This window comes from Marinicrinis lubricantis, assembly GCF_042658665.1.
In the GTDB taxonomy this organism is placed as follows: Bacteria; Bacillota; Bacilli; order Paenibacillales; family KCTC-33676; genus Marinicrinis; species Marinicrinis lubricantis.
This window is the reverse complement of sequence record NZ_JBHSQV010000036.1, coordinates 115,343-225,140: the sequence shown is the minus strand read 5'-3', so window position 1 is coordinate 225,140 and position 109,798 is coordinate 115,343. Positions and strand designations below refer to the sequence as shown.

Annotated in this window: 112 protein-coding genes (1 of these 112 only partly in view); 92 read left to right on the top strand and 20 right to left on the bottom strand. The window is 48.3% G+C overall.

Features of this window, described 5'->3' with window-relative positions:
- The first annotated feature begins 133 nt into the window (after nt 1-133).
- The 4 genes from ACFPXP_RS07895 to ACFPXP_RS07880 all read left to right on the top strand — a co-directional run bounded on the left by ACFPXP_RS07895 (nt 134) and on the right by ACFPXP_RS07880 (nt 2,804).
- Nucleotides 134-829 (top strand): hypothetical protein, encoded by a 696-nt coding sequence (locus ACFPXP_RS07895; RefSeq protein ID WP_379893681.1) that lies wholly within the window; start codon nt 134-136, stop codon nt 827-829.
- Between the two features lie 20 nt (nt 830-849).
- Nucleotides 850-1,965 carry an aminopeptidase gene (locus tag ACFPXP_RS07890; RefSeq protein ID WP_379893680.1) on the top strand — a complete coding sequence of 372 codons (1,116 nt, stop codon included), beginning with the start codon at nt 850-852 and terminating at the stop codon, nt 1,963-1,965.
- A gap of 137 nt (nt 1,966-2,102) precedes the next feature.
- Nucleotides 2,103-2,345 carry an HPr family phosphocarrier protein gene (locus ACFPXP_RS07885; RefSeq protein ID WP_379893679.1) on the top strand — a complete coding sequence of 81 codons (243 nt, stop codon included), beginning with the start codon at nt 2,103-2,105 and terminating at the stop codon, nt 2,343-2,345.
- Between the two features lie 171 nt (nt 2,346-2,516).
- Entirely contained in the window at nt 2,517-2,804 is a 288-nt protein-coding gene (locus ACFPXP_RS07880) for a DUF1507 family protein (RefSeq protein WP_379893678.1), read from the top strand.
- Between the two features lie 152 nt (nt 2,805-2,956).
- Here ACFPXP_RS07880 and cax read toward each other — a convergent pair whose 3' ends face one another.
- Nucleotides 2,957-4,015, bottom strand: a complete 1,059-nt coding sequence (gene cax, locus ACFPXP_RS07875; RefSeq protein WP_379893677.1) for a calcium/proton exchanger — start codon at nt 4,013-4,015, stop codon at nt 2,957-2,959.
- A gap of 224 nt (nt 4,016-4,239) precedes the next feature.
- Here cax and ACFPXP_RS07870 point away from each other — a divergent pair, with 224 nt between their 5' ends.
- Complete coding sequence (locus ACFPXP_RS07870; RefSeq protein ID WP_379893676.1) at nt 4,240-4,617, top strand: Asp23/Gls24 family envelope stress response protein; 378 nt, start codon at nt 4,240-4,242, stop codon at nt 4,615-4,617.
- Nucleotides 4,618-4,750: 133 nt separating this feature from the next.
- Here the strand turns inward: ACFPXP_RS07870 and ftsW are convergent, their stop codons facing one another.
- Nucleotides 4,751-5,878 carry a putative lipid II flippase FtsW gene (ftsW, locus tag ACFPXP_RS07865; RefSeq protein ID WP_379893675.1) on the bottom strand — a complete coding sequence of 376 codons (1,128 nt, stop codon included), beginning with the start codon at nt 5,876-5,878 and terminating at the stop codon, nt 4,751-4,753.
- A gap of 7 nt (nt 5,879-5,885) precedes the next feature.
- A complete protein-coding gene (locus ACFPXP_RS07860; RefSeq protein ID WP_379893674.1) occupies nt 5,886-6,233 on the bottom strand; it encodes a YugN family protein in 348 nt (115 codons plus the stop codon).
- Nucleotides 6,234-6,416: 183 nt separating this feature from the next.
- Between ACFPXP_RS07860 and ACFPXP_RS07855 the strand changes: the two genes are divergently transcribed.
- A complete protein-coding gene (locus ACFPXP_RS07855; protein WP_379893673.1) occupies nt 6,417-7,616 on the top strand; it encodes an amidohydrolase in 1,200 nt (399 codons plus the stop codon).
- Between the two features lie 83 nt (nt 7,617-7,699).
- Complete coding sequence (locus tag ACFPXP_RS07850) at nt 7,700-8,131, top strand: CBS domain-containing protein (protein ID WP_379893672.1); 432 nt, start codon at nt 7,700-7,702, stop codon at nt 8,129-8,131.
- A 41-nt stretch (nt 8,132-8,172) separates the two neighbouring features.
- On the opposite strand, the gene ACFPXP_RS07845 is transcribed toward ACFPXP_RS07850, so the two are convergent.
- Nucleotides 8,173-8,931 carry a thermonuclease family protein gene (locus tag ACFPXP_RS07845; RefSeq protein ID WP_379893671.1) on the bottom strand — a complete coding sequence of 253 codons (759 nt, stop codon included), beginning with the start codon at nt 8,929-8,931 and terminating at the stop codon, nt 8,173-8,175.
- A 161-nt stretch (nt 8,932-9,092) separates the two neighbouring features.
- Between ACFPXP_RS07845 and ACFPXP_RS07840 the strand changes: the two genes are divergently transcribed.
- The 7 genes from ACFPXP_RS07840 to ACFPXP_RS07810 all read left to right on the top strand — a co-directional run bounded on the left by ACFPXP_RS07840 (nt 9,093) and on the right by ACFPXP_RS07810 (nt 16,171).
- Entirely contained in the window at nt 9,093-10,781 is a 1,689-nt protein-coding gene (locus tag ACFPXP_RS07840; RefSeq protein ID WP_379893699.1) for a DNA repair helicase XPB, read from the top strand.
- Nucleotides 10,771-12,696: a helicase-associated domain-containing protein gene (locus ACFPXP_RS07835; protein WP_379893670.1), complete on the top strand. Its 1,926-nt coding sequence runs from the start codon at nt 10,771-10,773 to the stop codon at nt 12,694-12,696. Before ACFPXP_RS07840 ends, ACFPXP_RS07835 begins: the two co-directional genes overlap by 11 nt.
- A gap of 94 nt (nt 12,697-12,790) precedes the next feature.
- Nucleotides 12,791-13,234, top strand: a complete 444-nt coding sequence (locus tag ACFPXP_RS07830; protein WP_379893669.1) for a YlbF family regulator — start codon at nt 12,791-12,793, stop codon at nt 13,232-13,234.
- Nucleotides 13,235-13,282: 48 nt separating this feature from the next.
- On the top strand, nt 13,283-13,546 hold the full coding sequence (locus tag ACFPXP_RS07825) for a YlbG family protein (RefSeq protein WP_379893668.1): 264 nt from the start codon (nt 13,283-13,285) through the stop codon (nt 13,544-13,546).
- A 168-nt stretch (nt 13,547-13,714) separates the two neighbouring features.
- Nucleotides 13,715-14,152, top strand: coding sequence for a hypothetical protein (locus tag ACFPXP_RS07820; RefSeq protein ID WP_379893667.1), 438 nt, complete (start codon nt 13,715-13,717; stop codon nt 14,150-14,152).
- Between the two features lie 208 nt (nt 14,153-14,360).
- Nucleotides 14,361-15,272, top strand: coding sequence for a selenium metabolism-associated LysR family transcriptional regulator (locus tag ACFPXP_RS07815; RefSeq protein ID WP_379893666.1), 912 nt, complete (start codon nt 14,361-14,363; stop codon nt 15,270-15,272).
- Nucleotides 15,273-15,307: 35 nt separating this feature from the next.
- Complete coding sequence (locus tag ACFPXP_RS07810) at nt 15,308-16,171, top strand: PHP domain-containing protein (RefSeq protein ID WP_379893665.1); 864 nt, start codon at nt 15,308-15,310, stop codon at nt 16,169-16,171.
- Nucleotides 16,172-16,308: 137 nt separating this feature from the next.
- On the opposite strand, the gene ACFPXP_RS07805 is transcribed toward ACFPXP_RS07810, so the two are convergent.
- Nucleotides 16,309-18,078, bottom strand: coding sequence for an Rqc2 family fibronectin-binding protein (locus tag ACFPXP_RS07805; RefSeq protein ID WP_379893664.1), 1,770 nt, complete (start codon nt 18,076-18,078; stop codon nt 16,309-16,311).
- Nucleotides 18,079-18,253: 175 nt separating this feature from the next.
- On the opposite strand from ACFPXP_RS07805, the gene ACFPXP_RS07800 reads away from it, so the two are divergent.
- From ACFPXP_RS07800 to spoVM, 19 genes are all read left to right on the top strand, one after another.
- The gene (locus tag ACFPXP_RS07800) at nt 18,254-21,034 is read left to right on the top strand and encodes a calcium-transporting P-type ATPase, PMR1-type (protein WP_379893663.1); all 2,781 of its coding nucleotides are present in this window, start codon (nt 18,254-18,256) and stop codon (nt 21,032-21,034) included.
- A 248-nt stretch (nt 21,035-21,282) separates the two neighbouring features.
- Nucleotides 21,283-22,122: a diaminopimelate epimerase gene (gene dapF / locus ACFPXP_RS07795; protein WP_379893662.1), complete on the top strand. Its 840-nt coding sequence runs from the start codon at nt 21,283-21,285 to the stop codon at nt 22,120-22,122.
- Nucleotides 22,123-22,416: 294 nt separating this feature from the next.
- Nucleotides 22,417-24,312 carry a bifunctional homocysteine S-methyltransferase/methylenetetrahydrofolate reductase gene (locus ACFPXP_RS07790; protein WP_379893698.1) on the top strand — a complete coding sequence of 632 codons (1,896 nt, stop codon included), beginning with the start codon at nt 22,417-22,419 and terminating at the stop codon, nt 24,310-24,312.
- 64 nt (nt 24,313-24,376) lie between these two features.
- Complete coding sequence (locus ACFPXP_RS07785; protein ID WP_379893661.1) at nt 24,377-25,264, top strand: YicC/YloC family endoribonuclease; 888 nt, start codon at nt 24,377-24,379, stop codon at nt 25,262-25,264.
- A 59-nt stretch (nt 25,265-25,323) separates the two neighbouring features.
- Complete coding sequence (remA, locus tag ACFPXP_RS07780; RefSeq protein WP_379893660.1) at nt 25,324-25,584, top strand: extracellular matrix/biofilm regulator RemA; 261 nt, start codon at nt 25,324-25,326, stop codon at nt 25,582-25,584.
- 15 nt (nt 25,585-25,599) lie between these two features.
- Complete coding sequence (gmk, locus tag ACFPXP_RS07775; RefSeq protein WP_379893659.1) at nt 25,600-26,211, top strand: guanylate kinase; 612 nt, start codon at nt 25,600-25,602, stop codon at nt 26,209-26,211.
- A gap of 3 nt (nt 26,212-26,214) precedes the next feature.
- Complete coding sequence (gene rpoZ, locus ACFPXP_RS07770; protein WP_379893658.1) at nt 26,215-26,409, top strand: DNA-directed RNA polymerase subunit omega; 195 nt, start codon at nt 26,215-26,217, stop codon at nt 26,407-26,409.
- A 116-nt stretch (nt 26,410-26,525) separates the two neighbouring features.
- Nucleotides 26,526-27,746 carry a bifunctional phosphopantothenoylcysteine decarboxylase/phosphopantothenate--cysteine ligase CoaBC gene (coaBC, locus tag ACFPXP_RS07765; protein ID WP_379893657.1) on the top strand — a complete coding sequence of 407 codons (1,221 nt, stop codon included), beginning with the start codon at nt 26,526-26,528 and terminating at the stop codon, nt 27,744-27,746.
- Nucleotides 27,736-30,246: a primosomal protein N' gene (gene priA / locus ACFPXP_RS07760; protein WP_379893656.1), complete on the top strand. Its 2,511-nt coding sequence runs from the start codon at nt 27,736-27,738 to the stop codon at nt 30,244-30,246. Before coaBC ends, priA begins: the two co-directional genes overlap by 11 nt.
- A 55-nt stretch (nt 30,247-30,301) precedes the next feature.
- Nucleotides 30,302-30,778: a peptide deformylase gene (def, locus tag ACFPXP_RS07755; protein WP_379893655.1), complete on the top strand. Its 477-nt coding sequence runs from the start codon at nt 30,302-30,304 to the stop codon at nt 30,776-30,778.
- Nucleotides 30,771-31,742 (top strand): methionyl-tRNA formyltransferase, encoded by a 972-nt coding sequence (fmt, locus tag ACFPXP_RS07750; protein WP_379893653.1) that lies wholly within the window; start codon nt 30,771-30,773, stop codon nt 31,740-31,742. The genes def and fmt overlap by 8 nt, the downstream gene beginning before the upstream one ends.
- On the top strand, nt 31,739-33,145 hold the full coding sequence (gene rsmB / locus ACFPXP_RS07745; protein ID WP_379893652.1) for a 16S rRNA (cytosine(967)-C(5))-methyltransferase RsmB: 1,407 nt from the start codon (nt 31,739-31,741) through the stop codon (nt 33,143-33,145). The genes fmt and rsmB overlap by 4 nt, the downstream gene beginning before the upstream one ends.
- A gap of 137 nt (nt 33,146-33,282) precedes the next feature.
- Nucleotides 33,283-34,347 (top strand): 23S rRNA (adenine(2503)-C(2))-methyltransferase RlmN, encoded by a 1,065-nt coding sequence (rlmN, locus tag ACFPXP_RS07740; RefSeq protein WP_379893651.1) that lies wholly within the window; start codon nt 33,283-33,285, stop codon nt 34,345-34,347.
- Nucleotides 34,348-34,355: 8 nt separating this feature from the next.
- Nucleotides 34,356-35,117 carry a Stp1/IreP family PP2C-type Ser/Thr phosphatase gene (locus ACFPXP_RS07735; protein ID WP_379893650.1) on the top strand — a complete coding sequence of 254 codons (762 nt, stop codon included), beginning with the start codon at nt 34,356-34,358 and terminating at the stop codon, nt 35,115-35,117.
- Between the two features lie 2 nt (nt 35,118-35,119).
- Nucleotides 35,120-37,279 (top strand): Stk1 family PASTA domain-containing Ser/Thr kinase, encoded by a 2,160-nt coding sequence (pknB, locus tag ACFPXP_RS07730; protein WP_379893649.1) that lies wholly within the window; start codon nt 35,120-35,122, stop codon nt 37,277-37,279.
- Nucleotides 37,279-38,178 (top strand): ribosome small subunit-dependent GTPase A, encoded by a 900-nt coding sequence (gene rsgA, locus ACFPXP_RS07725; protein WP_379893648.1) that lies wholly within the window; start codon nt 37,279-37,281, stop codon nt 38,176-38,178. The genes pknB and rsgA overlap by 1 nt, the downstream gene beginning before the upstream one ends.
- Before the next feature lie 2 nt (nt 38,179-38,180).
- Nucleotides 38,181-38,852, top strand: coding sequence for a ribulose-phosphate 3-epimerase (rpe, locus tag ACFPXP_RS07720; protein WP_379893647.1), 672 nt, complete (start codon nt 38,181-38,183; stop codon nt 38,850-38,852).
- Nucleotides 38,845-39,135, top strand: a complete 291-nt coding sequence (locus tag ACFPXP_RS07715) for a hypothetical protein (protein ID WP_379893645.1) — start codon at nt 38,845-38,847, stop codon at nt 39,133-39,135. Before rpe ends, ACFPXP_RS07715 begins: the two co-directional genes overlap by 8 nt.
- Before the next feature lie 198 nt (nt 39,136-39,333).
- Entirely contained in the window at nt 39,334-39,417 is an 84-nt protein-coding gene (gene spoVM / locus ACFPXP_RS07710; protein ID WP_379893697.1) for a stage V sporulation protein SpoVM, read from the top strand.
- An 83-nt stretch (nt 39,418-39,500) separates the two neighbouring features.
- Here spoVM and rpmB read toward each other — a convergent pair whose 3' ends face one another.
- Entirely contained in the window at nt 39,501-39,689 is a 189-nt protein-coding gene (rpmB, locus tag ACFPXP_RS07705; RefSeq protein ID WP_379893644.1) for a 50S ribosomal protein L28, read from the bottom strand.
- A gap of 364 nt (nt 39,690-40,053) precedes the next feature.
- Between rpmB and ACFPXP_RS07700 the strand changes: the two genes are divergently transcribed.
- The 5 genes from ACFPXP_RS07700 (at nt 40,054) to ACFPXP_RS07680 (ending at nt 45,483) form a co-directional block, all read left to right on the top strand.
- Nucleotides 40,054-40,413: an Asp23/Gls24 family envelope stress response protein gene (locus ACFPXP_RS07700; RefSeq protein WP_379893696.1), complete on the top strand. Its 360-nt coding sequence runs from the start codon at nt 40,054-40,056 to the stop codon at nt 40,411-40,413.
- Nucleotides 40,414-40,427: 14 nt separating this feature from the next.
- Complete coding sequence (locus tag ACFPXP_RS07695; RefSeq protein ID WP_379893643.1) at nt 40,428-42,155, top strand: DAK2 domain-containing protein; 1,728 nt, start codon at nt 40,428-40,430, stop codon at nt 42,153-42,155.
- A gap of 27 nt (nt 42,156-42,182) precedes the next feature.
- Nucleotides 42,183-43,055: a DegV family protein gene (locus ACFPXP_RS07690; protein WP_379893642.1), complete on the top strand. Its 873-nt coding sequence runs from the start codon at nt 42,183-42,185 to the stop codon at nt 43,053-43,055.
- Nucleotides 43,039-45,090: an ATP-dependent DNA helicase RecG gene (recG, locus tag ACFPXP_RS07685; protein WP_379893641.1), complete on the top strand. Its 2,052-nt coding sequence runs from the start codon at nt 43,039-43,041 to the stop codon at nt 45,088-45,090. The genes ACFPXP_RS07690 and recG overlap by 17 nt, the downstream gene beginning before the upstream one ends.
- Before the next feature lie 99 nt (nt 45,091-45,189).
- Complete coding sequence (locus ACFPXP_RS07680) at nt 45,190-45,483, top strand: stage VI sporulation protein F (RefSeq protein WP_379893640.1); 294 nt, start codon at nt 45,190-45,192, stop codon at nt 45,481-45,483.
- Nucleotides 45,484-45,536: 53 nt separating this feature from the next.
- Here the strand turns inward: ACFPXP_RS07680 and ACFPXP_RS07675 are convergent, their stop codons facing one another.
- The 4 genes from ACFPXP_RS07675 to ACFPXP_RS07660 all read right to left on the bottom strand — a co-directional run bounded on the left by ACFPXP_RS07675 (nt 45,537) and on the right by ACFPXP_RS07660 (nt 49,335).
- Nucleotides 45,537-46,538, bottom strand: coding sequence for a polyamine ABC transporter substrate-binding protein (locus ACFPXP_RS07675; protein WP_379893695.1), 1,002 nt, complete (start codon nt 46,536-46,538; stop codon nt 45,537-45,539).
- 171 nt (nt 46,539-46,709) lie between these two features.
- A complete protein-coding gene (locus ACFPXP_RS07670) occupies nt 46,710-47,447 on the bottom strand; it encodes an ABC transporter permease (RefSeq protein WP_379893694.1) in 738 nt (245 codons plus the stop codon).
- A 65-nt stretch (nt 47,448-47,512) separates the two neighbouring features.
- Entirely contained in the window at nt 47,513-48,361 is an 849-nt protein-coding gene (locus ACFPXP_RS07665; protein WP_379893693.1) for an ABC transporter permease, read from the bottom strand.
- A complete protein-coding gene (locus ACFPXP_RS07660) occupies nt 48,358-49,335 on the bottom strand; it encodes an ABC transporter ATP-binding protein (RefSeq protein WP_379893639.1) in 978 nt (325 codons plus the stop codon). The genes ACFPXP_RS07665 and ACFPXP_RS07660 overlap by 4 nt, the downstream gene beginning before the upstream one ends.
- 195 nt (nt 49,336-49,530) lie before the next feature.
- Here ACFPXP_RS07660 and ACFPXP_RS07655 point away from each other — a divergent pair, with 195 nt between their 5' ends.
- Nucleotides 49,531-49,830 carry a LysR substrate-binding domain-containing protein gene (locus ACFPXP_RS07655; RefSeq protein WP_379893638.1) on the top strand — a complete coding sequence of 100 codons (300 nt, stop codon included), beginning with the start codon at nt 49,531-49,533 and terminating at the stop codon, nt 49,828-49,830.
- 184 nt (nt 49,831-50,014) lie between these two features.
- Here ACFPXP_RS07655 and ACFPXP_RS07650 read toward each other — a convergent pair whose 3' ends face one another.
- The 3 genes from ACFPXP_RS07650 to ACFPXP_RS07640 form a co-directional block, all read right to left on the bottom strand.
- Nucleotides 50,015-50,485, bottom strand: coding sequence for a hypothetical protein (locus tag ACFPXP_RS07650; RefSeq protein WP_379893637.1), 471 nt, complete (start codon nt 50,483-50,485; stop codon nt 50,015-50,017).
- Nucleotides 50,482-51,741, bottom strand: a complete 1,260-nt coding sequence (locus tag ACFPXP_RS07645) for a DNA polymerase IV (RefSeq protein WP_379893636.1) — start codon at nt 51,739-51,741, stop codon at nt 50,482-50,484. Before ACFPXP_RS07645 ends, ACFPXP_RS07650 begins: the two co-directional genes overlap by 4 nt.
- Before the next feature lie 574 nt (nt 51,742-52,315).
- Complete coding sequence (locus ACFPXP_RS07640) at nt 52,316-52,603, bottom strand: hypothetical protein (protein WP_379893635.1); 288 nt, start codon at nt 52,601-52,603, stop codon at nt 52,316-52,318.
- Between ACFPXP_RS07640 and abc-f the strand changes: the two genes are divergently transcribed.
- From abc-f to coaD, 4 genes are all read left to right on the top strand, one after another.
- Entirely contained in the window at nt 52,593-54,419 is a 1,827-nt protein-coding gene (gene abc-f, locus ACFPXP_RS07635) for a ribosomal protection-like ABC-F family protein (protein ID WP_379893634.1), read from the top strand. The genes ACFPXP_RS07640 and abc-f overlap by 11 nt on opposite strands.
- A 213-nt stretch (nt 54,420-54,632) precedes the next feature.
- On the top strand, nt 54,633-54,956 hold the full coding sequence (locus tag ACFPXP_RS07630) for a hypothetical protein (RefSeq protein ID WP_379893633.1): 324 nt from the start codon (nt 54,633-54,635) through the stop codon (nt 54,954-54,956).
- Nucleotides 54,877-55,461 carry a 16S rRNA (guanine(966)-N(2))-methyltransferase RsmD gene (gene rsmD, locus ACFPXP_RS07625; protein ID WP_379893632.1) on the top strand — a complete coding sequence of 195 codons (585 nt, stop codon included), beginning with the start codon at nt 54,877-54,879 and terminating at the stop codon, nt 55,459-55,461. The genes ACFPXP_RS07630 and rsmD overlap by 80 nt, the downstream gene beginning before the upstream one ends.
- Nucleotides 55,462-55,466: 5 nt before the next feature.
- Nucleotides 55,467-55,961 carry a pantetheine-phosphate adenylyltransferase gene (gene coaD, locus ACFPXP_RS07620; protein WP_379893631.1) on the top strand — a complete coding sequence of 165 codons (495 nt, stop codon included), beginning with the start codon at nt 55,467-55,469 and terminating at the stop codon, nt 55,959-55,961.
- Between the two features lie 30 nt (nt 55,962-55,991).
- Here coaD and ACFPXP_RS07615 read toward each other — a convergent pair whose 3' ends face one another.
- Nucleotides 55,992-57,221 carry a nucleoside recognition domain-containing protein gene (locus ACFPXP_RS07615; protein ID WP_379893630.1) on the bottom strand — a complete coding sequence of 410 codons (1,230 nt, stop codon included), beginning with the start codon at nt 57,219-57,221 and terminating at the stop codon, nt 55,992-55,994.
- A gap of 61 nt (nt 57,222-57,282) precedes the next feature.
- Here ACFPXP_RS07615 and ACFPXP_RS07610 point away from each other — a divergent pair, with 61 nt between their 5' ends.
- Nucleotides 57,283-58,395: a YlbL family protein gene (locus ACFPXP_RS07610; protein WP_379893629.1), complete on the top strand. Its 1,113-nt coding sequence runs from the start codon at nt 57,283-57,285 to the stop codon at nt 58,393-58,395.
- 8 nt (nt 58,396-58,403) lie between these two features.
- Here ACFPXP_RS07610 and ACFPXP_RS07605 read toward each other — a convergent pair whose 3' ends face one another.
- Complete coding sequence (locus ACFPXP_RS07605; RefSeq protein ID WP_379893628.1) at nt 58,404-59,639, bottom strand: nucleotidyltransferase; 1,236 nt, start codon at nt 59,637-59,639, stop codon at nt 58,404-58,406.
- A 179-nt stretch (nt 59,640-59,818) separates the two neighbouring features.
- Between ACFPXP_RS07605 and ACFPXP_RS07600 the strand changes: the two genes are divergently transcribed.
- From ACFPXP_RS07600 to ACFPXP_RS07465, 28 genes are all read left to right on the top strand, one after another.
- The gene (locus tag ACFPXP_RS07600) at nt 59,819-60,340 is read left to right on the top strand and encodes a YceD family protein (RefSeq protein WP_379893692.1); all 522 of its coding nucleotides are present in this window, start codon (nt 59,819-59,821) and stop codon (nt 60,338-60,340) included.
- A 29-nt stretch (nt 60,341-60,369) separates the two neighbouring features.
- Nucleotides 60,370-60,540 carry a 50S ribosomal protein L32 gene (rpmF, locus tag ACFPXP_RS07595; protein ID WP_379893627.1) on the top strand — a complete coding sequence of 57 codons (171 nt, stop codon included), beginning with the start codon at nt 60,370-60,372 and terminating at the stop codon, nt 60,538-60,540.
- A gap of 264 nt (nt 60,541-60,804) precedes the next feature.
- A complete protein-coding gene (fapR, locus tag ACFPXP_RS07590) occupies nt 60,805-61,389 on the top strand; it encodes a transcription factor FapR (RefSeq protein WP_379893626.1) in 585 nt (194 codons plus the stop codon).
- 5 nt (nt 61,390-61,394) lie between these two features.
- Complete coding sequence (gene plsX / locus ACFPXP_RS07585; protein ID WP_379893625.1) at nt 61,395-62,384, top strand: phosphate acyltransferase PlsX; 990 nt, start codon at nt 61,395-61,397, stop codon at nt 62,382-62,384.
- A gap of 9 nt (nt 62,385-62,393) precedes the next feature.
- Complete coding sequence (locus ACFPXP_RS07580; RefSeq protein ID WP_379893691.1) at nt 62,394-63,380, top strand: beta-ketoacyl-ACP synthase III; 987 nt, start codon at nt 62,394-62,396, stop codon at nt 63,378-63,380.
- Between the two features lie 31 nt (nt 63,381-63,411).
- Nucleotides 63,412-64,332: an ACP S-malonyltransferase gene (gene fabD / locus ACFPXP_RS07575; protein WP_379893623.1), complete on the top strand. Its 921-nt coding sequence runs from the start codon at nt 63,412-63,414 to the stop codon at nt 64,330-64,332.
- A 125-nt stretch (nt 64,333-64,457) separates the two neighbouring features.
- On the top strand, nt 64,458-65,198 hold the full coding sequence (gene fabG, locus ACFPXP_RS07570) for a 3-oxoacyl-[acyl-carrier-protein] reductase (protein WP_379893622.1): 741 nt from the start codon (nt 64,458-64,460) through the stop codon (nt 65,196-65,198).
- Nucleotides 65,199-65,289: 91 nt separating this feature from the next.
- A complete protein-coding gene (locus tag ACFPXP_RS07565) occupies nt 65,290-65,523 on the top strand; it encodes an acyl carrier protein (protein ID WP_379893621.1) in 234 nt (77 codons plus the stop codon).
- A gap of 180 nt (nt 65,524-65,703) precedes the next feature.
- A complete protein-coding gene (gene fabF, locus ACFPXP_RS07560) occupies nt 65,704-66,945 on the top strand; it encodes a beta-ketoacyl-ACP synthase II (RefSeq protein ID WP_379893690.1) in 1,242 nt (413 codons plus the stop codon).
- A 39-nt stretch (nt 66,946-66,984) separates the two neighbouring features.
- Nucleotides 66,985-67,674: a ribonuclease III gene (rnc, locus tag ACFPXP_RS07555; protein ID WP_379893620.1), complete on the top strand. Its 690-nt coding sequence runs from the start codon at nt 66,985-66,987 to the stop codon at nt 67,672-67,674.
- 221 nt (nt 67,675-67,895) lie between these two features.
- The gene (gene smc / locus ACFPXP_RS07550; RefSeq protein WP_379893619.1) at nt 67,896-71,468 is read left to right on the top strand and encodes a chromosome segregation protein SMC; all 3,573 of its coding nucleotides are present in this window, start codon (nt 67,896-67,898) and stop codon (nt 71,466-71,468) included.
- 70 nt (nt 71,469-71,538) lie between these two features.
- Nucleotides 71,539-72,546, top strand: coding sequence for a signal recognition particle-docking protein FtsY (ftsY, locus tag ACFPXP_RS07545; RefSeq protein ID WP_379893618.1), 1,008 nt, complete (start codon nt 71,539-71,541; stop codon nt 72,544-72,546).
- Nucleotides 72,547-72,714: 168 nt separating this feature from the next.
- On the top strand, nt 72,715-73,053 hold the full coding sequence (locus ACFPXP_RS07540) for a putative DNA-binding protein (protein WP_379893617.1): 339 nt from the start codon (nt 72,715-72,717) through the stop codon (nt 73,051-73,053).
- Nucleotides 73,054-73,081: 28 nt separating this feature from the next.
- The gene (ffh, locus tag ACFPXP_RS07535) at nt 73,082-74,434 is read left to right on the top strand and encodes a signal recognition particle protein (RefSeq protein WP_379893616.1); all 1,353 of its coding nucleotides are present in this window, start codon (nt 73,082-73,084) and stop codon (nt 74,432-74,434) included.
- 102 nt (nt 74,435-74,536) lie between these two features.
- The gene (rpsP, locus tag ACFPXP_RS07530) at nt 74,537-74,809 is read left to right on the top strand and encodes a 30S ribosomal protein S16 (protein WP_379893615.1); all 273 of its coding nucleotides are present in this window, start codon (nt 74,537-74,539) and stop codon (nt 74,807-74,809) included.
- A gap of 23 nt (nt 74,810-74,832) precedes the next feature.
- Nucleotides 74,833-75,063: a KH domain-containing protein gene (locus ACFPXP_RS07525; RefSeq protein ID WP_379893614.1), complete on the top strand. Its 231-nt coding sequence runs from the start codon at nt 74,833-74,835 to the stop codon at nt 75,061-75,063.
- 155 nt (nt 75,064-75,218) lie between these two features.
- On the top strand, nt 75,219-75,737 hold the full coding sequence (gene rimM, locus ACFPXP_RS07520) for a ribosome maturation factor RimM (RefSeq protein WP_379893613.1): 519 nt from the start codon (nt 75,219-75,221) through the stop codon (nt 75,735-75,737).
- 1 nt (nt 75,738) lies between these two features.
- The gene (gene trmD, locus ACFPXP_RS07515; RefSeq protein WP_379893612.1) at nt 75,739-76,476 is read left to right on the top strand and encodes a tRNA (guanosine(37)-N1)-methyltransferase TrmD; all 738 of its coding nucleotides are present in this window, start codon (nt 75,739-75,741) and stop codon (nt 76,474-76,476) included.
- Nucleotides 76,477-76,631: 155 nt separating this feature from the next.
- Entirely contained in the window at nt 76,632-76,982 is a 351-nt protein-coding gene (rplS, locus tag ACFPXP_RS07510; protein WP_379893611.1) for a 50S ribosomal protein L19, read from the top strand.
- Between the two features lie 140 nt (nt 76,983-77,122).
- Nucleotides 77,123-77,728 (top strand): signal peptidase I, encoded by a 606-nt coding sequence (lepB, locus tag ACFPXP_RS07505; protein ID WP_379893610.1) that lies wholly within the window; start codon nt 77,123-77,125, stop codon nt 77,726-77,728.
- On the top strand, nt 77,725-78,603 hold the full coding sequence (gene ylqF, locus ACFPXP_RS07500) for a ribosome biogenesis GTPase YlqF (RefSeq protein WP_379893609.1): 879 nt from the start codon (nt 77,725-77,727) through the stop codon (nt 78,601-78,603). Before lepB ends, ylqF begins: the two co-directional genes overlap by 4 nt.
- Nucleotides 78,604-78,792: 189 nt before the next feature.
- Nucleotides 78,793-79,755, top strand: coding sequence for an AAA family ATPase (locus ACFPXP_RS07495; protein ID WP_379893608.1), 963 nt, complete (start codon nt 78,793-78,795; stop codon nt 79,753-79,755).
- Nucleotides 79,756-79,902: 147 nt separating this feature from the next.
- The gene (locus ACFPXP_RS07490; protein WP_379893607.1) at nt 79,903-80,865 is read left to right on the top strand and encodes a DUF58 domain-containing protein; all 963 of its coding nucleotides are present in this window, start codon (nt 79,903-79,905) and stop codon (nt 80,863-80,865) included.
- Nucleotides 80,862-82,154 carry a hypothetical protein gene (locus ACFPXP_RS07485; RefSeq protein ID WP_379893606.1) on the top strand — a complete coding sequence of 431 codons (1,293 nt, stop codon included), beginning with the start codon at nt 80,862-80,864 and terminating at the stop codon, nt 82,152-82,154. The genes ACFPXP_RS07490 and ACFPXP_RS07485 overlap by 4 nt, the downstream gene beginning before the upstream one ends.
- A complete protein-coding gene (locus tag ACFPXP_RS07480) occupies nt 82,147-82,779 on the top strand; it encodes a ribonuclease HII (protein ID WP_379893689.1) in 633 nt (210 codons plus the stop codon). The genes ACFPXP_RS07485 and ACFPXP_RS07480 overlap by 8 nt, the downstream gene beginning before the upstream one ends.
- Before the next feature lie 90 nt (nt 82,780-82,869).
- Nucleotides 82,870-84,747 (top strand): hypothetical protein, encoded by a 1,878-nt coding sequence (locus ACFPXP_RS07475; RefSeq protein WP_379893605.1) that lies wholly within the window; start codon nt 82,870-82,872, stop codon nt 84,745-84,747.
- Complete coding sequence (locus ACFPXP_RS07470; RefSeq protein ID WP_379893604.1) at nt 84,744-85,061, top strand: EscU/YscU/HrcU family type III secretion system export apparatus switch protein; 318 nt, start codon at nt 84,744-84,746, stop codon at nt 85,059-85,061. Before ACFPXP_RS07475 ends, ACFPXP_RS07470 begins: the two co-directional genes overlap by 4 nt.
- A gap of 7 nt (nt 85,062-85,068) precedes the next feature.
- Nucleotides 85,069-85,425, top strand: coding sequence for a YraN family protein (locus ACFPXP_RS07465; protein WP_379893603.1), 357 nt, complete (start codon nt 85,069-85,071; stop codon nt 85,423-85,425).
- A gap of 46 nt (nt 85,426-85,471) precedes the next feature.
- Here the strand turns inward: ACFPXP_RS07465 and ACFPXP_RS07460 are convergent, their stop codons facing one another.
- A complete protein-coding gene (locus ACFPXP_RS07460; protein ID WP_379893602.1) occupies nt 85,472-85,651 on the bottom strand; it encodes a DUF2524 domain-containing protein in 180 nt (59 codons plus the stop codon).
- Between the two features lie 76 nt (nt 85,652-85,727).
- Nucleotides 85,728-87,257: a YifB family Mg chelatase-like AAA ATPase gene (locus tag ACFPXP_RS07455; RefSeq protein WP_379893601.1), complete on the bottom strand. Its 1,530-nt coding sequence runs from the start codon at nt 87,255-87,257 to the stop codon at nt 85,728-85,730.
- A 210-nt stretch (nt 87,258-87,467) separates the two neighbouring features.
- On the opposite strand from ACFPXP_RS07455, the gene ACFPXP_RS07450 reads away from it, so the two are divergent.
- The 10 genes from ACFPXP_RS07450 (at nt 87,468) to codY (ending at nt 98,916) form a co-directional block, all read left to right on the top strand.
- Nucleotides 87,468-87,725: a hypothetical protein gene (locus tag ACFPXP_RS07450; RefSeq protein ID WP_379893600.1), complete on the top strand. Its 258-nt coding sequence runs from the start codon at nt 87,468-87,470 to the stop codon at nt 87,723-87,725.
- A 386-nt stretch (nt 87,726-88,111) separates the two neighbouring features.
- The gene (gene sucC / locus ACFPXP_RS07445; protein WP_379893599.1) at nt 88,112-89,272 is read left to right on the top strand and encodes an ADP-forming succinate--CoA ligase subunit beta; all 1,161 of its coding nucleotides are present in this window, start codon (nt 88,112-88,114) and stop codon (nt 89,270-89,272) included.
- A gap of 24 nt (nt 89,273-89,296) precedes the next feature.
- Nucleotides 89,297-90,226: a succinate--CoA ligase subunit alpha gene (sucD, locus tag ACFPXP_RS07440; protein WP_379893598.1), complete on the top strand. Its 930-nt coding sequence runs from the start codon at nt 89,297-89,299 to the stop codon at nt 90,224-90,226.
- 119 nt (nt 90,227-90,345) lie between these two features.
- A complete protein-coding gene (gene dprA, locus ACFPXP_RS07435) occupies nt 90,346-91,515 on the top strand; it encodes a DNA-processing protein DprA (protein WP_379893597.1) in 1,170 nt (389 codons plus the stop codon).
- Nucleotides 91,516-91,530: 15 nt separating this feature from the next.
- Nucleotides 91,531-93,615 (top strand): type I DNA topoisomerase, encoded by a 2,085-nt coding sequence (gene topA / locus ACFPXP_RS07430; RefSeq protein WP_379893596.1) that lies wholly within the window; start codon nt 91,531-91,533, stop codon nt 93,613-93,615.
- An 86-nt stretch (nt 93,616-93,701) separates the two neighbouring features.
- Nucleotides 93,702-95,024 (top strand): FADH(2)-oxidizing methylenetetrahydrofolate--tRNA-(uracil(54)-C(5))-methyltransferase TrmFO, encoded by a 1,323-nt coding sequence (trmFO, locus tag ACFPXP_RS07425; protein WP_379893595.1) that lies wholly within the window; start codon nt 93,702-93,704, stop codon nt 95,022-95,024.
- Nucleotides 95,025-95,097: 73 nt separating this feature from the next.
- The gene (gene xerC / locus ACFPXP_RS07420) at nt 95,098-96,021 is read left to right on the top strand and encodes a tyrosine recombinase XerC (protein ID WP_379893594.1); all 924 of its coding nucleotides are present in this window, start codon (nt 95,098-95,100) and stop codon (nt 96,019-96,021) included.
- Nucleotides 96,022-96,102: 81 nt separating this feature from the next.
- Nucleotides 96,103-96,642, top strand: coding sequence for an ATP-dependent protease subunit HslV (gene hslV / locus ACFPXP_RS07415; RefSeq protein ID WP_379893593.1), 540 nt, complete (start codon nt 96,103-96,105; stop codon nt 96,640-96,642).
- A gap of 44 nt (nt 96,643-96,686) precedes the next feature.
- Nucleotides 96,687-98,078, top strand: a complete 1,392-nt coding sequence (gene hslU / locus ACFPXP_RS07410) for an ATP-dependent protease ATPase subunit HslU (RefSeq protein WP_379893592.1) — start codon at nt 96,687-96,689, stop codon at nt 98,076-98,078.
- A gap of 55 nt (nt 98,079-98,133) precedes the next feature.
- Entirely contained in the window at nt 98,134-98,916 is a 783-nt protein-coding gene (gene codY, locus ACFPXP_RS07405; protein WP_379893591.1) for a GTP-sensing pleiotropic transcriptional regulator CodY, read from the top strand.
- A gap of 98 nt (nt 98,917-99,014) precedes the next feature.
- Here the strand turns inward: codY and ACFPXP_RS07400 are convergent, their stop codons facing one another.
- Genes ACFPXP_RS07400 through ACFPXP_RS07390 form a run of 3 tightly spaced genes read right to left on the bottom strand, consistent with a single transcriptional unit; the run spans nt 99,015 to nt 101,733 of the window.
- Nucleotides 99,015-99,815 carry an ExeA family protein gene (locus ACFPXP_RS07400; RefSeq protein ID WP_379893590.1) on the bottom strand — a complete coding sequence of 267 codons (801 nt, stop codon included), beginning with the start codon at nt 99,813-99,815 and terminating at the stop codon, nt 99,015-99,017.
- Nucleotides 99,808-101,160: a DDE-type integrase/transposase/recombinase gene (locus tag ACFPXP_RS07395; RefSeq protein ID WP_379893589.1), complete on the bottom strand. Its 1,353-nt coding sequence runs from the start codon at nt 101,158-101,160 to the stop codon at nt 99,808-99,810. The genes ACFPXP_RS07400 and ACFPXP_RS07395 overlap by 8 nt, the downstream gene beginning before the upstream one ends.
- A gap of 42 nt (nt 101,161-101,202) precedes the next feature.
- Nucleotides 101,203-101,733: a DUF6431 domain-containing protein gene (locus ACFPXP_RS07390; protein ID WP_379893588.1), complete on the bottom strand. Its 531-nt coding sequence runs from the start codon at nt 101,731-101,733 to the stop codon at nt 101,203-101,205.
- A 471-nt stretch (nt 101,734-102,204) separates the two neighbouring features.
- Between ACFPXP_RS07390 and flgB the strand changes: the two genes are divergently transcribed.
- The 10 genes in view from flgB to ACFPXP_RS07340 are tightly spaced (at most 60 nt apart) and all read left to right on the top strand, a layout consistent with a single transcriptional unit that may run on beyond the window.
- Entirely contained in the window at nt 102,205-102,612 is a 408-nt protein-coding gene (gene flgB / locus ACFPXP_RS07385; RefSeq protein WP_379893587.1) for a flagellar basal body rod protein FlgB, read from the top strand.
- 2 nt (nt 102,613-102,614) lie between these two features.
- Entirely contained in the window at nt 102,615-103,070 is a 456-nt protein-coding gene (gene flgC / locus ACFPXP_RS07380; protein ID WP_379893586.1) for a flagellar basal body rod protein FlgC, read from the top strand.
- Between the two features lie 22 nt (nt 103,071-103,092).
- Complete coding sequence (gene fliE / locus ACFPXP_RS07375) at nt 103,093-103,386, top strand: flagellar hook-basal body complex protein FliE (protein WP_379893585.1); 294 nt, start codon at nt 103,093-103,095, stop codon at nt 103,384-103,386.
- Nucleotides 103,387-103,446: 60 nt separating this feature from the next.
- Nucleotides 103,447-105,042: a flagellar basal-body MS-ring/collar protein FliF gene (gene fliF / locus ACFPXP_RS07370; protein ID WP_379893584.1), complete on the top strand. Its 1,596-nt coding sequence runs from the start codon at nt 103,447-103,449 to the stop codon at nt 105,040-105,042.
- Between the two features lie 11 nt (nt 105,043-105,053).
- Nucleotides 105,054-106,067 (top strand): flagellar motor switch protein FliG, encoded by a 1,014-nt coding sequence (fliG, locus tag ACFPXP_RS07365; RefSeq protein ID WP_379893583.1) that lies wholly within the window; start codon nt 105,054-105,056, stop codon nt 106,065-106,067.
- Nucleotides 106,060-106,908, top strand: a complete 849-nt coding sequence (locus ACFPXP_RS07360; RefSeq protein ID WP_379893582.1) for a FliH/SctL family protein — start codon at nt 106,060-106,062, stop codon at nt 106,906-106,908. The genes fliG and ACFPXP_RS07360 overlap by 8 nt, the downstream gene beginning before the upstream one ends.
- Nucleotides 106,895-108,214: a flagellar protein export ATPase FliI gene (gene fliI / locus ACFPXP_RS07355; RefSeq protein WP_379893581.1), complete on the top strand. Its 1,320-nt coding sequence runs from the start codon at nt 106,895-106,897 to the stop codon at nt 108,212-108,214. Before ACFPXP_RS07360 ends, fliI begins: the two co-directional genes overlap by 14 nt.
- Before the next feature lie 4 nt (nt 108,215-108,218).
- On the top strand, nt 108,219-108,650 hold the full coding sequence (gene fliJ / locus ACFPXP_RS07350; RefSeq protein WP_379893580.1) for a flagellar export protein FliJ: 432 nt from the start codon (nt 108,219-108,221) through the stop codon (nt 108,648-108,650).
- A 26-nt stretch (nt 108,651-108,676) separates the two neighbouring features.
- On the top strand, nt 108,677-109,576 hold the full coding sequence (locus ACFPXP_RS07345; protein WP_379893578.1) for a MotE family protein: 900 nt from the start codon (nt 108,677-108,679) through the stop codon (nt 109,574-109,576).
- 32 nt (nt 109,577-109,608) lie between these two features.
- Nucleotides 109,609-109,798, top strand: partial view of a flagellar hook-length control protein FliK gene (locus ACFPXP_RS07340; RefSeq protein ID WP_379893577.1) — the 5' end (the start) only. The gene runs 1,244 nt beyond the window's last position; only the first 190 of its 1,434 coding nucleotides appear in the window; its start codon is at nt 109,609-109,611; its stop codon lies off the right edge, out of view.

Here is a 109,798-nt window from a genome sequence, read left to right as displayed (position 1 = left end):
AAAAGTCCAGTCCCAATATTCATTTTTCAAAGAACAACAAGCTGGAAATTTTAAAGGCTCGCTCCAGTCCCCTAAGGGACTGGAAATCATTTAGAAGTTGGCTACAAAACATATGATACGAGGGGGTTTTGTTATGTTCCGAATGCGTATAACCAAGTATGTGGCTTCCGTTGCTATGCTGCTGCTGATCGTGTCTGGATGCACGATGGTTCAGGAGGAAGAGGTGAATCCGGATGATTTGTTAAGCTTAGCGGCGGAAAAAGGGAGAGAATTGAAAGCGAGCTATAAAGGTGAATCATCGGTTTATGTGAATGGGAAAGAAATATATCGAGGTCAAACGTATTATCGTGGGAATACAACGGCTGAGGTCATGGAGAATAACGATTCGAAAAATATGATGAGCGGGCTCACACCGCTTCTGACTATGGATCAGCTTGCTGAGATGAAGAAAGAAGCCAGCATGGATCCCCGTGCTTCCAACGATCAATATACCGTCTTGAAGCTGGAGATAGATCCCGAGGAAATGGAAATATCCTTAAGACGAAGCATGCAGCTTCAATTTGACCAGATCAAGAAAAAGTACGGAATGGAGACACTCGATCATCAAACGGGCAATGCGACAAAGCTGTCACAAGAACAAGAACAATTTAAAAAGACTCTGGACTCATTAAAGGTCAAAGGTGCACAATATACATTGTGGATTGAACGAGATACGTATGTCCCTGAAAAAGTAATTGTAGATACCACCGTGAACTATACTTGGAATGGGGCTCAGCAGAGCGAGCAGCTGAAAGGGACCTATGCTTTGCAAAAAAGCAAAAAGCAATGAGTTGAACAGGAGGAATACATATGAAGGATCCAAGATTGCAAAAGCTGGCGAAAAATCTAGTCGGCTATTCGACGGACGTCAAGCCAGGCCAAAAAGTGCTGGTCGAAATGATTGGCGATGAGCGGGAGCTGTTGAAATGCATTATTGAGGAAGTATACGCGCATGGGGGACTTCCGTTCGTGGAGCTGAATGATAACGCCGTATTGCGCGCTCAATTGATGGGGGCGACGGAGGAACAAATTAAGCTGTGGGCAGAATACGATTTGAAACGAATGGAAGCGATGGACGCGTACATCGGCATTCGCTCTGGCAGCAATATTAATGAGCTCTCCGATGTGCCGAGCGAGAAGATGAAGCTGTACGATACTTATTACAAAAAGCCCGTTCATTCCGACCGCAGAGTAAAGCATACGAATTGGGTCATTTTGAGATATCCGAACCCATCGATGTCCCAATTGGCGAATATGAGCACAGAGGCGTTTGAGAACTTTTACTTCGATGTGTGTAATCTAGACTATGCCAAAATGTCCGCAGCCATGGACAGTCTTGTAAATGTTATGAACCGTACCAATAAAGTCCGAATCGTTGCGCCGGAGACGGATTTAACATTTTCGATCGAAGGGCTTCCTGCGATTAAATGCGCTGGAAAAAACAATATTCCTGACGGCGAGGTTTTCACAGCTCCAGTGAAAGATTCGGTACAGGGTACAATAAAATATAATACACCAAGCGTTTATTCCGGTACGACGTTTGAAAACGTAAAGCTCAGATTCGAGAACGGCAAAATTGTGGAAGCAACCGCGAATGATACGAAAAAGCTGAATGAAGTGTTGGATTCCGATGAAGGGGCGAGATATATCGGAGAATTCAGCCTTGGATTCAATCCGTATATTTTGCATCCAATGAAAGATATTTTGTTCGACGAGAAGATCGCTGGAAGTTTGCATTTTACGCCTGGGCAAGCTTACGATGAAGCGGATAACGGAAACCGTTCCTCAGTTCATTGGGATCTGGTGCTGATTCAGCGTCCTGAGTACGGAGGCGGAGAAGTGTACTTTGACGATGTGCTCATTCGGAAAGACGGGTTGTTTGTCATTCCTGAGCTGGAGGGTTTAAATCCGGATAAACTGAAATGATGAATAGGCAGCATGATCTTATTTGTGAAAAATCACAAAGATTTTGTACAAAAGTTTGGGAAATCCCTGCTTGCGAAAACCTTTTCATCGAAGTATGATAAAGGTATCATTCAAGCAAAATTTGGGAGGGATCAGTCATGTCTGATAAAAATGCAGCAATCGTAGAAATCTCACAAACGGCGAACAAATTTACTTCTTCCATCGTTCTTCAATATGATAATAAATACATCGATGTGAAAAGTATTCTTGGACTGTTTACGACCTTGGTAAATACGAATGCGTATGAGCTGCATGTCCATGGTCCCGACGCCGATGATGCAAAGACGGCAATGAAGGAAGTCTTTGCAAAGCACAATTTATCTGTTGCGATTGTGGACTAAAACGAATGGTTTGCGAAAAACAGCACTTATTATAGTGCTGTTTTTTTACATACGTGGTGATCATTTTATTCCCCGCTAGCTTAGGTTTGCAAGCATTACTTGTTTATTGCATGAATTTCGACTAAACTTATGTATTAAGAGGGATGAGTTTGCGCAAGGGGGGAAACGTGAATGGCATCAGATACGCTAGATATCAATCAAAAAGCCTACGAATTGCTCAAAGAAGAAGCGGAAAAGATCATCAAGCTTATAGAAGTGCAGATGGCTAACTTAGCGACACGAAAATGTCCTCTATATGAGGAGGTTTTAGATACACAGATGTATGGATTTTCAAGACAGGTCGATTTTGCGGTCAGGGCTGGCCTCGTGATCGAAGCCGCCGGCAAGGAACTCATCAGTGATTTGGAAAGAGAATTGGCGAAGCTGTATGAAGCGATGAACCAAAGCAATGCGCTATAACATACTTATGAAACCGAATCCGAATAAATTGAAAAGGGTATGCCCATCCGAATTGTAACCCGCTAAGGGGACAATTTACCAAGGGCATACCCTTTTTGAATGGATTAGAGTATGGACGATAAGGTTCTTCTGATTCAAGCAATGAGAAAGTGTCAGGCCATAAAGAAGGCGACTCCTAGAATGATATACACAAAGATCAGAAGGAGCCCCTCATACCAGTTCGTTTTTCCGTCTCTTGAAATAGAGATTGCGATGAACGCCGCCACACCGATCGCGACAAGCTCATATGTTGTGAACACAATGTCCATGATATCTCCGAAGAAGAAGCTGATAAAAACAAGCACAGGACTGACGAACAATGCAATTTGCAAGCTGCTGCCGACAGCAATTTCGACGGCCGCTCCGATTTTATTTTTCATCGCAAGGAAAACGGCCGCGCTGTGTTCTGCTGCATTTCCGATGATTGCAATTAAGAATGCACCGACAAACAGTTCAGACAAGCCAAAACGATGCGTGAATTCCTCCAGGTTCCCGACCAGCCATTCACTGATAAAGGCGACCATGACCGTGGCAACGACCAGCATCACAATGGAAAAACCTTTAGACCAATGAGCCTGTTCATGGGATTCTACCGTGTTCGTTGGAACAATTTCCGAAAGCTCATTCTTGTGTGTAATCATCGAAAATACGAGCCACAAAATATACGCAATGATCAGTATTCCGGCAACGATTAGACTGAGTGCATCCACTTGTCTAGGCTCAAAGTCTCTAGCGAAGACAGCTGGAATGAACAGCACGATCACAGCCAGGAGCATTAGGGAGGCATTGTGTCCGGCCAAAAGCTCATTAAATTTCTGAATTTTAAATTTTAATCCCCCCATAAATACGCTGAGACCTAGCACAAACAGCATGTTTCCAATGATCGAGCCGGTGATGCTTGCTTTTACCATATCGAACAAGCCTTCTTTAACGAGAAAGATCGCAATAATGAGTTCAGCTGCATTTCCAAATGTCGCATTCAAAAACCCGCCCATCCGTTCTCCCGCGTAATGCGCAACGTTTTCTGTCGCCCTGCCTAAAAAGGCTGCTAATAGAATGACGGCTGCAGAGCATATGGTGATTTGCACGGTAGCGGATGCGCCGCTGTAATGCAAAATCGCACTTAATATAAAAAATATCGCCGTCGCCGTGTAAAACAATTTTTGTTTCAATGCAAGTCACCTCGTATTTTTATCGTTAAAAAAGATTTATGTTTCACGAAAGAGCGACAAAAACAATCTTTACGAAGAAAACATCATTCCTTTCATAGGGCAAGTACATAAGGTGAACACAATTTTTTGAAAAGAAGATTCATGGTTAGGAGATTGACCCTTTATTGAATTTGCAGACCCGAACGTATAAAATATGTATAAAGCACAGGGAAGGAGTGGGTCGCATGTTAGAGCAAGAACAAGGCATGGTCCGTATTTCAGATGATGTAGTGGCTACGATCGCCGGATTAGCTGCTTTAGATACCCCAGGGATTGCGGGGATGTCTGGCGGCATTTCCGAAGGATTGGCCAAGAAATTGAGCGGCAAGCAAGTGCAAAAAGGTGTTAGTGTCGAAGTAGGTGAACTTGAAGCCGCTGTTGATTTAAAAGTTATTATTCACTATGGGACGAAAATTCATGAGGTATGCAGAGAACTTCAAGAGAATGTGAAAGAGGCCATTGAGAATATGACGGGCTTGAACGTCATAGAAGTGAACGTGAAGGTGGAAGGTGTCGCCTTCAAGGAAGAGGAGCCTGCAGCAGACGTTCCCCGCATTAAATAGTCGGCCTTGACCATACACTATTCAATCGGCTGTTCCCCCAGATCATGCGGCCTTTCACAGAAAAAAGAGCGAACCTATTCGGTTCACTCTTTTTTGCTTTGTAGACGTTTAGCCTGATATTGGGCCAATGAATTTAACTGTCTTTGCGATTATTATCCCTAGATATACTTAATAGAATTCCCATTCCTGCCAAACTCACTAATAAGGATGACCCTCCGTAGCTGATAAAAGGAAGGGTTACTCCCGTCATAGGGATCAAGTTCGTTACACCACCCATATTGATGAACGCTTGGATAGACAAAATTCCGACGATGCCTGTTCCAAGCAGCGTACCAAACGGGTCATTGCATCGAAGAGCAATCAGAAGTCCTCTCCACAGCGTAAATAAATAGATGAACAGGAAAATAGAGCATCCGATAAATCCAAGCTCCTCGCCGATAATCGCGAAAATAAAGTCGTTGTGTGCTTCAGGCAAATAGTGCAGTTTCTGAATGGATTGCCCGAACCCTGCCCCGGTAACTCCGCCGTGACCAAATGCCAGCAAGGATTGAATAATTTGAAGTCCAGAGCCCAATCTGTCCTGCCATGGGTCTAAGTATGTGGTAAAACGGTGAAACCGCACGCCAAGTGTTTCCGGCTTAAACATGAGATAAAACGCCAAAAGCAAGGAAGCAGGGGCCGAAACGGCAAAAGCCGCAGTAAATAACTGCTTAAACCGTGCTCCCCCCGCAATGATGACAACGAGTGAAGACAAGATGATAATCATCGCGGTACCAACATCCGGCTGCAGCAGTACGAGCATGGCCGCAAAGCCGACGATGATTAAAGCCGGGAGAAGGCCCTTCTTAAAATTAGTAATCTTGTCCCCTTTTTTGCTAATAAGCGCCGACAAATACATAATGACCGCCAGTTTAGCGAATTCCGAAGGCTGAAGACTAAAGCTGCCGATCGGAATCCAGCTTCTGGCACCATTGATGTCCTCCGTAAACAGCACAGCAAACAGCAGGAATACCACGATTAGAAAAAGGGGTAAAAACCACTTTTTGAATACCTGATAAGGAATATTCATCAGCAGGAACATTCCGAAGATACCCAAGGCAGCGAATATCAACTGACGTTTTGTGAAGTACAGTGGATCACCAAAATCAATCGAGCTGGATGGGGAACTGGCGCTGAACACCATCACGATACCGAAGCCGGTTAACAAAAACACAAGGATCAGCAACAGAAAATCCGGCGTTCCTCTGCGCTGGGTTTTCATCGTTTAATTAAGACAAAAGCTGCTTGATTTCATTCAGCTTCTGTTCAGCTTGTTTAATGTATGTTTTCGAAATTTGCGACTCTTCGTAATCAACGCCGTGCGGGAATGTAGCAACACCTATGTAGAATGATTCTAGTTCGAGCACAGCTCGCGGGGATTCCAGCTTTCCTTCCACAACTCGGGCGTTAATACGAAGGTAGTAATCCTTATTTTCTTCTTGATCGATCATTTTATAGTCATATGTTGCGCGATAATATTCCCACTGCCAGCGGACAAAGCCTGCTTGCTCCAATACTTGATCCAAATGGCTTAACTCGCTTTTCAAGCCTTTTAGTCCGGCATTTTCGATAATCATTGCTTGACCTCATTTCCTTTTCCTAATTATAATTTTTCTTTTTTCATGATATTATGTTTAGTCTGCAAGCGCAAGCAAACAATTAAATATTTATCGCTGCCTTTTCTGGTGATAAGATGAAATATAAGAGGAAAAACCGAAGCGGACCGATTTAACGGTCTACGGAAAAAGAGAGGAAACCCTATGGAGATGGAAGAAAAAATCAGGATGGAACTAGGTAAGCTGCATCCTCAAATGATTAAATGGAGAAGACAGCTGCATCAGCATCCGGAGCTCTCCTTTAAAGAAGAGATGACAACGTCCATGATTGTGCAAAATTTGAACAGCTGGGGAATTGAAAACCGGCTTGGCTTAAACGATCAAGGAGTAATCGGTACGATTTATGGAGGAAAGCCGGGACCTACGGTTGCCCTCCGAGCAGATATCGACGCGCTGCCGATCCAAGATCAGAAAACCTGTGAATATCATTCGAAAGTGTCGGGCGTCATGCATGCATGCGGTCACGACGGTCATACTGCGATTTTGCTCAGCTTGGCAAAGGTACTGCAGCAGGAGCGGGAACAGCTGCATGGCAATGTGCGATTGATTTTTCAGCATGCGGAGGAGGTGACACCGGGAGGTGCTCTCTCCATGATTCGTTCAGGTGCAGTGGACGATGCCGCCGTCATCTATGGTTTGCACTTATGGTCGCCTCTGGAGGCGGGAACCGCAGCTTCCGCACCGGCGCATTTTATGGCGGCAGCCGATGAGTTCAGCATCGAAATTGTAGGCAAGGGCGGACATGCGGGGTTACCGCACGAAACGGTTGACAGCGTGATGATCGGTTCTCAGCTGGTGGTGCAGCTGCAGACGATCGTCAGCCGGAGCATTAATCCAGCGGAGCCAGCAGTGGTTTCTGTCGGTTCCTTCCATGGGGGAACAGGCTTTAATATTATTGCGGACCGCGCTAAGCTAGAGGGAACGGTGAGGACGTTCAATACACACACTCGAGACCAAATTGAGCAAAGAATGCATGCTCTGTGTACACATATTGGCGAGATGTTCGGTGCCTCGGTGACATTGAAATATAACCGGGGATATCCTCCGGTTGTGAACCATTCTGCGGAGTATGAACGGTTTCTCAAGGTGTCGGAACCCATTTTTCAGCCGCATTCACCCCTGCTGCTTTCCCACGTGATGGCGGGAGAGGATTTTTCTTACTATTTGGAGAAAATACCTGGATGCTTTGTGTTTGTCGGGGCCGGAAATACGAAGGAAGGCATCATCTCACCGCATCATCACCCTTTGTTTGATATCGATGAGAGGTCCTTGCTGCTGGGTGCTGAACTGCTGCTTCAGCTGGTCCTCGATTATCAGCGGTCGAATCCGGCAATTATTAGCTGAATGAGTTACAGGCTAGCGGGTGAACCTATTGGATGCAATACTTATTTCCTTGACGATCTGACAAAGATGGAGGAGGTACACCCATGGATCGAACACTCAGAGAAATTATGACCGACGAATGCTTCTGTGTAACAAAACAGGACAACGTGTATGAGACAGCAGTGAAAATGCGCGAACACAACATTGGTTTTGTTCCCGTTGTTGAAGGCAGAAAATTAGTGGGCGTCATTACGGACCGAGATTTGGTCATCCGAGGATATGCAGATAAGAAATCCGGCTCCTCCAGCGTGGAAGAAGTGATGAGCACGGATATTACTTGTGCTTCACCGGATACATCGGTTGACGAAGCTGCGAAGATGATGGCCCAAAAACAGATTCGCCGTCTGCCTGTTTGCGAGAACGGAGAACTGATAGGGGTTGTAGCCATCGGCGATATGGCGGTTCGCAATATCTATAAGACAGAAGCAGGACATGCGCTCAGCCAAATTTCCGAGCCTCAAGGCAGCATGAGATAAAGTGAAAAAACGGATCTCCCATTGAATGGGAAGATCCGTTTTTATTTTTGTCCAGCTTTTCGAAAGCCAGCTGCTTCCGCTTCGGACTCCGTACAGAACCACATTTCTGGCTTTGTCACATCATACTGCGGTGACTCCGGAGTGTGATATATTTTTTCCTTTGATGAATTGATATTGCCTTTAATCATCGGGGATGCACAGTTTGCTTCGCTAATTGGATCGGATGAAGCTGCAGCAGGAGCATTCTCAGTACTATTCCCGGTTCCCCATAGCCCTAACTGATTCGACGATGCCGTTTGCTGCAGCGTGAGAAAATGCTCTGCATAGAGCACATCCGGAGGAAAGGTAGATACTTGCGCATAGCCTTCTGCAATTAATCGTTCATTGAACATGACAGCATCCCCGCTGATAAATACATATCGAAGCAGTCGGCCGTAACGATCTTGATCGGATACGTCCCGGAATAGGATAATGTCGTTTCCTTCCAGCTGTTTTTTGGTGAAATTAGAAGCTTCTTTGCCATACGCTTCGACTGGAGAGCCCGGCTTAACCGTTTCTGGTGTGTCAACGCCGATTAAACGGACCTTCTCCCCGGTGGAAAGCTCGAACGTATCTCCATCTACGACTCTTTGTACGGTGGAGAACTCGGGTGTTTTCCCTTCAAGCTCTGGATAACGATCTAAGATGTCTTGAATCCGCTGCTCTTCGCGATCCGGTTCCAGCGAACTGCATCCGCCCAGGACGAATAAAAACAACAAGAGCAGTTTAAAAAAATGAGAAAAATGTAAATGGCTTGTCATGATGCTGTACACTCCTTGAAGTCAACCTGAGATTTACGCACATGTTCTATTTGCTTGGATGTGCCTTAAACGTGTGAAAATGAACAGTTTGCATTATACTACGAATAGTGCATCGATGAAAGGTGATGTAAAGAAAAGAAGGGGGCGCACAGGTGAACGCTATGAATAGGCCGCTCATTGTACAAGCGGATGGAACCGTACTGCTGGAAATCGCACATCCTCTCTTTGAAGCTTGTCAGGCGGAATTGGCGAAATTTGCTGAATTGGTGAAGAGCTTGGATGCTTTTCACACATATCAAATCAGCAAGCTCACATTGTGGAACGCAGCCTCGAATGGAATCGACGGTCAGTATGTCGTGAAATGGCTGAAGGGAAGCAGCAAATTTGGAGTTCCTGAATCGCTTGCCCAGGACATTCTGCAATACATCGGAAATTACGGGAAGGTTCAGCTAACCCGTGAAAAGGAAGGCCTGGTCTTGACTTTCTCTGACGAGACTTGCGCCGAGCAGCTTATGCGCGAAACTATTGTTTCACAGTGCATGCTCGGGAAGAAGAGTGAGCTGAGTTTGTGGATTGATCCAGTACATCGAGGTACGATCAAAAGAGAACTGGCGTTACTTGGTTGGCCAATTACCGATATGGCTGGATATGATAAAGGAGAAGAGCTGCAGCTAGAATTAAAAGCTAGAACACCTGATGGAGAACCTTTTGCTTTAAGGACGTACCAGCAGGAAGCCGTAGACCGTTTTTTTGAAGATTCGGTGCATGGAGGAAGCGGAGTATTGGTTCTGCCCTGCGGTGCAGGGAAAACCATGATCGGTATCGCATCGATCATACGCTGTGGAAGCGCCGCTCTCATCCTAACGACGAATATTACGTCTGTAAGACAGTGGAAAAGAGAGCTAATCAGCAAAACGAGCCTGCCAGAAGACTGGATTGGTGAATATACAGGGGAACGGAAAGAAGTAAAACCGATCACCATCGCTACTTATCAAATTTTGACGCACCGTGCCGCCAAAACCGATCCTTTCCATCATATGAAGCTGTTTCATGAGCGAGATTGGGGAATGATTGTTTATGATGAAGTTCATTTACTCCCAGCGCCTGTTTTTCGAGTGACAGCAGATTTGCAGGCGAAAAGGCGTCTTGGATTAACCGCTACATTAATACGCGAGGATGGAAGGGAAAGTGATGTGTTTTCTTTAGTCGGTCCCAAAAGATATGAAGCTTCTTGGAAGCATTTGGAGCAGCAAGGCTGGCTTGCAGATGTAAGATGTTTTGAATTGAATGTGCCTCTTCAAAAGGAATTGCAGACGGAGTATCTGCAGAGTCCTGTTCGTCAGAGAGCGCAAATCGCCGCAACGAATCCGCTAAAGAATGGTCTTGTGCAGCAGATTGTTGAAAGGCATGAAGGAGAAGGAATACTCATCATTGGACAATACCTGGACCAGCTTCATGCTGTAGCAAACCAGCTGCGAGTGCCGCTGATTACGGGGGCCGTACCTCAGCAGGAAAGAGATATGCTGTATGACAGCTTTCGCCAAGGCCGCTTGAACGTATTGGTCGTTTCCAAGGTCGCCAATTTTGCAGTGGATTTGCCGGATGCTTCCGTTGCGATACAAATTTCCGGCAGCTTCGGATCGAGGCAGGAAGAGGCGCAGCGCCTGGGGCGAATTTTAAGGCCAAAGAAGCATCGCAACCGAGCTTACTTCTACAGCATTGTAACGGAAAACAGCAAAGAACAGGACTATGCAAGACATAGACAGCTGTTCTTAATGGAGCAGGGATACCGATATCGAAGGATGAACAGTTTGGAATGGAAGGAGCTGAAAGTCATCGATGAGAATTGAAGAAGCACTTCGGAAAGTGCCTGCCTCATTCCGTACTCAGCTGGAGGATCACCCGCTGATTCGTACGAAACGACAGCATTTGACACTCGCAGGATGCTTAACGGATCCAGCGTGCTTAAAAGATCTGTATGGCGGGCTCTCCTGCGGCGAACAGCAGCTGCTTTCTGCATTGTGGCTTCGATTCGGGGCACATTCTTTTACCACCGAGCAGGCGGTATCCATTGTCATAGAGATGTCTAAGGCCGAGGTGGTACTGGGGATGACTGAGCTGAGGAAGCTGGGACTGCTCTTTACTGCTAGGAAAACATGGGGAGAGAAAATTCACTGTATTCCAAAGGATGTTTACATCGCTCTTCTGCCCGTCCTCCTTCCGGATGTCTGGATCGGCTTGGAAGCAGAATTCCCTGAACAAGATGTGGACGAAGGGGTTCTGCAGCATGCATTGGATTCGGATATTTTTCGGCTGCTCTGCGCCATTGGCATGCGAGGAGAATTGAAGTTAACTCAAAAAGGAACCATCCACAAGAAGGAGCTGCAGCAGCTGACAGGTGCATTGCAAATTGAGAAAGAGAAGCTGCAGCCGGTCGGACTGCAGTATGTGCACTGTGAATCTTACACTGAAGCATTCGCTGTCGTATTGGATATGGCTTTAAGGCTTGGACTAGTTCAACAGCCTTTCCAAACGATCCAATTGAATGTGAAGCGTTTGGGTCCTTGGCTGCACATGACGGCAGATGAAAGATGCCAAGTTCTGTTCGAATTGTGGGAGAAGGTCGCTTACCCGAAGGAGCTGCCGCTGCAAATGGGCTGGGCGCTTCTGTATTTATTAGAGCCGAACCGGAAGTACAGCTGGGGGCAAATGGTGAACGCCATCTTAACACAGTATCCAGACGGAACGCCGGAGGCAATTTCCGATCAGCTTCTGAACCGTATATTACTGCCGATGGCTGCCCTTGGTTGGTTCGGGATGGAACGTACAGATCACGATTGGAAAGTATGGAGGAGGCAGCAGGAAGCAGAAACAGAGCATTTCTACATACAACCGAATGGAGAAATCATTGTTCCACCTCATTTATCGCTGCCGATTAGATGGGAGCTGGAGCTGCTGCTGGAGAAGCAGCATTCCTTCAGTGTCAATATCACGAGGGATTCGGTACTTCGTGCGTGTGAGCACGGCCGAACAGGTTCGGAAATCATCGAATTCCTCAAGGCACACAGCATGTATCCACTCGATCCTTCTTTTGAACAGCTGCTCCGGGAATGGACCTCCGCTTATGGCAAAGCGCAAATCGAAGAGGTTGTTCTGCTGCGCTTTACGGACAAGGAGGACGCTGATCGGTGGCTTCTGATGCCGCATGCAGAGACTGCTGTCGCCGCTAAACTGACCCAGACCATCTTTATCCTTCATCGGGATAAGCTGACTGCGGCGGAAAAGCAGTTGAAAGAAATAAACTGCTTGCCTCAGAAAAAGAGTGATGCCGCTCCGGTTTATCCAACTTGCCCATCGTCGATCGTTATGGACGCAGATGAATCGGATACAATGAACACAGAAGCTTCCAGAGGGGTCGTATACACCGTTCAGGATTTGCTGCTCTATCCCTTAGATACAGATATCCCCAAAGCGCAGGACATGTACGGAGAGCTGCGAGATATTCCGGCAATGTGGACGAACGGAATGAGGAAGTATCACGAATCGACGATGAAGGATGTCTTCAAGAAGGCGATTGAACTCGGCGTTAAGGTCAGGCTGAGAAATGCGTCTGCCGAAGGGAAGGTAGCGGCCCCGCGCGAGCTGATCGAGCAGCCCTCCTACTGGAATGTTCGGTGCTCTTCAGAAGAAGGTTTATTCACTGTTAACCCTAGGGAATGGGAAGAAATACAGTTGATTTTGCCGGGCATTAATGATAAAACTTAATTAAACCATTATCGTTTGGCTCTTCAGTATGACAGCGCCAAATGGATATAGGCTAAATATAGGGATGATGTTCCCGAGCAAAGGATGATAGTTCATGAGCGTATCGGAAGCAAAGATGCTGGATATGTCTAAGGTGCTTCTTCTCTCTTATGAGCTTGCAGATATGATCCATCATTCCAAGGAGCTTTCCGAATATTTATATTGGAAAGACGTTGTCCTCAGCAACGAGGAAATTCAAAAAGTGGTTGCGGAGCTGTCTAAAGCGAAGGAAAGCTTCGCGGAATGTGAACGCTTTGGCCATTACCACCCGAATTACCATGAAGGTCTGGAAAAAGTAAAGCAGGTGGAGAGCAAGCTTGACAGTTTTGAAGAAGTAAAGCGTTTTAAGGAATGTGAAAACCGTTTGGACGAGCTGTTATACGATATATCTAAAACAATCGCCCATTCGGTATCCGATAATATCAAGGTTCCGACGAACCAGCTCATTCCGGAATCCGGCTGCGGTTCTGGCGGAGCTTGCAGCGGAAATTGCGGGTAAGCAAGCAGTACGGCCCGTTTTCCGGTTGAGAGAAGGGAGTCTCGGTTCATGTTTCGAGATCGTACAGGTCTGATTGTGTGGGTTAATGATTTGCGTTCGACCAGGCCGTTGGAGCGGCTTGGTTCCGTTCATTACGCCTCTAAGAGAATGAATTATGCAGTGATGTATGTGAATGCAGAACAGCAGGATCAAGTGATTCAACAGCTTCAGAAACTCCCTTTTGTAAAAAAAGTAGAGCTGTCTCTGCGTAAAAATATCAAAACCGATTATAATAGCAAGCATGCAGATAAGACAAGCTTTTACGGATTATGATGCCATGCTGATGCGGCAGTCTATTTTCCCCTTTCCGGGGGATTTTTTTTATACTTTCAACTCTTTTGTTCCATTCTTTTTGTCATAGAAAAATGATCATGATTGCAGTATGATAGAAGAAAGAATGGATCGGCAGTTTCCAATTCCGAAAAGGAAGGAGTGAATTTCATGAAAGATAAAGTAATGAATCGATGGAGCACCTACGAACCTTTTTACATAGAATTAGGGGATAAGAAGGTTGCCGATATTGTCATTACGAACCATGCACGTTTTCGCTGGAGTGATCGAGTGGAGAATACCGATGCCAGAATCGAAGATATTTGCGCTTATTTGTGGGATTGTTTAAAGAAAGGTCAGATAGAGCCTTACTACCGAAATGAACAAGACGTATATCTCGTCGAAGGCGATTTGGTCATGGTCGCGGAATTCGCTCGTATGGAAAACGAAACCGATATCGCAGGCAACCCCCTTCATAAGATGATCATCGTTACGTTTCTAGGGAAAATGTCGGAAACGATAGAACTTCGAGATTTAAAGTCCTATTATTCGTGGCTGAGACATTCCAGACGGATGACCTTAATCAAAAACAGCCGTAAGAGGAGATAATCACTTGTGATCGAGCTTTTATATTTGATTGGACAGTAGCGGTAACATCTTGAGGCTGCTGTCTTTTTTGCATGAGGAATGGATTCATGCCGCAGGGGTCGATTTTGCGTGTGTGTATTTAGGCAACCTTGGCTCACCGCTGGATGTCGGATAGGTAACTAGAAGATGGAGGACGGGGAGTTTAAGAATAGATCGGAGGGACCGACTTATGGCTTTTAATTTTCATCAGCTGCACATTTTTTATACGGTAGCGGAAAGGGGAAGCTTCTCAGCGGCTGCACAGCTGCTTCATATGTCCCAGCCGGCCGTTACGATGCAAATTCAAGCGCTGGAAGACTATTTCGGAACGAAGCTGTTTCATCGTTCGACTAAAAAGGTGGAGCTTTCCGAAGCGGGCAAAACGCTGCTGCCCTACGCGAGAAAAAGCATTGATTTTATTAAGGAGACGGACCAGGCCATGTCACGCTACACGTATGGATTGAAGGGGCAGCTTCAGCTTGGTGCAAGCTTGACGGTTGGAGAGTATTTGCTTCCACGGCTGTTGGGCCCTTTTTCTAAGGAATATCCGAACATTACGGTGAAGATGAAGGTCATGAACACGACGCAAATTGTAGAAGAGGTTCTGACACATCAGCTTACTTTCGGCCTTGTGGAAGCAGAGGTCGAACATGCGGAGCTCCATGTGGAGGCGGTGCATAAAGATGAGCTGTGTTTAATTGTACCGCAAGGCAATCCGCTGTACGACAAGGAGAAGGTGACGATTGAGGAAGCGCTGACTCAGCCTTTCGTATTAAGAGAGCAGGGGTCAGGAACGCGTCAAGTGATGGAAGAAGCACTGCTTCAAAACGGGATTTCTCCGGAACGGCTCAATATTGTCATGGAGCTGGGCAGCACAGGCGCGGTAAAATCGGCTGTCGAATCTGGACTCGGGGTCAGCATTTTATCGAAGTCTTCGGTGAAGCACGAGACCGCCTTGGACATTGTTCGCACGAAGGAAATCGAAGGGATCCCATTTGTTCGCCATTTTAATATCGTTTATTTTAAAGAAAGACTGCTGCCGATTTCAGCTGTGACCTTCCTGACTTTTATTAAGGAAAACGATCTGAGTAAGTGGCTTTAATCAAGGGAAGTTTAGTTGCGAAGGAGGAATTTGTCATGGAGCTGAATGGATGGGCTGATTTGCATTCTCACTCCACTGCCTCGGATGGTACAGAGGCTCCAAAGGATAATGTGCGAATGGCTCAGGAAGCCGGATTGACTGCCGTGGCGATCACCGACCACGATACGGTTGCAGGTGTGCGGGAAGCATTAGCTGAGGGCAGGGAACGGGGGATAGAGGTCGTTCCAGGAGTGGAGATCAGCACGGTCATGGGCGGCATCGACATTCACGTGCTGGGTTATTTTATCGATACGGAAAACGACCTGCTGTTAGAACGACTAGATTCGCTGCGCAAGGCACGCTACCGCCGTAATTTGAAAATCATAGAAAATTTAAACCGACTAGGTATTAATATCCGCTTGGAGGATGTCACGGAACGAGCCGCCAAAAACGGAAAGGACGAAACCGTCGGTCGGCCTCATATCGCAGATGTGTTAGTTGATCGAGGGATTGTTGATTCAATGCAGGAAGCGTTTGAAGTGTATTTGGACCGAAAAGGAAAGGCGTATGCCCAAGTTGAGCGCATTCGGCCGGAGACAGCCGTGCAGTGGATCCGAGAAGCGGGCGGCGCTGCCGTCCTTGCCCATCCTGGAATATACCATAACGATGAAATCGTTCAAGAGATCATTGTCTCTGGAATCGATGGGATCGAGGCTTACCATTCGGATCATTCTGTACAGGATGAAGAGCGGTATTTACGACTTGCACATGAGCACAAACTTATCGTCACCGCCGGTTCGGATTTTCACGGCACAAGGCAGGGGAATGTGTTTCACGGGGCACTTGGTTCAAAACGCATTGACATGAAGGCTGTGCATGCGTTGAAGGGCTTGAGCCAGCAGATGAAGGAACAGACTTAGATCAGCATAAAAAAACGCCCGACGGCGTTTCAATGTGGTGAGTTCATACGAGTATAGGGAAGGTGTGGGAATACTTCCGGCAATCCCCACACCTTTATTCTACAATCATCCGATGACAGCAAAAAACTGTAGCCTTCCTATACAATCTCCGATTTCATCTGCTCGATCTTTTCCGGGTCAGGCGTAACGAACAGCGTTTTCTGGTGATCATAAATGACAAAGCCCGGCTTCGCTCCGCTCGGCTTCCGCACATGGCGAATGAAGGTATAGTCGACCGGCACTAGACTGGACTCCTTCGCCTGAGAATAATATGCGGCGAGCATCGCCGCTTCTTCAAGTGTGGCATCACCAAATTGCTGGCTGCGGATGACGACATGTGAACCGGGAATATCCTTCGTATGCAGCCATGTATCTGCAGGTCCTGCGACTCGGTTCGTTAAGTAGTCGTTCTGTGTATTATTTTTGCCGACATAGATATCGATGCCCTCGCTGGAGGTGAACCGCAGCAGCTTTGGCTTGTCACTTTTCTTTTTGCGTCGTTGTTTACTGCCGCGATCCCGTACGTACCCCTGCTCAATCAATTCTTCTCTCATTTCCTCTACATCGGCAAGAGAGGCATACTCCAGCTGTTGGAGCAAATTATCCAAATATATGATTTCCTCTTCAGCCTGTTTCATCTGCTCTTGAACAACCTTCACGCTATTTTTCGCTTTGCTATATCGTTTAAAATAACGCTGCGCGTTCTCTGCCGGAGACAAAGCAGGGTCAAGTGCAATCGAAATGACCGCCTGCTCCTCGTCATAGTAATTGACTACCTCTACTTCCGTAGAGCCCCTCGGAATGGCGTGTAAAGAGGCAGTCAACAGCTCGCCATAAATGCGGTATTTTTCAGAGTGATCGGCATCGGTGAGCGTTTCTTTTAATTTCTCTATTTTCTTCTCGTTTTTATTTCTTTCATTTTGCAGCAGCCTTTTGAGATTACCGGTTTTTTGCTTGATCGTGTCTCGCTCTGCTTTATCCCCGTAGTATTCCTCGAGCAGGCTGCTCAGCGTTGCAAACGTGCGTACATTGCCCTCGATATGAAGCAAATCGATACAGTAATAAACGAATTTTTGCTTGCGCGGTTCCTCCTTGATACAAGGAAAAGCGGGCTCTGCGCGGAGCGACTGCATGAATTGAGTAAATTTCTCGGCAAAGTCCTTTGCGGCAAGCGGCTCTAGGGTTTGAACGAGTCTCTTCTCGTCGATTCCGCTCCGATACAGCAGCTCTTTGGCCGCGAGTGGACTAATTCCTTTCCACTGCTGAACAACCCACTCCGACATGGACTGTTTTTCTTCATTGTTTGCCGTTTGCTTCAAGAGCTCCAGAATCTCAGCGGAAGAAGCAATGAATGGGTCTTTTTTATCCTGTTTCGGCGGTTGGGTGTAGGGCTGACCAGGCATGACGATGCGATAAGAACTTACCGCAGGGGTCACATGGTGAATGCTGTCCAGTACGGTATTCGTTTTTGCGTCAAGGAGAATGATGTTGCTGTGTCTGCCCATAATTTCAATGATGACGGTTTTCATACTGAGATCGCCGAGCTCGTCTCTTTGACGAATGTGCAGCTTCAGAACTCTCTCCAGATCGGGCTGTTCGACGGACTGAATAATTCCTCCTTCACAGTGCTTTCGAAGCAGCATACAAAACATAGGCGCCTCAAGCGGGTTGTGATACTGCTTTTCCGTCAGATGGACTCGGGGATAAGTAGGATTCGCGGAAAGAAGCAGCTTGACGTTTTTGCCTGCAGCCCGAATCTGCATGACGATGTCTGAATCCGCCGGCTGATGAATTTTATTGATTCTACCTTCGGTCAGGGAAGCCAATTCATGAGTTAATTTATATAAAAATAATCCGTCTGTTGCCATAACACATGTCTCCTATCTGTAATCACTGCAGCTTACTCTACCTATCATGCCATAACTTGAGCGGAAAATGTAGCAGAATTGAAGTGCATTTTAGCCCGTCCGGGAAAAATGGGATATTTTCCGGCTTGTCTGAATACATTTGTGCTAGTACAGGTTATTGGAGGGGAGTATTGGGATGAGTTCGAAAAAGTGGTTTCAAATGACCCCGCAACAAGCGCTTCAAAGCATGGATGTGCAGCCGCAGCAAGGACTTTCCTCAAAAGAAGTCAAACGGCGGCAAGAGCAGCACGGTCTCAATGTTCTAACGGAAGCAGACGGGGTGTCGCCAATCACTCTGTTTTTAAACCAATTCAAAGATTTTATGGTTTTGGTGCTGCTGGGTGCGACACTGATTTCGGGACTGCTCGGTGAGTATTTAGATGCGATTACGATCATTGCCATTATTTTCATTAACGCCATTCTGGGATTTGTGCAGGAGTTTCGGGCGGAAAAATCGTTAAGAGCGCTGAAAGAGCTCTCTGCCCCCATGGCCAAAGTGATGCGCGATGGTCAAGTGATGGGTGTACCCGCCGCGGAATTGGTTCCGGGAGATATTGTCCTGCTGGAAAGCGGGGATCGGGTGCCTGCGGATATACGAATCCTGGAGGAAAGCGGCTGCTATATTGAGGAATCGGCGTTGACGGGTGAATCCGTACCGGTACATAAGCAAAGCGAAGCCATTGAGCAGGAGGATATTGGTCTAGGAGACCAAAGCAACATGGCGTTTATGGGTACGTTGGTGACGAGAGGAAGCTTCAAAGGGATCGTCATGGCGACGGGAATGAAAACCGAAATGGGGAAAATTGCCGACCTGATTCAAAATACGGACGAGATGGAGACTCCGCTTCAGCATCGCTTAGAGCAGCTAGGAAAGATTCTGATCGTTATCGCGATCGCTTTAACCATTATGGTCGTCGTCGCAGGGATTCTGCACGGTCAGCCGACATACGGGATGTTCCTTGCAGGCGTCAGCTTAGCCGTAGCGGCCATACCTGAAGGGCTGCCGGCCATTGTCACGATTGCACTCGCACTGGGAGTGCAGCGAATGATCAAACGAAAGGCGATCGTTCGCAAGCTGCCTTCTGTAGAAACGCTCGGCTGCGCTTCCGTGATCTGTTCGGATAAAACCGGCACGCTCACCCAAAACAAAATGACGGTGACCCATTTATGGCTAGGCAATCAATTATACGAAGTGAGCGGTGAAGGGTATAAACCGTACGGGGATATTTTAAGCAATGGAAAAGCCGTTGACATTCGAGGCGATCAAGCACTTCGAAGACTGCTGCAAATTTCGGTGCTGTGTAACAATGCAGAGCTGACAGAAGTGTATCCTGAGCAGCGAAAGAAGCAAAAGCAACAGCTGGAATCCGAATGGAAAATAAATGGGGATCCTACAGAAGGAGCGCTCATCGTACTGGCTGCCAAGGCAGGTATGACAAAGCAGTCGATAGAGGGGCTTTATCAACGGGAAGCGGAATTTCCGTTTGATTCCGAACGTAAGCGAATGTCTGTTGTAGTGCAGCATCAAGGCGGCCGGCTCGCTTTTGTGAAGGGAGCTCCGGATGTAGTCGTCGAGCAGTGCAGTTATATATTGTGGGAAGGAAAGGTGATTCCTTTCACACAGACCTTGAAGCAGAAGGTGCTTGCCGCCAATGAGGCGATGGCACGATCGGCTTTAAGGGTTCTAGGGCTATCCTATCGCGAAGTGAAGCCAAGCGAGGTTTGCGGAAGTGAAGCGGAAGTCGAATCGCAGCTCGTATTCGTCGGTTTGACGGGCATGATCGATCCGCCGCGTAAAGAAGTGAAGCAGGCGATCGCGAAATGTAAGCGCGCAGGCATTCGCACTGTGATGATTACCGGCGATCATAAAACGACGGCCGAAGCGATTGCCCATCAGCTGGGGATGCTTCCGCAAAAGGGCATGGTGATTGACGGCAGACAGCTTTCAGCCATGAGTGATGAAGAGCTGGAGAAGCGGGTAGAGGATATTTACGTTTATGCACGTGTATCTCCGGAGCATAAGCTGAGAATTGTAAAGGCGCTGCAGAATAAAGGGCACGTTGTGGCTATGACGGGCGACGGCGTCAACGATGCGCCGGCGATTAAGGCATCGGATATCGGTATTGCCATGGGCTTCACAGGAACAGATGTATCCAAGGAAGCCTCATCGCTTATCTTAAGTGATGACAATTTTGCGACGATAGTATCAGCCATTGAAGAAGGACGCGGAATTTACGAGAATATTCGCAAATTTATTCGTTACTTGCTGGCGTCTAATGTGGGTGAGATATTAGTCATGTTTTTTGCAATGATGGCGGGATTGCCGCTGCCGCTCGTACCGATTCAGATATTGTGGGTCAATTTGGTCACCGACGGGTTACCAGCGATGGCACTTGGAGTGGATCCGTCAGAAAGCGATTTGATGGAGCAGAAACCGCGTCCGGCCAAAGAAAATATTTTCGCACGCCGTCTTGGATGGAAAATTATAAGCCGCGGTATTCTTATAGGTATTTGCACGTTAGCCGCGTTCTGGCTTACGCTCCGGGAAAACCCAGGAGATGCGGGTCAATTGATGAAGGCACAGACCGTCGCTTTTGCAACGCTGGTCATGGCGCAGCTGATTCATGTATTCGACTGCCGCAGCTCGCGTTCGATTTTCCAACGCAACCTATTTGAAAACAAGTTTTTGGTGGCGGCTGTTGTTTCCTCGGCGCTGCTCATGCTGCCGGTGTTGTATATGGATGCGCTGCAGCCGATCTTTAAAACCGTTGACCTTATGTTAAGAGATTGGGCATTAGTATTCGTATTTGCCGGTATTCCAACCTTCTTGATGGGGATCGGAAGCGTGATGAAAGGATCTCCGAAAAACAAGAAACGTTCGATTCGCTACAGTTCGCAGCCAACCGCACGTTCGTAATAGCTGTACCTCCAAGGCATCCGCTGGCCGATCAGCATTAGCATCAAGCTGAATCGGCCTGATGGCGATGCCTTTTCCTATAGAGGACCGTATGACCGCTTTGCTGCTGCACCAGCAGAGCGTATATGCATGAAAGTACAAAAAGTTATACGCCTAGTGCCTGTGTTTATTCCTTTCCGTTCGGTATTCTATGGATATAGACAACATCAGCGATATGCTGCTGGATGGGGAGTGAAGGGGAAATGGATATGAATTTTACAAAAATGCACGGCTTGGGCAATGACTTTATTGTAGTGGAAGCTGACGCGCTGCCGGGTAACGCAGCGGAGCTGGCTGTTACATATTGCGATCGGAATTTCGGGATCGGGGCGGACGGACTCGTTTTTATTTTGCCTTCTGATTCAGCCGATGCGATGATGAGAATTATGAATTCGGACGGATCGGAAGCAGAGCAATGCGGGAACGCCATTCGGTGCGTCGCGAAATATTTGTATGATCGGAAGAGAGTAGAACGCGCAGAAATTTCGATTCAAACGATCGGCGCGGGAGTGCAGCAGGTTCAAATCGTCGAACAGCATGGCAATGGATCGGCGAAGCTAGTGAAAGTGGATATGGGTCAACCGATTCTGGAAGGATTGCAGGTACCGACCACGATCGATCAGAATCCTGTAGTGAAGCACCGTATTGAGGCGGACGGAAGAAGCTTCGAATTTACCGCGGTTTCGATGGGCAATCCGCATTGTGTCATCTATGTAGAGGATGCCGTTCACTTCGATCTGCTGGAATGGGGGCCGAAGCTGGAAGTTCATCCTTATTTTCCGAAAAAGATCAATGTAGAGTTTGCTACCGTAAAATCAAAAAGCCATATCGACATGCGTGTGTGGGAGAGAGGAGCGGGTCCGACATTGGCTTGCGGAACAGGCGCCTGCGCCACGCTCGTGTCATCTGTGTTGAATGGACTTACGGATAGACAGGCAACCATATCCTTAAAGGGCGGCGATTTGTTCATTGAGTGGAGTGAAGCGGACGGACATGTTTACATGACCGGCCCTGCAGAGGCTGTCTATCAAGGAACGTTTGCAGTATAGTATTTGAATAGCTTAATGATAGGGCGGAAGGAATCTTCTGCTCTATTTTTATATGAAAGCTTAGGTCCCGCTTGACTTCATTTGAACAGGTCTAAATACGTTCATTTGCTTGTAAAAATAGCAGAAGAGAGCTTCAAATCTATTGTTCCTTTCCCCTAAACGTGGTATTGTAAAAATAATTTTGATAGAAGAAGAGCGGCGGCGCCGTGCGCCAATAGTCGCTTTCTCTGGCTTGGATTAGAAGGAAATTATAATCCCGCTGCAGTTGGCGGAGAGGATGCAGAGGTGAGCACGGTGGAGAAAGATTTGAGAAGCGTATTAAAAAAACAGATTCTCGTGGGCGATGGCGCGATGGGAACGTTTTTATATCAACAGGGTTTTCCAGTCGGTATTTCTTATGAAGAGCTGAATATAACGAATCCGTCGGTCATTGCCGACGTTCATCGACAATATTATGAAGCGGGCGCGCGAGTCATTGAAACGAATACATTTACGGCTACCCGTGAGAAGCTGTCCAAATTCGGTTTGGAGAGCGAGGTTGAGGCGATCAACCGCGCAGGGGTTCGAATTGCTAGAGAAGCCGTAGGGCAGGATGCCTTTGTTGTAGGAGCCGTAGGCTCCATTCGTGGAGGGAAAAAGAAAAATGTACTGCCTTCCATTATTGAGGAGGACTTTAGGCAGCAGGTGACAGCGCTGATTGAAGAAGGCGTGGACGGCATTTTGCTGGAAACCTTCTTTGATGTTGAAGAAATGATGATCGCGTTGAAATTGATCCGCAAGATGAGTGATTTGCCGGTCATCAGCCAATTCGCCGTTGAAGAGGCTGGAAGGACGACAGACGGATTTGACATGGTTCAGGCCTTTCGAATGGTGCTGGATGAAGGAGCCGATATCGTGGGATTTAACTGCAGAAGTGGTCCGAACCGGATGCTTCGCAGTTTAGAAAGTGTAAGTGAGCTCGAAGGCACTCCGTTTTCCGTGTTCCCCAATGCGGGGATACCGGATTATGTTGATGGAAAATATATGTATGCTGCGACTCCAGAATATTTTGCTGACAATGCCCTGAAATTTGCCCGTTTGGGTGCACGAATTATCGGCGGGTGCTGCGGAACGACTCCAGCACACATTTCGGCAATGTCAAAAGCGCTTTCGGCGGCAGAAGCCCAAAGTCTTGAAGCAGTGCCGCAGGTTCAGCCGGAGCGGACCGAAAAATTCGAAGCGGGGAATTTTCCGAAGCCGTCACCTATTGAAATCACGAAGCTTGAAGCGCCTTCCTTGCTGGAACAGGTGAAGCAGCGCCACACCGTTATCGTGGAGCTGGATCCGCCGAAGGATTTGAATATCGATAAGTTCATTGAAGGCTCGCTGGCGCTGAAAGCTGCAGGCGTGGACGCGGTTACGATGGCGGACAACTCGCTTGCGGTGACAAGAATGAGCAATTCGGCTCTAGCCTATCTGCTTCATGATAAGCTCGGAATTCGTCCTTTGGTTCACATCGCCTGCAGGGACCGGAATTTGATCGGGACGCAGTCCCACCTGATGGGCTTCCATGCGATGGGCATTGATCATGTGCTCGCCGTCACAGGGGATCCCGCCAAGTTCGGTGATTTGCCGGGTGCGAGCTCCGTGTATGATTTGACGTCGTTTGAAATTATTCGCATGATTAAGCAGCTGAATGAAGGGGTAGCATTCTCCGGCAAGCCGCTGAAGCAAAAAGCGAACTTCGTCGTAGGCGCCGCCTTTAATCCGAACGTAAAATATTTGGAGAAGGCTGTGCAGCGATTGGAACGCAAGGTAGAGGCCGGTGCGGATTATATTATGACACAGCCGGTTTATGATGCTCGTCTGATCGAACAAATTTATGAAACCACGAAGCATTTGAATGTGCCGATCTTCATCGGCATCGCTCCACTGGCCAGCGGTGGCAATGCGGAGTATTTGCATAATGAAGTGCCAGGAATTCAGCTGTCCGATGAAGTACTCAACCGCATGAAAGGCTTGAAGGGTGAAGAAGGACGGGCCATGGGAATTCAAATTGCCAAAGAGCTTCTCGACACCGTTGTACAGTATTTTAACGGCATCTATTTAATGACTCCATTTATGGCATATGACATGACGGTGAAGCTGACGAAGTATGTGTGGGAAATTACCAAACGCCCTGATTTTCACTTGTACCCGCTCACAAAATAAACTACAATAGGTTAATGAATCAATGAATTTCAGGTCTTTTGGGATTCATTAGGATGTGATGCGTATGCTGTATAGCATGACCGGATTTGGACTTGCGGAAAGCCAAGCTGAAGGCTTTCGGATGAAGGTCGAAATCAAATCCGTCAATCATAGATATTTGGAAGTGACCGTTCGAACAACCGATCGGGAATGGATATATTTAGAGGACGGAATTAGACGAACGCTTCAGGAGCGAATCAAGCGGGGACGTGTGGACGTTCATGTCACGATTGCATTCGACGCTTCTTCCGAGAAGCATTGGGAAATTGATTGGGCCGCCGCGGACGGGTATGTTCAGGCAGCTAGACAGCTTCAGGCGAAATATGAGTTAGACGGGAACCTGACTCTTCAAGATTTGCTTAACCAGCCTCAACTTCTTCGGTTGGAAGAGCGTGCTTCAGGTGCTGAAGCTGTCGTCGAGCCACAATTTATGAAGTGCTTGGACCGTGCAATCGAGGCTTTGCTGCAAATGCGTCAGGCGGAAGGAGCCCATCTTCGAGATGATCTCCTCAGACGACTCGCCTCTGTAGAGGCAATCTGCAGGCGCATGACAGAGCTGCAGCCGGCTGCAGAGGAGCAGATGCGCCAAAGACTAAGGCAGCGAATTGAGAACCTCCTGCAGGATGAAGAAGCTTTTGACGACAATCGCTTTGCGATGGAAGTGGCTCTCATGACGGAAAAGGCGGACATTACGGAAGAACTGACAAGACTTCAAAGCCATATCTCGCAGTTGAAGGGTTTACTGGATGTGAGGGAGCCTGTAGGAAGAAAGATCGACTTTCTCATTCAGGAGATGAACCGAGAGATTAATACGATCGGTTCCAAGTCCCACGCGTTAGAGATTATTCAGAGTGTTGTTGACTTGAAATCCGAGTTAGAGAAGATTCGGGAACAAGTACAAAATATTGAATAATCATCCCGTAAATGTATAGGACAACGGATAGGTGTGAATAAGTAAAGGGAGGAACAGTAATGGCAATCAAGCTCATCAACATTGGTTTTGGAAATATCGTTTCCGCGAATCGGATTATTTCCATTGTAAGCCCGGAATCCGCACCGATCAAAAGGATTATTCAAGAAGCGCGAGACCGGCATATGCTTATTGACGCTACATATGGACGCCGTACTCGTGCGGTGATCATTACGGATAGTGACCATGTGATTCTTTCAGCCGTCCAGCCCGAAACGGTTGCGCACCGGTTAACTGCGAAAGATGACGACCAAGATGAATAGAGAAGTGGGGAAATAATGGAAAAAGGCATTCTCATCGTATTATCCGGCCCGTCCGGTGTCGGAAAAGGAACAGTTTGCTCTGCATTAAGACAACGCATCAAGGATCTGACCTATTCCATTTCCGCGACGACCCGAGCTCCTAGACCCGGAGAAAAGGACGGCGTCAATTATTTTTTTAAAACGAAAGAACAGTTCCAATCGATGATTGAGCAGGACGAACTGTTGGAATGGGCAGAGTATGTAGGAAACTACTATGGCACTCCAGCCGGATTTGTGCGAGATACGCTGGACAGCGGGAAAGATATTATATTGGAAATTGAAGTACAGGGTGCTCTAAAGGTCCGAGATAAGTTTCCGGAGGGCGTATTTATTTTTCTCATTCCTCCCTCTTTAAACGAGCTTCAAACCCGCATCCAAAACCGCGGTACGGAAACCGAGGAAACGATCCGCAATCGAATGTCCGTAGCCAAGGAAGAATTAGGCATGATGATGAAGTACGATTATGTGGTCGTGAATGATGAAATCGATTTGGCATGTTCTCGCATCGAGTCGATTTTAACGGCAGAGCATTGTAAAAGGGAACGTGTTATGCCTGCAATTAAAAAAAGAATACTTGAGGTGAATTGATTTATGCTTTATCCTTCAATCGATGAATTGGAAACCCAAGTGGGAAGCAAATATTCTTTAGTCGTTGCCGCATCCAGAAGAGCGAGACTGCTGAGAGACGGGGCAGCGAGTCAATTGCAAACTCCTAGATCTCACAAATTTGTGGGCAGAGCGTTGGAAGAAATTTATCATCATATGGTGACGGTAGAAGAAAAGTAATGCAATGAATGTAACAACCTTTATGGTTGTTATTTTTCTTTCTGAGCTTGTTTCGGTCGACCTGGACAGTCGGCCAGTGGAACGACGATAGTGATGGCATGGGAGTGGTGAAACGAATGCTGAAAGGAAAAAGAATCATAGTAGGGGTCAGCGGCGGCATTGCCAGCTATAAAGCAATAACCCTATGCAGCTTGCTGTATAAAGCGGGAGCCGATGTGAAGGTGATTTTAACAGAGTCGGCGACGAAGTTTGTAACTCCACTTACGTTTCAAACGATAGCCCGCGGCAACGTGTATACAGACACGTTCGAGGAACGGGATCCGAAAGTGATTGCGCATATCGATGTTGCGGATCATGCTGATTTGGTCATCGTTGCACCGGCTACCGCGAATATCATCGCCAAGATGGCTCACGGTTTGGCGGACGATATGCTCAGTACAACGCTTCTTGCTACGACAGCGCCGATCTTGCTGTCTCCGGCGATGAATGTACATATGCTTGCCCACCCGGCTGTTCAGCACAATTTGCGGCTGCTCTCTGAGCGCGGAGTACAGGTGATTGACCCGGCTGAAGGACAGCTTGCCTGCGGCTATACGGGGAAAGGACGGCTGCCGGAGCCAGAGCAATTACTGCAGGCGATTGAGTCTTATTTCAGCCAGCACCTGCTGCTGCGCGGCCGTAAGGTGCTCATAACAGCGGGCGGGACGCGTGAGCGGCTTGATCCTGTTCGTTATTTGGGCAATGATTCCTCCGGAAAGATGGGGTTCGCTCTCGCCGAAGCTGCGGTGCAAATGGGAGCAGAGGTAACGTTAATTGCCGCAGCATCCTCTCTGCCCGTCCCTGCAGGCGTTCATCTTGTGCGTGTCGAATCGGCACAGGAAATGTACGGACAGGTCATGCAGCACTTCGATCAAACGGACTATGTATTTAAGGCCGCGGCGGTTGCAGATTACCGGCCGGTCGTACGTGAAATGAAAAAAAGAAAAAAAGGTTCCGAACGATGGGTCATTGAATTGGAACGGACGACCGATATACTGGAAACGATCGGAAAGCAGAAGCAGCACCAATTCGTCGTCGGCTTCGCTGCTGAGACGGAAGCATTAGAACATTACGCAATGGATAAGCTGCGAAGAAAAAACTGTGATTTGGTTGTGGCCAACGATGTCAGCCAAGAAGGTGCGGGCTTCAACTCTGATACGAATATTGTGAGCATATATGGTGAAGAAGGATGCGTTTTGTCCCTTCCGATGATGTCCAAATTGGAGGTGGCCCGACAATTGCTGAAGCTGGCCATGATCCGGAAAGGAGATCAAGGAGGCGGGGCACATGTTCGTTGAAGTCATCGTCGACGTTCCTGCCAAGCAAACAGACCGCCCGTTCGATTATCGCGTACCGGCTGCATTGGTCCCTATGGTAGAAATTGGCAGCCGTGTCGGTGTTCCTTTTGCGGGAAGAGTGCTGCAAGCCTTTGTGATCGGCATCAAATCGCAGACGGAGGTTCCTGCAAACAAAATAAAAGACATTTCGGAGGTGCTCGATCCGTATCCCGTGCTTACACCGGATTTGGTCGAGCTGTCGGAATGGATGAGCCATAAATATTTATGTTCTCGCATTTCTTGTATATTAGCGATGATTCCGAGCGCTTTGAAAGCGAAGTATGAAAGAAGGCTGAGTGTTCGGCCCGATGTTTCCATCTCGGAATTGACACAATCTGAACAAGAGATTGCAGCTTGGGTGCAGGCTAAAAAGGAAATCACATTAGAAGCTTTGCTGGAACAATTTGCGGGCTCCGCTGGAGCAATTCGCCGATTAATTGAAACGGACGTGCTGCTGGAGGAGCGAATGATTAAGAATCGCATGAAGGCAAAAACGCAGCGGATGGTTTTTCCTGCCGAAGATGTTGAGCTGTTAAGGGAAACATTGCTGCATACCTCCAAGCAAGCAGCCAGGCAGCGGGAATTGCTCGAGTATTTTATGGCCAATCCTGCTCCGATCTCATTGTCTGAACTGTCGGCACAGCTGCGAGTCAGCACAGCTGTTGTTCAATCTTTGGCGGAAAAGGGTGCGGTTGTCGTCAAAGACATCGAGGTACTGCGGGATCCTTACGCAGATCGGCACTTTGAGCCTTCAAAGCCGCTAAGATTAACGGAGGAACAGGAAAGCGTATTTACACAGATGAAAAAGGCGCTGCAGGAGAGAGAGCGTCACAGCGGCACTCCGATTCTGCTGCATGGGGTGACGGGCAGCGGTAAAACGGAAGTATATTTACAGATCATTGCCGAATGCCTCCAAAGAGGTGAAGAGGCCATCGTACTTGTGCCGGAAATATCATTGACACCTCAAATGGTGGAACGCTTTAAAGGCAGATTCGGTGATCGAGTGGCTGTTCTGCACAGCCGATTGTCCGGTGGCGAGCGGTACGATGAATGGCGCAAAATCCGAAGACGTCAGGCGCAGGTTGTCGTCGGCGCACGCAGTGCGATTTTCGCTCCTCTGGAGAAGCTGTCTCTCATTATTATGGATGAAGAGCATGAGAGTTCTTATAAACAGGAGGAAACACCGAAATATCATGCAAGAGACGCTGCATTAGAACGGGCGCGACTGCAGCGCGCTATTGTCATATTAGGATCGGCTACTCCATCGCTGGAAAGCTTTCGAGCTTCGGTCCCCTTGCAAAAATGGTCCACCGACCATCCGGAGGATGGCCAGCATGTATTAAGGTTGGAGCTGCCGCATCGAGTTGGAAATAGGCCGCTGCCTAAAGTGCAGGTGGTGGATATGCGGGGCGAGCTGCAAAGCGGGAATCGGTCTATGTTTAGCCGAAGCTTGCACAAGGCGATTGAGGAACGAATAGAGCGCAGGGAGCAGATCGTTCTGATGTTGAATCGGAGAGGATTCTCCACTTTCGTCATGTGCCGCTCCTGCGGGTATGTTGCGAATTGTCCACATTGCGACATTTCACTGACGTATCATCGGCATACGAAGCATATACGATGCCATTATTGCGGTTATACTGAACGGGAGCTGGAAAAGTGCCCAAGCTGCGACAGTCCGCACATTCGTTATTTCGGCACCGGGACGCAGCGGGTTGAGGAAGAGCTGGTGAAGCTGTTCCCCGGTATTCGTGTCATTCGTATGGATGTGGATACGACGACAGAGAAAGGATCGCATGAGAAATGGCTGCGTAAATTCGGGCAGAAACAGGCTGATGTCCTGCTTGGAACGCAGATGATTGCCAAGGGCTTGGATTTTCCGGATGTGACCTTGGTCGGTGTCATTGCAGCAGATACGGTACTTCATTTGCCGGATTTCCGTTCCGCAGAGCGAACGTTTCAGCTGCTCACACAAGTCGCAGGCCGAGCAGGCCGGCACGAGCTGCCGGGTGAAGTCATTATTCAGACTTACGCGCCGGAACACTACAGTATAGAATTGGCGAAGCATCACGATTACGACAGCTTCGCCCGCAAGGAGCTGCAGCTTCGGCATTTGCGGGATTATCCGCCGTACTGCAGGCTGGTCTTATTCACTATAAGTCATGAAAAGGTACAGACCGCGCTCCGCTTCTCGGAGCATTTGGCGTCGGTCCTCAAGGAGACGCTGGATATGACGGCAGCTTCACAAAAGGAACGCGGCGCTCTTCGTTATGAAGTGCTGGGCCCCGTCGCTTCCCCCATTCCGAAGCTAAAAGATAGATATCGGTTTCAGTGCATGGTAAAATATCGGGGTACAGGTGATGTTTCTTCTGCACTCAAAGAAGCACTGGAACGCTGTGAGGAGGCTGCGAAAAGCTTCCAAGTTCAAGTTGCCACGGATGTCGATCCGTATATACTAATGTAAAATAATGATTACCCGCAACATCGTTGGGCAATCGTTCTCGAAAGGAGATTTCAAGATGTCTATACGCATCATCGTTAAAGAACCAGATCCTATTTTAAGAGAGAAGAGCAAGCCGGTCACGAAATTCAATGCCAACTTGCATAAATTGCTGGATGACATGGCAGAGACGATGTACGACGCTGCCGGTGTCGGTTTGGCCGCACCGCAAATCGGAATTTTAAAGAGAGTGATCGTACTGGATCCGCATGACGACAGCACGGGGCTCATTGAAATGGTCAACCCTGAAATCATCGAAAGCTCCGGTGAGCAGCTTGGCCCGGAAGGCTGCTTGAGTATTCCTGGAGTGAACGGCGATGTAAAGCGCCATTTTCATATCAAGGTCAAAGGTCAAGATCGGAACGGCAATGATATGGTCGTAGAGGCGGACGACTTTTTGGCCCGCATTTTCCAGCATGAAATTGACCATTTGAATGGGGTTTTGTTCACGGATATCGCCCTATCGATCTATGAAAGGGACGCTTCAGATGACTAAGCAGATGGCGGCAAACATTTTGTTTATGGGTACTCCGGATTTTGCAGTTCCCTGCTTAGAGGCCCTACTCCATGAGGGGTACTCTATTAAAGCGGTCGTGACGCAGCCGGATCGGCCTAAGGGACGAAAAAAGGTGCTAACACCTCCGCCGGTAAAGGAAGTAGCGCTAAAGCATGGGCTGCCCGTGCTTCAGCCGGAAAAGGTGAAGCATGCATTGGACGAAATTGCAGCGCTGGAACCGGATTTGATTGTGACTGCCGCATACGGACAAATTTTGCCGAAAGCACTGCTGGATCTTCCTCGCCTCGGTGCTATCAATGTGCATGCTTCTTTGCTGCCGAAGTATAGAGGGGCCGCGCCGATTCAGTATGCGATTATGAACGGAGATTCGGTGACGGGTGTGACAATCATGTATATGGAAGAAGGTTTGGATACAGGGGATATGATCAGTAAGGTGGAAATACCGATCGGCCGAGAAGATGATGCGGGAACGATGTTTGACGTTTTAAGCCATGCAGGCGCGAAACTGCTGATGGATACGCTGCCTGGTTTGCTGAGCGGATCGCTTCAAGCTGAGCCGCAAAACGACGAGGAGGCTACATACGCGAAGACGATCAAGCGTGAGGATGAGCGGATTGATTGGACCCGTACATCGAACGAAATATACAATCATGTTCGGGCGCTTTCTCCGTGGCCGGGTGCTTTCACAACATGGAACGGTGAGGTATTTAAAATTTGGAGCGCCGATGATCCTGAGAAAACTACCGCAGCTGGTGATGACACGAAGAGTGCTCCGGGAACCGTACTTCAGGCTGCAGAGGGTATTCTTACGGTACGAACCGGCGACGGTGCTTTGCGGCTGAAGGAAATTCAGCCAGCCGGTAAAAAACGAATGAATGTCGAATCGTTTTTGACGGGCAAAGGAATTCAGACGGGTACTTTGCTTGGAGGGCATGAATTATGAGTACCCAAAAATCGGGCCACCCAAAACAGCGCAGCTTTAAACCGCTAACTCCAAGGGAAGCGGCATTGGACATTTTGACGTCGATTGAAGAACAGAAGGCATACAGCAATCTGTTATTGAATCAAACATTGCAGAAACAGAAGTGGAGTCCGCAGGATTCCGCTTTTATTACGGAGCTGGTTTACGGTACGGTGCAAAGACTGAACACGATCGATTACGTACTCAGCCGTTTTGTTACCAAGGGATTGTCTAAGTTGGCACCATGGGTACGCGCACTGCTTCGAATGAGCGTCTATCAAATCCGATATTTAGACCGGGTACCTGATCATGCGGTCGTGAATGAATCCGTGCAGACGGCCAAGAAGAGAGGACACCAAGGTATTTCTGGGATGGTCAATGGGGTACTTCGTAATTTGCTGCGAACGAAAGATGCTTTTGACTTGGACAGTTCCCTGCCGGAGGCGGAACGCATTTCACTGGCACATTCCCATCCACTTTGGATGATCGAGGATTGGATTCAGCAGTATGGCGCCGAAACTGCAGCAAGAATGGCTGAGGCGAACAATGTCCCTCCTTCTCTAAGCCTTCGGGTCAATCGTTTGCGAGCCACAAGAGAGGAAGTCGTTAAGAAGCTGCAGGAGGACGGACGCCAAGTTCGCCCTTCTTTATTGAGTGAATGGGGGATTGTTGCAGAGAAGTCCGGAAACTTAGCGCTGCATCCATTGTTCCTGGAGGGAAAGTATTCGGTACAGGACGAGAGCTCCATGCTCGTTGCTCAAATGGTAGACCCACAGCCAGGTATGATGGTGTTGGACTGCTGTTCTGCACCGGGAGGGAAATCCGCCCATATGGCGGAATGGATGCAAAATAAGGGCCAAGTGATCGCCAATGATATTCATCCGCATAAGGAAAAGCTCATTCGGGATCAAATGCAGAGGTTGGGTTTAACCTGTGTGAAAACGAATGTTTCCGACGCATCGAAGCTGGGCAGCCAGTTTCCTGCTCAAAGCTTTGACCGCATTCTGCTGGATGCGCCGTGCTCCGGCCTGGGAGTCATTCGCCGTAAGCCGGACTTGAAATGGATGAAGAACCGAGAGGAATTGAAGGGACTTCCTCCTTTGCAGGTGAAATTGCTGGAAGAAGCAGCACCTTTGCTGAAAATTGGCGGATTTTTGGTCTACAGCACGTGTACGGTGGAATATGCTGAGAATGTAGGCGTCGTACAAGCATTTCTGGAGAAGCATCCCGAATTTAAGCTGGATCAAAGCATGAGCAAGCTGCTGCCGCCGCTAGTTACGGAAAACATGAGTGCTGAAGAATTGAATCAAGGATATGTTCAAATTCTGCCGCATCAATATCACTCGGACGGCTTCTTTATAGCACGGCTTTGCAGAACGTGTTAAAATGGGTAGGATTAGCAACAATAATGTTGATGGGACATTACTTTCGGGCGAGGCGAGAGGACTATGATTGTTCCTATGTGCATTCGATCCTAAAGCTGACCATGAAATTGTAAAATAGACAGGTTGTGATGACGTAAATGAAAACGATAGCCGAACCGAAAAACTTTATTTATAATATGACCCTTGAGCGATTGCAGGATTGGCTTCTTGAACAGCAGGAGCCGACTTTTCGCGCGGCGCAAATATTTGACTGGCTGTACGTAAAGCGAATTAACAATTTCGATGAAATGACGAATTTGCCCAAGACGCTTCGTGAAAAATTAAGCAAGCATTTCGAATTCGTAACGCTGGATGAGATTACGAAGTTGGAATCGAAGGACGGTACCGTTAAATTTCTATTTGGCTTGCATGACGGTCATGCGATTGAGACCGTTCTGATGAAACATAACTATGGCAACAGCGTTTGCGTGACTACGCAGGTCGGATGCCGCATCGGGTGTACGTTTTGTGCTTCCACACTAGGTGGGTTGAAGCGAAATCTAAATGCAGGGGAAATTGTGGCCCAGGTTGTTCAGGCACAAAAAATGCTGGATCCGTCGGGTGAGCGTGTCAGCAGCATCGTGATTATGGGATCGGGTGAGCCTTTTGAAAATTATGATGCGACGATGGATTTTCTGCGCATTATGATTCATGAAAAAGGACTTCACATTGGTCAAAGACATATCACTGTCTCGACAAGCGGAATTGTTCCGAGCATGTACAAATTCACGGATGAAAACACGCAAATTAATTTGGCTATCTCCATCCATGCCCCGAACGATAAACTTAGATCCAAACTGATGCCGGTCAATCGCAGATTTCCGTTTGCCGATGTCATCGCGGCCTGCAAGCATTATATCGAGAAGACCGGACGAAGAATTACTTTTGAATATGCGCTGATTGGCGGAGTGAACGATCAGCCAGAGCATGCCGAGGAGCTGGCCCAGGTGCTTGAGGGAATGCTCTGCCATGTCAATTTGATCCCAGTCAATTATGTGCCGGAAAGAAATTACGTCCGTACGCCGAGAGAAGATATTTTTGAATTTCAACGCATTTTGCAGCGGCATAATGTTAACACCACAATCCGGAGGGAACAAGGCCACGATATCGCAGCAGCCTGCGGTCAGCTGCGGGCCAAGCATATGGAGTCCAACGCGAGGTGAAGAGTGGGATGAGAGCGGTAAGCAAGTCTGATGTGGGGAAAATTCGCAGTGTCAATGAAGACCGTTCATTGGTCGTTCTCGATATGAACGGTCTGACCTTGGCGGTTGTTGCGGACGGCATGGGCGGACATCAAGCCGGTGAGGTCGCCAGCGAAGAAGCCATTCGTACCTTGGAGAAGCAGTTGTCCGCCAGTCAAATCCGACCGGATATGCCAATGGATCGGATGGAGCAGACATTAATTCGCGCGATGGAAGAAGCGAATCGCACAGTTTTCCAGCAGTCGCAGAACAACTCGGAGCTGCTGGGTATGGGCACAACAATGGTTGCTGTTCTAGCGGATCATGTCTCTTGGATGATCGGACATGTGGGGGACAGCCGGGCTTATAAATTGACAGATGATGCATTGGAGCAGATTACTGAAGATCATTCGTTAGTTAATGAGTTGTTGAAGCGCGGACAGATTACGATGGAAGAAGCAGTGAACCATCCCCGCAAAAATGTGCTGACCCGCGCACTGGGGACGGATTCCACAGTCACGATCGATACGTATTGGGGTACTTGGAACGAAGGAGACTACTTATTGATTTGCAGTGACGGCTTGAGCAATTTGGTGAACGAAGAGCAAATGCTGTCTATCGTGAAATCGGAATCACCACTTGAGGAAAAAGCGGATTTGCTGGTGAAGCAAGCGATGGATGCAGGCGGTGACGACAACATTACCGTCGTATTGTTGGAAAATCTACTAAACGGTGAAGTGAAGGAGGGTTAATATTGATAGGCACTAGGTTAAGCGGCCGATATGAGATATTGGAGCGTATTGGCGGTGGAGGCATGGCTATCGTATACAAAGCCCTTGATGTGCTGCTTCATCGTCATGTTGCCGTAAAGGTGCTGCGCCAGCAATTTGTGCATGATGAAGATTTTATTCGTCGTTTTCGCAGAGAAGCGCAAGCAGCCGCTTCGCTGTCTCATCCGAATGTCGTGAGTATCTACGACGTCGGACAGCAGGAAGACGTCCATTATATTATTATGGAATATGTAGAAGGCAGCACGCTGAATGAAAAGATCAAGGAACAGGCGCCGATTCCCGTGGAAGAAGCGGTGCATATCGCGGCGCAAATTTGCGATGCGTTAGAGCATGCCCATCATAATCAAATTATACATCGGGATATTAAGCCCCATAACATATTAATTGGTAAAAATGGAAGAGTAAAGGTGACGGATTTCGGGATTGCCCGTGCGGCTTCCAATTCGGACTTGACACAAACCGGCTCCGTGCTCGGTTCCGTTCATTATTTTTCTCCAGAGCAGGCCAAAGGAGTTGCGCAGGGCGAAAAATCAGATTTGTATTCATTAGGCATTGTTTTATATCAAATGTTAACGAATCGCCTGCCTTTCCTCGGCGAAAGCCCGATCAGTGTAGCGCTGAAGCATCTGCAAGAAAATGTAGAGGATCCGCGCTCGATCAATCCGTCAATACCTCAAAGCGTAGAGAATATTATTTTGAAGGCGCTGCGAAAAGACCCTGAAGAACGTTACCAGACAGCTGAACAAATGCTCCATGACCTGGAGACATGTCTTCTGGATCACAGACGCAATGAACCCAAGGCGTTTTTTGATGAAGATGAGGATGACGAGAAGACGATCGTCATGCCCGCGATTAGGCATCCGTCTACAGGTCAGAAGGCGGATTCAGCTGTTACGGACCCAGCCGCCCCCAGCATTCCCGCAGATAGAGTTACGGAAAATCCGGGAGGCCCCGCTGCAGCTAAAAAAAGCAGAAAGCCATGGGTTAAGCCGACAGTCATTATCGGAGTCACCGTGCTCGTCCTGCTGCTGATGTGGTACGGCGTCATGTCCGTCAGGAATATGCTCACGGTTCCTGAAGTGAAGGTGCCGACCGTAACCGGCATGACGCTGGAGCAGGCGGAAGAAGAATTGGAAAAGTACAATTTAAAAGCCGATCCGATTGAAGAGGTCTTCAGCGAGGAATTTGAGGCTGGTGTCGTCATGGAGCAGAGCGAGCAGGATATTACGGTGAAAGAGGGCTCATCTATTGGCCTGACCGTAAGCAAAGGTGAAGAATTGCTGATGATGGAGGATTATATCGGCGAGAAATGGGAAGATGTAGAAGAAGAGGTGCGAAGTCTCGTTCGAACGGATGATCAAATCGAGGTCAAGCAAGATTACAGCGATGAGGAACCGGGAACGATCATTGGACAAACGCCGGAGGAAGGCGAAGAGTTCAATCCGAACAAAGCCGAGATCGTGATCACTATCAGCCAAGGAGAGCAGACGATCCCTATGCCGAATGTCATCGGTGAACCTTTAGCTGAGGCACAAAGCATATTGCTGAAGAATGGTTTGGATTACGATGAGGATGATATCGAATATGTTCCAGATTTCAATGTACCGAAAAATGAGGTTATTGATCAACATCCATTCAAGGAAGGCGAACCAGTAGAGCCTGGTACGAAGATTAAGCTCTTCGTCAGCTCTGGTTATCCCGAAGGGACATTGGAGCCGGAGCAATTAATTGAGGTATCGCCTGAGGTTGTCGGTGAATCATCCAATGTGCGAATCGTGATCAGCGATGCGCGAGGAAACGATAAGGAATGGGCGAATCAGGACATTACGACGGAGACGTTGTTCCGAATTAAGGTGCTGGTAACGCCAGAGAAGAATGCAACGATTACGGTGTATCGCAATGATGCGCTATACGACAGCTGGACGGTTACCTACAAGGATGCAGAAGAAGGCAACACATCCGGCACGCGCAGGAGAAACGATGATGGCGAAGGCAATGGTAACGGCAATGGTAACGGAAATGGAAATAACCATGAGACAGAAGAGTTTCAAAGCAATGAGAATACAGTAGATCAAATCTTAGACGGTCTGAATGGAGACCCAAGTGACGGAGGACAGGATTAATGCCAGAAGGGCTCATTATTAAGGCATTAAGCGGATATTATTATGTGCTTCCTGAAGAAGCTCAGGAACATCGAGTTATTACCTGCAGAGCGCGAGGCGTATTCAAGAAAAGAGGACTCAGCCCGCTCGTTGGAGACCGTGTGAAATATGAGCTGTCAGGAGAGGCGGAAGGAACGGTGACGGAAATACTTCCGCGGAGGACCGAATTGATTCGGCCTCCGATGGCCAACGCGGAGACGGCGGTACTCGTCTTCTCTGTGGCGGAGCCGGATCTGAATCTGCAGCTGCTGGACAAGTTTCTGGTTCATGTGGAAAGTGCGGGTCTCCAGCCTTTTATTTGCTTTACCAAGCGTGATTTGATTCGTGACGAGAAGGGGAAGCACGAGGTTGATGCCGCAGAGCGGCTATACAGCGGAATCGGATACCCCGTATTTATCACGAGTGCTATTCACGGGATGGGCTTTGAGCCGGTGAAAGAAGCTTTAAAGGGGAAAATAGGCGTTTTCGCCGGACAATCCGGCGTCGGGAAATCATCGATGTTGAACGCACTTGTACCCGGCTTACGTCTGGAAACCAACGCGATTAGTCAGAAGCTGGGACGAGGCAAGCATACGACGAGACACGTCGAGCTGATCCGCTTGACAGACGATGCTTGGATTGCCGATACACCGGGGTTCAGCCAGCTTGATTTTATGGATCTGGAACCCGTGCAGTTAGGCAACTGCTTTGTTGAATTTGTTCCTTTTGCTGAAAGCTGCCGTTTTCGAGGCTGCTTGCATCACAATGAGCCCGGATGCAGCGTCATCGAGGCGGTAGAGCAAGGGCGGATCGCGTCCAGCAGATATAAGCATTACCTGATATTTTTGCAAGAAATGAAAGATAAGAAAAGGAGGTATTGACTATGGGCATTGTTATTGCTCCTTCCATACTTTCCGCAGACTTTGCAAAACTTGGCCCGGAAATTGCCGATGTGGATAAAGGCGGTGCGGATTGGATTCATGTGGATGTGATGGACGGACGTTTTGTTCCGAATATTACGATCGGCCCTTTGGTCGTTGAAGCGATTCGTCCCCACACAAAGCTGCCACTGGACGTACATTTAATGATTACTGAGCCGGAAAGATATATCGAAGCTTTCGCGAAGGCAGGGGCGGATATGATCACCGTGCATGCAGAAGCGACGGTCCATCTTCACCGGGCTGTGCACCAGATTAAGGAACTGGGCATTCAAGCCGGCGTTGCGATAAATCCAGCCACTCCGGCTTCCGCAGTAGAGGCTATATTGGATGATGTTGATCTCGTTCTCGTGATGACCGTCAATCCCGGCTTTGGCGGACAGCGATTCATCCCGCAGACGCTGAAGAAAATTGAGCAGATTCGAACTTGGATGAGAGAACGTCATACACCCGACAAATGGATCGAAGTTGATGGAGGCATCCAGGAGGAGACGGCGGGTCTCGTCGTGAACGCGGGTGCAAATGCATTGGTGGCTGGAAGCGCAATTTTTAATCACAGCGATCGAACTGCAGCGATTCAAGCGATTCGTTCGGGAATCGAGGTCAGTCATGCGTAATTTCTTTATCGTTTTCCTGTTCAGCCTGGCTTCGTCATTATTATTGTGTTTATTCGCGTTTATACCGACGATATTAAAGTACGCTTTTTCATTGGGCGCATTTTTAACCGGATTGAAGTTTTTCTCTACGTATGACAGCTGGAAGATGCGCGGCTCATACTTAGCGAGCTCTATCGTATTGTTCTTCATATGGATTATGCTTTATACCGTGTTCGCTTTCGCTTATGACTGGCCGCTTCCAGAAGGGGTTGTACCTGAAGAACAAGGAGCAGCCGCATATTAAAACTGGAATGACTGCCGGACGTCCGGCATATAGATGGTTACAAGAGATCACTTCTTGTAACCATTTTTCTTTTGTTGATCAAGCTGGAAAAAGTGTTCATCGATACCTTCACGAATCAGGGCACTTTTCCGATCATGCCCGAATATATTGTGATGAGAAAGACGTACTTCATGCACCTTATGTTTAGGAGGGGTTAGAATGAAATTTTATACCATCAAGCTTCCTAAATTTTTGGGAGGAATTGTTAAGGCGGTATTGAATACCTTCAACAAAAACAATTGATGTGAAGGTTTCCGAATTGAGGCGGAAAGCGTGAAAGGCAAAAGAAAAAAGCACCAGAGAAGGTGCTTTTTGTCTATGTGCGATTATACGCGTTGTACTTTTCCGGATTTCAGAGCACGTGTGCTGACATACACACGCTTAGGTTTTCCATCTACCAAAATACGGACTTTTTGAACGTTGACACCCCAAGTCCGTCTAGACTTGTTATTGGCATGGGAAACATTGTTTCCTCTTTTCGGACTTTTACCTGTTACAAAACATTTGCGAGACACCGAATCCACCTCCTATCAGAAAAACAACTATGCATGTTTCCATTCAAGAACACAAACACTTACAATATAATATCACATGCGTTTTTTATTAGTCAACGAGGCTTATTGTGCATTTAAAGCCAATTTACTCAAGTTAGGATGAAAGGAGACGACTTTCGACAACAATTTCACGGTTTGGTGAAATCCGCTTTTCTTATTAAATTGAATATAGTAAAATGAGGTAAGTTCAATGTATTCCATTTGAAGCGGAGAATAGTCTGTCAGGTCCAATACTTTCATAGAAACAGAACAGGCAGCATAAATCATGCGTAAGCACGCGGGCATGGAATATGATTTGATTGAATCTCTAAAGGAGATGGTGAGGATGCCGATCGAACTCGTAAACGAAGGCGGGAAAGTTCACGTATCTGATGAAGTCGTATCCGTACTAGCCGGCTCGGCGGCAATGGACTGCTATGGTCTCGTGGGCATGGCATCTAGAAAACAATTTAAAGACGGCATCGCAGAACTGCTGGGCAGGGAAAATTTAAGCCGCGGAGTTGAAGTTCGCAAAGACAACAGCGGTTTACATATTGATCTGTATGTGATTGTAATGTACGGTACCAAAATATCCGAGGTGGCCCATAATATTCAGTCTAAGGTGAAATACGAGCTCGAACAAGTTGTAGGACTGAATGTGGATACCGTCAATATTATCGTCCAAGGGGTTCGTGTATCTCGTTAGGAAGGAGAATATTCTTGGGTAAGCGCTTTATTAACGGTTTGGATTTTGCTAACATGGTTTATTCAGCGGCCGATGTGCTGAAAGCACAGGTGAATACGGTCAATGGATTGAACGTATTTCCTGTACCCGACGGGGACACAGGCACCAATATGAATATGACACTCATTTCGGGGGTGGAAATGCTCCGCAAGAAAGCAACCCATCATTTGGGACAAAATGCGGAAGCTTTGTCAAAAGGGTTGCTGATGGGGGCCAGGGGAAACTCCGGTGTCATCTTGTCGCAAATTTTCAGGGGCGTAGCCAAGGGCGCTGCGGATCTGGAGGAGATGAACGCGGCTCAGTTTGCCGCTGCACTTCAAAAGGGAGTGGATACCGCCTACCAGGCGGTTGTCAAACCGGTGGAGGGAACGATCCTAACGGTCGCCCGGGAATCTGCCAAGCATGGTGTTCAGATCTCCAGAAGAGTTCAGGACATCACCCAGCTGATGGAAGAGGTCTTGAATAAGGCCAAGGAGGCTTTAGCAAGAACGCCTGAGCAGCTTCCGGTACTCAAGCAAGTCGGTGTCGTGGACTCTGGCGGTCAGGGGCTTGTATTTGTGTATGAAGGATTTTTAGCAGCACTGAAGCAAGAGGAAGTCCCGGGCGCGATCGATTATACCCCGATACCGATGCCTGCAGAGCTTCCGGTCGTTTCTGCTGCTGCGCAGGAATTGCAGGAGAAAGCACAGTCCAGACTGGCGACAGAGGACATTGAGTTTCTGTATGATATGGAATTTTTTATTGATATTGCGGAGCGTAAGGTTCCTGGATCAGTCTTTGATATTGAACAATTTCGTCAAGAGCTGGCCAAGGATGGCGATTCCATTCTTGTCATTGAGGACGATCAGTTTGTAAAGGTGCATGTGCATTCGAGAAAGCCGGGCGATGTATTTAATCTGGCCATGCAATACGGTGAATTGAGCCGGTTTCATATAGAAAATATGCGGGAACAGCACCGTAAAATTGTTGATCCCGCGGTTCCGGGAAGTGAAGAACAAAGCATTGTTCCTGTTTCCGGCGCTGTAGATGGTGTAACTGAAGGGAAAAGGAAATTCGGCATCGTGGCGGTAGCCGTCGGTGAAGGAATTTCTGAGATTTTCAGCAGTATCGGAGTCGATTATGTGTTGTCTGGCGGACAAACCATGAATCCGAGCACGGAGGATATCGTGCAGGCCATTGAGAAAGTGAATGCGGAGAAGGTATTCGTACTGCCGAACAATTCAAATATTATTTTGGCGGCTGAGCAAGCCAAGGAGTTGGTGGAAGCCGAGGTTGCGGTGATTCCAGCCAAGACGATTCCCCAGGGAATGGCGGCCGCATTGGCATTCCAGGAAGGTGAGAATTTCGAAACGAATCAGGACATTATGAATCGTGCGTTGTCACAGGTTCGCTCCGGTCAGATTACGAAATCGATCAGACAGACAACCATCGACGATGTAGAAATCCAAGAAGGAGATTACCTGGCGATTTTGGACAGTAAAATTACTGCGGCAAGCAGTGATATCCTTGAAGCGGCGACAGCTTTATTCGAGGCCATGATCGTATCGGGAGACGAAGTGATCACGATTCTTCGAGGTGAAGATGCGCAGCAATCTGAAACCGATCAAATGGTTCAATTTATAGAAGAACGGTACCCGGACGTAGAGTTGGATATACTTGACGGAGGTCAGCCTCTGTACCCGTATTTGTTTGCTGTAGAATGAACGGATTTTGAATGAGGGGGTGCGAACATGGCAGCAGTTCGTATCGTAACGGACAGTACTGCGGATATTCCTAAGGAGATAAGGGAGCAGCTGGGAATCGAGATGGTTCCGTTAAAGGTGCACTTTGGAGAAGAAACGTTTTTGGATTCGGTAACGATTGAGGCGGAGCAGTTTTATACGAAGCTGGAGCAGGCAGATCAATTGCCGACAACTTCACAGCCTTCGCCTGTCGATTTTATGGATGTGTATAAGCGGCTGATTAAAGAGGACCCGGATGCACAGATCATATCCATTCATCTTTCGTCAGCGCTGAGCGGAACTTATCAATCTGCTGTACTCGCTCGCAACATGCTCGAAATCGATGAGCAGATTACGGTTTGGGATTCGAAATCGGCTTCTTATGGATTCGGTCTGCTGGTCGTTGCGGCAGCTAAGGCGGCCCAAAGTGGAAAGACAAAAGATGAAGTGCTGGAGGTCATCCGAGAAATTAAAGGGAACATGGCCCTCTATTTCTTAGTTGATACACTGGAATATTTGCAAAAAGGCGGCCGAATTGGCAAGGCAGCGGCCATGCTGGGCTCTTTGCTGAATATTAAGCCGATTTTATCGATTGATGAAGAAGGCGAAGTGGCGTCTGTCGATAAAGTCAGAGGTCAGAAGAAAGCTTTCGCCCGAATTGTCGATATGCTGAAGCAGCAGTTTGGCGATCAGGAGATTATTGTGATCGAAGCTCATGCGAAAGCAGAAAACTATGCCGATGCGTTCAAAGCGCTCTTGGAGCAGCATTTTGCTGTGCGGTCCGTCCAATATACGACGATCGGTCCGGTCATCGGAACACATGTCGGTACCGGAACGCTAGGCGTTTTTATTTGTCCTGCGACGTATGCGGAATATTTATAACATCCCTCTTACTCAATTAAGCGGAATCGGACCGCAAAAAGCTGAAGAGCTGAACGCTTTAGGCATTGAATCGATTGGCGGATTGTTAGATTATTACCCGTATCGATACGAGGACTATCGTATTCGCGATCTATCCGAAGTGAAGGATGGCGAGAAAATAACCATAACGGGGCAAGTGATTACAGAACCCGTCGTACAAATGTACGGAAGAAAGAAATCTCGGCTGTCCTGTCGAATGATGGTGAACGAGACGGTGATCAAAGCAGTTTGGTTCAATCGTCTCTTTCTAAAGGACAAGCTGAAGCCCGGCCTGGAAATGGTGCTTACGGGAAAATGGGATGGGCACAGGCTGCAGCTCACGGTATCTGAATCTGAGTTCCCCGGCAGGAGCTCTAGTCAAACCGGCGCGCTGCAGCCTGTTTATTCGTTAAGCGGCTCCTTTACGCAGAAGGGTTTCAGGCAGCTCATCGACAAAGCGCTGAAGTCTTACCGAAGCTTGATCCCGGAAATTTTGCCGGAATCGATTATCCGGGATCGCGGCTTGTTAGAGCGGAGTGAAGCGGTCGCTAGAATTCATCAACCCGGTGAAGCAGGAGAAGGACAGGCCGCCCGTAAACGGATTGCTTACGAGGAATTGTTTCTATTCCAAATGAAGCTGCAGGCATACCGGCAAATGAATAAGCGCAGGGCGGACGGCATTGCACATGCCATTGACAGCGGGGAGATCCGAAGGTTCGCAGATTCGTTTCCTTTTACGCTAACGGATGATCAGAAAAAGGTTGTCAATGAGATCATAAAGGATATGAGAGCTCCCAGCTGCATGAATCGTTTAGTGCAGGGGGATGTTGGCTCAGGTAAAACAGCGGTCGCTGCGATCGCACTATATGCGGCAGTGAAAGCAGGTCATCAGGGAGCGTTCATGGCGCCTACAGAAATATTGGCAGAGCAGCATGCCAGGACATTATCGAATTGGTTAGAACCGTTCGGTATGCAGGTAGGATTGTTATCTGGCGGCTTGACAGCCAGACAGAGAAGAGATGTTCTTGGAGGCCTGCAGATGGGCCTGATTGATGTTGTAGTCGGGACTCATGCACTGATTCAGGAGGATGTGCAGTTTCGCAGCCTCGGACTCGTTGTAACGGACGAACAGCATCGTTTCGGCGTGAATCAACGGGCGATATTGCGTAAAAAGGGTTTGAACCCGGATGTCCTAACGATGACAGCTACACCGATACCGCGAACACTGGCGATTACAGCTTTCGGCGATTTAGATGTATCCACAATTCGGGAGCGGCCGAAGGGGCGCAAGCCGATCAAAACGTACTGGAAGAAACCGGACGAGTTCGACCGTGTACTGCAGTTCGTTGAGAAGCAGCTGTCCAAGGGACGGCAGGCGTATGTGATTTGCCCGCTTATTGAAGAGTCTGAAAAGCTGGACGTACAAAATGCGATTGAACTGCATGATTTGCTGCAGGCCCATTTCGATCAGTTTCGAATTGGACTTCTTCATGGGCGCATGAACACAGAGGATAAAGAGCAGACGATGAAGCAGTTCAATGATCGAGAAATTCATATGCTTGTGTCAACAACAGTTATCGAAGTAGGTGTCGATGTCCCGAATGCGACGGTCATGATTATCTATGATGCGGATCGATTCGGCTTATCCCAGCTGCATCAGCTGCGGGGAAGGGTTGGACGGGGCGAGCATCAATCGTACTGTATCTTGATCGCTAATCCGAAGTCAGAGAACGGTGTGGAGCGGATGCAGGCGATGACCGAGACCGAAGACGGCTTTGAAATTGCGCGTAAGGATTTGGAATTGAGAGGTCCGGGCGATTTCTTCGGCACGAAGCAGAGCGGTCTTCCTGAGTTCAAGGTGGCAGATTTGACGCATGACTTTGAAATTTTGGAAATGGCTAGAGACGATGCGGCAGCGCTCGTATCTCAGTCGGCGTTTTGGACCGATTTAAAGTATACGCACCTGCGTGAATTCCTGCAGCGTGAGCAGGTTTTCCAGGGAGAGGTGCTGGATTAGCACAGGGTATGTTGTTTTTGTAAATGGTATGATACAGTCACATTTTGGGCACCTCCATCATAAGCTAATGAATGAGCTTGAGATGGAGGTGTTTTTCGTATGCCGGCAGCTTATGAAAAATATGGGATCAGCAAGGAATTGGTCCAGACGGTGAAGAAGAAAATGAAGGATCCGGTGATCAAACAGAAGGTGACCGATCTCGTCGAGAACGTCAGCAAGCAGCAGCTGCAAAATCCCGCCGCGGTAAAGACGCTTCTTGCGCGCATCAGCAAAATCATGAATTTGTCACTAACGCCTCAGCAATCTCAAGGCATCGTCCAATTTGTGATCGATCAAAAAATCGACCCGAACAATACGTTTCATTTGTTAAAGCTGTGGGGCATGTTCAGGTAGCAAAAAACCGGACCATCTATTAGATTAGACGGCCCGGTTTTTTGTAGTTCGTTTTATTGTCCGCTTTTCAGCTCGGTCCATGCCCGATCATAATCGGTCAGCGTTTCGCCAACATCCAGCAGCCACTCGGTACGATCCAGCTCTTCTTGTGAGAGGAAGATCATCGTGTTCGCGCGGTATTCCTCGCTGTGCAGTGGGTAGGCCGCTTCATTCGGATTGCTGTAGCCGATGTACTCGTAATTTTTTACGCTCACTTCAGGCTCCATTAAATAATTGATAAATTTCTCCGCAAGCTCTTTGTTTTTTGCGCCTTTCGGGATGGCCGTCGTGTCGGCCCAGATTGTGCCGCCTTCTTTAGGTACGACATATTCAATCGCGTCGTTCTCGTCATGAATGAATGCGGCATCCCCGGACCATACGGTGCCGATCCAAGCTTCTTCCGCAACGAATTTCTCTTTAATCGTCTCGGTATCAAAGGCCAGTACATTCGGCAGCAGCGCTTTTAAATCGTCTACCGCCGTCTGCAATTCCTCTTTATTGGTTGTGCTGTTGGAGTAGCCGTTTTTAATCAAGGACATCCCGATCGTCTCACGGGAATCGTTCAGCAATACGACACGGTTTTGATATTCCTCGTTCCATAGATCGCTCCAGCTGTCGACCGGCTCTTTGACATAGTTTTTATTATACGCAATACCGGTTACGCCCCAAGTATACACGATGGAATATTCGTTGCCAGGGTCATACGGCGGCGTTTGGAATGTCGAAACGATATTTTTCAAGTTTGGAATGTTGTCTTTATTTAGTTTCTCTAACAGATCCAGCTCGATCATCGTTGACACCATGTAGTCGGAGGGCTGAATTAAGTCGTATTGGCTTGCGCCTGCCTGCAGCTTGGCAAGAAGCTCCTCGTTGCTGCCGTATTGGTCGTAGTTGACTTTCACATTGTATTTCTCTTCAAAGTCCTTAATGACTTCAGGATCGAAATTATCCGACCAGCTGTAGATGTTCAGCTCTTCCTTGGATTCGGAGCAGGCCGTAAGCGGCAGTGCAACCATGACGATCGCTGCCAGCGTCAGTGTCCAAGATTTCCATTTGTTCATTGCTTAACTTCCTTTCAACTTAAGAATAAATAGTGCAGTTCCACAGTGCCGGTGTCAGGCGATCGATGATACAAGCTTTCGTGCTGAGCACCCGGCAAGGAAAGCTTTATTTATGGAATAAGGGATTTAGACGGATTCATCCGTGTTATTGCCCGTACCATTGCTGTTTCTTCGAACGATTTCCGCCAATGCAACCAAAATGAGCGTAATGACAATCATAACGGTTGCCAGAGCGTTCACCTCGGGCGTTACGCCTCTTTTGACCATGCCGTAGATGTAAACCGGCAGCGTCGTTGAGCCTGGTCCGGATACGAAGAAGCTGATCACGAAATCATCAAGTGACAGCGTCAAGCTGAGCAGTGCGCCTGCGACAATGCTCGGCATCAGCATCGGCAAGGTTACATGCCGGAACGTCTGCCAAGGTGTAGCCCCTAGATCCTGCGCCGCTTCTGCCAGATCGTTTCGCATGCTTTGCAGCCGAGTTGAAACGATCACAAAGACGAACGGGATGCAGAATGCGATATGGGCGATCATGATCGTCATTTTCCCCAGCGGAATACTGAAGTAGCTGAACATCAGCAGCAGCGACAACCCCATGAGCAGATCCGGCAAAATAATAGGCAGATACAGCAGGCTGCTCCAAGCAAACTGCCATCGGAACGAGTATCGGTGAAACGCCAGCGCGGTCATCGTCCCTAGTACGGTCGATACGATGGCAGTCGTTATTGCGATGGTGACGCTGTTCATAAAGGCTTCCATCACCTGACGGTTGTCCAGCAGGGACACATACCAGTCGAAGGTGAAGCCGGACCATACGGCATTGATTCTCGAATCGTTAAATGAGTAAAGTACGAGTACGAACATTGGAAAATATAGGAAGAACAGTACGACATAAGCAAAAGGTGAAAGCCATCGGTTGGATTTCTTCCTCACAGCTTCAGCACCTCCTGTCCGTTCTTCACTTTACCCGCTCGATACTGCCAGTAGAGCAGCACGAGGGACAGCACCATGAGCACCATGGAAGCAGCGGAACCGAACGGCCAATCCCGCGCCGACAGAAACTGGTTTTGAATTAAATTGCCAAGCAGCATGGTCTTGGCTCCGCCCATCACATCCGGCACGATAAACATCCCGATGGAGGAGACGAAAACGATGACGCAACCGTTAATAATGCCGCTTTTGGTGAGCGGCAGAGTGACGTGAAGGAAAGCCTTCCACGGCGTCGCCCCCAGGTCATAGGCAGCTTCCAGCTTATTGCGCTCCAGCTTCTCAAGTGTGACGTAAATGGGGAGCACCATGAACGGAAGCAGCGTATACACCATACCGAGCATGACGGCTCCGTTATTATACAGCAGCTGCAAAGGCTCTTCGATCCATCCGAAATGCATCAGCACCATATTGACGATACCCTGGGACCGGAGAATAACGACCCACGCGTAAGAGCGGATCAGAAAATTAATCCAGAAGGGCAGCATCATGAGCAGCAGCCATATTTTCTGCTTATGCGGCTTTAGGCCGGCAATATAATAAGCTAACGGATAGGCGATCATCAGCGTCAGGAACGTCGTCAGGAAAGAAACGACGAGCGTATCTAGCATGATCTTTCCATACAGGCTGTCGAACAGTCTCGTGTAGTTATGTATGGTCCATTCATAGACCAGCTCGCCGTACAGGCCCCGCTGAAAGAAAGAATAGAGCGCGATCATCAGCAGCGGTGCGGCAAAAAACAAGATGAGCCAAGTGAGGGCGGGTACGGCCAGCCATTTGCCTTTGTTCAGCAACCGAGTCCCACCTCATTTTCTTTGCTCCAGATCAGCTTCACACTCTGTCCCTTGACTCTGGATTGATAGCTTTCTTCATACAGCGTCCAGCGCTCTCCCTGATCGCTGCGTACAAACAGCTTGGTCATACTCCCGGTGAAAACGGCATCCTCAACCGTCCCGGAAATGCTGCTGCCTTCTGAACTAGTGCCTGTATCCACGGCCTTGATATGATGGGGCCGCACACAATACCATTCATCTCCGCGGGCGAATATATTGTTCTCGCCGACAAATTGTGCTACGAAACGATTGGCCGGCCTGCGATAAATCTCTTCAGGGGAGGCAAGCTGTTCAATAACGCCCTGGTTCATGACCGCGATTCGATCAGACATCGTCATCGCTTCTTCCTGATCATGGGTGACATAGATGAACGTGATGCCGAGCCGTTTTTGTAAATTTTTGAGCTCCAGCTGAAGGCTTTTGCGAAGCTGGTAATCGAGTGCGCCTAACGGTTCATCCAGGAGAAGCACCTTCGGGTGGTTGATAATCGCCCGAGCGATGGCCACCCTTTGCTGTTGGCCGCCGGACAACTGGTCCGGCTTTCGTTTGCGCAGCGATGTGAGTTGTGTTTGCTCCAGCACTTCCTGCAGTCTGCGTTTCTGCTCGGCTGCCGCGATCTTCTTCATTTTAAGACCGAAAAGAATGTTATCCTCCACATTCATATGAGGAAACAGGGCGTAATGCTGAAAAACGAGATTCATATCGCGTTTATATGGAGCATGGCCTGTAATTTCTTTTCCTGCCAAATAGATGGCCCCTTCGGTAGGGTGCTCAAAACCGGCAATCATTCGCAGCAGCGTCGTTTTTCCGCAGCCGCTGGGACCGAGGAGCGTTAAAAATTCACCTTCCAACACGGACAGAGACATGGTCGGAATGACCGTCTGGGCATCGAAGGCTTTATAAATTTGTTTTAATTCGATCATTGTATTCATACAGCATTCCCATCCAGTAATCTATAATCTATTAGCGCATATAAAAAAACCACATAGATATCATTATATGCGTAATTTCTGAGAATACTATAGGTTTCGACAAAAAAATCACGAACGATTTTTGGCAGGGGATGGTTAATGATCGTGTCATACTAGATATGGAATGGTGTAGAGGGTCCGGAGCATATGTAGTAGGTGCTTTGGGGGGAGGCGTTTTCCGGGTTACCATTTATTCTCACTGATTACCATACATTTTATCCAGAGGTTGATTTAACACTAAAAACTGGAACAACAGAAGAGATCATCCATTTGATGTTGAAGTACGAATTGGATGGAGCTTTTGTAGCCGCGCCAGTTGAACACACGGAGTCCGATATTATAGAGGTAGGGATTGAGGAGCTTGCGTTCATATCGGGACGACAATTCCCCTCCATTGATCAGCCAGAACAATGGCGAAATCTGACTTTACTGGTGTTTCGTGTTGGTTGTTCTTAAGCACCATAGCTTAACAAGGCTGCACGCTTAGTCTCGCGGCAGCCTCATAATCTCCTTCTAAAAAAATTTAAGTCTATTTCATTGTGGAGCATACATTGGAAATGTCGTTGTTGAAAACTCCAGTTGGCATAACAAGCTCCCGTTTTAGTTCCACCGCAGCCTCGACCTCGTGATGTATTAAGTTCTATTTCCCTTTTTGTTCGATTAACTTCGCAACGTTATTTAAGTATTTAGCTAATCGCACACTCATTTCGGATCGAACCACATCACGGACAATCCCGAAACGTTCTTCGTAGCCGCGGCAAAGAATTTTATAATACATAACCAGATCGATCTGTTCATCATGGATAACTTTTATGTTTCGTTTGCTTAACTCCCGGCGTAAGTTGTACATGTCTGTATGAATTTGATGCATAACCGCTTGGGACGCCGTCAAATAAAGATTTTTTAAGAGGTTTGTGGATGTTTCTATTTCCTTCTTACTCCTCTCAACCATAGTTAGCATATGCGGAAGCAGAATGTAATCCCTAGCCATGGTATATTCTTCGGGTGTCGGCCGGGTAGAAGATTTGTACTGGCGTTCCTCGTATTGTTCGACATGCTCTGTGAGCGCCATTTTCGATTTCCAGCGACCATTTCCATCCAATTTACTCATGCCCAATGACCTCCAATTTGAGCCGCTCTTTCAAACGCCTGACCTGTTTTTAACAAAGACGATGCGCGGACGATGGCGGTCGGCCCGAATTTATCTTTTAGCGTATCGACTGCTTTTTCACGTCTAATGAGACGTTCGCGATCCTCAAATAAATCCAACTGATACACCCTATCATCTGAAAGATCAGTAAGGGTAATATGCAACTGAGTAAGAGGCATGCCTTTCCAGTGCTTTAAAAACAGTTCATGAACCGCCGCGCCGACTTCATGTTCCAAATAGGAGGGCCGCTGCAGCGTCATTTGCCGCCCGAAACTCGATGATTGATACCCGTCCGTTTCTGCAGCACCTACGGCTACGACCCGGCCCATATATCCGTAACGGCGGGCGCGGCGGCAAACTTCGATGACAAGCTCCACCATGAGCGGCTCAATGTCCTCCATTGTTCTATACATGCTCCATTTCAGAGCTCTGCCGTTGTTAATGACTTTAATTTGGCTTCGCATTCCTGGAACAACCGGACTTGGATCAATGCCATTGGCAGTTTGCCAATAATATTCAGCTTGAATGTCGCTTTGGCGTCCCATTCGCAAGCGCATCTGTCTTTTAAACTCATTCAAATCGAGTCGCGCAATGTCGCCAATCGTATGCAGGCCCATTCGAGCAAAATGAGCAGACATACGTCTAGCTACCATAAACATTTTATGGACCGGCAAAGGCCAGAGCTCGGTTTCGATGTTATTGTGCGTAAGTTCAAAAATACCGGCAGGATTCTTTTTTGAAAAATTATCCGTGGCCATCTTGGCAAGTATTTTATTGGGTCCGATACCGACACGCGACCATACTCCAGTTGAAAGTTTTACTCGTGTTTGGATGAGACGGGCTATTTCTTCAGCGGAACCGAGTAAGGAAATGGATCCTGTTACATCTAGGAATTGCTCGTCGATGGAATAAGGTTCAACGAGATCCGTGATGGATTCGAAAATTTCCGTGATTAACAAGGAGACCGATATATAGGTTTGCATGCGAGGCCGTATAACGACCAGATCGCGGCATTTGGCCATTGCCTCAGCAACTCGTTCGGCTGTTGTTACGCCGCGTGATTTCGCAATCGGACAGGCTGCAAGGATAATTCCGTTTTTTCGTGCGGGGTCGCCTACAGCTACGGGCTTATCCTTCAGATCCGGCCGGGCCGCTTTTTCAATAGACGCATAAAATGACTGTCCATCCACCAAAAGAATTGTACGCTCATGAGGCATGATGCTTCACTGCCTGTATAACCACAATTCGCTCGGTTCGAAACACGGAGCACGTGAACAAGTAATAGGCTTTAGCCGTGCTGTTTTTCACGAAGCCAACGCAAGTATGATGTTTGTGAAGGATCTTCTCGAGACTCAAGAAGATCCTTTTGTTACGTCCAATGTGTCTATGCATTAGAATTCCTCCGATTGGAACATACATTCTTAAGATCGAATATCGCATTTGAAATGCAGCGAAAACGATATCGCTATAAATAAGCGAACCTTTTATTTTGGTATCTTCGTCGCAGCTTTTCTTTTTAGGGTTGGTGTGCGGTTATGGTTGTTGACAAGAAATATAATGCGTTCAGGCAATTCAGATCACCTCGAAATAGGGAACGTATGTTCCTTAGTATATGATATTATATGGCGAATATACGTTCGTGTTCAACCGTAAAAATATGGAATACGCGGATTGACTTCAGGCATGCCGCTGCGCTACAATGGGGGTATTCGCGGCGATGCGCCGTGAATAATGTGCCCGGGCTTATCGCCAAGGAGGAACCTGTTAGCCAATGAAGTAATCACACGAATCTCACGAAATCACCTCATACGCTTGGAAGTGAAAAGCGGCTCTGCCAGAAGCAGTGGAGACGGTGACGGGATACGTGTGTGCCTCGGAGGTTATACAGCAGTCTTTTCTTGAAGAATAGGCGATTCCAAAGCAGTGATTCACACTGGATTTGGACTGTATCAGCTTATGACCGCAGTTCAATAGGCGGCCGAAGCTGTTATCCGCATACTTTCCATCCGAACCCGTCCCGCCGCAGGCAGAAGCCTGTGGTTTTTTGTATTTAAAGGAGGAATGCGGATTGCTTATCATACAAGGAAAAGGTCTATCTATAGAGATCGAAGGACACCGATTATTCGAAAAGGTCGATGTCGACATCGAAAAAGGAGAAAAATGCGCGCTGTTCGGTAGAAACGGCACAGGCAAGACTACTTTACTTCGCGTGCTGAAGGGGGAATTGGAGCCGCAGGAGGGGCAGCTGTACCGAGGGGTCTCCGCGGAAGAGTGGGGCTGGCTGGAGCAAAAGCAGGAGGAGCGCAGCGATATGCAGCTGCTGGAGTTTGTGCGGTCGGCAAGCGAGGAGATGGCTGGGCTGAAGCGAGAGCTTGAACGGCTTCAAGCGGCGATGAATGAGCAAAATCATTCAATAGAGGACACTTGGGAAGCTTACAGCGAGGTTTACGATCGGTACGTATCGCGAAACGGCTATGAATGGGAGAGAGAATCCGAGGAGTGCCTGCTGCGGGCCGGATTGGATCGGCAGTATTGGGATATTCCTTTCGGCAGCTTGAGCGGAGGGCAAAAGACGAAGGCGCAGCTGGCCAGCCTTATGCTGCAGAAGCCGGAAGTCATTCTGATGGATGAGCCGACGAATCATCTCGATCAGGAAACGCTCATGTGGCTGGAGCAGTGGCTCCGCGAATACAGCGGCACCGTTCTGTTTGTATCCCATGATCGGGAGTTTATGGATAACGTGGCGGACAGCGTCATTGCACTGACACCTGCCGGCACCCGCAAGTATAAGGGAGGCTACACGGCATACAAGCGAAAAAAGGAGGAAGAGCTGCGAAGGCAGGAGGCGCTCTATAGGCAGCAGGAGCAGGAGAAGCAGCACATCCTGGAGAGCATTCGCCGCTATCAGCAGTGGTTTCACGTTGCTCATGCGGCTGCGGGCGTGCGCAATCCGTTCTATGCCGCCAAGGCAAAGAAGAACATCTCCCGATACCATGCCAAGGAGAAGCAGCTGGAACGGTTGGAAGCAAATCGGGTGGAAAAGCCGCGTGAGGATGCCGGTATCCACGTTCGTTTGGAAGGGGAATCGTTCCACGGAGATGCGCTCATGCGGCTTCAGCAGGTCAGCTTCTGCTACGATGGCATGCCGCTGCTGTTTTCCCAAATCAACCTGCAGATCGCGCGTGACGAACGACTGGCAGTCGTCGGCCCGAACGGCAGCGGGAAGAGTACGCTGCTGAAGCTGCTGACGGGCGAACTGAGTCCGACGGAGGGGGAGGTTCTTCGCCATCCGAAGTGCCGCATCGGCTACTTCTCCCAAGAGCTGGAGCAGCTGGATGAGAATGAGGTGCTGCTTGACTCCATGCTGTCGATTCCGCAAATGACACAGACGGAGGCGCGAACGCTGCTTGGCTGTTTCTTGTTTTCGCGAGATGCGGTTTACAAGCGGGTCGGCGCTCTCAGCATGGGCGAGAAGTGCCGTGTCGCCTTTCTACGGCTTTATTTCAGCGGGGCACCGCTGCTCGTCTTAGATGAACCGACGAATTATTTGGATGTGGATACGAGAGAGCGGATGGAGGCGGCTTTCGAACGTTTTCCCGGGGCGATCGTCTTCGTTACCCATGACCGCTATATGCTGGGGCGGATGAGCCGCAGATTGCTTTTGTTGGGAAGAGAGAACGGGCAGGCGCTCGTCTATCCTGCAGGATATGATGAGTATGTAAAAGCGCTGAAGGAAGGTACGTTCATGGCCAGCGGAAGCGAGGCGCAAAGAAGAGCGGAGCGGAGCAGACTAGAGATGGAGCTGTCGTATTTGATCGCAGAGCCTGCAGAGGATGAAGAAGAGCAGCGGCGTAAAATTGTTGATTTGAAGCGGCGGCTCGAGCAATTGAGTTGAAAAGATAAAGATTGGCTTGACGTAGTCCGGTCAAAGAGAACAGGCGAAAATGAACTGCACCCCCATGGCCAGTTGTTCCTATCAAGCGGGGAGCAGTTCAAAAAGCCGCCTGTTTTTTTCCTGTCTTGAGCTCTTAAAACGCAAAAAAAAATGCTGCAACCACAAGGCCGCAGCGAATGAATGCCGGTACCTGCTCACGCAGGTACCATTTTCATGGGAGAGGAGAAACCGGATGAAGAGCTTATGGGGAAACGTAAGTCTTCTCCGCGGTTGTCGACGGCATCTCTCGATGCCGCTAATTACAGTATGGACAGATTGGAAAGGAATATACATGCTGGCATTATTTTTTTGAAAGAGGCCTGTGCTAAGCGGTTAGACTGTGTTTCTTTTGTTACCTTTGCTAATTATGGTACGATAGATTACACATTCATTGAAAAGGGTGCAGGTGAAATCGGAATTGAGAGTGATATCAGGAAAAGCGAAGGGCAGAAGCCTGAAAGCGGTGCCGGGCATGTCAACCAGGCCCACGACGGATAAGGTCAAGGAAGCGCTGTTCAGCATGATTGGGCCTTATTTTGACGGAGGACTCGTGCTGGATTTGTTCGCGGGTACTGGAGGTTTAGGCATTGAGGCTCTAAGCCGCGGGATGGAAAAAGGCATATTTATCGATATCGAAAAGAAAAGTATAGATACGATTATGCACAATTTGCAATCGGCCCGTTTGCAGGAACAATCGGAAGTATACCGCAATGAAGCCGGACGGGCTCTAAAAGCGCTGGCGAAAAGAGATCTGCAGTTTGATCTTGTGCTGCTGGACCCTCCATACCGCATGAAAAATATGGATGAATGGCTTGAGACGATGCAGGAACTTGGTTTGCTGAAGGAAGGATCGATGGTTGTTATCGAACATGATGCAGCCCATACGTATCCTGAGGCTATCGGCGGCCTGACGATCCGAAAGCATGCGGTATACGGGGAAATCGCAGTTACGGTCTATCTACTTTCAGAGCCTATAGAATTGGACAACGAAGAGATGGAGTGAAGAGGATGAATTCAACGCATAAGGAAAAAATCGCGGTGTATCCGGGCAGCTTCGACCCGGTGACCTTAGGTCATCTGGATATTATCCGGAGATCAGCCAAACAATTTGATCGGGTAATTGTCGCCGTGCTGAATAATACGAGCAAGAAGCCGCTCTTCTCTGTGGAGGAACGGACAAACCTGCTCAAAGAAGTGACGAAGGATCTGCCTAACGTGGAAATTGATCATTTCCGCGATCTGCTCGTCAATTATGTGAAGCTGAAAGGGGCGAGCGTCATTATTCGGGGCCTCCGGGCAATTTCCGATTTTGAGTATGAACTGCAGCTCGCGACCACGAACTACAAGCTTTATCCCGAAGTGGAAACGATCTTCATGATGACGCATCCGCAGTATTCGTATCTCAGCTCCAGCATTGTCAAAGAGATCGCGCAGTTTCACGGTAATTTTACGGATCTGGTACCTGAGGCCGTTGAAACGGCTTTGAAGAAAAAATTTGAGTAATATGCCCTCTAGCGGCTTCATACCAACCGCTTAAAGCGTCCGGTTGCGGGACGGGTGCAAGCGAAATGCGAGAATGGCCACAAGGATCAATCCGCCGTAGACGGTAAACAGCCACTGGGCTTCCAGCTTCCACAGCGTCCATATATCCGGAGGAGCGTATGCTGAGGGTGTCTCTCTAGGTCCTGAATGAAAAGCTGGGGCTGTGTTTGCCGAAAGGCGCTTGAACGGTTCCCATAAAATAAGGATCACAAAGAAAGAGATCAGAGATTGGGCGATTTTCGACCAGAGAAATGGGACATAACTTAGATCCGTTTCTGAAATGATGCTTTTCACTTGAAAGTGAAGTGCAAGCCCGCTCCAGGTGAGCAGAGCGGATGTGAAGGCCGCCTGCCATGGCAAGAGCATATCTGCAGAGGAAGCGGCAAATGCACCTAAATGTACCTCAAAAAGACTGGATACGATCAGGTGAATCCATACTCTGGCTTCCATCCCGAAAGGGGCAAAGGAGTCTCTGAACAGGAGCTGCTCGACCGAACCGGAAATGACGGAAAAAATCATCATCGTACCGCCGATAAGCATCAGGTTTTGGACGGAAAGGGTCACGGCGTCACCGAGCACTTTGCCGAAGCTTCTTCCGTCTTCTTCTCGACCGCGGTCGGCAGCATCCAGCATTTTTTGCCAGAGAGACACCGGCTTTGCAGGTTTCGCCTCCCGATCGTCAGGAACCTTGGGTTCCTTTTTTATCGGGTACAGCATGCCAATGGCAAGGATGGAAATACATTGTGCGATAAAGAGAAGCCAGCCTAGTGATGGGGATAGGAAAAAACCGACAGCCACGATGCCAAACAGCGTGACGGGGCTCGTTAAGTGGCTGATCACGAGCAGCTTTTGTCCTTCCTGTCTGCTAATCCAGCCCTGCTTCCGCAGCTTAGCGGTCATTTCAGCACCCGCTGCGTAGCCGGCCGTCCAACCAAAGGCGGCGGCCCAGCCGCTGATGCCGGGAAGGCGAAACAAGCTTTGCATGATCGGGGCGATCAGCACACCTAAAGCGTGAAGAATACCGAAGGCGGCGGAAATTTCCGTTAAAATAAAAAATGGCAGCAGACCGGGGAAGACAATTTCCCACCAAATGTTAAGCGCCTTAAGCGAGGCTTGAAAAGCCTGCTCGGGAAACATGACAATGCTGGCGGCAACAGCTAATAATACGGCTGCGATGAGAAAGGTCGCGGCGCGTCCTTTGATATATCGAAAACGGGGCATACCTTCACCTCTTTTGATTCGATCGGACATAGTACATGTTTACGCGGGAGGCTGTCCTTTTATGTTTCAACTAGAAAAACGAGGAAAGGAGAAGGAGAGACAAATGAAAGCTTTTAAGCTGCAAAGGCCGACGGCATGGCTGTTGCTGCTGCTCGTCTTCATTTATGTATTAGCTTACGTTCCGACACCTTACGCGGTCATGCAGCCCGGCAGAGCGGCCGAGGTACATCCGATGATTCAGGTGCGGCAGGGGGATATGCAGGAGGAAGGGACGTTTATGATGACAACCGTCGCGCTCGACAGTACCATCTCCGTGCTGCAGCTGGCTTATTCCTACTTGAACCCAAATTTAGAGATTACACGCAAGGACCAAGTGTTCCGGCCTGGGGAAAGTCGGGATCAGTATTTGGAAAGGCAGCAGTACAATATGGCCAAATCCCACAGTAATGCGATTATGGCCGCTTACCAACAGGCAGGTATTTCGTACGATGTCGTGATTGAACAAATTCGTGTGAATCAAGTGGTTGAACAGTTTCCAGCCGACGGGGCGTTGGAGTCGGGCGATCAACTGATCAGTTTGGACGGCACCCCTGTATCCAGCCTCGAGGACATCACAGCCGTGATGGAAACGAAAGAAGAGGGGGATACATTGCGCGCAGCCGTGATCCGGGACGGAAAGGAACAAACGGTGGATATCGAGCTCGACTATCCGGAAGGCGTTGCCGAGGAGGATAAGCATTTACTCGGGGTGGATCTAAATTTTATCCAAAATGTCATACCAGACAATCCGGATGAAGAGGTTCACATAAAAGTAGGTGATATCGGCGGGCCGTCAGCAGGATTAATTTTTGCGCTGGAAATTTATAATCAGCTAACGGCCGGGGATTTAAGCAAAGGCTATCGGATTGCGGGCACCGGCGAAATTGATGCGGATGGAACGGTGTGGCCGATCGGCGGCATTCAGCATAAAATTGTGGCGGCCGATCGCGAAAAAGCAGATATTTTCTTCGCCCCCAAGGATTGGTATCCGGAGGAAGGAAGCAATCTGCAGCCGGTGTTAAATTATACGGAGGCCGCGGAGAAAGCAGAAGATATCGGGACGGATATGAAAGTCGTCCCCGTCGGCAATTTACAAGAAGCGCTGGACTATCTGGAGCAGCTTCCTCCGAAATAAGCTAGAGACTATATTTGGATCGGAGGCTTATAATAGTCCCTGTACACTGCAGAAGCATCGGCCTGCTTAGGAAAAGCGTGGGCATAAACCGCAGCGGCTTGAATATCCATATGAAGCATCGAAGCGTGCTCCTTACCCGCTTGCAGGATAACGGGCACCTTCGCAGTATGTTTCATGCGCCTGAGCAATTCGCGGCCTTTGCTGGAGAAGCCGAGAACACGCAAATATGGCACGCCGCGGGAAAGCACTTCTCTCGCTAACTCCGATTTGCGGTGCTGAAGGAGGATTCGTGTCATCGTCCGCTGAAGCTTTGTCAGCGTATATCGTTTCGTCTTGAGGCTCTGGATCCAACCGTGAAACGAGTCGAACGACCGCCGAGTCAGGCTCTGCTTCATGCGATGCTCCAGCCCTTCCGTCACCTCAGCGAAATCAGACAAAGACTGTGGGGACATGCTGTGCAGCAGATGCAATAAAGAAGGATAAAAATGGTTCCAGCACATCAGGCCTCTGCCCAGCTTCGCTTCCCGCTGCAGAATTTCGAGTGTAGAGGGAGGAAGATAGTCTGCGCAGCGCTCCCAATTTTCTTCGTCCAGCAGAAGCTTGCGAATGGCCGTAGCGCTTGCGATTTTGGAATCAGTAATATCCTGCTGCATATATCTTGATTTTTCACGGCGGATGGTGAGGGGCTGTATTTTGCTGTTCCATTTTTTTAATGCCAGCAAATAATGCAGTCCCAGACTGTTGTTCGGCTCCTGCAGCAGCGCAGCGCTTGGCGCTGCACCGCTTTCAACGATGAGTCTGGAAGCGGCATTCGCATAAGCTTTAGGATAAGGAGAGCCATGCCCCAGCTCCTCGGCCAGCGCCTGCTTGAACAAAGGCGGCTCCTGATAAAGCAGGTCGGCAAGCATCAGTAAATCACTTAAGTCCCCATGCTCGCTGCCGAAGCAGAGCGAATCGACGATGCCCGTTTGCTCGAGCGCGGAAACCGCTCCGTAGGCAAACCATTCTGCCGGCTGACAGGAGAAGGCGACCGGCAGTTCAATCACTAAATCGACGCCCATGCGGAGCGCCATTTCCGTACGTGCCCATTTGCTTACAATAGCGGGTTCGCCTCGCTGCAGGAAATGGCCGCTCATGACGGCTACGACCGCTTCTGCATCCGATGTCCGCTTAGACTGTTCAAAATGATAAACATGTCCGTAATGTAGAGGGTTGTATTCAACGATAAGACCTACTGTTTTCATATGCTTGAATTCTCCTTTAAACAAGGTCATTCATATGCTTTGCACCCTTTGCCGATGTGGGTGATTTTACCGGATCGAATTAAGTACCATCATAACATGTCATTCAAGTTGTTGACAAAGTATAAAACATATCGTTATAATTGACTTTGTTTGTTTGGAGTGATGCACCCTTGTCCATCATGATTAATGTCAGAGAATTGTCTGCAAAGCCGATTCCCCAAAAGATTCAAACTTCTATTCCGCTTCAGAACCTTGTGAAGGATGATAAGGATATTGTGAAGGCGGAGCCGCTAAACCTGGATTTGCAGGCGGTGGCCAAAGAAGGCGTCATTACGGTGAGCGGCCGATGCAATGCCGACGTGGACTTTATATGTGCCAGAACGCTGGTGCAATTTACGGAGGAAATTGCCTTCGATGTCCATTTGGCGTTTACCACGTTCCAGACCCATGCCATGAAAGATGAAGACATGGAGTACATTCCCGGAGAAACGTTTGATCTAGTGCCTTTTCTTGAGGAGCAGTTTCTGCTTTCGCTCCCGTTCATTCCGGTATGCAAGGAAGTAAAGGATCAGGAGGCCCAGCGGCTGCTTGAGAAATACGTTCGGGATCCAGTTGAAGAAGAGCAAGCCAGCGAAGCTTCGACTAACCATATTGACCCCCGCTTGGCCGGGTTGAAGAAATTTTTTGACAAAAAAGAATAACCTCATCATTTCGTTAAGGAGGTGGGATCATGGCAGTACCACAAAGAAGAACTTCCAAAACTCGTCGTGACATGCGTCGTACTCATTTCAAGTTGCAAGTTCCAGGTATGGTAAAATGCGAGAACTGCGGCGAATTGAAATTAGCACACCGCGTTTGCAAATCCTGCGGACAATATAAAGGAAGACAAGTTGTAAGATAATTTTACTGATAGTACTTCATCCTGGATGAGGTGCTATTTTTTTTGTCTAATTTTGACGAGACCATCAGGAATGAATGTGCTTGAACAGTCGGTTGTGACAGGCATTCCAGGCACTGACGTCATCGAAAAATAAAAGATTCCTGCATATTTTTACTTCACAATAAGTAAGGTTTTCTATATACTACTTTTAGTACCTGGTATTAATGGCAAGTCGTAATATGTAAAATTAAATCGTCTGCTGCAATAAGGAGGTTCGGCCGGAGTATGGAGCGTTTGCCGAAAAAACAGCGTCAGGAAAAGCTGTCCAAATGGATAGAAGAGAACCCGTTTGTTACAGACGAGGAATTAACGAAAGCTTTTCAGGTCAGTATACAAACGATTCGATTAGATCGAATGGAGCTCGGCATCCCCGAACTGCGTGAACGGCTCAAGCTGATGGCCGAACGTTCCTATGATCAGGTCAGGTCGCTGGCAATCGACGAGGTAATTGGAGAAGTCGTTGATTTACAGCTGGATAAAAGCGGGATTTCGATTTTAGAAATGAAAGAAGAGCATGTATTTGCGAGAAATCAAATTGCCCGTGGACATCATATCTTCGCTCAAGCCAATTCTTTAGCCGTCGCTGTCATCAACGAAGAAGTGGCGCTCACCGTTTCGGCAGACATCAGGTTCTTAAGGCCGGTGCGGCTGCATGAGAAATGTGTCGCCAAGGCTTACGTCCGAGCGATTACGGGTGAGAGACGCAAGGCGAAGGTGGAAGTGTTTACTTATGTTGGAGAAGAATTGGTGTTCCAAGGGAATTTTACAGTATATCGTTCTGCTGGAGATATGGCTGAAGAAAAGGAGTGACGACGTTGAGAATTGCCATTGATGCAATGGGCGGAGATTTGGCACCGAAGGAAATCGTGGCGGGAGTGCTCGCTGCGGCGAGTCAATACTCGGATGCGGAGTTGATTTTGGTTGGCCATGAGGCGCAAATTCGCAGCTGTTTGTCATCTGAATTGCCTGTAAACGTCAGAATCGTGCATGCGGAGGATCGTATATTAGCGGATGACGAGCCTGTTCGTGCTGTGCGGCGCAAGAAGGACGCGTCCATGGTCGTTGCTGCAAGACTGGTCAAGGAAGGACAAGCGGAAGCGATGATTTCCGCCGGGAATACGGGGGCGCTGATGGCAGCGGGATTGCTCATTATCGGCAGAATTCCGGGGATTGAACGGCCTGCACTGGCTCCGATGCTGCCAACGATGGATGGCGCAGGGGTACTTGCCTTGGATTTAGGAGCGAATATGGACGCTGCTCCGGAGCATTTGCTGCAGTATGCGGTGATGGGGAGCATTTATCGTTCTAAGGTAGACGGTATGGAGAAGCCCCGCGTCGGTCTTCTCAACGTGGGGACTGAGGCAATGAAGGGCAACGAGGTTAGTAAAGCAGCTTATGCCTTGATCGAGCAAGCCCCTATACATTTTGTCGGCAATGTAGAGGCGAGAGATGTATTCGCCCGCAACTGTGACGTGCTGGTGTGTGACGGCTTCGTCGGCAACGTCATGCTGAAGACGATGGAAGGAACGGCCAGCACAATATTCGGGGCTTTAAAGCAGGAATTTACGAGAACGACGTTCACAAAGCTTGCCGCCGCCGTACTCAAGCCTGGCCTGTCCCGGTTTAAGAAAAAGTTGGATTATACCGAGCATGGTGCTGCGCCTTTGCTGGGTATTAACGGCCTGTGTCTGAAGAGCCATGGCTCTTCAGATGCCAACGCCATTAAGAATGGAGTCAGACAAGCGATTCATGCCTTGAAAAATAATTTAGTGGGCTCGATCGCAGCGGAAATCAGCGGGAAGTGAGTGATGGACTTGAATATTCGACCTGTTGGGATATTAGGAACGGGTAAATATGTTCCTGAACGGGTATTAACCAATAAAGATTTGGAACAAATGGTAGATACGAACGATGAGTGGATTACATCAAGAACAGGCATCAAGGAACGCCGAATTGCGGCGGAACATGAAGCGACCTCGGACTTGGCATACCACGCTTCTATGGAGGCGCTGCGAAACGCGGGTATTTCGGCCGACGATTTGGATTTGATCATTGTGGCGACCATTACGCCGGATATGGCGTTTCCGTCCACGGCCTGCATATTGCAGGAAAAATTAGGGGCGAAGAAAGCGGCTGCGTTCGATCTGGCTGCCGCCTGCTCTGGTTTTATCTACAGCTTGGCCAATGCGTCTAACTTTATCGCGATGGGAACTTATAAGCATGTATTGGTCGTCGGTGCAGAATGCTTGTCGCGCATTACCGATTACACAGACCGCAATACGTGTGTCTTGTTTGGAGACGGGGCGGGTGCTGTCGTTCTTGGAGAAGTCCCAGAAGGCCGAGGTTTTAAGTCGTTTGAACTCGGCTCTGACGGCTCCGGCGGCGAGCTTTTGAAGCTTGCTGCCGGAGGTTCGAGAAATCCAGCTTCTGCGGAAACCATCGAGAACAAACAGCATTATATCCATATGGAAGGTCGTGAAGTGTTTAAGTTTGCCGTTCGCATTATGGGAAGCGCGGCTGACGAAGCTTTAAGAAAAGCCGGCTGTACGAAAGAGGATATTGATTTTCTCGTTCCGCATCAGGCCAATATCCGAATTATCCAAGCGGCTCTGCAGCGGCTCGAACTGGATGAAGACAAGTGCATTATTAACCTGCCATTCTATGGGAATGCATCTGCGGCATCGATTCCGCTTGCGCTGGCAGAAGCGAACGAGAACGGCCGTCTGCGCGAAGGCGATACTGTGCTTCTTGTTGGTTTCGGCGGCGGATTGACCTGGGGTGCATCCGTATTGGTTTGGTAGTTTGATCGCTTATGAAGAGGAGCGTGTAAATATGGGGAAAACTGCGTTTGTATTTCCTGGACAAGGTGCCCAAACGGTCGGCATGGGCAAGGATTTCTATGATACGTATCCGGAGGCAAGGGCGGTATTTGAGAAGGCTGATCGCCTGCTGAACTTCGGTTTGAGCGAGCTCATTTTTGAAGGGCCGGAAGAAGAATTAAAGAAAACGGCAAACACACAGCCAGCACTGCTTACGGTCAGCGTTGCCATTTTGGAAGTGTTTAAGCAAAAAGGGATTCAAGCGGATTACGTGGCCGGCCATTCGCTTGGAGAATATAGTGCACTCGTGGCATCTGGAGTCCTCTCGTTCGATGATGCCGTTCGTGCCGTACGCAACAGAGGCATAGCGATGGAACAGGCGGTGCCTGCGGGACAAGGAGGCATGGCGGCCGTTCTAGGAGCGGACCGCGAAAGGCTGGCGGAGCTTTGCCGGGAAATTTCTGCGGCTGGCAGCACAGTGGAGATGGCCAACGTGAATTGTCCCGGTCAAATCGTCGTTTCCGGATCTGCAGCGGGAATTGAGCAGATTGTGGAGCGCGTCAAAGAGTCGGGAGCCAAGCGGGCTATTCCGCTCGAGGTCAGCGGACCGTTTCATTCCTCGCTCATGCAGCCGGCTTCAGAGCAGCTGGCGAAGGAATTGGATTCGGTAGCCTTCGCGGATGCAGTGTGTCCTGTCATTTCCAATGTGAGTGCTCAACCTGTTACGGAGGGAGCGCAAATTCGCAGGCTTCTCGCCCAGCAGGTCGTATCTCCGGTGCTTTGGGAAGACAGCATGAACTGGCTTACCGGGCAAGGTGTGGATACATTTTATGAAATTGGATCGGGTACGGTATTAGCGGGGCTTATGAAGAAGATCAATCGGCAGGCGAACATCGTTTCCATTAACAGCTTAGAAAGCTTAGCCCAGGTTTGAACAACGGACCAGCGTTTTGTTGAAGATCAGACGCGGGTCTGCTGCTTGATTGAAGAAGAAAGCAGGAATTTTATCGTTCGCCCGAGAACATAAAGTTCATCCAAAAGGAAAAAGGAGGGTGCTTTATGCTCCAAAATCAGGTTGCGTTAGTAACCGGCGCATCGAGAGGGATCGGCCGAGCGATAGCTTTGGAATTGGCCAGTTCAGGCGCGGATGTCGCTGTCAACTACGCAGGAAGTGAGCAGGCAGCACAGGAAGTTGTAGAGCAAATTGAAGCCATGGGCCGGAAGGCAATCAAAATTAAAGCGAATGTAGCGAATGCGGCGGAAGTGGATGAAATGGTCCAGACGGTACTGCAGCACTTCGGAAAATTGGATATACTCGTGAATAACGCTGGGATTACACGGGACAATTTAATCATGCGGATGAAAGAGGAAGATTTCGATGCGGTGATCGATACGAACTTGAAAGGCGTCTTCCACTGCATCAAGGCCGTGTCCCGTCCGATGATGAAGCAGCGTTCCGGCAAAATCATTAATATTTCGTCTGTCGTTGGGGTGCTCGGCAATGCGGGTCAAGCGAACTATGTAGCGGCCAAAGCGGGTGTGATTGGTTTGACCAAAACATGCGCGAAGGAATTCGCTTCTCGGAATATTACGGTCAATGCGATTGCGCCGGGCTTCATATCGACGGATATGACGGAACAATTGTCAGATGCTCAGAAGGAGACCTTGATCCCTCAAATTCCGCTCGGAAGAATTGGGCGGCCTGAGCATATAGCGAAAGCAGTCCGTTTCTTGGCCTCTCCAGATGCCGACTATATGACGGGACAGACCCTGCATGTTGACGGCGGAATGGTGATGTAATACAAGCTGGAAAGCTTGGGCCACCCCATAGAGACAACCTATGGTAATTTGAATTGAATTCTCGTATAATACCATGGAGGAGGTGAACCGGATGGCCGACGTAATGGAGCGTGTAAAACGCATTGTCGTGGATCGTCTAGGTGTTGATGAGTCCGAAGTGACTCTTGAAGCATCTTTCAAGGATGACTTGGGCGCAGACTCTCTCGACGTAGTTGAATTGGTAATGGAACTGGAAGATGAATTTGATCTGGAAATTTCCGATGAAGATGCAGAGAAGATCTCTACCGTGGGAGAAGTCGTTAATTACATAAATGCGCATAAGTAAGAGACGATGGAAGTCCCGTTTGTTTTAAACGGGACTCTCTCACATATAGCCAGCCCCGTCAACCACAGGGTTCACCCAAAAACAATGGAAGTGACAATTAGCGGTCTTCGGACTTATGATGCTCATAGATGTTTGACATATGTTGATGAACGAGGCTGTTTAAAGATAGAGGTGATCATGATGAAACGTAGAGTAGTTGTGACTGGGATGGGGGCGCTGTCGGCGCTGGGAAATGATCTCGAGTCGTTATGGAATGGATTAATGGAAGGAAAGTCCGGTGTGAGCCGGATCGAACATTTTGATGTCAGCGAATACACCACGAAAATCGCTGCATATATTAAAGATTTCAATCCCGAATCTTTCGGTATCGATAAAAAAGAAGCAAGACGCATGGATCGTTTCGTCCAATTCGCCGTAGCAGCGGCGAAAGAAGCACTTAAAGATGCGAATCTGGACGTGCGAAAGGATACAGATCCAGAACAGGTTGGTGTTTACATCGGCTCCGGTATCGGCGGATTAGGCACTTGGGAGGAACAGCATCGGGCCTTGATGGAGAAGGGACCGAAGCGGGTGAGCCCATTCTTCATTCCGATGATGATTGCTAACATGGCATCGGGGCAAGTATCGATGTCGACCGGTGCGAAAGGTCCGAACAGCACGTCTGTAACGGCGTGTGCGACGGGAACACATTCGATTGGCGATTCATATAAGCTGATTCAACAAGGTGAAGCGGATGTGATGATTTGCGGTGGAGCGGAAGCGACCATTACGCCGATTGGCGTAGCAGGCTTCTGTGCGATGCGCGCCATGTCCACTCGCAACGATGAGCCTGAAAAGGCGAGCCGCCCGTTCGATGTGGACCGCGATGGCTTCGTTATGGGTGAAGGGGCAGGCGTTTTGATTTTGGAGTCGCTGGAGCATGCCCAAAAGCGCGGCGCCCGTATTTATGCGGAAGTCGTCGGTTACGGCATGAGCGGCGATGCATACCATATGACCGATCCGGATCCGGACGGTGCAGCACGCTGTATGCTTCGTGCATTGAAGGATGGAGAAATGAAGCCGGAGGATGTGGACTACGTCAACGCTCACGGCACTTCTACCCCGGTAGGGGACAAATCCGAAACGGAAGCAATCAAGCGGGCGTTCGGAGAGCATGCGCACAAGCTGGCGGTAAGCTCTACGAAATCGATGACTGGACATCTGCTTGGAGCAGCCGGCGGAATTGAAGCGGTAATTTCCAGCTTGACCATCAAGCATGGAATGATTCCACCGACGATTAACCTGGACAATCAGGATCCGGCATGCGATTTGGACTATGTGCCGAACAAACCGCGGAAAGCGGATGTGAAAGTGGTCATGTCGAATTCCTTTGGTTTCGGCGGACATAACGCCACAATCGTGCTGAAGCAGTTTAATGAATAGTGCAGGTCAGTCAAGCTCTGCAGCGAAGGAGGGACATCTGTGCACCGGAATCTGGATCAATTGCAGGAACAATTAGGTTTGCGCTTCCGGCAGAAGAAGCTGCTGCAGCAAGCTTTTACTCATTCCTCTTACGTTAATGAGCATCGAATGGAGAAGCACGAGGACAACGAGCGCTTGGAGTTTTTAGGCGATGCCGTTCTCGAGCTGACGATGTCAGAGTACTTGTACAATCTTCATAAGGAGTACAGCGAAGGAGAATTGACAAAGCTTAGAGCCTCCATCGTGTGTGAGCCCTCTTTGGTTCATTTTGCTCAAGCGCTGAACTTTGGTGACTTTGTCCGGCTCGGCAAAGGAGAGGAAATGACGGGAGGCCGTTCTAGACCTGCGCTGCTCGCCGATGTATTTGAAGCGTTTATCGGAGCGTTGTATTTGGATCAAGGCTTGGAAGCGGCGAAATCATTTCTTCGTCAATTCGTCTTTCCGCTTTTGGATGGAGCCAAGAAGCCCCAGGTTCAAGACTACAAGACGCAATTGCAGGAATATGTGCAGCAGCAAAATCTTGGTACGCTCGAATACCGCATTGTTCAAGAGAAAGGCCCCGCCCATGATCGCGAATTCGTGTCCGAGGTATTTATGGACAGCCAAAGTGTTGGGATGGGAACGGGCCGCTCGAAGAAAGAAGCGGAGCAGAATGCAGCTTGTCAGGCATTATCCAAAATTCGAAAATAGCGGTTTGGTGAGAAGCAGCTTCATCCTGTAATCACTAGCAGCGGCTTTCATAGCAAGCAAATGCCCTTGGAATGCTTCAAGGGCATTTTTTTATGATCCGCATCCTTCGCCAGCGGCTACCGCGGATTCGGTCCGAATGAGAGGAAAACATGTTATTTCCGACGTTGAAAAAAAACTTCGGTTTTCGGACGATTGTGATACAATGTGTTTGGGGTGAAATCATGCATTTGAAACGACTGGAGTTGGCAGGATTTAAATCCTTCGCAGAAAGGACAGAGCTGGAATTCGTCCAAGGCATTACCGCCGTGGTTGGGCCTAACGGCAGCGGGAAAAGCAATATTTCCGATTCCATTCGTTGGGTACTGGGCGAGCAGAGCGCAAGAAGCTTGCGCGGGGGCAATATGCAGGACGTTATTTTTGCCGGAAGCGATTCGAGAAAGGCGGTCAATTACGGCGAAGTCTCTTTGACGCTGGATAATACGGATCAGCAGCTTTCGCTGGAATTCAGCGAAGTGACAGTCACGCGAAGAATACACCGCAGCGGAGAAAGCGAATATTTTATTAACAAGCAGCCCTGCCGATTAAGAGACATTACGGAATTATTCATGGATACCGGTATCGGTAAAGAGTCCTATTCGATCATCGGGCAAGGCCGGATTGAGGAGATACTCAGTACTCGGTCCGAGGATCGGAGAGGCATTTTTGAGGAAGCGTCCGGTATTGTTAAATATAAAACGAGAAAAAAAGAAGCGCAGAAGAAGCTGGAGGATACGGAGCAAAATTTGCTTCGAATTCATGATTTAATCTCGGAAATCGAGGATCAGATCGAGCCTTTGCGTGAGCAGTCCGAGAAAGCGAGAACATATAAGCAGTTAAAAGAACAATTGAAAACGCATGAGATTTCATTATATGTGTATCAAATCGATGAGATCCATGGAGCTTGGCAGGATGCCAGTGCTGCGATGGAACGGCTTAAGAACGTTCAGCTGGAACTGTCTGCGGTGGTGAGCAAGCATGATGCAGAGCTGGAAGGCAATCGGCTCGAAATCCGCAAGCTGGAAGAGGAAATGGAGCAGCTTCAGCAGCAGCTTCTTCAGTGCAGCGAGGATTTAGAAAAAGGTGAAGGACAGCGCGAAGTGTTCCAGGAGCGCGAGAAAAATTTATTACATAATATGGAGCAGCTTCAGCATAAGCTGGATTCGGATGCCGCTCGGAAAGATCAGCTGACTCAGGAAATGGGGCAAATGCAGATCAAACTCCAGGAGCTGGACAGCAAGCTGAAACAGCTGCAGACGAGCATTGCCGCAGAAGGAGAAAGACTGAAGGGCGTTGCGGGCTTAACGGCCGAGGATGAAGAGGATCGGCTGAAAGCCGACTTGCTGGATACGCTCAACGAATCGGCGCAGGCACGCAATGAGCTTCGGTATGTGGAGCAGCAGTTGGATTCGGTTCAGCGGAAAATGGACAAGCTGTTGTCCGAGAATGAGCAGTCTTTTGGACAGTACAATACGCTGAAGGCAGATATGGAGCAGTGCAATCAGCAGATCATGATGAATGCTGAAGCGTTGGAAAAAGCCAGGAATGCTTTTACAGCTTTAGCAGATCAGCTGAAGAACAAGCAGTCGCTGCTGGAGGAGTCGATGGTTGCTCAACGCAAATGGGAGCAGCAGCTTGACTCGATGGTGTCACGCCGCGATACGATGAAGGAAATGCAGAACGATTTTGACGGCTTTCAGCTGGGGGTTAAAGAAGTGCTGAAGGCAAGAGACCGGGCCGGCGGACTTAGAGGTATTCAGGGAGCCGTTGCAGAACTGGTCAAGGTGCCGGGGCATCTCGAAAAAGCCGTAGAGACTGCGTTAGGCGGCGCACTTCAGCATATCGTCATGGACGATGAAGCTTCCGCTCGGGAAGCGATCTCCTTTTTGAAGAAGCGTCAGCTTGGAAGGGCGACGTTTTTACCGCTGGACGTCATACGGGGCAGGTTCATTCAGCATAGCGATCGCCAAAAAATATCGGAGCAGCCCGGTTACGTTGGGGTCGCAGTCGATTTGGTGGAGTATGAAGACCGCTACGATTCGATTATGTCCAGTTTGCTCGGACAGGTGATTATTTCGGAAACGCTGGAGCAGGCCAATAAAATAGCAGCCGCATGCCAATATCGTTATCGTGTCGTCACTTTGGACGGCGACGTCGTCAATGCCGGAGGCTCGATGACGGGCGGAAGCATGAATCGGAAATCGGCTAACTTGTTAGGCAGACAGCGTCAAATCGAAGAAATGGACGAGCAGATTGTAAAAGCAGGCCAGCAGCTGGAGCTGCTGAAGCAGAAATCTGCCGATTTAAAAAAGACGGTGGATGACGGAAAGTTGGAGCTGGAACGGCTTCGCGATGAAGGGGAAGCGCTTCGCCTTCAGGAGCAGCAGCTCCAGGGCGAGAAGAAAAGGCTCGAAGCTGCGCTTCATCAGATGGAAGCACAGATGGGAGTTGCAAAGCAGGAGGCGGACCTCAGCTCGGTTGAACAGGATCAGCTCACCCAAAAGCAGGCGGAGTTGAAAGACAAGATCCTGTTGACGGAACAGAAGGAAGGACAGCTCCAGGAGTTGATCCGCGAAGCGGAAAAGGCACGGAAAGACAGCCTGTCGGTGAAGGAGCATCTGCAGGGTGTTCTAACGGATCTGAAAATAGAAGCGGCATCGCTGCAGAAGGAAAAACAGAGTACACAGGAGCAGATCGAGCGCTGGAACAGTGACTTGATCCGATTCAATCAGGAGATGGGCTTTAGCTCGGCGGAGCTTGAGCGGATGGAGAAAGAGCTGGAGGAGCTGAAGCTTCAGCTGACGAAGCAGATCGAAGCCATCAATGCCGGCCGGCTGCAAAAGCAAAAGCTGATGGAAACATTAGAATTTAAGCGCGCGGACCGGCTCAAAAGCAATCAACGTCTGGAGGATGCCGAAAGCGAAACGAAAGAGCAGCGGATCCAGCTGAAGCAGATCGAATCGGAGCTGCATCAAATGGAAGTAAAGGCGAATCGTCTGGACGTTGAATTGGAGAACTTGTTGAAGAAGCTGTCTGAGGATTACGAGCTCAGCTACGAACTGGCGAAGGAGCGTTATCCGATTCCAGAGGATGTTCAGGCCGCACAGCAAATCGTTCGCGATCTGAAAAGACAGATCGCCTCGCTCGGTGATGTCAATCTGGGGGCGATCGATGAATTCCAGCGGATGAGCGAGCGTTTTGACTTTCTTAGTGAACAAAAGCAGGACTTGGTGGAAGCGAAGCAAAAGCTGTATTTGGTCATTCAGGAGCTTGAACAGGAAATGTCGAAGCGGTTCCGGACGACATTTGATCAAATCCGAATCCATTTTGTTGACGTGTTCAGCAAGCTTTTCGGAGGAGGAAAGGCCGATCTCGTACTCGACGATCCGAATCATCTGCTCGATACAGGGATAGAGATCGTCGCCCAGCCACCAGGCAAAAAGCTGCAAAATTTGCAGCTGCTTTCCGGTGGAGAGAAGGCGCTGACGGCGATTGCTCTGCTTTTTGCCATATTGCATGTAAAACCGGTACCTTTCTGTGTACTTGATGAAGTCGAGGCTGCACTGGACGAAGCGAACGTGGCGCGGTTTGCGCAATATTTAAGGGAGTTCAGTCAAATGACGCAGTTCATCGTCGTCACACACCGTAAAGGAACGATGGAAGAAGCGGATGTCCTGTACGGCGTCACCATGGAAGAAGGCGGTGTATCCAAGCTTGTATCCGTTCGTCTCGATGAGGATGAGCCGGTTTCAGCTTGACGTACGAGGCGGGGAATATTTATGCCGATCGATTGAGAAGAAGAGGATAGGGAAAGATGGGAGGCTGTTTATGAGTTTTTTCAAACGATTGAAGGAAACGATCTCAACCAAGACCGAAGCAGTGACAAATAAATTCAAAGACGGTCTGACGAAAACAAGAAGCGCTTTTGTGGAGAAAGTCGAGGATTTGATTACGCGGCGCAAGAAGATCGATGAAGAATTTTACGAAGAGCTGGAAGAAATTCTGATTACCGCTGATGTCGGGGTAGGTACGGTTATGGAACTTATCGACCAGTTGAGAAAAGAGGTTCGTGCCCGGAAAATCGAGGATCCGGTGGATCTGCAGCCCGTGCTGTCAGAAAAGCTCGTTGATCTCTTGAAGGGAGAAGGCGAAGAGGACAGCCAGTTAAGGCTGAATCCGAGTGGACTGACCGTCATCCTGTTTGTCGGTGTGAACGGAGTGGGCAAAACAACGACCATCGGCAAGCTGGCGCATCGCTTCAAGCAGGAAGGCAAACAGGTCGTACTGGCTGCGGGGGATACGTTCCGTGCAGGGGCGATTGAGCAGCTTGAGGTTTGGGGCGAAAGAGTCGGCGCTCCCGTCATTAAGCAGCAGGCGGGATCTGATCCTGCGGCTGTCATCTATGATGCACTGAAGGCAGCGCAGAACAGAGGCGCTGACATCCTGCTGTGCGATACGGCGGGACGTCTGCAGAACAAAGTGAACTTGATGGAGGAGCTGAGCAAAATATACCGCGTCATTCAGCGTGAAATTCCCGATGCTCCTCATGAGGTGCTGCTGGCACTCGATGCAACAACGGGACAAAATGCGCTGTCACAGGCTAAGCTGTTTGGTGAGAAAACCGGAGTCACAGGCTTGGTGCTGACGAAGCTGGACGGTACAGCGAAAGGCGGTATTGCGATCGCCATCCGTCAGGAGTTGAACATCCCCGTGAAATTGGTCGGGCTGGGAGAGAAGATGGACGATCTGCAGGACTTCGATTCCGAACAATTCGTTCATGCGCTGTTTTCCGATTTTATTCAGAAGGAAGAGTCGAAGCAGGGAGAAGCACTTTAATCGGGTCAGTGATGGTAAAGCGCTGAAAATACTCACTTTATGCTGACAAGGAAAAATACTTGACACCGCATCTGTCTATCGTATATGATAGGGATTGTTCTCAGATGCGGTGTTTTGTTTTGACCTAGATGATGATTGAGATGCGCACTGCCGTAAGGAGGATGCAGCATGGAGGTTTTGGAAAAAGTAATCCGCATCAATTTATTGATGGATTTTTACGAGCCTCTGCTCACGGAAAAGCAGCGATCCGTATTGCGGTATTATTATGTGGACAACTTTTCGCTGAGTGAAATTGCGGATTTGGTTTCAACGAGCCGCCAGGCTGTAAATGACCATTTGAAGCGTGCAGAGCAGACGCTGGAAGATTATGAAACGAAATTGAACCTGGTCCGAAAGCATGAATCAAGAGTGCAGCTGTTGGAGCAGCTTCGTGAAGCGGTATCCAGTGGTGAACCGGACCATGCTGATATGATACAATGGTTGGAACAGCTCGAGGAGCTGGATTAGAAAGCATCAGAGCAGGAGGTGAACGATCATGGCTTTTGAAGGATTGTCCAGCAGATTGCAGAACGTGTTCAGCAAGCTGAAGGGTAAAGGAAAGGTATCCGAGGAAGACGTTAATGATGCCATGCGGGAAGTGCGTTTGGCTCTGCTAGAAGCCGACGTCAACTTTAAAGTGGTAAAAGAGTTTATCTCCAAAGTGAAAGAAAAAGCGATCGGGCAAGAAGTGATGAAAAGCTTTACGCCGGCCATGGTCGTCATTGATATCGTCAATAAAGAGCTGACCGAGCTGATGGGCGGTGCACAGAGCAAGCTGGCGAAGTCCAATCGGCCGCCGACTGTCATCCTTATGGTGGGTCTGCAAGGTGCAGGGAAAACGACAGCTTCCGGTAAGCTGGCTAAGCTGCTCCAAAAGCAAAATCATAAGCCGATGTTGGTTGCCGCTGATATTTACAGGCCTGCTGCGATCAAACAGCTGCAGACGTTAGGTGAACAGCTTAAGGTGCCTGTATTTGCGTTAGGCGATCAGGTAAGTCCGGTGGAGATTGCGAAGCAGGGGATTGAACAGGCGAAGCAGGAGCATCACGACTATGTCATTATCGATACCGCCGGCCGGCTGCAGATCGATGAAAGCTTAATGGAAGAGCTGAAGCAGATTAAGGACGCTGTTCAGCCGGACGAAGTGCTGCTTGTTGTAGATGCGATGATTGGACAAGAAGCTGTCAATGTGGCTGAGAGCTTTCATCATCAGCTCGAGCTAAGCGGCATTGTGCTGACGAAGCTGGACGGGGATACGCGCGGCGGTGCCGCCATTTCGGTCAAAGCGGTCACCGGTTGTCCAATCAAGTTCGCCGGGATGGGTGAGAAGCTGGATGCGCTTGAGCCGTTCCACCCGGAACGGATGGCATCCCGGATTCTTGGCATGGGCGATATGCTGACACTGATAGAAAAGGCGCAGACGACGATCGATACGGAAAAGGCAAAAGAGCTTGAACGCAAAATGCGCAAAGCGGAATTCACCTTTGAAGATTTCCTTGAGCAGATGGAGCAGGTGAAGAAGCTGGGTCCGCTCGATCAAGTGCTCGACATGCTGCCTGGCATGGGCAAGATGAAGGGCATGAAGAACCTGAACGTCGATGAGAAGCAGATGGCACGAGTGGTGGCGATTGTCAAATCGATGACCAAGGAAGAGAAGCAGAACCCCGAGCTCTTGAACGCAAGCCGTCGCAAGCGGATTGCGGAAGGCAGCGGCAACTCGATTCAGGAAGTCAACCGCCTCATCAAGCAGTTCGAGGAAATGCGAAAAATGATGAAGCAGTTTTCCAGCATGATGGGCAACAAAAAGCAAATGAAAAAGCTGGGCAAAGGCTTTAAATTTCCATTTTGATTGCTAGCCTCATTAAATGAGGCCGCCCGAAAAGGAACCGCATAAGCTTCGAAGCATGAAGATCGCTTTTTGGGTTAAATATTGTAAGGAGGTGAATTTGACATGGCAACACGTATTCGCTTGAAACGTATGGGTGCTCACAAAGCTCCTTTCTACCGTTTGGTCGTTTCCGATTCCCGTTCTCCAAGAGACGGCCGCTTTATCGAGGAGATTGGCTACTACAATCCAGTAGCTCAACCTGCTGAGGTGAAGATCGATGAAGAAAAAGCGTTGAAATGGCTGCAAACGGGAGCGCAAGCTTCTGATACGGTTCGCAGCTTGTTCAGCAAAGCTGGTATTATGAAGAAATTCCACGAGTCTAAGCTGCAGAAGTAACTATAGGCTGGAGGTTCTTGATCATGAAAGAGCTGATCCAAGTTATTGCGAAAGCGCTCGTTGATCATCCAGAAGATGTGCGTGTGGAGGAAACGGAAAAGGATCATGCGGTCGTGTATGAGCTTTCCGTCCATCCAGAGGACGTAGGCAAAGTGATCGGCAAGCAAGGCCGAATTGCGAAAGCGATGCGAACCGTCGTCACATCGGTAGCTGTGAAGATGAACAAAAAAGTGATTGTGGATATTCAATCATAATAGACCACATTTAAAAGGGGCTAGGAGCATTCCTAGCCTCTTTTTTCTATTCATCCTGGGGAGCATATGCGGGGTACATTGATTTTTGACGCAAGGACATGTATATTTTCAAAAGAGAATCATTGCAGTATCAACGATGGAAAGGAGGGAGTACTATGAGCGGGAAATTGTTTAAGGTCGGTAAAGTAGTGAATACCCATGGTATTCGAGGCGAATTGAAGGTGGTCTCGACAACCGATTTTGAAGAACTGAGGTTTGCAAAAGGCAGTGAGCTTTGGCTGGATCATCCCAGCTTGAGTGAACCGATCCCGTTTAAAGTAGCGGATGCGAGAGCACATAAAGGTACATATATTCTCCGATTCGAGGGGATCCAAAATATTAATGAGGTCGAGCAATATAAAGGCGGCACATTAAACGTCACCGAGGATCAACTGGCCGAGCTGGAGGAAGATGAGTTTTATTATTATGAGATTGTCGGCTGCCGCGTTGTGACGGAGGAAGGCGAAGAGCTGGGGACGATCAAGGAAATATTGAGTACGGGAGCAAACGATGTATGGGTTGTGAAAGGCAAGAGCGGCAAGGACATTCTCATTCCGTATATAGACGAGGTCGTATTGGAAGTGGATGTGGAGGAACAGCTGGTAAAGATTCATCTCATGGAAGGGCTGCTGTAAAATGAAAATTGATGTGCTGACCATATTCCCCCGCTTGTTTGAGCCTTTCTTTGAGGAAAGCATCATCGGAAAAGCGAGAGAAAAAGGCAAGGTTCATTTTCAAACCATTAATTTCAGGGATTTCTCCACGAACAAGCATCAGACGGTTGATGACTACCCGTACGGGGGAGGCGGTGGAATGGTGCTGAAGCCTGAGCCCATCTTCTCAGCGGTAGAGCATTTAACCGAAGGTACGGAGAAGAAGCCGAGAGTCATCTTAATGTGCCCGCAGGGTAAACCATACCGCCAAAGCAAGGCGGAGGAGCTGGCACAGGAGGAGCACTTGATTTTTATATGCGGTCATTATGAGGGATATGATGAACGCATTCGGAAGTATTTGGTCACCGATGAAATTTCAATTGGCGATTATGTGTTGACCGGCGGAGAAATTCCTGCGATGGCGGTCATCGATAGTGTCGTGAGACTATTGCCGGGCGTGCTAGGCAATGAGATTTCAGCTGTGACGGATTCACACAGCACTGGCTTGCTGGAGCATCCACACTACACTCGACCTCCGATATTTAGAGAGTGGGAGGTTCCTGAAGTGCTGCTGTCCGGCCATCATGAGAACATCGAAAAATGGCGCCGCAAAGAATCACTGCGAAGAACTTGGAAGAGGCGCAGAGATCTTCTCGAAGGTCTGGAGCTGAACAAAGAAGAACAGCAGTGGTTGAAGCAATTTGAGCAGGATGATGAATAATGTACGTTAACTGCAGATAAACTATTGTCTTTATGTCCCGGATATGATAAACTAATGCCTGTTGGTTTAGTACGGTGGTCCTCTGCCGGTATACGGCTGCCAATCAGCCGATCATGGAGACGGTACGAACACCTGTGTGGAAGGAGGTCATCACTATGAATCAAGAACTTTTAAAAGAGCTTACTCAAGAGCAGCTGCGCAAAGATATTCCGGCATTCCGTCCGGGAGATACACTCAGAGTACACGTTAAGGTCGTTGAGGGATCCCGCGAACGTATCCAGGTGTTTGAAGGGGTTGTTATCAAGCGCCGCGGCGGCGGAATCAGCGAAACCTTTACCGTTCGTAAAGTATCTTATGGTGTTGGGGTAGAGAGAACGTTCCCGCTTCACACGCCGAAAATCGATAAAATCGAAGTGATGCGTCGTGGTAAAGTTCGCCGTGCGAAACTGTACTACCTGCGTAATCTTCGTGGTAAAGCTGCTAGAATTCAAGAAATTCGCAGATAATAATGCAGGAAGGGGACTTGTGATCAAGTCTCCTTTTTTCAAATTCAGGACGGGTCAGCCTATCAATCAAAAATGATTCCAGTGATATTCTTGCCATAAAACTCCATCCGACCGAAATATGAACGAAGGAATGAACTGCCATGGACGACGTAGCTGCTGCCAAGTCACAATGGAGAGAATGGATACTGGCCATTGCAATCGCCCTTGTCGTCGTTATTTTGCTGCGATGGTACGTGGTGAGTCCCACGGTCGTATCGGGTGAATCCATGGAACCGAATTTTTATCATAATGACCGGGTCATGGTAAACAAGATGATTTATAAGCTTCGGGAGCCAAAACGCGGTGAAGTCATCGTATTTCACGCTTCGGAGCAAAAGGACTACATAAAACGAGTAATCGCGCTGCCTGGAGACCGAATTATGGTCAAGGGAGACGACGTATATATAAATGGACAGATCGTTTGGGAACCCTATATAGCAGAGTCTGTAAGACAGGCACATGAGCAGGGAACACTTTATAATCAGCTGAGAAATTTCAAAATTACGAATGAAGGCATTGTCCCTGTGGTAGTACCAGATCAAATGCTGTTCGTCATGGGAGATAACCGGCCTTCGAGCAACGATAGCCGAAATCAAGAGATTGGTTTCATCCCAATCGATCAGGTCGTTGGGAGAGCGGATCTTATTTTTTGGCCGTTAAGGCATTTTGAAGTCATTCAGCATTCCGAACCGGAGGTGAAATCATGAGTATTCAATGGTTTCCAGGCCATATGGCGAAAGCAAGACGACAAATTGAAGAACGACTGAAGCTGATCGATGTTGCGATCGAGCTGTTGGATGCGCGCATACCGCTGTCGAGCCGAAATCCGATGATTGACGATATTTTGGCCCAAAAGCCGAGAATCGTCCTTCTGAATAAAGCGGATATTGCAGATGAACGCATAACGAAGGAATGGATTAGGTATTTTGCAGATCGAAAACTGAAGGCGCTGCCGGTAGAATCGACGACCGGAAAAGGGGTCAAAGAAATTACGGAAGCTGCCAAAGAGAAAATGGCGGACAAGTTTGCGGCGATGGGCAGGAAGGGAATACAGCCTCGTGCCGTTCGAGCATTGATCGTGGGCATTCCCAATGTCGGAAAAAGTACACTGATCAACCGATTAGCGGGGAGAAGTGCAGCCGCGACAGGCGACCGTCCGGGAGTCACGAAAGCGCAGCAGTGGATTCGAATCGGAAGTGAGCTGGAGCTGCTCGATACACCAGGAATACTGTGGCCTAAATTCGAAGAAGAATGGGTAGGTTATCATCTAGCTGCTACGGGTGCGATTAAAGACGAAATTTTAAACTCGGAAGATATCGCTTTCTATATATTGAAATATTTGATTCGCGAGTATCCTAAGGCCTTGGAAGAACGTTATGGAATTGAACAGCTTCCAGAGGATACGGAAAACCCTCATGAGGTTGTGGAGCTGATGGAGCAGATCGGTCGAAAAAGAGGCTGTCTTCAGAGCGGGGGCAGTGTCAATCTGGAAAAAGCATCAAATGTGATTTTGAGGGATCTAAGAACGGAGAAGCTGGGGCGAATCAGCTTGGAGCGGCCGTCCGATTTTGAAGCGTTGTGAGTGCGCGAAATATAGTTATACGTCTAAATAATAGGCATGAGCGTTAGATCGATTGTTGAAGCAAATGGACCTTGTAAATCTCTAGTGGAGACTGCAAGGTTTTTTTTGTTTTTCCTTGCGAAAACCTTTACAATATGGAATATAATGAAAAAATATGAGTTGTATAGATGCCGATATGGAGGGGAAATCATGCAATTTGAGCAGATGAAAGAGACAGCCAATAGACTATCAAGTTCCATCGGAAAGGTCATCGTAGGAAAACAGGAGGTGATCGAGCACCTTCTGGTCGGTATTTTTGCTGCTGGTCATGTACTGTTGGAGGATGTTCCGGGAACAGGAAAAACGATGCTGGCCAAAGCACTCGCGAAATCGATGGGTGGAAGTGCCAAAAGAGTGCAGTTCACACCGGATCTTCTGCCGAGCGATATAACAGGAATTCATTATTTTAATCAAAAGACAAGTGAATTCGAATTTCGTCCCGGTCCCGTGTTCACGAACATATTGCTGGCGGATGAAATTAACCGGGCTACACCAAGAACGCAATCGAGCTTGTTGGAATGTATGGAGGAACGCCAAGTGACGATCGACGGCGTCACGATGCCGCTGGAAAGACCGTTTTTGGTCATTGCAACGCAAAATCCGGTTGAAAACCATGGCACGTATCCTTTGCCGGAGGCACAGCTCGATCGATTTTTAATTAAAACGGCGATGGGATATCCAGAGAAGGATGAAGCTGTGCAAATTTTAAAGCGTTTCCAAGCGGAAAATCCCTTGGACCAGCTGGAAGCCGTTGTTCGTCCCGAGGATATAGCAGTTGCGCAGCAGCGGATTGGACAAGTTCGGGTGACCGATGAGCTGTTTGGATACATCGTGCAGCTTGCAGAAGAGACTCGGAAACATGCCGATGTGGTGCACGGCGTAAGCCCCCGCGGCTGTCAGTCACTGCTTAGAGCATCTCAAGCGTGCGCCGTTATACGCGGAGGCAGGGATTATGTTCTTCCGGATGATGTAAAGCATATGGCAGCCCCCGTCCTTTCGCATCGCCTAGTGCTGAACTCACAGGCCCGGATGAAAGGCGTGACGGCCGGCGGCATTATGGAACAAGTGCTCGGAACCGTGCCGGTGCCTGTCGATCATGCGTATTCTAGGTAGGCTGTAAATCGTATGTATTGGCTTTTTATTATCGCACTGTTGGTCGTTTTTGTTCAGATGGGGATTTACTCAAGATGGGGCTTGAGAAAGGTTACATATGAGCGATATTTTCCAAAGAGCTCTTGTATGGAGGGGGAGGAAGCGCATATGGTTGAACGCGTGTCCAATCGCAAGTGGCTTCCGGTACCTTGGCTGCGTATGGAGTCCGCGATTCCAAGCAGCCTGCAGTTCAGAAAAGATGCGACGGTGGATGTGCTGGAAGGCGAAAGGATGCAGAACCATTCCAGCTTGTTCAGCTTATTTCCGTATACGCAGATCACACGAACGCATCATTTTACCTGCATTCGCAGAGGCAGCTATACCTTAAACACCGTCACGATGACCTTTGGTGATCTGCTTGGTATTGTGAAGAAGCACAAAGTGTTCGAGACACCGATGCACATGCTGGTGACTCCGAGGCCGCTGCCGCTCGAGGAGCTGCCGCTGCCTGCTCGCGAGTGGCTCGGTGAAACGGTTGTACGCAGATGGATTGTGCCGGATCCATTTCTCTTCTCCGGCGCTCGTCCTTATCAATCCGGTGATCCGATGCATACTGTGCATTGGAAGGCGACGGCAAGAACGAATGAACTGCAGGTTCATCGCAAGGATTTTACGGCAGATTACAGTATTATGATCTGCTTGAATGTCGAAGACCGGGAAGAAGTATGGAAGGAAGTCATCGATCAAGAGCGGATTGAACAGCTGATCCGTGCTTGCTCTGCGGTCGCCTTTGACTTAACCGATAAGCAGGTTCCTGTCGGCTTTGCCTGCAACGGCTATGATATTGAAACGAAAGAAAAGCGGCCGTTGGTCATTGAGCAGGGATCCGGTGCAGCGCATCTCGATACGATTCAGGAGCAGCTGGCGAAGCTGAAGATCGAGCCGGTTGTCCATTTCTACGAGTTGTTGGAGAAACTGCAGCAGGGGCAGCAGGGCGCTGTCGATTATTTAATCGTTACCTCTGTGGTGAACAGCAAGGTATTGGAACGTATCGAACGGCTTCGAGGTTCCGGAAGTGAAGTACAGCTATTGGATATGGCTTCACTCGGCTTCATGAAGGAGGGCGCATGATGCTTCTGCTGAAACGGCTAGTCAAAGGACTCTCGGAGCAGTTGTTCATATTTCCAATATATACAGTCTTGTATGTCGTACTTAATCAAGAAGGCGTGGAAACGGCTTCCTTACCGTTATGGATAGCAGCATTTACATTGTTGTATACGCTGGGTTCTCTCTGGAAGGAAAGGGCGCATAAGTGGCGAATGTATGGTGTTATTCTCTCTGCTCTCATTACATCTGCAGCCGCAGCGGTGTTGATCGAGGATGGGATCGCTGGCGTACTGCTTTTGACTGCTGTGAATCTATTTGCCTACTTAAGAGGCGTGTTTACGAGTCATCTTCCATGGAATTCACAGACACTGCGAAATATGATTTGTTTGCTGAGCTATTTTATTTCCGTGTTTTTATTTGCAAAAGTTGAACCGCTTGAGCCTTATCAAACGGCAGTGACCGTTCTTGGAATTTCTATTTTGGTCATTTACATTGGAATGCAGAATATATTCAATCTGAAGGATGAGGCGTCACACGGCGGCAGCAGCCGGAAAATTCCGCGCCGGACGCTGATGCTGAATGCCGTCATGGTATTCATCCTGCTGGCGGCAATGTTTATTTTATTCAGTTTGAAATGGATTCAGGATGCAGCGGGAACGGTGATGAACGAGATCAAGGAGCGCGCAGCAGCTTTTTTCAGGTGGCTGAATGATCTTTTAGCTAGTGACGAGATCATCAATGAACCGATGCAGCCGCAGCAGCCTATGGCGCCGTTTCCGACAGAGGAAACGGAGGAAACGTGGTGGACGAAGTTTCTGGAAGTGTTGGAACAAGTGATGTCTTATCTCGTGATCGGCTTGCTTGTCCTCCTCATTCCAGTGCTCCTGTGGTTTTTATGGAAGAAAGCCATTCCGCTGTTGAGGAGATTCTCGCAGTGGCTTGCACTAAAGCTGCAGCAGTCATCAGGGGAAGTCAGCGAAGCCTACGAAGACGTAGTAGAGGCGATTACAGATCCGAAGACGGATCCAGGCAAAGGAAAGAACAAGCCGAGAGGACGCAGGCTGTTTTCCCGTTTCACTTCTGTCAGCAATCGCGAAAAAGCGATAGATCAATATATGAGCATGCTTCGAAAGTATGTGAAGAAAGGCCTCGAGGAGAAGCCGAACCGGACTTCACTAGAGACTGGAAGGTTCATATTGGAAATGGATTTGAACGAGAAAAAACGAAATCAAGCTGTCATTGAGCTGTACAATAAGGTAAAATACGGGGATAAGGATGTTACAGATGACGAACTGAAAAAGCTGGATTCATAGGGAGAGAAATGACATCATGTTGTCTTATGAGCAGGAGTTATGGAATAGGGGTTTAGTACATATTGCAGGCATTGACGAGGTGGGAAGAGGCTGCTTGTTCGGTGACGTTGTCGCCGCAGCAGTCGTGCTCCCCTCTTCTTTTGTTTGTGAGGATATTCAGGATTCGAAGAAGCTGAGCGAGAAAAAGCGAGATGCGCTGTACGATATCATTCAAGAGCAAGCGCTCGCGATCGGAATCGGAAGAGTAGCCGCTGAGGAAATCGATCGGATCAATATCAAGCAAGCGGCACGGCTCGCAATGCAGAAAGCGCTAAGGCAAATGGAGATCGTACCCGATTATCTGCTTATCGATGCGGAGCGAATTGAAACGGATATTCCGCAGCTTTCCATTGTGAAAGGAGACAGTCTTAGCCAGTCGATCGCAGCCGCCTCAATCATCGCCAAAGTGACGCGGGACAGGCTGTGTGTGCACTGGGACCAGCTGTATCCACAATACGGTATCGCCAAGCATAAGGGATACGCAACGAAGGAGCACCGGGAAGCGATTCGCACCTATGGTCCTTGTCCGCTGCATCGGACATCGTTTCTAAACAATATCTTGGCAGAGCAGCAAACGCTGTTTTAAGGGTTTGAGACACGTCTGCTAACAGAAACGGCGACAGCAGCCGATATACATACCATAAGAGAAAAGTAAGTGTCAGGAGGTAGCAGGGCTGTGGATGTAGGAATGCTGGTGCGATCACTGCTTGGAAATACGCGTCCGAGCAGTGCGAAAGCATTAGAATTAAAGGTTGGACAAGTGGTTAAAGGCGTAGTCATGCAGCTGCTTAGCGAATCGGAAGCGCTGCTGCAAATCGAAGGAATGCCGGTCAGAGCGAGGCTGCAAACACCGCTGAATCCAGGGCAAAGCACGCTTTTGCAGGTGCAGCCGGAATCCGAGAATGGCTATATTGTGTTCAAGCCTTTAGAGCAATCGCAGATGCCTCTGCAGAAACAGTCGCTGGAGCAAATCCTAAAGGCGTGGTCATTGCCCGTGGACGGAAAACATAAACAGCTGCTGCAGCTGATGCGGGAGAACCAAATGCCGCTGGAAAAAAATACAGCGAAGCAGCTGCTAACCGTGATGTCCTCTCTTCCGAAAGGCATGCCTGCACAGCAGACGGTACAGACTGCAGCACTCATGCTGCAGAAAGGTCTTCCGCTTACGGGCGAATCGCTGCAGGCGGTTCATCAAATTCGTTTCGGTGAGCCGATGCAGCAGCTTTTGAAGCAAATGACAAGCGAGCTGGAGCAGTATGTTCAGTCGGAGCGGACAAGCACTGCACAAGCAGCCGGCGGCTCAGCCGCAGGTTCGACCGCTTCAGAAGTACCTGCTCGATTGCTGCAGCTGCTTAAAGGATTGAGCGTCCTTCAAAATCGTATCGCGCACTCGGATCAAGCTTCCACAACGCAGCCATCTGGCGCAGCGGTGCCTTCGAACAGCAACGCCGAAGGCCATGCTCAAGCTGGAGGGGTGAAAATGGCTGCGGCCGGTACAGAATCGGCCCGGACGGGGTTCAATTCGAATCCTCCATCGGCTGCGGTGGTGTCACCTCCGGGGGGCGCAGCTCCAGGTGCTGGGGCGCCTCATCAACTCAACCATGTACCAAGTGCAGAGATTCGCAGCGGTGAACTCACGGCGAACGGTCAAGGACAGGACAAGCGTGCTTCGTTAAATCAGACATCTAATCAAGTGGCGTCTAGTCAGCAATCTGCTTCTGAAGCAGGGCGGAGCGCCCAAGCCGTGGCCGCTAAAGGGGGGGAAGCTGTTCATACAGGCGTTTCTACATCACCATCCGGTGAGCATGAGCTGCTGAAGTGGTTTAAACAGTTAGGAGTACATCACGAACGGGATAGCTGGAAGCTTCTGCTTCGTACCATGGCAGATACGCTCCCGTACGAGCAAAATAGGGATGGTTTAGAGTTTCAACGTATGAAAGCAGGAGAATCGCAGGCGGGAGAAGCTGGAGGACGTGGAGTACAGGAGACTGTGAAAAGCCTGCTGCTTCAGTTAGCGCAATTGGAAGAACTGCCTCATTCCTTGAAGGAGTCCAGCTCACAGCTGCTGCAGCATATTACCGGCCAGCAGCTGATGATGGGTCAGGAACGGGGAACGATGCTGTCGCATATGACGTTCATTTTGCCTTCTGGACCTCAACAGGAAGGTAAAGATATATCGGTTACAGTACAGGCTCGCAGAGGGAGCAAGGGTGAAATCGATGCAAACAACTGCAGGCTGCTATTCGACCTTCAATTAGCATCACTTGGGAATACCATGATCGATGTTCAGGTCACGAATCAAGTCGTACAGCTTCGAGTCCTGAACGATGAACCGGGGTTGGAGGAATGGATGCAGGACAATGGAGCTGAGCTGAAAGAAGGCATGAAGGCGTTAGGCTTCTTATTAAGCGGCATGCATCAAGCTCCTTATCCGGTTTCCGAAGGACAGGCTGTGGCTGCTTCACAGGAAGAAATGAACGATTCCTTCATTCTTGGACAGGTCCATCGAAAGCTGGCACCTCCCGAATACAGAGGGGTAGATATACGTTTATGACCGAATCACATCATAAAAAGAATGTGAAAAGAGCCGCCGCACTAAAGTACGACGCTGAAAAACAGGAAGCGCCGATTCTCGTAGCCAAAGGTTCGGGTGTTACGGCGGATAACATATTGAAATTAGCCCGAGAGAACGGGGTCCCTGTTCAGGAAGATCCATCATTAGTCGAAGTTCTCTCTAAGCTGGATTTGAATCAGCAAATTCCAACGGAGCTGTATCAGTTGGTCGCCGAGGTGCTCGCTTTTATTTATAAAGCAGATCAAGACCTTCATTCGGGAAGAAACTCTGATGCTTTGTACGAGAAAGGATGAGTTCAAGGTGAACCGAAAGCAGAAGGGTCAGTTGGCAGAGGAAGCGGCTTGCCGCTTTTTGCTTTTGAATGGTGTTTACGTCATAGATCGCAATTGGAGATGCCGATCTGGGGAGATCGATATTGTTGCTGAGGATGGGGAGGAGCTTGTTTTCGTAGAGGTTCGAAGCAAGCAGGAGAGCAGTCCCTATGGAACTGCTCTGGATGCCGTCGATGCTCGGAAGCAGCTGCAGGTGAGGCGTACGGCAGAGGTGTATCTTCACCAGCAGCAGCGGTTTGATGCGAAAATTCGTTTTGATGTCATCGGTGTGGAATTTAAGGTTGATGGGAAATGGCAGATTACCCATGTCCCCTATGCCTTTTAACTTGCTCCATTTCTTATCAAACGTGCAGCGGGAAGAGGCTGCTGGTTTACATTCTCAAGCATTTATTTTCAATAAAATGAATTTGGTTTTCCAGCCGGTTGATTCGTTCGGTACTTAATGTGGTTCCGTCGTGACCGGCTTTCATTTTTTCAAGCTCCTGTTTCAACTGCGGAAGATCTGCGGATGCATTGGCACAGTCATAGCTGCTTTCCAGATTTTCGATCATTTACGGCTCCTCCTTTGGCTTGAGAGATCATATGAGTACACCATTAGGTTGTCAACTCATCCATCGCTTTATGCTTTTACTTTCGTCTCAAGTCCAAGGATCTGTACTGTATGGCTTCGGCGATATGAGGCACTTCAATTTGTTCAGAGCCTTCGATATCAGCGATCGTGCGGGCGATTTTAACGATCCGGTCATACGCACGCAGGCTGATGCCGAGCTTAATGACTGCATCATCCAGCATTTTTTTGGTGTCTGATCCGAGAGAAGCAAACCTGCCGAGCCATTTGCCTCTCAATTCACCGTTAAATTGAATAGGAAGCTGTGCATAACGTTCCTGCTGCAGCTTAATTGCCTGGATGACAGTCTGCCGCATGTCTTTACTGGACATCGAGGACGATCCGCCCTGAATTTCTTCCGCTGAGAGCGGTGGAACTTCAACTTGAAGGTCGATGCGGTCCAGAAGAGGACCCGAAATGCGCGACCGATAATGGTCAATTTTGATATCCGTACAGGTGCACTGCTGCTCCGGGTGGCTGCTTCCCGCATAGCCGCATGGACAAGGATTCATGGATGCAGCGAAGATAAAGTGTGCAGGGAAGGTGAAGGAAGCTCTCGCCCTGCTGATTGTTACATGACGGTCCTCCAGCGGCTGCCGCAGCACTTCCAGCACAGGCTTCATAAATTCGGGCAGCTCATCTAAATAAAGCACTCCGCGATGGGCTAAGCTTACTTCGCCGGGCTTTGGAATTGTCCCTCCGCCGATCATTCCTCCGGCAGATATCGTATGGTGCGGCGCACGGAAAGGACGCCTGCGGATTAATTGGTCGTGGTGTGCCAGCTTGCTGCTTGCACTGTATATTTTCGTGACCTCCAATGCTTCGTCTTCATTCAATAAAGGAAGAATGGTCGGCAGTCTTCGCAGCAGCATCGTTTTTCCGGTTCCGGGAGGTCCGATGAGCAGGATGTTGTGCATTCCCGCGGCAGCGATCATGAGCGCTCTTTTTGCATGATGCTGCCCTTTGACATCTCCATAATCCTCTTCGCAATGAACTGTCTGTTCTCCCGGTTCATCCTCCGAGATCGATTTCGAAAATGACATGAGGGAATGGGGGTCTTTCCATTGCTTCAAGTGTTCTAAAGGAACAACCTCAATCCCATGAACAAGCGCGGCTTCCTCTGCATTAGCTTTAGGCAAATATACTTTGGCAAAGCCTTTTTTTCTAGCGTCTTCAAGCATAGCAAGCACCCCGGAAACGGGTCTCAATGCGCCTTCGAGAGACAATTCACCAATGAACAGTGCTTTGTTTGTTTCCGGAAAGTGGATTTGAGCGCTAGCCAGTACGATTCCTGCAGCAATGGCCAAATCGAAGGATGCCCCTTCCTTTCGTAAATCGGCTGGTGCAAGATTCACCGTAATGCGCTGCTGCGGAAACGTAAAGCCGGAATTCTTCAGCGCCGAACGGACTCTTTCCACCGACTCCTTGATGGCTGAATCAGGTAGACCGACCAAATGAAACGCAGGTAAGCCGTTATTTATATCCACTTCAACCTCGATCAATTTCCCGTCAATGCCGTATAGGCAGCTGCTGTATACTTTTCCGTACATGCCAAAAACACCCTTTCCATTACGATCATTCTCGGAAAAGGTGCTTCCTTATATCCGCATCAAGTTGATTCCTTTTTAATTTACCAAGGTTGTGCAGTTGGTGCAAGGTATAGAAATAAACAATCCGTACAAAACTATATCGTAATATGATGGTGGAGATTTAGTAAAAGTCAGAGCTAAGGTTAATCTGATGGATAAGAGGTGATTGCAGTGCAGGAAAACCCATACTTTTGTCCGAATTGCCGTTCCAACCGAATTAAATTCAGTCTTATTACCCAGATGACACAGCCTTTTCGTAAGGATGCGATCAGCGGAGCGATTGTTGAGGAAGGCGATGCTCAGCAGTCGATGGAAGAGGAACCAACGATCCAATGCAACGTTTGCGGCTTCACGGGCAATGAGATGAGATTTATTAAACAGGCGGAAAGAGAGCCGAGAATGCCTGCTCAAATGGATACGATCTATTAACTCTAAAATAAAAAGAGTCCCTGCAAGGGACTCTTTTTATTGACCTATTGGTAAGTATGTGATTTTGCTGTTAAGAAACCTATTCTTCGCGACTCACAGTCAAAACGAACATAAAAAAAGGAAAGGCAAGTGAACGATGACACAGTAGTTGGCTTTGAACTCATGATCATGACGGGTTCGTTCTTATGTTGATTAGGCATAGGTTTTATCCAAAAAAGTTATGAATGCGTTTTGAAAAAAATAAGGAAACGTGTAGACAAACATGTTACAATAGGAAAGGCGCGGAAGTGAAACGGTTACATTACCATTTGAAAAAACTGCGTCTAAAGCAGGATTTCCAACCATCTTTTCAGATAAGCAAGAAATGATAGGAGGAGCAGAGGAAAATGAATATTCATGAGTACCAAGGAAAAGAAGTGCTGAAACAGTTTGGCGTTGCCGTTCCTGAGGGACGAGTCGCATTTACTGTGGAAGAGGCTGTACAGGCAGCGAAGGATTTAGGTACTCCCGTTTGTGTCGTAAAGGCACAAATCCATGCCGGAGGACGGGGGAAAGCCGGCGGTGTAAAAGTAGCAAAAAGTTTGGATGAAGTTCGTACATATGCCGACGAGATTTTGGGCAAGGTGCTCGTTACTCACCAAACCGGCCCAGAGGGCAAAGAAGTCAAGCGTCTGTTGATTGAACAGGGCTGCGACATTAAGAAGGAATACTATGTCGGCCTCGTCGTTGACAGATCTACAGGGCGCGTTGTGATGATGGCTTCCGAGGAAGGCGGTACGGAGATTGAAGAGGTTGCCGCGAAAACACCGGAGAAAATCTTCAAGGAAGTGATTGATCCTGCAGTAGGCTTGCAAGGGTTTCAAGCGCGCAGACTGGCATATTCCATTAACATTCCACGTGAATTGGTCAATAAAGCGGCATCATTTATGACCGCCTTATATAATGCTTTCATCGAGAAGGACTGCTCCATTGCGGAAATCAATCCACTCGTTGTGACCGGTGATGGCAATGTGATGGCGCTCGATGCGAAATTAAACTTCGATTCGAACGCATTGTTCCGTCATAAGGACATCCTGGCACTTCGCGATTTGGATGAAGAAGATGAAAAAGAAATTCAAGCTTCCAAGTTCGACTTAAGCTATATTGCCCTTGACGGCAACATCGGCTGTATGGTCAACGGTGCCGGATTGGCTATGGCTACGATGGATATTATTAAGCACTACGGCGGGGAGCCTGCGAACTTCCTCGACGTTGGGGGCGGTGCAACGAAGGAGAAAGTAACCGAAGCGTTCAAAATTATTTTATCCGATGAAAAAGTAAAAGGCATCTTCGTTAACATTTTCGGCGGCATTATGCGTTGTGATGTCATTGCTGAAGGTGTTGTGGCTGCAGCGAAGGAACTCGGTTTGGACCGTCCTTTGGTGGTTCGTTTGGAAGGAACGAACGTAGATCTTGGCAAGAAGATACTGAACGAATCGGGATTAAACATTGTAGCAGCGGATTCGATGGCTGACGGTGCGCAAAAAATCGTTGCACTCGTGAAGTAATATAGGTGAGGAGGGATTCTTACAATGAGCATTCTTATTAATAAAGATACAAAAGTGATCACGCAAGGGATTACAGGTTCCACAGGTTTGTTCCATACAAAAGGTGCATTGGATTATGGAACACAGATGGTCGGTGGGGTAACTCCAGGCAAGGGCGGTACGAACATCGATATCACATTGGAAAACGGTGAGACGGTTTCCCTTCCGGTTTTTAATACGGTGAACGAGGCGAAGGAAGCGACAGGAGCGAATGTCTCCGTTATTTATGTACCACCCGCTTTCGCAGCTGACTCCATTATGGAAGCGGTGGATGCTGAGCTGGATCTAGTCATCTGTATTACGGAAGGCATTCCGGTACTGGATATGGTGAAAGTGAAGCGCTACATGGAAGGCAAAAAGACACTGCTTGTGGGGCCGAACTGTCCTGGAGTCATTACGCCTGGCGAATGTAAGATTGGTATTATGCCGGGATATATCCATACTCCAGGTCACGTGGGGGTTGTGTCCCGCAGCGGAACGTTGACTTACGAGGCGGTACATCAGCTTACGACACGCGGCATCGGGCAATCTTCTGCAGTAGGTATCGGCGGTGACCCTGTAAAAGGGATGGAATTCATCGACGTGCTGAAACGATTCAATGAGGACCCTGACACATATGCCGTTATTATGATCGGTGAGATCGGTGGAACGGCAGAGGAAGAAGCAGCAGAATGGATCAAAGCGAATATGACGAAGCCGGTTGTCGGGTTTATTGGCGGACAAACGGCCCCTCCAGGAAAAAGAATGGGCCATGCAGGAGCTATTATTTCCGGAGGAAAAGGAACGGCTGCTGAAAAGATTAAGGTAATGGAAGCCTGCGGTATCCGCGTTGCTCCAACACCTTCCGAAATGGGATCTACGCTCGTTTCCGTGTTGGAGGAAAAAGGATTGCTGGATCAATGCATTACAAAATAATTTGATGTCATAAAGGTAAGCAACCTTTCAACTTGTTCAAAGTTGGAAGGTTGCTTTTTTTTGTGATCTAAACATGACGTATTGGCAAGTCGTCAAATCACACGTTTAGAAGAAAAGAAATGATGATTTCTTATGTGAAGAGAGGTTTGAAACGGATGGAATACAATTCATATTTTGCTTCCGAGGATGCGGCAGTCGTTTTCGCGCTGCAAGAAACAGATGGCATCGGATGGAAAACCATCCATAAGCTTGCTAGCTTGCAGATGCCGCTTATCGAAGCTTTACGCATGCCTACCCCGAAATTGCTTGCAGCGGGAATACCCGCGAAGCAGGCACGAGTGATCCAATCGATCCGTATCGAAGAAACGATCGAAGTGCGTTTGCCCGTGTACATGGAGAATCATGTACACATCATTACACCGTTCGACAATGATTACCCCACATTATTAAAAGAGATTTCGACACCTCCATGGGTATTGTATGTGCTTGGAGATAAGAACAGATTAAAATATCCCTCATTCGCCGTGGTAGGAACGAGGCACCCGACGTATTATGGGAAACAAGCAGCAGAGAAGCTGTCCAGAGAGCTGTCAAACACAGGTTTGACCATCATTAGCGGATTGGCGAGAGGAATCGATAAAATAGCCCATACCGGAGCGCTGCAGGGCAGAGGGAGCACGATTGCGGTATTAGGAACGGGATTGGATCAAATCTATCCTAGAGAACACCGTGCATTGTTTCAGAGCATTGCTGAAAAAGGCTGCATAGTGACCGAATCGCCTTGGGGGACTCCATTTCACCCCGGTTTATTTCCGCTTCGAAATCGGATTATTGCCGGCTTAAGCTTAGGAACGCTCGTCGTTGAGGCGGCGGAAAGAAGCGGGTCGCTCATTACAGCAGATTATGCCTTGGAGTATTCTAGGGATGTGTTCGCAGTGCCAGGACCCATTTTTTCGAAGCAAAGCCAAGGAACTTTGAAAATGATTCAGCAAGGTGCTAAATTAGTAACATGCTGCAGTGATATCTTAGAAGAGTATGAGCATCGAGTGTCACTGCATTCTATGGAAGCGTCCGATGAGGGCGCTTTGCAGGATGAGGCGGAATTAACCGAGGACGAGCGGTTCATTATCCGGTTGTTTGAGGGGACGGAGTCCTTTACTTTTGATCAATTATTAGAAAAAAGTAAATTCACATTTGGACATTTGCATTCAGTTTTGTTACATTTAACTTTGAAAACCCAGATTATTCAATTACCCGGTTCATCTTATATGCGAAATATGGATTCATAACAAGGGGGGAAATCTATGGCGGATTCATTGGTGATCGTGGAGTCACCGGCGAAAGCCAAAACGATTGGCAAATATTTAGGCAAACAATTTATTGTAAAAGCTTCCATGGGACATATCCGAGACCTCCCCAAAAGTCAAATTGGAATCGAATTGGAATCAGGTGATTTTGAGCCTAAATATATTACCATTCGAGGTAAAGGTTCTATTCTTAAAGAATTGAAGGATGCTAGGAAAAAGGTTAAAAAAGTATATCTCGCAGCTGACCCCGACCGGGAGGGGGAAGCGATCGCATGGCACTTGGCGCATTATCTTGAATTGAACGAGGATGAGCCGTGCAGAGTCGTTTTCAATGAAATAACGAAACAGGCCGTCAAGGATGCATTCAAATCACCAAGAACGATCAACAAGGATTTAGTGAATGCTCAGCAGGCACGAAGGATACTGGACCGAATTGTTGGATACAAGATTAGTCCGCTGCTCTGGAAAAAAGTCAAAAAAGGCTTATCTGCAGGCCGAGTACAGTCCGTTGCGTTAAAGCTGGTCATTGACCGTGAGAATGAAATCAAACAATTTGAACCTGAAGAATATTGGTCCATTACGATGACGTTCTCTATAGGCAAACAGACGTTTGAAGCGAAATTTTACAGTGTGGGTGGAAAAAAGACGGAACTCACGAATGAAGAGCAGGTAAAGCAAATTTTAGCTTCGATCGCAAATTCGGATTTCGTCGTTCAGGAAGTCAAGGAGAAAGAACGGCTTCGCAATCCTGCACCGCCCTTTATTACCAGTTCACTGCAGCAGGAAGCAGCCAGAAAATTGAATTTCCGGGCAGCCAAGACGATGTCGGTTGCTCAGCAGCTATATGAAGGGGTAGATCTTGGCAAGGAAGGTTCCGTCGGTTTGATCACGTATATGCGTACCGATTCCACTCGAATCTCTCCTGTGGCTCAAGAAGAAGCCAGAGAATATATCGGTGAGAAGTTTGGTTCATCTTACGTTCCGGAAACCCCAAGAAACTACACGAAGAAGGCGGCAGGCGCACAGGATGCCCATGAGGCGATACGCCCGACATCTACGCTCAGAGAGCCAGATCAGGTAAAGCCGTATTTGTCGAGAGATCAGTTTCGACTATACAAGCTGGTTTGGGAGCGGTTTGTAGCCAGCCAAATGTCTTCTGCCGTGCTGGATACGATGACAGTCGATATAGCAGCTGGAGACGTCATCTTCCGTGCAAACGGCTCTAAAGTGAAGTTCCCTGGTTTTATGAAGGTATATGTTGAAGGGAACGATGATGGCCAGACGGATGAGGAGAAGTTTCTTCCGCCACTGCAAAAAGGCGATCAGTTAAAGAAGCAGAACGAGGAACCGAAGCAGCACTTTACGCAGCCGCCGCCAAGATATACGGAAGCGCGGCTTGTACGAACGCTGGAGGAAAAAGGTATCGGCCGTCCAAGCACATACGCGCCAACATTGGAAACGATCCAAAGACGCGGGTATGTTGCGCTAGAGGAGAAAAAGTTTGTACCTACGGAATTGGGAGAACTGATTAATCAACTAATGGAAGAGTTCTTCCCGGAAATTCTCGATACGGAATTTACGGCGAATATGGAAGAAGAACTGGACCAAGTTGAAGAAGGAAAAGAAGATTGGGTAGAAATTCTCGATGAATTTTATGCCTCCTTTAAAAAGCGGCTTGAGGTTGCGGAGGAGGAAATGAAGGAAATCGAAATTCAAGACGAGGTTTCCGATGAAATTTGTGAAAAATGCGGTAAACCGCTCGTATACAAAATGGGGCGCTTCGGTAAGTTTTTGGCGTGTTCTGGATTTCCGGATTGCCGAAATACGAAGCCAATCGTGAAAGACATCGGTGTGACCTGTCCGAAATGTAAGGAAGGGAAGGTCGTCGAGCGACGCAGTAAAAAAGGGCGCATCTTCTACGGCTGTGATCGTTACCCTGAATGCGATTTTGTTTCGTGGGATAAGCCGGTAGCTGCACCATGTCCAAATTGCGGCGGCATGATGGTAGAAAAACGCACGAAAAAAGAGAACTCGATTCAATGTACGGAGTGCAGTCATAAGGAACTGCTGCCGGAAGATTAACTGAGTGAAGGAAAAGGTGATTAGCGAATTATTAGCAGCGCCTGAGCATATATATGATTTTTAGTGCCAAACAGGAGGCGACATCATTGTCATCGCAATCAAATAAAGTAACCGTCATCGGCGCAGGGCTTGCGGGAAGCGAAGCGGCATGGCAAATCGCAAAAAGAGGAATCCCTGTCGTATTGTATGAAATGCGGCCGTTGAGACAAACACCCGCACATCATACGGACCAATTTGCCGAGCTCGTCTGCAGCAATTCGCTGCGGGCGAACGGCTTGACGAATGCAGTGGGGGTTATCAAGCAGGAAATGCGGGAGCTTGATTCACTGATATTGAAGTCGGCGGACAAGCATGCTGTTCCTGCGGGCGGTGCATTGGCGGTAGACCGGGACGGCTTTACCGGAGAAGTGACTCGTACGCTTCGTAATCACCCGTTAATTGAGGTAAGAAATGAAGAAATTACGGAGCTGCCGACTGAAGGAATTACACTGGTGGCGACGGGCCCATTAACCTCGCCAGCATTGTCGGAGAATTTAAGAAATATTACCGGTGAAGATTATTTATATTTCTATGATGCTGCAGCGCCGATCATTGAAAAAGATTCCATCGATATGGACAAGGTATTCCTTGCCTCTCGTTATGACAAAGGGGAGGCAGCGTATTTGAACTGTCCTATGACGGAAGAGGAATTCGATCGATTCTATGACGCTTTAATTACAGCCGAGACCGCTCCTCTCAAAGAATTTGAGAAGGAAGTCTTCTTTGAAGGCTGCATGCCCATCGAGGTTATGGCGAAGCGCGGGAAGCAAACGGTGCTGTTTGGCCCGATGAAACCGGTAGGTCTAACCGATCCCAGAACAGGAAAAACCCCTCATGCTGTCATTCAATTGAGACAGGACAACGCGGCGGGGACTTTGTACAATATGGTCGGCTTCCAAACGCATTTGAAATGGGGAGATCAAAAAAGGGTATTTTCCTTAATACCTGGATTAGAGCAGGCGGAGATCGTGCGCTACGGCGTGATGCACCGAAATACGTTCATCAACTCTCCCAAACTAATGGAGAAGACGTATCAGTTTAAACAGCGGCCGAACTTGTTTTTTGCCGGTCAAATGACAGGCGTGGAAGGCTACGTAGAATCAGCAGCTTCCGGATTAATTGCCGGTATCAATGCAGCCAAGCTGGCTTCTGGCAGCGAGCCCGTCGTTTTTCCTAGAGAGACCGCTTTAGGCAGTATGGCATACTATATTACAACGGCGGAATTTACGAATTTCCAACCGATGAATGTGAATTTTGGATTGTTCCCACCGCTCGGGCAAAGAATTCGCAACAAAAAAATGAAAAATGAAGCGATTGCCGAACGTGCTTTAACCGCGTTAAGACAGTTTATCCCGCAAGTGAACGGGTAACTTGAGAACCTATTTCCGACTATGTTACCATGGATGGAAGAGAAGCCAATGGAACCGGAAAGCAGGTGGAGTCATGTCAGAGTTGGAAGCGGACTACGTCGTTCATGAAGAGGCTGAGTGGTTCGATCGCTTTATGGAATATTTGCTGGCAGAGAAGAACGCGTCGGAGTATACGGTTCAGAGTTATAAGAAAGATTTGACTCATTTCAGCCATTTTTTAAAGCAGCAACGCATTGACCGGCTTGCTGCTGTTTCTTATTTAAATGTAAGAATGTATTTAGGACAGCTTCATCAGGAAGGCTATGCTCGAAGAACGATCGCACGCAAGCTGTCTGCTCTGCGCAGCTTTTATCGTTTTTTGCTGCGTGAGGGCCATGTGGAGCAGCATCCGCTGCAAAGCGTACGTACGCCTAAGCTAGACAAACGGCTTCCCAAATTTTTATATATGGAAGAAGCAGCTTCGTTGATGGAAGCTCCGGATTTATCGACACCGATTGGGAAACGCGATAAGGCACTGCTGGAGACGCTATATGCGAGCGGCATGCGTGTCAGTGAGCTGACAGGACTGGATGTGAGGCAAATTGATCTGCATCATGGAGTCGCGCTTGTTTTCGGTAAAGGAGCGAAGGAAAGATATGTTCCGCTGGGCGAGCATGCGGTAGAAGCGCTGAAGGAATATATCGAGCATATTAGGCCAAAATGGTTGAAAGACGGCACCGAACAAGCGGTGTTTATAAACCAGCGAGGTACAAGGCTTAGTGACAGATCGGTCCGACGCATCATTGATCAAGCGGTGAAGAAGCTGTCGGAAGCAAGAAGGGTCAGTCCGCATACACTTCGGCACAGCTTCGCGACACATTTGCTGGAAGCTGGTGCTGATCTTCGAACCGTACAGGAGCTGCTCGGTCACGCTAATTTATCTACCACTCAAATTTATACGCATGTCACCCGTGACCATCTGCAGAGTATATACAACCGGGCTCATCCGAGGGCATAATTCAAGGAAAAGTCAAATATGACTTGCATCGATGGAGTACTGATTGTTTGTTTCGTATTGTATTAAAGGAGGTCGATCGATATGGACCAGTTTCATGCGACAACGATATTTGCCATACATCATAAAGGCAAGGGGGCCATTGCCGGCGACGGGCAGGTCACTTTCTCCAACAGCATGATTATGAAAAGCCAAGCAAAAAAAGTGAGAAGATTGTACCGAGGACAAGTGATTGCTGGTTTTGCCGGCTCGGTTGCGGATGCGATCACACTGTTTGAGAAGTTTGAAGGAAAGCTTGAGGAGCACCATGGCAATTTGCAAAGGTCCGCCGTAGAATTGGCGAAGGAATGGCGTTCCGACCGAGTGCTTCGCAGGCTGGAAGCGATGATGATTGTGATGGATCGAAGTCATATATTATTGATTTCCGGCAACGGTGAAATCATTGAGCCTGACGATGGGGTGCTCGCGATTGGCTCTGGGGGCAGTTTCGCACTCGCCGCCGGCCGCGCACTGAAGCAGTATGCGGACCATATGGAAGCCAAGGATATCGCGAAGGCTGCCCTGACCATGGCCGCGGACATATGTGTATATACCAATCATAATATTATTGTAGAGGAAATATAAGTGAGTCTCATCATGAACAGGGATAGATCAGGAGGGGTGGAAACATGAATGTTCAGGCATTGACACCTAGGCAGATCGTTGCTGAGTTGGATAAATACATTATCGGGCAAAATAAGGCGAAGAGATCTGTCGCCATTGCGCTTCGTAACCGTTATCGCAGAAGTCGTTTGGAAGAATCGATTAGGGATGAAATCGTTCCTAAAAATATATTAATGATCGGTCCTACGGGAGTAGGTAAAACCGAGATTGCCAGAAGATTGGCGAAGCTGGTTCAGGCGCCTTTCGTCAAAGTAGAAGCTACCAAATTCACGGAGGTCGGTTACGTCGGCAGAGACGTCGAATCTATGGTTCGGGACCTTGTGGAAACAGCTATTCGCATGGTAAAGGTAGAAAAAATGGAAGGCGTGCAGGAAAAGGCGGAACAACTGGCGAATGAACGAATCATTCAAATCCTTGCACCTTCAGCAGCCAAATCGAAGACAAAAAATCCGTTCGAGATGCTGTTTGGCCAGCAGCAGGAGCAGGAGCCTGCCGATGATAAAGAGGACTCTTCATTGCGCGAGCGGCGTGCGGATTTGAAACAGAAGCTGTTTAACGGCGAGTTAGAGGATCGGGTTGTTGAGATTGAGGTAGAAGATCATTCGCCGTCGATGCTCGAAATGTTTTCCGGACAAGGCAATGAGCAGATCGGTCTGAATATGCAGGAGATGTTCGGCAGCATGCTGCCGAAGAAAACAAAGAAACGCAAGCTGCCGATCAAAGAAGCGAGGAAAGTGCTGACACAGGAAGAAGCCGCGAAGCTGATTGATATGGACGAAGTTGTGCAGGAGTCCATTCGTCGTGCTGAACAGAATGGGATTATCTTTATTGATGAAATTGATAAAGTCGCCTCTTCCTCCAAAGGCAGCGGTCCTGACGTTTCCAGAGAAGGTGTGCAGCGAGACATTCTACCGATTGTCGAAGGCTCAACGGTTATGACGAAGTATGGTCCGGTGAAAACGGATTATGTGCTCTTTATTGCAGCGGGAGCGTTTCATATTGCGAAGCCGTCGGACCTAATACCTGAGCTTCAAGGACGATTCCCAATTCGCGTGGAGCTAAACAATTTAACGATGGAAGATTTTATCATGATCTTATCGGAGCCTAAAAACGCATTGACGAAACAATATGCGGCACTGCTGGAAACCGAGGGGATACAGATCGGATTTTCTGAAGAAGCATTAAAGGAAATTGCCCGAATCGCAGTGGATGTGAATCAGAACACCGACAATATCGGTGCGAGAAGGCTTCATACGATTCTAGAGAAACTGCTTGAGGATCTTTCCTTTGAAGCGCCGGACATCACGCTCGAATCGTTTACGATAAGCAGCGAATATGTAAGAGAAAAGTTGTCTGATATAGCTCAGAACAGAGATTTAAGCCAGTATATTTTGTAGTCCGCTGTGCATATTCCTCCGCCTGAGCGTTTCAGGAAATTGGGGGGCGGTAGATATGAATCTATTATCAAAAACACGAAGATTGAACAAGCTGCTTCAAAAAGCGGCAGGAAGTGCCGTGAATTTTAATGAAATGGCTGAGGTGCTGCAGGATACGATCCGTTCTAACGTTTATGTGATCAGCCGCAGAGGGAAGATTTTAGGGTATTCGATTGAAGACGAAAAAAGCTTTTACGAATTAGCAAATATCGTGACAGAAGAAAGCCGGTTGTCTCCCAGGTACAATGATATGCTGATGTCGATCAAAGAAACGGCGCATAATCAAGAGCTTCGCCAGTTTCTGCATTCTGATCTTGACGGGTTGAGCGCGGTCGTTAGTGATCAGCATTTAACCGTCATTCCGATTGTAGGGGCGGGTAAAAGACAAGGGACGTTGGTGCTCCAACGCCGAGATGAGCCGTTCATCGAAGACGATTTAATATTATCGGAATATGGCTCGACCATCATAGCGATGGAAATCTTGCGCGAGAAGACGGAAGAAATTGAGAAAGAAGCGAGAAACAAGGCCATTGTGCAAGTTGCTGTCAATTCATTGTCTTACAGCGAGACAGAAGCGGTTGAACATATTTTCGAGGAACTGAATGGACAAGAAGGAATGCTCGTTGCCAGTAAAATAGCCGACCGAGCGGGAATCACTCGTTCGGTCATTGTCAATGCGCTGAGAAAACTGGAGAGTGCTGGAGTTGTCGAGACGAAATCTTTGGGTATGAAGGGCACTTACATTCGGATTTTGAACGCGCAGCTCATGGAAGAATTTCATAAAAACAAAGAACACTAACGTGTTACTGCTAACGCATAATGTCCGGAGATTGATGGTGTATGTTGTCCTGCTATTGACGGTTAATCTGACCGATTCTTCATATATGAAAGGGAGAATTATGATAATTCTCCCTGAATGACGCGTTTAACCATATGATCATCGATGATGCGGTGTTTGTTCTGAGCCCCATAGATTAAACAATGAGTGCATACTTTGTTGATTAGCCTAGCTGCTCCGCTAGAGAATCGATAGATGTCATCGATGGCTCCATCGGTAAAGATATCCCGGTCTGCACCAGCATAAGTCATATGTCTCTCGATGTAGGCTCCTGTTTGAGCCCGGTCATAGTGCGGAAGTTTGCATTGTAGATCGATGCGTTGACGAATCGCGGCGTAGGCTTGTAGATTGATGCGATCCCACAGTTCGCTTTGCCCGACCAGGATGAGAGCCATTGGGCTTTGGGCATCCATCTTAAAATTCAGTAAAAAGCGAACTTCCTCCAGCATCTCCCGGTCCAAAAGATGACTCTCATCCACGACCACAACGGGTTGCAGTCCATGAATTCCCCGCATGAGCTCGATCTCCCGATGCAGCTGACGCTTCGCATCCCCACGATAAAACTTCGACTCACAACCGAGTTGTTCCAGCAGCCCCTTGTAGAAATGCCGCGGTGTCAGTTTTGAATCTGACAGATAGAGCACCTTGAACTTCGCAGGATCCAGTTCTTCTGCAAACCGCCGAATCGTTGTCGTCTTTCCGGTGCCGCAGTCTCCGGTCACAACCGCAAACCATTGCCGTTCTGCCGCATATTCTAACCGTCCCAGCGTCTCCTCCAAAATGACCGACTCATACAACTCGCTTGGCGGGACATCTCTGGAGAACGGTGAACGGCTAAGATCGTAGAATGCCTCAAACATCGCCATTCACCTTACCTTTCTTACGGTAGCTGACGGCCGGCGCTTGCTCGGAGCGGCGCCCGTGACTCTGTACTTCGGCAGCACTTAGCAGCCTTGACGAATCTGCTGGTACAGGTTGAAGATGGTCCGGCAGTGGAGGACGTTTTCCGGCACGTTCACCGATTACGAGTTCTTTTACCTTCCACGGTTCGTGGCCTTCGTATTCGATCGTCAATTCGGTGATGTCCGCCGGGTCATACACGACATCCACGGTACATCCGATGAACGGAAGCCCCACTTCATATTTGCGATCCAAGAAGCTAATGCACCCGGTTTTGTCGACCTTGCGGGTTTCGCAATGAAGGAATGCATTGGCGAGTATCTCCGGTTCCACAAACCGAAGCGCCTTCTTGTCACTGCGAAAGGCGGTTTCGGGGCTACGTTTGTTCTCAAGTGCTGAATGCGGCTTGTTCTGGTAGCATTCCGAGAGCCAAACTCCGAACAACTCATTCAGGCGGTCAAGCGTCTTTGGTTTTTCAAGTGCTGCTTCGCTAAGGAAAGAATCCACCACGCGGTTAAACCGTTCAACCTTCCCAGTGGCCTCTGGCGAGTATGGCTTAGCAAACAGAAGGCGAATGCCAAGCTTGGAGCACGTTCGGGTCATCCACTTGGTTCGATACTGCCTCCCGTTGTCGAAGTACACGGCTTCCGGAACACCGTACTTCTGAATGGCCTTTCGGAAACAGTCCTCGACGATCGTCTTATCCATGACCGGGTAAAACTCACCATGCAGTACAAATCTCGTCGCATCGTCGATGAAGGTAACGAGAAACACTTGCTTCATCGCTCCGCCCGGTCCAATGGGCAGATACGGACCGTACTTCAAGTCCGAGTGCCATAGGCGATTGCGGTGCGGCTGTTGGAATCGCCGAGCCGCTACACCAGAGTTTGCATACATTCGCATATGTCTGGTGCTGTAACCACGTTCCGTTAGCTTCTCTTGAAGCGTGCTCCGTTTGACTTGGCCCGGTTGGACGCGACCTTCCCATTCCAGGATCTGAATGATCTGGGCGACACTGCGACTTGGCACTTCTCGCCGCAGCAAGATCGCTTGCTCCAAGACCTCCGGCGGAATGGTGGGGGCTACGGGTTGTTTCCCTTTGCTCTTCGGCTTTAACCCGCCAAAGCCATCTTGCCGGTAGGCTGCTAGATACCGTCGCAGCGTCCTCTCCGATATTCCGATTTGCTCGCATATTCTTTGCTTGATTTCCTTTGCCTTTGCTGGGTCGAGCCCTTCTGTAAGCAATGGGGCAAGGAGCTGCACACGATCTGCAGCGATTTGCTCTGCTTTCTTCTGATCTTTCATTCGTCTGCACCTTCTTCTGATAGATTCGTTTACGAGTCTATCTCAGAGAGCTTCGGACAAGAATGCAGAACGGGTATGTACCCACAAATTTGAATTCGCAACAGGTCGGACAACTCTTGCCAGCCAACCATCGGCATCACCGACATAACGTCCGAATCTATGGTGTGCAGCTTGTGAAGGTGCGGACGATTCCTTCACAACATCTAGATAAAAGCGAATGGCGATGGACTCTAAGCACCCAAGCAAGTAGGTAGCCATAGAACAAAACCAACTCCGCCAACGGTACAGTGTGGAGTTGTCTGCGGCAACATCTACTTCTGAGGGTTCAGTCGTGATGACATTCTCCACACATGCTGATTCGTAACGCTTGTAAGGTACGATGCAATCCGGTAACTCATGATGAATCTTCCGGCAAGCCGTACATCGAAGTCTTCGAATGACCAATACGCTCTTTTCTCCCGTAGCATGTACAAGCTTCCGTTTTCGGCTCCCGATCACCGATAAACTCGCAATGCAGCAAGGACTAGGAACAATTTCTGCACACCTAACAAAAAACGCCGGGGATCTTCTCATCCAGCTCAAAATTTGATACAATGATCATACGTTTTGTGAGGGGATGTCTCCAGTGAGCTTGCGCTAACAGGCTCACGCTATATGGAGGCATCCTTTTCCTTTTCTGTGATACGGACATTATATTCGTCAATCCCTGGACAGGCAACACCGTCAGCTTTCGGGCATTATGCTTCAGCGTAAACACTAACGATTTGCTCTCAGCAAAGAATATATTAATAAAGCATAACCGTTATAAGAGGTCACTTCTCATAGGAAGGACCTCTTATTTTTGTGTTGAGATCGCTTCCTATTTGTAGTCCTTTTTTCTTATTGAAAAACAAAAAAAATTGCTTCATAGTTAGGAATGGTATTTTCATACTTCATATTGTGACGAAATTCATGATATTTTTTGGAATTTGTCGAATCAAGAAGGAATATGAAAACGAATGTTGAATACGTCATATTAGCAAAAAAAGCAGGTGGGTGAACCAGGTGGATATGCTTCAATCGAAACACTTATCTTTAATTGAATCAACAATTAATGCTTCTGCTATGAGACACAAGGTCATAGCGAATAACATCGCTAATGTCGATACGCCTAATTTCAAGCGGTCGGAAGTCTTATTTGAGGAGCTGTTGAATCAGGAAATGAATGGAGAGAGCAGTCTTGTAGGTACTCGAACCCATTCCAAGCATCTTCCCATTGGACCAGGACAGCCATATGGTATTGAAGCCACGATTCGGGTAGATGGATCGACATCGCTGAACAATAATCAAAACAATGTGGATATTGACTATGAGATGGCGTTATCCGCTAAAAATCAGCTGAAATATAACGCATTGATCCAACAGATGAATCATGAATTGAAAATGTTCCGAACATCGATTGGAGGCAGGTAGGGATGAAACTGATGAATGGATTTGATATTAGTGCATCCGCACTAACGGCGCAGCGCTTGCGAATGGACGTGATCTCTTCCAATATAGCCAACGCGGATACAACCCGAGGTCAGCGAGTAGGCAACGAGTGGCTTCCATATCAGAGGAAAATGGTTGTGATGGAGCCGCGGCAAAGCGAATTTTCTAATATTCTAGAGGCGCAAATGAACGGCAGAGACGGTATAGGTCAGGGTGTAAAAGTGACCAGCATTACTACAGATAATTCGCCGTATAAACAAGTGTATGATCCTACTCATCCTGATGCGAATGAAGATGGTTATGTGCTCATGCCGAATGTGGATATTTTAAAAGAAATGGTCGACATGATGTCGGCATCTCGTGCTTACGAGGCCAATGTGACGTCGCTGAACGCATCGAAGTCGATGTTTATGAAAGCTCTAGAGATTGGCAAATATTAATGGATTGTAAGGGGGTGTACTGATGATCGAAAAAATAGCTCTAGCAAATCATTCGCTGCCTGCTTCTTCTTTAAGGGGGGGCGCAGTAAAAATGGGTGAAGATTTTGCTGAAGCCCTGAATAATGCAGTTGAAGGTCTGAATAAACAGCAAAGTCAAGTGAATCAATTGACAGAGAAATTCATTCAGGGTGAACTGACCGATGTTTCTCAGCTTACCATCGCTTCGGAAAAAGCGGCGCTTGGTTTGGAGCTTACGGTTCAATTGAGAAATAAAGCGGTAGAAGCATACCAAGAAATCATGAGAATTCAGCTCTAATGCGCATCACTTTTATTAGAAATGCAGCACATATAGCGGTACCGACAATAGAGGTGGAAAATGAACGAGTCAATTAGCCGGTATTGGGACAAAACGAAACAATACTGGAACCAGTTTAGCAAGAAGCAGAAAATCATGTTCGTTTCGGTTTTTGCATTAACTATTTTGGCTCTTGGTATGCTGGTATATTATTTCTCGCGCACACAGTATGAATGGGCCTATTATGATTTAGATGCGACGGATATGGCCGCTGTTACGGAATACTTGGATTCTTCCGGTATCCCATATAAATATGGAGCGGATGGTTCTAGCATCGCAGTTCCAAGTTCAGATGTAACAGATGTAAAAGTGAATGTAGCAGCTCAAAATTTGGTCCAAAGCGGTAAGCAGGGATTTGGTCTTTTTAGAGACAATATTTCCGGCTTTGGGATGACAGATAAAGAATTTGATCTGCTCAGCGTGGATGGTCGTGCAGGAGAAATCGAGAAACTGTTAAACAGCTACCAAGGGGTACAAAAATCGCTAGTTCTTTTGTCTATGCCAGAAGAAAGCGTGTTTGCGAGAGCAGGTCAGGAAGAGACGGCATCCGCATCGGTCAGCATTCAATTTGCGGCAGGATATCGTCCAGATCAGCAAGTGATCGACAGTATGTACAATCTGGTTCGCAGCGGTGTCGGTGTGGATAAACTACCGATTTCAAATATTACGATTACAGATCAATCCGGAAATCAGCTTTTTGCTTCGGAGACAACTGAAGGCGGGATGGGTCAAGCTGCTCTGTCTATCGCGGAACAGCACATGAGAATTAAAAAGGAATACGAGCAGGACATTAAAAACGATGTCGAACGTTTCCTGAAAACAATTCTAGGCCAGGACAAAGTCGTTGTGAATGTTGCTTCCAGCTTTAACTTCGATCAGAGAAATCGTGAGGAACTGCTTTTCGAGCCTGTCAATGAAGAGGAAATGCAGGGGATTGAGCGCAGCGTCCAAGAGATCACGAAATCCTACACGAGCGAAGGCGGCGGAGACACAGGTGGTGTGGTTGGAACAGGTGAAACGGATGTTCCTGGATATCAAAACAGCGCAAGCAGCGGAACCAGTACATCTGAGGAAGTCAACCGTACGATCAATTATGAGATTAACGAAATTAGACAATCCATCGTTTCTAGTCCATATGTCGTTCAAGATTTGTCGATTTTTGTCGCATTGGAATCCACTGAGGATAAGGTCGTAACACCAGAGGTACAGCAGCAGGTGAAAACAATGCTGGCCAGCTTGGTTGGAACTTCTCTTGCGAATAGTGATAAGCAGTACACGCAGGAACAATTGGAAAGCAAAGTTTCAGTCATTGCACAAACATTCGAAGGCAAAGAAGCAACAACCATTCCATCCGGGGAATCTAACATGATGTGGTATGGGATTGGAGCTGCTGCATTAGCTTTAATCGCAATTGGCGGATATTTTATTTTCCGTAGAAATAAACAAGAGGTTGTTGAGGAAGAGCTGCCTGACGAAAATGTACCGGTAGAGTATCCTTCAATCGATTTGGATAGTATGACGAATGATCAACAGGTACGCAAGCAGTTGGAAAATCTGGCGAAGAAAAAGCCGGATGAATTCGTAAATCTGCTGCGGACTTGGTTAGTGGATGAATAGAGGTGTAACGAATGTCTAAGGCGCAACAAGGCCTATCTGGGAGACAAAAAGCAGCATTGCTACTCATCACGCTTGGACCTGAGGTGTCTGCCCAAATTTTCAAGCACCTCAGGGACGATGAGATTGAACAATTAACGTTGGAGATTGCCAACGTCCGGAAGGTTTCAACGGAAACCAAGGAAACCGTACTCTCAGAATTTCATGAAATATGCATGGCTCAAGAGTATATTTCTCAAGGCGGCTTGGCTTACGCCAAAGAAGTACTGGAAAAAGCGCTTGGCGGTCAAAAGGCGGTTGATATTTTAAATCGCTTGACGGCAACGCTCCAGGTCAGACCATTTGATTTCGCACGGAAGGCCGATCCTGCCCAAATTTTGAATTTTATTCAAAATGAGAATCCACAGACGATCGCCTTGGTGCTTTCTTATTTGAAATCAGATCAAGCGTCAGTCATTTTATCCTCTCTGTCTCAGGAGAAACAAGCTGATGTTGCGAAAAGAATTGCGCTGATGGACAGTACTTCTCCGGAAGTGGTTAGTCAAGTGGAACGCATTCTAGAGCAAAAATTGTCCGCGACAGTAACACAGGATTATACGAATGCAGGCGGTATCGAATCGATCGTACAGATTTTGAACGGTGTCGATCGCGGGACAGAAAGAACGATTTTGGATTCGTTGGAGATTCAAGATCCGGAACTTGCTGAAGAGATCAAGAAGAGAATGTTTGTATTCGAGGATATCGTCAATTTGGACAACCGTTCTATTCAGCGTATTATTCGCGATGTGGAGAATGCGGACCTTCAACTTGCGCTTAAAGTGTCAAGTGATGACGTTCGTGATGTCATATTTAGAAATATGTCCAAACGAATGGCGGATACATTCAAGGAAGAAATGGAATTTATGGGACCTGTGCGTCTGCGTGATGTTGAGGAAGCTCAAACCCGTATTGTAGCTACGATCCGTAAGCTAGAAGAAACAGGAGAGATCATCATCGCTCGCGGCGGAGGAGATGATATCATTGTCTAATTTGATTAAATCTACCTATTACGTTCCCATTCAAGACAAGAAAAAGCTGGAGGCTGTTGTGCCCGCTGTTGATGCTCAGGCGCAGGAAACACAGCGTCCAGCTGTCAGTTATAACGATTTACCAGCAGAAATCAAGCAGGAAATCGAAGAGCTCAAGCAATCGTTAATTCGTGAAGCGGAAGAGGCGGCGCAAGCTGTTTTGGATCAGGCGAAACTGGAGGCCGAGCAACTGAAGGCGGCTGCTTCCGAAGAAATCGAAGCCTGGTGGCAGGAGCATAGACAAAGAGATCAACACATCATCGATGAAATGAAATCGCAAGGTTACGCTGAAGGAGTTCAGGAAGGGAAACAAGCTGCAAAAGAACAAATTGTTCGAGAATATGAAAGTCAAATACAAGATGCGAACAAGCTTTTGCAGGCGGCCTATGACCATAAGCGACGAATTATTGCAGAGGCGGAACCGTTTTTGATTGAGGTCAGTACCATGATCGCTGAAAAAATACTGAAACGAAAGCTTTCTGAAGATCCAAGGCTGTCGATTGAATTGATTCGTCCACTTCTTGAACGATCCAGACAGCAAGGGTCTGTATTGTTGTCGGTATCTCCGTCTCAATATTCTGCAATATATGAAGCTAGAGACGAACTGCGGCAATGCATAGAGCCTCAAGCGGAGCTTGAAATCTTGCCTGATGCGGCGGTAGAGGATGGAATTTGTATTGTAAGAACTTCCTTTGGCAGTATGGATGCGCGTATTAGCACACAGTTGGAGGAGATTAAGCAGGCGCTGCAGCAGGCTGCAGTATATTCGGTAGCGGAGGATGAACAGGATGATTCAGCTTGATGCAAGCAAATATACATCCCTTTTGCAGACGTTGGATCCGGTTCGTGTCAACGGAAAAGTAACGCAAATTATAGGCCTTATGGTGGAATCCCAAGGTCCTGAAGCGAATATCGGGGATGTCTGTCATATTCATCCGCACCGTGGCTGCAAACCGCTTCCCGCAGAAGTCGTTGGCTTTCGCGATAATAAAGTACTGCTCATGCCGCTGGGCGATCTGCAGTCGATTGGACCAGGTTGTGAAGTTGTCAGCACAGGACGCCCTTTGACGGTGAAGGTCGGTCAAGAGCTTTTGGGCAAGGTGCTGAATGGCTTAGGTGAACCGCTTGACGGAAGCAAGCTGTCATCCAATATGCTGCGTTATTCTACACATAACGTGCCGAGTAATCCATTGAACCGGCCGCGCGTGCAAGAACCTTTAGGTGTAGGAGTCCGATGTATTGACGGACTGCTAACTATTGGCAAAGGACAGCGTGTCGGAATATTCGCCGGTTCAGGCGTTGGTAAGAGCACCTTGATGGGAATGATCGCAAGAAATACATCGGCAGATGTGAATGTGATCGGACTGATTGGTGAGCGTGGACGTGAGGTGCTGGACTTTATAGAACGCGATTTAGGTCCGGAAGGTTTAGCTAGATCCGTTGTCGTCGTAGCGACTTCCGATCAGCCGGCGCTCATTCGGATTAAAGGTGCGCTTATCACCACAGCGATTGCGGAATATTTTCGGGATCGCGGCATGAACGTCATGCTGATGATGGACTCTGTTACCCGTTATGCAATGGCCATGAGAGAAGTCGGTCTTGCTGTCGGTGAGCCGCCAGCGACACGCGGCTATACGCCATCGGTTTTTGCTAATTTGCCGAAGCTGCTGGAGCGTGCTGGAACATCACCGAAGGGCTCGATTACCGCTTTTTATACCGTATTGGTCGACGGTGATGATATGAACGAACCGATTGCTGATACCGTACGAGGAATTTTAGACGGTCATATCGTTCTCAGCAGGCAGCTGGCCAACCGAGGCCATTATCCGGCCATCGATGTGTTATCCAGCATCAGCCGGGTAATGAAGGAAATTGTACCTGAAGAACAGCAGCTGGCAGCTGATCGCTTGAAAAAATGGCTTTCTGTCTATAAAAATTCGGAAGACTTGATCAATATAGGGGCGTACCAGACTGGTTCGAATCAAGAAATTGATACTGCCATTTCTTATATTGATAACATATGGAACTTCACCTCTCAGAAAGTAACGGAAAAGGTAGATTTTCAAAATGTTCAAGAAAGACTCATTCAAGAGTTTTTAGGAGGTTGATCCGTTGAAATTCCGTTACGCATATCAAAATATCGTTAATTTAAAAGCTACTGAAAAAACACAAGCGCAATGGATGCTTTCGCGTGAATTGGAACGGCTGCGTACAGAGGAAACGAGCTTGTCGCAGCTCCAGCAGCAGCGAAAAGAAACGATGGACACCCTTCATCAAGCAGCGTTGAATGGGGCATCTGTGTTAGAGCTGCAGCATCTTCAGCTGTTTCTGGATCGTTTGGAGAAAATGATTCAATCAAAGGTCAAGGATGTTGGTGAAGCTCAGAAAAGAGTGCAGGAGAAGCAGCAAAGCTTAAACCATAAGGCGATGGATGAGAAGATATGGACCAAAGCCAAAGAAAACGCCCTTACAGAGTTCACCGCTCAGTTTCTCAAGAAAGAGCAGGAGGAGCTGGATGAATTGGCTGCTGTCCGCCACGGATAAGCTCTTGTTAGGAAGGAGGAGACGGTATGCCAGAGCATGAGGTAGAGAAAACCTCCTATGGAGCCTTTGAAAAAATACTTTACTTATTTTTAATTCCTGTTGTGTTCACAAGCATTTTAACGGTTGTGCTATTGTCCATGTTTAATTACGACGTTAAAAATTCTGTTTTATCGTTTGCGAACAAAATTCCGCTCGTCGAAAAAATCATCCCTGATCCGGAAGAAGAAGCTTCGGAAGATACACCTTCAGGGGAAAAGATCGCTGCGGAAGGACAAAGCAATGAACAACTGGCTCAGCAAATAAAAGATCTTCAAAAACAGATTGACTCCAGCCGAGGTGTCATTGAATCGAAGGATCAGCAAATATTAAAGCTTCGGGCGGAAATTGAACAATTGAATGCTAGCTTAGAGGAAAAACGTCAATCGGACGAGGAATATCTGAATCAAATCAAAAAGCTATCTAACATGTATGCCGATATGACACCTTCGAAATCGGCGGCTATCTTAGAGCGGTTGACGATGGATGAGCTGGTACTTGTAATGAGCCAAATGTCCTCGGATGATCAAATACGCATACTAGAGAAGATGAACCCGCAAATTGCGGCTGAGGCGTCGATCCAAATGAAGGATTTAGTACCGGCTGAAAACATGCAGATCGCTGCATTACAATCCAGGCTGGAAATCCAAGATAGCGAGCAGGCGGAAGATACGGATTTCACGACAGAAGATTTGAGCCAAACGTTCGCTGCGATGACGGCGAAAAGCAGTGCATCGATCCTCCTTGAAATGTATAACGCAGACCCCCTTCAGGTTCTGAACGTACTAAGAGCCATGAATGTGAACGCGAGATCTTCTATTATCAGTTCGATGGAACAGCAGGATAAAGATAAGGCGGCGGCTATTTCAGCAAAGCTTAGCAATAACTAATGTGATCATCACTCGAAAGGAGGTGAAAACAAATGATGAATGGTGCACCTATTTCTACAGCAATGGTTTCCAGCGGGCAAACGGCAACGAGTACACAAGCTGCTGCAGCCCAGGTCCAGTTAACTGGAGGAAGCGCGACGCAGGGGAAAGGGCCGGATTTCCTTCAGACACTGCAGCAAGCCATGACATTGGGATTAAGTCCTGAAGCTTTAATAGCTTTGC

Excerpts from the sequence above, each read along its gene's own strand:
- dprA (WP_379893597.1), top strand. The coding sequence starts at position 90,346 with ATGATGATTTCTTATGTGAAGAGAGGTTTGAAACGGATGGAATACAAT.
- fliF (WP_379893584.1), top strand. The coding sequence starts at position 103,447 with ATGAACGAGTCAATTAGCCGGTATTGGGACAAAACGAAACAATACTGG.
- hslU (WP_379893592.1), top strand. The coding sequence starts at position 96,687 with ATGAATGTTCAGGCATTGACACCTAGGCAGATCGTTGCTGAGTTGGAT.
- fliI (WP_379893581.1), top strand. The coding sequence starts at position 106,895 with ATGATTCAGCTTGATGCAAGCAAATATACATCCCTTTTGCAGACGTTG.
- ACFPXP_RS07455 (WP_379893601.1), bottom strand. The coding sequence starts at position 87,257 with ATGTACGGAAAAGTATACAGCAGCTGCCTATACGGCATTGACGGGAAA.
- topA (WP_379893596.1), top strand. The coding sequence starts at position 91,531 with ATGGCGGATTCATTGGTGATCGTGGAGTCACCGGCGAAAGCCAAAACG.
- spoVM (WP_379893697.1), top strand. The coding sequence starts at position 39,334 with ATGAAATTTTATACCATCAAGCTTCCTAAATTTTTGGGAGGAATTGTT.
- ACFPXP_RS07715 (WP_379893645.1), top strand. The coding sequence starts at position 38,845 with ATGCGTAATTTCTTTATCGTTTTCCTGTTCAGCCTGGCTTCGTCATTA.
- ACFPXP_RS07630 (WP_379893633.1), top strand. The coding sequence starts at position 54,633 with ATGGGAGAGGAGAAACCGGATGAAGAGCTTATGGGGAAACGTAAGTCT.
- sucC (WP_379893599.1), top strand. The coding sequence starts at position 88,112 with ATGAATATTCATGAGTACCAAGGAAAAGAAGTGCTGAAACAGTTTGGC.
- ACFPXP_RS07785 (WP_379893661.1), top strand. The coding sequence starts at position 24,377 with ATGCTGTATAGCATGACCGGATTTGGACTTGCGGAAAGCCAAGCTGAA.
- rpmF (WP_379893627.1), top strand. The coding sequence starts at position 60,370 with ATGGCAGTACCACAAAGAAGAACTTCCAAAACTCGTCGTGACATGCGT.
- ACFPXP_RS07870 (WP_379893676.1), top strand. The coding sequence starts at position 4,240 with ATGTTAGAGCAAGAACAAGGCATGGTCCGTATTTCAGATGATGTAGTG.
- ACFPXP_RS07855 (WP_379893673.1), top strand. The coding sequence starts at position 6,417 with ATGGAGATGGAAGAAAAAATCAGGATGGAACTAGGTAAGCTGCATCCT.
- gmk (WP_379893659.1), top strand. The coding sequence starts at position 25,600 with ATGGAAAAAGGCATTCTCATCGTATTATCCGGCCCGTCCGGTGTCGGA.
- ACFPXP_RS07540 (WP_379893617.1), top strand. The coding sequence starts at position 72,715 with ATGGAGGTTTTGGAAAAAGTAATCCGCATCAATTTATTGATGGATTTT.
- xerC (WP_379893594.1), top strand. The coding sequence starts at position 95,098 with ATGTCAGAGTTGGAAGCGGACTACGTCGTTCATGAAGAGGCTGAGTGG.
- fliG (WP_379893583.1), top strand. The coding sequence starts at position 105,054 with ATGTCTAAGGCGCAACAAGGCCTATCTGGGAGACAAAAAGCAGCATTG.
- remA (WP_379893660.1), top strand. The coding sequence starts at position 25,324 with ATGGCAATCAAGCTCATCAACATTGGTTTTGGAAATATCGTTTCCGCG.
- rsgA (WP_379893648.1), top strand. The coding sequence starts at position 37,279 with ATGCCAGAAGGGCTCATTATTAAGGCATTAAGCGGATATTATTATGTG.
- ACFPXP_RS07640 (WP_379893635.1), bottom strand. The coding sequence starts at position 52,603 with ATGATAAGCAATCCGCATTCCTCCTTTAAATACAAAAAACCACAGGCT.
- recG (WP_379893641.1), top strand. The coding sequence starts at position 43,039 with ATGCGGAATATTTATAACATCCCTCTTACTCAATTAAGCGGAATCGGA.
- rimM (WP_379893613.1), top strand. The coding sequence starts at position 75,219 with ATGAGCGGGAAATTGTTTAAGGTCGGTAAAGTAGTGAATACCCATGGT.
- ACFPXP_RS07675 (WP_379893695.1), bottom strand. The coding sequence starts at position 46,538 with ATGGTTGCACTGCCGCTTACGGCCTGCTCCGAATCCAAGGAAGAGCTG.
- coaD (WP_379893631.1), top strand. The coding sequence starts at position 55,467 with ATGAATTCAACGCATAAGGAAAAAATCGCGGTGTATCCGGGCAGCTTC.
- ACFPXP_RS07820 (WP_379893667.1), top strand. The coding sequence starts at position 13,715 with ATGAAAGATAAAGTAATGAATCGATGGAGCACCTACGAACCTTTTTAC.
- ACFPXP_RS07460 (WP_379893602.1), bottom strand. The coding sequence starts at position 85,651 with ATGATCGAAAATCTGGAAAGCAGCTATGACTGTGCCAATGCATCCGCA.
- ffh (WP_379893616.1), top strand. The coding sequence starts at position 73,082 with ATGGCTTTTGAAGGATTGTCCAGCAGATTGCAGAACGTGTTCAGCAAG.
- ACFPXP_RS07680 (WP_379893640.1), top strand. The coding sequence starts at position 45,190 with ATGCCGGCAGCTTATGAAAAATATGGGATCAGCAAGGAATTGGTCCAG.
- hslV (WP_379893593.1), top strand. The coding sequence starts at position 96,103 with ATGGACCAGTTTCATGCGACAACGATATTTGCCATACATCATAAAGGC.
- codY (WP_379893591.1), top strand. The coding sequence starts at position 98,134 with ATGAATCTATTATCAAAAACACGAAGATTGAACAAGCTGCTTCAAAAA.
- ACFPXP_RS07800 (WP_379893663.1), top strand. The coding sequence starts at position 18,254 with ATGAGTTCGAAAAAGTGGTTTCAAATGACCCCGCAACAAGCGCTTCAA.
- fabD (WP_379893623.1), top strand. The coding sequence starts at position 63,412 with ATGGGGAAAACTGCGTTTGTATTTCCTGGACAAGGTGCCCAAACGGTC.
- ACFPXP_RS07605 (WP_379893628.1), bottom strand. The coding sequence starts at position 59,639 with ATGAAAACAGTAGGTCTTATCGTTGAATACAACCCTCTACATTACGGA.
- rpsP (WP_379893615.1), top strand. The coding sequence starts at position 74,537 with ATGGCAACACGTATTCGCTTGAAACGTATGGGTGCTCACAAAGCTCCT.
- rsmB (WP_379893652.1), top strand. The coding sequence starts at position 31,739 with ATGAGTACCCAAAAATCGGGCCACCCAAAACAGCGCAGCTTTAAACCG.
- ACFPXP_RS07895 (WP_379893681.1), top strand. The coding sequence starts at position 134 with ATGTTCCGAATGCGTATAACCAAGTATGTGGCTTCCGTTGCTATGCTG.
- ACFPXP_RS07845 (WP_379893671.1), bottom strand. The coding sequence starts at position 8,931 with ATGACAAGCCATTTACATTTTTCTCATTTTTTTAAACTGCTCTTGTTG.
- ACFPXP_RS07890 (WP_379893680.1), top strand. The coding sequence starts at position 850 with ATGAAGGATCCAAGATTGCAAAAGCTGGCGAAAAATCTAGTCGGCTAT.
- lepB (WP_379893610.1), top strand. The coding sequence starts at position 77,123 with ATGGACGACGTAGCTGCTGCCAAGTCACAATGGAGAGAATGGATACTG.
- priA (WP_379893656.1), top strand. The coding sequence starts at position 27,736 with ATGTTCGTTGAAGTCATCGTCGACGTTCCTGCCAAGCAAACAGACCGC.
- ACFPXP_RS07565 (WP_379893621.1), top strand. The coding sequence starts at position 65,290 with ATGGCCGACGTAATGGAGCGTGTAAAACGCATTGTCGTGGATCGTCTA.
- ACFPXP_RS07670 (WP_379893694.1), bottom strand. The coding sequence starts at position 47,447 with ATGTTCGTACTCGTACTTTACTCATTTAACGATTCGAGAATCAATGCC.
- ACFPXP_RS07690 (WP_379893642.1), top strand. The coding sequence starts at position 42,183 with ATGGCAGCAGTTCGTATCGTAACGGACAGTACTGCGGATATTCCTAAG.
- ACFPXP_RS07840 (WP_379893699.1), top strand. The coding sequence starts at position 9,093 with ATGAATAGGCCGCTCATTGTACAAGCGGATGGAACCGTACTGCTGGAA.
- ACFPXP_RS07345 (WP_379893578.1), top strand. The coding sequence starts at position 108,677 with ATGCCAGAGCATGAGGTAGAGAAAACCTCCTATGGAGCCTTTGAAAAA.
- rlmN (WP_379893651.1), top strand. The coding sequence starts at position 33,283 with ATGAAAACGATAGCCGAACCGAAAAACTTTATTTATAATATGACCCTT.
- ACFPXP_RS07615 (WP_379893630.1), bottom strand. The coding sequence starts at position 57,221 with ATGCCCCGTTTTCGATATATCAAAGGACGCGCCGCGACCTTTCTCATC.
- ACFPXP_RS07400 (WP_379893590.1), bottom strand. The coding sequence starts at position 99,815 with ATGTTTGAGGCATTCTACGATCTTAGCCGTTCACCGTTCTCCAGAGAT.
- def (WP_379893655.1), top strand. The coding sequence starts at position 30,302 with ATGTCTATACGCATCATCGTTAAAGAACCAGATCCTATTTTAAGAGAG.
- ACFPXP_RS07660 (WP_379893639.1), bottom strand. The coding sequence starts at position 49,335 with ATGAATACAATGATCGAATTAAAACAAATTTATAAAGCCTTCGATGCC.
- ACFPXP_RS07835 (WP_379893670.1), top strand. The coding sequence starts at position 10,771 with ATGAGAATTGAAGAAGCACTTCGGAAAGTGCCTGCCTCATTCCGTACT.
- ACFPXP_RS07825 (WP_379893668.1), top strand. The coding sequence starts at position 13,283 with ATGTTTCGAGATCGTACAGGTCTGATTGTGTGGGTTAATGATTTGCGT.
- flgC (WP_379893586.1), top strand. The coding sequence starts at position 102,615 with ATGAAACTGATGAATGGATTTGATATTAGTGCATCCGCACTAACGGCG.
- ACFPXP_RS07735 (WP_379893650.1), top strand. The coding sequence starts at position 34,356 with ATGAGAGCGGTAAGCAAGTCTGATGTGGGGAAAATTCGCAGTGTCAAT.
- ACFPXP_RS07830 (WP_379893669.1), top strand. The coding sequence starts at position 12,791 with ATGAGCGTATCGGAAGCAAAGATGCTGGATATGTCTAAGGTGCTTCTT.
- ACFPXP_RS07810 (WP_379893665.1), top strand. The coding sequence starts at position 15,308 with ATGGAGCTGAATGGATGGGCTGATTTGCATTCTCACTCCACTGCCTCG.
- ACFPXP_RS07485 (WP_379893606.1), top strand. The coding sequence starts at position 80,862 with ATGATGCTTCTGCTGAAACGGCTAGTCAAAGGACTCTCGGAGCAGTTG.
- coaBC (WP_379893657.1), top strand. The coding sequence starts at position 26,526 with ATGCTGAAAGGAAAAAGAATCATAGTAGGGGTCAGCGGCGGCATTGCC.
- ACFPXP_RS07390 (WP_379893588.1), bottom strand. The coding sequence starts at position 101,733 with ATGAGAAGATCCCCGGCGTTTTTTGTTAGGTGTGCAGAAATTGTTCCT.
- ACFPXP_RS07885 (WP_379893679.1), top strand. The coding sequence starts at position 2,103 with ATGTCTGATAAAAATGCAGCAATCGTAGAAATCTCACAAACGGCGAAC.
- ACFPXP_RS07815 (WP_379893666.1), top strand. The coding sequence starts at position 14,361 with ATGGCTTTTAATTTTCATCAGCTGCACATTTTTTATACGGTAGCGGAA.
- fmt (WP_379893653.1), top strand. The coding sequence starts at position 30,771 with ATGACTAAGCAGATGGCGGCAAACATTTTGTTTATGGGTACTCCGGAT.
- fapR (WP_379893626.1), top strand. The coding sequence starts at position 60,805 with ATGGAGCGTTTGCCGAAAAAACAGCGTCAGGAAAAGCTGTCCAAATGG.
- smc (WP_379893619.1), top strand. The coding sequence starts at position 67,896 with ATGCATTTGAAACGACTGGAGTTGGCAGGATTTAAATCCTTCGCAGAA.
- ACFPXP_RS07395 (WP_379893589.1), bottom strand. The coding sequence starts at position 101,160 with ATGAAAGATCAGAAGAAAGCAGAGCAAATCGCTGCAGATCGTGTGCAG.
- trmD (WP_379893612.1), top strand. The coding sequence starts at position 75,739 with ATGAAAATTGATGTGCTGACCATATTCCCCCGCTTGTTTGAGCCTTTC.
- ylqF (WP_379893609.1), top strand. The coding sequence starts at position 77,725 with ATGAGTATTCAATGGTTTCCAGGCCATATGGCGAAAGCAAGACGACAA.
- sucD (WP_379893598.1), top strand. The coding sequence starts at position 89,297 with ATGAGCATTCTTATTAATAAAGATACAAAAGTGATCACGCAAGGGATT.
- dapF (WP_379893662.1), top strand. The coding sequence starts at position 21,283 with ATGAATTTTACAAAAATGCACGGCTTGGGCAATGACTTTATTGTAGTG.
- ACFPXP_RS07610 (WP_379893629.1), top strand. The coding sequence starts at position 57,283 with ATGTTTCAACTAGAAAAACGAGGAAAGGAGAAGGAGAGACAAATGAAA.
- ACFPXP_RS07470 (WP_379893604.1), top strand. The coding sequence starts at position 84,744 with ATGACCGAATCACATCATAAAAAGAATGTGAAAAGAGCCGCCGCACTA.
- ACFPXP_RS07495 (WP_379893608.1), top strand. The coding sequence starts at position 78,793 with ATGCAATTTGAGCAGATGAAAGAGACAGCCAATAGACTATCAAGTTCC.
- fliE (WP_379893585.1), top strand. The coding sequence starts at position 103,093 with ATGATCGAAAAAATAGCTCTAGCAAATCATTCGCTGCCTGCTTCTTCT.
- ACFPXP_RS07700 (WP_379893696.1), top strand. The coding sequence starts at position 40,054 with ATGCCGATCGAACTCGTAAACGAAGGCGGGAAAGTTCACGTATCTGAT.
- ACFPXP_RS07600 (WP_379893692.1), top strand. The coding sequence starts at position 59,819 with ATGATTAATGTCAGAGAATTGTCTGCAAAGCCGATTCCCCAAAAGATT.
- rpoZ (WP_379893658.1), top strand. The coding sequence starts at position 26,215 with ATGCTTTATCCTTCAATCGATGAATTGGAAACCCAAGTGGGAAGCAAA.
- ACFPXP_RS07490 (WP_379893607.1), top strand. The coding sequence starts at position 79,903 with ATGGTTGAACGCGTGTCCAATCGCAAGTGGCTTCCGGTACCTTGGCTG.
- rplS (WP_379893611.1), top strand. The coding sequence starts at position 76,632 with ATGAATCAAGAACTTTTAAAAGAGCTTACTCAAGAGCAGCTGCGCAAA.
- rpe (WP_379893647.1), top strand. The coding sequence starts at position 38,181 with ATGGGCATTGTTATTGCTCCTTCCATACTTTCCGCAGACTTTGCAAAA.
- fabG (WP_379893622.1), top strand. The coding sequence starts at position 64,458 with ATGCTCCAAAATCAGGTTGCGTTAGTAACCGGCGCATCGAGAGGGATC.
- ACFPXP_RS07850 (WP_379893672.1), top strand. The coding sequence starts at position 7,700 with ATGGATCGAACACTCAGAGAAATTATGACCGACGAATGCTTCTGTGTA.
- fabF (WP_379893690.1), top strand. The coding sequence starts at position 65,704 with ATGAAACGTAGAGTAGTTGTGACTGGGATGGGGGCGCTGTCGGCGCTG.
- ACFPXP_RS07860 (WP_379893674.1), bottom strand. The coding sequence starts at position 6,233 with ATGATTATCGAAAATGCCGGACTAAAAGGCTTGAAAAGCGAGTTAAGC.
- ftsW (WP_379893675.1), bottom strand. The coding sequence starts at position 5,878 with ATGAAAACCCAGCGCAGAGGAACGCCGGATTTTCTGTTGCTGATCCTT.
- ACFPXP_RS07650 (WP_379893637.1), bottom strand. The coding sequence starts at position 50,485 with ATGAGTAAATTGGATGGAAATGGTCGCTGGAAATCGAAAATGGCGCTC.
- ACFPXP_RS07645 (WP_379893636.1), bottom strand. The coding sequence starts at position 51,741 with ATGCCTCATGAGCGTACAATTCTTTTGGTGGATGGACAGTCATTTTAT.
- ACFPXP_RS07805 (WP_379893664.1), bottom strand. The coding sequence starts at position 18,078 with ATGGCAACAGACGGATTATTTTTATATAAATTAACTCATGAATTGGCT.
- ACFPXP_RS07525 (WP_379893614.1), top strand. The coding sequence starts at position 74,833 with ATGAAAGAGCTGATCCAAGTTATTGCGAAAGCGCTCGTTGATCATCCA.
- ftsY (WP_379893618.1), top strand. The coding sequence starts at position 71,539 with ATGAGTTTTTTCAAACGATTGAAGGAAACGATCTCAACCAAGACCGAA.
- ACFPXP_RS07880 (WP_379893678.1), top strand. The coding sequence starts at position 2,517 with ATGGCATCAGATACGCTAGATATCAATCAAAAAGCCTACGAATTGCTC.